Origin of the sequence: Caballeronia catudaia (assembly GCF_001544755.2) — a bacterium.
GTDB lineage: Bacteria > Pseudomonadota > Gammaproteobacteria > Burkholderiales > Burkholderiaceae > Caballeronia > Caballeronia catudaia.
Genome location: NZ_FCOF02000019.1, coordinates 1 through 114,542, shown reverse-complemented (window position 1 = coordinate 114,542; position 114,542 = coordinate 1). Strand labels below are relative to the sequence as shown.

The following is a 114,542-nucleotide window of genomic DNA, read 5'->3' as shown; positions in this document are numbered from 1 at the left end:
TTGGCGACGCCCCATGCGCAGGAGGTCATTTCAGCATTGCACTTGCGAACGTCCATCAAAGGTCCCGCGCTGATGTACGTCACGCCTTGCTTTCTCACTTGCGTATCGCCAGCGCCTTCTCCACGCTTGTTGGCGAAAAATGGATTTTGCGCGCTGACAAACGTGGTGACGCTGGTTGTCTGCTGTTCGGTCGTCGCAAAGTTCGCGCATCCGGACAGAGTAGGTGCTGCAAGCAGGCACAAACATGCGGCCCAGTAGGTCGTTTTAAACACGAATTTCCTTTGTTAATCACGTCCACTGGATATCGGCAAAATGAACGAAATATTGAATGCGCATGCGTCGGTATTCGACCTAATGTCGGCATTTTGGCGTTATCGACGCGCGTAAGACATTCGGGCTCAGACCATATCCGATCGTCGTACCGATTGAACCGCCTGGCCTCAAAAGCTTTGGAGCGATTTCTCGCGGGCTTGGGGTCGTATTCTCGACGACCGGCCCGCTTTCGCGGGCTACCGGGCGACGACGCGAATTGCGCGCTCATGGCGCAAGGGCGACCGCATGTCCCAAGCCACTTCGGCGCGTCGTGGCGCAGGGAGAAGTGAACCAATGCACGGGCACGCAGCGGTCCCGCCTCATCAGCCTCCAGCTCGTCGAACGCATCGTCCGCGAGAACATCATCAGCAACAGCTTGAATAGCCAAGCAAGCGACATTTTTTGGCGCGGTAGACCTGTCATGGTGTGTGGCGGGCCTTCGCCTACGTGAACGACGGGCCTTGTCGCGCGCCCCGGTCAAGCAGACGAAGCATAGTCCGCGAGACTGACGGAAAACACGGCTCACCAAGAAGGGAGCACTTCGCTCTTCCGCGCTCTTTTCAGTCCGCTTTATTGAGCATCGCGCGACACCGTTCCAGTTCCTTGCTGAGAGAATCTATCTCTGCTTGCATGCTGTTCGCCCGTTTTAGAAGCTTCCCGACCGTGTACCAGTATTCGTGTCCGAGATCACCCTCTGCCGCGGCGAGCTCGTGAATCTTCTCGAGAGCTATCGAAAGATCGAGCTCGTTCTCCGTAGACATCTCTCCCTCCTCGGTTGCGTTCGTTCTTTCACCCTCGCGCGGCGCGCTGGGTGACCAACAAAACAGAACGCCCTCATTTATATATCGGGTCTTGATGCGCACTACCACCAGGCTAAGCACGAATCCAATCGCGGGGACGACCAGCAGGGCCGGATAGTCCAAAGCGAAGGTCCAGAGCTGTTCCAGCAGCTTCATGATTTCCGCGTATCCGGTAGTTTGCGCCTCTCAAACGTCCGGAACTGTTTCACGACGGCCTTTGCCGTCCGCAAGACCTGTTTCACGTCGCCGCGCATAAGTGCCTGAAGCGGCGTCAGACCGCCAAGCGACTCCTTCGGCTCTGCGAAGAAACTCCACTTGCTCCAGCCGGTTGAGCCATCTAGCCGTCGCGTGACCTTTGCTAGATCCTTCCGGTCGAGCTCCTTCGCGAGGAAGAACGCTGGGTAGTACTGCTCTCCCCCAACCTCAACGCTGAAGATGCGCCCTTTGGCGATGCGTTTGTTCAGCCTCCGTCCTGTAATACTTAAAGCTTCGCAGACGATTCCTGCTCGCAGCAACTTGCCTTCAGCGACAAGGGCGTTCCGCGACGACATCCGACGGATTGCGCCGCGTTTGCGTTTGCTGCGTTGTTTCTCGTCTTGTTCACGGAGCGAACGGAGGTCCACGTTCAACACTGTGGCCACGCCCATTACTCGCGCGAGATGGATCTTGAAGAGTCGTCCGACTTCGGCATCCGGGAGTTTCAAAAGCTCTTGTGCCGCTCTCGGGTCGAACAGAACTGCCGCGACGGCAGCGCGTCGGAATAGGTATTCCATCCGAGCGTCGAAGAGCGTAGGAGTGTCGCGATTACTTCGTGACGGTCGAGACATCGTCGTTCCCTAAGAAATCGATGCGGAACCCCTTTGGCGAAGAAAAGCGCCGACGTCGATGCGACGCCTGGTGCTTCGACGTGTCACCGCGACATGTCTCGACGCGAGACACGACGCACCGACAAAAGCGCGGCCAGGGAACCGCGGTGGAACCCAGTGCCTGCACAGACACGCCTCACGCCGACCCACCACCATGCTTGCAACCGAGATCCGTGATGAGCCGCGCTCCAACCATTCCGCGCGCCCCGTCGCAGCAAGCAGCGCCACTCCCCCGGGCTGCCCTCATCATCCACGCGCCCGGCGGCGTGCTGGCGGCGTGCTACCTTCGCCGACTCTGTCCACAGGTTCGGCAGCGGCGGCCGCCGACACGTCAGTATCCACCGCGGTCGGGTAGTGTCGTAGCAGCGTCATGGCTACCGCCGACGAGCGTGCAAAGGCGCCCGAACTGTGTCGTGCCTTGCGAGGCTTCCGTATTGAGAGGCTCGATGGCAAAACTCTTTTGTCTCGTTCCATCGCGCGCGTTCAAGCTCAACGACATGAGCGGCGTCTTTCGGGATTCTCGAAGATCCACCATCCGCGCCGCCTGATGCACGGCTTACCTGAGACCGGTCAAAGGGACCAGATTCGCATGATTGCCCTCGATAGGAGCCGGCACCGAGCACCTGCTCAGCTTTAGTGCCGACTGCCCGAGATACCGGGCGGCGAATGTCACGGCGAGATAGTTGAAATTTGACTTTTAACTCGGCCGGTCGCTTGCGAATTCCTACGCAATCATTGTAGGTCGTTGTACGCGCACAAATCAAGGAGAGTTGCCGCCTACCGAAGGATCGTAGCGACAGACGGCGGCGCACTCTAACGTGTGGATACCGCATCAGATGTTAGCTTCCGCTTGAACTCACCGAGGCCGTCCAAACCCGAGAATGCGGACGACTCGAGTCAGCAGACCTACCGCGCGTGCTTGCCGTAATTCATCGGCGAGGGGAACACGACTGCGATAGAGCACGGTTGTCCGAATGGCCTGTTCTTGTAACGAGCCCGACACTGATAACGCTCGGCCCAAATCGAAGCCCCTGACAATCACCTCCTCTGGCTGCCCACCGCGCAGCGGCAAATCACACCACGCGGTAACGAACTCCGCAAGTGCTTGCGGGACAACATTGAGAACGCACGCGAAGTCAGCAACTGCCTCCCTTCCCTGCAAGAAGTATGAGCACGGACAATGGCGACACATGATCGTCGCACCCCGCACATCCGCTCCCTGGCTGCCAGCCGCGCAGCGGCCCTCAATCACTGACACGCGGAAGTGCAAAGAATATGCTTCCGTGAGCATATGCTTTAAAGATCGAGCACATCCTTGAATGAGAATATCTTCTTTGAGAATAGCAAACACATGCTCACTGAAGAAAATCCTCAATGAGCATATCCATACCTGAGAGTAGAAAGGACATACCGGGGGCCCCTGGCAACGAAGCAGGTTCCCCTTCCATCGGTCTTTACCAGACCAACTCTGCCAGACTATTTCGGGTCCCACGCCTCTAGCTTCGCCAGCGTGTCCGCTTCTCAGGTCCCATCCCCGTGGTGCGGGTCTCCCCAGCGCGCCACCGGTCACAACCCGTCCGCGCTGGCGGTCACCACCGACGCTCTTCAGTCGGAAGAAGCGGTACTCTCGTCGGGCGGCTTGGTGCTCGGCCGACGCGTGACAATGAGTATGTATATCAGCGAAAAGCGAGTGGAGCAATGCGGAATTCGCGGTGAAATTTGCTCTCGATTTGCCGCCTTCAAAAAGCCCCGTTATTTAATAATTGGCAGTTTCAAGATTGAAGCGCAACAGCGGATTTAATGTTTAGAGCCATGAGGTTGAGCTGCGGAAACGAGTGTGGCGGCGAAGACCTCGAGTGGCGAATGGAAGGCGTGAGTGGCGCGAGGCCTGCTGTTCAGACTGTCGGCAATGGCGTCAAGTTCGTCCTGACTGTAGACCGAAAGGTCGGTGCCTTTGGGCAGATATTGGCGCAGCAGTCCGTTGGTGTTTTCACAAGTGCCGCGTTGCCATGGGCTGTGCGGGTCGCAGAAGTACACCTTCACACCGGTGGCGGCGGTGAGTTCTGCATGTCGCGACATTTCCTTGCCTTGGTCGTAGGTGAAGCTCTGCCGTAATGGCTCGGCAATCGAATTGAGTTTGGTAGAGAAGCCTGCCAGCGCGGAAGCAGCCGTGGCATCTTCCATCTTCGCCAGCAGCACCAGGCGGCTGGTCCGTTCGACCAGCACTCCGACTGAAGAGGCATTGTTGGCGCCCTTGATGAAGTCGCCCTCCCAATGTCCGGGCAGCAGTCGGTCTTCGATTTCGGGCGGCCGCACATGAATACTGACCATGTCGGGAATCTGTCCGCGTCGGTCTGTACCCCGAGTGCGCGGCACGCGCGTGCCGTGGCCGTGGCGCAGGCAGGCAATGAGCTGACGGCGCAGTTCGCCGCGCGGCTGGGCATAGATGGCGGTGTAGATGGTTTCGTGCGAAACCTGCTGGGTCGGGTCAGTCGGATACATGCGCTTGAGTGTGCCCGATATCTGCTGGGGTGACCATTTCCACTCGAGCAGGGTGAGAACGATGCGCCAGCACACCCTATGCGGGCAGAGCTTTGTAGGACGGCGACCCGCACTGCGACGCGCGGCGCTGAGCGCTTGCGCGGGCACGGATGCGTAGCCAGCGGGAGAACCATTTCGCCTCAGTTCACGGCTTACGGTGGCTGGCGAGCGGCCGAGTATCCGGGCCATGGCCCGGATACTCGAACCCTGCAAATGCAGGCTTGCAATGGTCAGGCGCTCTTCGGGTTGAAGCTGTTGATACTGAGTTCTTTCGTGCATCGCAACACCTTATACGAAACAGGTGTTGCACTTCAGATTTGAGGCCGCCATTCATTTTCAAAAATGCGATTGTGAATTCATTTGTAACCATACCGATTACCAGTCGACGGAGTGACCAACCGCCCTTTTCTCAGCACGTCGGGATAGAGGCGATGCCGGCCGCCTTGGTTGGCGTCGGGGTGGTCGCGATCATGGCCACGGTCGCCTTGATAGTGCCAAGCGCCGGAGCAAGCGGCCGCGGGTGCCAGCAAAGTGCTCGGAAACGTCAGCGGCGATGAAGCTGTGCAGCGTCGACCGGCTGTGAGCGCGGCCGGTTCGTAGAGCCGTCCTCCTGGCCGATGGATCTGCCCTCCGAAAGGCGCTAGAGTGACGTGCATGGAACGAGGGATTTCGACATGGCGACCAACCTCAAGGCCTTACTCAAGCGCGCGACATCCCTCTCAGACGAACGCGCTCAAGCGCTCATCGCTGCTGATTTGGCCGCCAATGCGCACCGCTACCCGCCGGCCGCAGTGTCGTCGGAACCGATGGAAGCCGAGTTTGACCCCGCAGACGAGCCCGTCGAACGCCAAGAAGGCAAGGCCGGGCCTGCGTAAATCGTGAGTGTCGCGGAAGGCCGACTGCGATTAGCGGCTCGGACAACCGCCGACGAGAGGTCACTCACGCGTTCAGCGGCGTGGAGGCCAGCTCACGGTACACATCGTATTCGGCGATGTCGTAGTCGCCCGCCTGGCGCGCGAGGTCGAGCATCTCACACGCGAATGCTTCGCCGTCGCGGAATGCAACAGTCCGCAGCAACCGTGCGACCTCCTCCGACCCAGACGCTGTGCCGACGCGCTGCTCGCGCTCGCGGATAAAGGCCGCCAAGCGTTGCTCGAAGCTGCCCACGCTCGCACCCTCCGCGCCCTTCGGCTTTTCGCCTGCGAGAAAGCTATCGTTGGAAGCGAGTCCTTCCGCGCCGACCCCAGCACGAAGCATGTGGCACTCGGTCTGGCCGGTCCAGGAACGCGGTGACATGGGCATGAGCATCTGCACGGAAAATCTCCTACGAGCGGTTGTTGCGGCATAAGCCGCGGTATATCCGTATAGGAGCGTCGGTCGCGCAATGGAAAGCGCCCGAGGCGTGGTACGCGCGTCTTATTCGAATCGTTGTAGCCGTCAGGAACCCAACAACGGTGGCACGCCTAGATTCGTCCCGTTCCCGGAAACATAGACATCCGATGTGCGGCGGTTTCACAACGACGCATGGATAAAGGCGGCGGTGTTGCACGGCGCAATGCTAGTTGGCGTTGTGGAATACGACGAAAGAATTGATAAATTGATAAATGGATCTAAAGATGGCAACTACCACTTACTTCGAAGAGACGATACGCGACCAGGGCGGCAAGAACTCGCTTAACATTGAAATCGGGCGTTCTTCCTTTTACCCCGAGGACAGCATCTACCTAACGGTGGAAGGCAAAATGGTGATTATGGACAGGGCCACCGCGAAGAGATTTGTAACCGCGGTTGTCGATGTGGGTGGTTACCACGGCTTGATCGACTAGCGGTTCTGAACACATAGAGGTCGCCGGTCGCACGGCGAGCTACGAAGCCTATCGGCATGACCGACAACATAGATGATGCAGGCGTCGGCCGCGACAGCGCACGCCCGGCCGAATTGCCCCTCTTTGAAAGGAAGCACCAGCGGCTTTCCTAGAAGCGGTCAGGCCCCCCTCTGCTTACCCGGCCTCCAAAGACGATCCGCCACTGCTGCTGGTTGCATATCAGGCGTGGAATAGCGCTCCTCTTTCACCGAAATTCCAAGGTGCCGATGGAACAGTGCAACGTAGTCCCGTTCCGTCGTAAGATCGGTCGACAAGTCCGCAACACGTTTCTCGAATTCCAAGGCTGCACCACCAGTTGATAGAACCGGGATGACAGCGGCGTGTGGTTGATGCTGACGAAATAGCTCAAATTCGTCGAAGATGCCGCCCATGCCACCGATAAAGACCGCAGCCGCGAATTCATGTTCTGAGAACATGCGCTCGCGCATGTGACGCAAACTCTTCTCGCGGTCCTTCTCCACGACATCTGTTAGCGTTACGTTCTGGAAGCGTGCAGTTTCTTCTGGGAACTCGTCCTGGAAGTGTCGGGATTGGTAAAGCCGTACCCAGCGCGCGTATTCAATGCCCAGATCCTGCGCAACGACCCATACCATGGGTGTAATGGCCGGATGACCGCCCCAAACCAACGGGCGCCTCCCAAGAACCACGTGAACAAGCGCGGATACAGCAGCGCCAATCGCGACGCTATCCGCGGTAGCGGCGAATTGCGGCCCCCTCTTCGGGTCCGGCACCCCGGCAGAAAGAAAGATTGCATCCTTCATGATTAATCTCCCCAGGCAGCGAGGGCCCATCCCGCTTCGGAGACCCTAATCGCACGCACAGCGTGGATTTGCTCATCGAGCCAACGAAGGTGCGAATTCCAAGCCTCCCTTATGCCGATGTGATCGTAGACAAGGACCGGCGCTTCCCGCTGATCTGCGCCGCGCGCCTTCTCCGCGACGTCGTGAAGCGTTTCCGCTGTGGGAATGCCGACAATCGGGTAGGCCCAGATCTTCCGGTCGTCAAACAGCCGCACTGCAATAGCCCGATGTGCGCCGATTGCCTCGATTGCTCCGCCAATCCTCTCGACGTCCGCGCGCAGTTTGCCGGTAATGGACATGTACCGGGAAGCAATGCTTCGACTGCGGAGTCGCTCGACTTTGAGTACGATCTCATCCACCGTGCCGGCCGCGATCGGGCCGTCGCGCCCCTCCAGCGCCGCTGCGTCGAGGTAGACCGTCTCCGAAAGATCGGTCAGCCTGGTCGGAACATGGTCCGGCCAGATAACGCGCAACACCTGAATCTCCTTTGCCCTTGCACGACCGATTTCCTGGCGGGTCCAGCGGCTATCGAAGTATTCCGGCGTGTCGAGCATGACCATCACGTCCGAGTCGACGAGCCGATGCCATAGGACGTCCTGAAAAGGATCACCCGGCCGAATGTCGTGCGTGTCAAGGAACACGTCGAATCCTCGAGACGAGAGCAAGTCGTGAAGCTGGAGCGCGGCCGCGCGCGATTCGGTCCGGCGATAACTGATGAAAACCCGTCGCTGACGGCGAAGCAATCCTACGCACTCGAGCAAAGCAGCAGCAGCCACTGTCATTTCAGGGTCGTCATCGCGACGCATCAAGCCGTTCGCTGACTGGAGGAAACCAGGAACCGACTCGACAAACTGTTGACCGGACGCAATGGTCGGAATAACAGGCGCACTCGCGGAGACAAGCTCCGTCGTCACTTCCAGATCGCCCAACGGCGCTCCACCGAAATACACCGCCGCGAACGCAGCACGGGGGTCACGACCTTCGACCTCCCCATGAAGATGAATGCGGACGTCCGTGCCCAGCACCAAGCCGAAATCACGGATCATGGCATCAATCGTTGACGTCAGCGTAGCGCTCTCGGCCGGCGTCGCACTGCCTAAGATGGCAAGTTCGTATAGGCTCATAGCAAATCAATACCCGGCAGCTTTGGCTGCAGACTCAATCCAGGACGACACATTGTTGTAGCCATCGTCTCCAACCCAGTCGTACGTCTTGTACAAGCTGCTGAAAGGCACCTTTCGGCCGCCCTTTTCTACCTGCCAGTATTCGAGCGGATTCCGACCTTGCACGTCCGCCCCGCGTTGCGGATCCTTCACTTTGTGAATATCGATTGCCAGCAGCCCCTTATCGAGCTCGTAGCTGCGCTTGATTTCGTGGCGCACCCAAGGCCTGTCGTACGTCTCCGCGCCGAAGAGCACTACAGTGACAGACGTACCCTTCATCTGATCTTCGATCCACTTTTCAATACCACCGGCTCGCTTCTTGGCCTCCTCGAATTCCGCCGCGTCATAAAACGGCTGAGCTTCCCCTTTTGCGCGGACAACCCATGAATTGCGAACCTGGACGATTCGTCGAACGTCGCGTTGATAGTGAAAACTGAAAAACACCCTGCGAGCCATACTTTTTCTCCATTTATTTGTCAGGCGTCCACTTGCTGCCAGAGTCAGTCGACGATTTCGCCGAAAGTTTCGCGAACCGGTACCGACTCTGGCTTGATGTCATAGAGCGTGTCGAGGGCATGTTGGCCAATTCGCTGAGCCTTCGCCCACTTATTCAGGTCCATGACTGTGAGTGCGGTGAGATCGTTGAGGTAAAGCGGGTATTGGACATCAATGCTGTCCATCGACTCCGTCATGCCCTCCCTGGATGCCTTCGTCATCGTCCGTCGGATAGGTCGGCCGGGCTTCCGACGTCTAATAACCTGCATGGTGACGAGTTCTGCATAGATCCACGGCGATGACGTCTGCCCGTCCGAATCCTTTTCGAGGAGCTCTTCAGTGCTTACGGCCGAAGGTGTGTTCAAAAAAACGACACACTCGCAGCTGTCAATCATCTGGGTCAGCGCAGTCGAGAGCATCATGTGCACGTGACTGGTTGACCGATTTCTGAGGTCATAGCTGTACGTCGTAGCGTTCAGCTTGCAGTACTGGTTATCGATAGTGCGTAGCAGGTCATTCGCGTGCCCCCATACGCAAGAATCAATGAATGCGGTCAGCCCGAACGTTTTGCGAAGCCACCCTGCCATGCCAATAGCGATTTTCTCATCGCTGTGGGAATGCGAGATGAACACATCAGCGGTAGTCTGTCCGAACCAATCACCTTTCACCTTCAGCCCATTGATCGCGTCGTTCTGAATGTACAAGGAGATTGCGTTTTGGACCGATTTCTTCTGGTTGCTGAAGAGCGCGTCGCCATCCTCTTTCCAGGATTCGAACGTTCCAGCATCGACACCTTCGAGATTAAAAGCACGGAACACGGCTGATCCTTCTATTCGAGTTATTGAACTCCAGGTGCTGCGCTTCGCGGGAAGCGCCGCGAGGGCGCTCCGCTGACCATGTTGCCCGGGAGCGAGTTTTGAAAGCTATTCTGAATGCGTAGATGGTAGCCCGTGGAAAAAGCTCCACTACCGAATTTCCTCAATATCAGGGTTATCTGCGAGAAACGAATTCCATTCGCCATCCTCAGTAAGCAAAGGATAGAAATCTACCGAAGTGACTCTCAACCGGACCGTCGGCTTATGGTGGTGCCACAGCGCGTAGACCCGACCCGGCTGGTTCCGGTGAAAAGACTCCCAACTGAGCCCGTGAATGACCTTCCCATATCGCTTGAACAACGCGTGCGCTACCTCTTGGTAGGGCTGATACCCGGCGAATTTCCTCTTGCCGCCTGCCAGCCCCAAGGCCGACCGGTTACGAGCACCATCGATTGGCATGAACACGGCGGCACCGTCGAGGGTGTATCTGACCACGCGATACTTTTTAGCCCGTTCGCTCATCCACGTGTAGCGGTCCATCGCATCCGCCGACAAGATATGGCATTCGATCGCCACCGTCGGCAACGTGTTTGCCATGTAGAGCACGGCATAGTCATCCTTGTGACCAGCCGGCGGATCAACACGAAGATTGCGGTACTTCGCATCGGGCGGATCCCAGTCTCCGCCCGGATGCGAAAACAGACGCACGAGTGTTTCGCTGTTGGGGTCGAGTAATTCTAGTTCGAGCTCACTGCCACGAATCACAGCCGGTGCCGCTGAACTCATGATGCAAGAACCGCCGCGTACGCCTTGGCTGCCTGAAGTACCGCTTCCAACCGCTCTGCAGACGGTGCCGACAAAAGTCCTGCAGCGTCGTCCGCGAGACTCCTTTGAGAACTCATCTTTCCGAGTATGGCTTCGACTGGAGAGAGCCCTCCCAGAAGATCGCTCGGCGAAGTGAAGAACGCGTACGCAGCTGCACCCTCCGGTCGCTCAAGCGCATCGAGCACCTGCTTGAGCGGTTCACCGGAAATGCCCGTCCAAGCCTGGAAGGCGGGATACTCTCGACCACGCTTGCGCCCGGGTCGGAGGACGGAAAAGATCTCTCCAGCTTTTTCCCGCTGGCGCACGGACTCATCTCCGATTCCTCCGAGCGCTTGCCCCATCGCAACTGCCGAAAGCAACCGAGCCGGATCGTCCTGCAGCGCTTCTACCCGCGCCTGCGGAATTTGCTCGCGCACACACTCGATGACGCGCTCAAACTCAATCTGTCGTTGCACCAGGCGGGTTTCGACCATCGTCTCGACCCACGACTGCAGCAGTTCGAGAACCGACTCATTTAGTCCCGCTCCACGCAGCGCTTTCACGTGGGCGCTGTTCACCTTCTCGAGTGCTTCGTCGATTACGTTGTGGCTGCGAAGTTGCGCTGCTACACGCTCGATCATCGAACTGGAAACTGCTGGCAGCCCTGATACGGCGGCGCTGGCAAGCACGACGTGCAGTTGGTCTTGTACGGAGAACGAGCCACTGCGCCCCGGCTTGAACCGGGAGAGCATCTGTGCGATGCCCTGCTCAAGCGAGGCGAGGTGGTCCGTGCGTTCGCGCCGTGAGGCATCCGTCTCCGGCGTAGCAAAGTACATTGGCATGAGGTACCTCCCTAGGAGTGAGCTGGAAGCAGGTACGGGGGAAGTATAGCCTATGTTGGCTTACTTGGCTTATTTTCGGCCACGCTTCGCAGTACGGGGTCTCTCATAAGAAGAATCACGGATTCCCTGAAGCGAGAGTGGCTGCGACGGCCGGGACTCGACGCCAAGGCCGCGTTTCGCCGCGCCGACAGCGAGAACCGTGCTCTGACACGAAAAGGGCACTGTCGGCCCCGACATCGTGAAGCTCCGAAGCGGCGGCTTGGCCGCGTGAGTTGCTTCACGCGCTCCCGCTCGATTTCGCCATTCCAGCTGGACCGATTGTCCGCCTTCAAAAACCCTTCGGCTGCTCAGTCTGGCCGCCGGCCTGTTCGCTGCACGAGCGGCGCTCACCGCTGGTCCTGCTTCCGGGAGACGTTGCCGGTGTTCATACGTCCGCTGATCCTTCCGGCAATCCCCAAATCTCAGGCGAATCCAGCGACCACAACACGACGTCGGTGGGGGTCGGAAAGCCCAGCAGTAGTCCCCTCGCGAGGGCTCGAACGGCCCCGGGTACCTGGTAAGTGGTCCCGTCCGCCAGCGTTTTCAGGAAATCCCTGGTCGCCAACACGGATGCAGTACGCTGCTCGGGCGTCGTCATCGCACTTCCTCCTCCACGCCAAAAAGCTACAGCGTAACCGAAGTGCGTTAGTACCAGTGTTATCCCTCGCCGTGAGGTTCCAATTTATTCACGACCTTTCGCCGCCCGCGCTGGATCTTTGGCATAGCGTCTCGCGCCGCAGCCCTTAGGTCCGACCGGTCCATAAACAACTCCATACCGGCGTCGAACGAGCAAACAACAGCGCACTGAATAAAGAGCGTTGCGGGATAACCGCCTGAACGGATGTGCGCGGACAGATTGCGCGGCGTCATCTCCTCGCCAATCGTCTGAAGCCGCCGCGAAACCTCACGGCGCGTAAGCCACGGCCGGGAGGCGATTTCTTGCTCAAGGATCGCCGACGCTTTTTGCTCCCAGCTTTCGCTCGAGCGCATGGCGCTTTCCCAATGAGCCGGATAATCCGCGTGCAGCGCCTCGAGCGATTGCAAAAAGTACAGAAAACGGTAGGTTCCGCGTTGCGTCTTTCCTTCGACGCCGCGGGCAGTCTCCTCCACGCCGAGGCGGCCAAGCTGAGCCGCCAAGTCGGCGTAGCTAGCTTCTTTGCGGGCCAGGAGAACGCGAAGCGCCCGGCTGGCCAATTCCGACCAGACCGACTCGTTACCTTCCACAGAGAACCCTTGTTTTTGCCGACATATGCGGTTACCATTACCAGTAGAAACACACGTCTTGACAACCTGCTATCTGCAGCGTCAAGTTGGGGGTTTCGATCGAGGTTTGCCAAAAACCTCGCATTGTACGACAGCTATCCGGCGTCACGCGGAGGGTTTTGCTCGCCCGGAACCTATGGCGATCGCCGCGCTCGGTGGATGCGGTGTTCAGCGGGAATTCACTAAGAACCAAGTCGAACGGTGGCCGCGGCGTTGTGAAACGTACGCTGAGCGTCGTGCCTCACGCAGGACAGGAAATTCCCGAGGCCACATCCGGTCAGCGAACGCTGGCGCGCATTGCAGACGCTGTTCGTGCCGTTGACCAGGTGTCGTGGCGCTGCTATTTCCAATGAGCTGCGAGACCGCGCTCGACCATGTTCCGCACCGTGATGAAGCATCACCGCCGACCTGCGCTGCGGCGAGCGAGTGCCCGGGCGTTGACTGTGCAGGTCAACCCGCGCACCGACGGCTTTCTTTCGGCGTTTGCGTGCGGACCGACGTCGCCGATGCCTTGGCGGCGTCACGCGCGCCTACCAGACGCGGCGTGAATCGCTCGCCTTGGAGCTGGTCCTCAATACGCTGTTCGCGACCGATCAGAGGCCGCGCTTACAAAGTGTCGGCCGAGTTCGTGCTCGAGCGACTCGCCTTCCGTGCGCCGGGCCTCAGCCGCCGGCTCAAGAGGCTTATCTCGAACAGGGGCCGCGGCTTCATCGAAGCCAAGCTCAAGGATCTTCAAGAGCGCTTCGACATTGCAAACAGGAAAGTCGTCGCCGCATATTCGTCCCTGTCGGAGTCGGCTTGCCGATTGGTTTCGGGCCTCTATGGACCCTCCGTCCGTCTCTCGGTCAACCATGCGCAGACTCTTTCGAGAGCACAGGAAAAAAGCGCGGCACGGCCGCGCTTTCGAAGAGTGTCGCCTTCTGGCCTGTTAGGTCGTTACGAGCGGCGTCTTGCCTAAGATTGCCTCTAGACCCTCAGTCATGAGAACGCCCGCCCGCACATGTCGAAGCGGCACGCCCTCAATGTCGCTTGTAGCTCCCAACTGGAGAAGCCCACTGCGCACAAGCGTTGCCATCTGATTCCATGTGTTCACTGTCGGAGCCCGCTCGGGATACCGGAACTTCTCATTGGCCAGCCGACGTTTCTCAAAATCGACGCAACTGATGAGACCGCGCCGGCTACCATCGGCTCCATGGACATCAAAAAGAATGATGACCTTTCCGACGCGCCTCCAACAATCAATCGCCGACCAAACCTCTGGGTCCGTCATCTGGGCAACCCAGTAGACCTGCAAATCATCCATCTGGAAACGGATGGTCATGAAGTTTCCGTCGACAAGCGGCACGCGTCCAAAGTCAAACGACGCGTTTTCGTATTCGCCGGGAAACAGCGAAGCCTCATACGGCGCCACTGGAAACTTCAGAACGGGCATGTCTCTAGGCAATCCGCGAGTGACCGTCGGCTCATCGCCCAGCACCCACAGCGGCAAAAGATGGCCCGTCGCGACGAGGTCCGTCTCGGACTCACTCAGCTTGATTCTTTCAGTCATTTCCCTGCTCCCGCAAAATCATCAACAACGTTTCTCTCTGGCGCGTCGATCGCACCACCGATGCGGGTCCCATCACTTCTGTCCTCGTGAACTGGTGAAGCTCGAAGGGGCCACACCTCCGTATAGAGCGTCCATGCACGCATGACGGTTACGGGAGACGGTGCGCACACAAAATTTCGCGCATTCGCGACATTCGGCTGCCTGGCGCTGACTTTTCAGCGAACCGACATCATCGTCGTTCCGGCGATAGAGGTCGCGGCCTTCACAGCCGCCCTTTCGGGCCCGATGATTGTCCTTCCGAAGTCGCTCTGAACTTCCGCACCAAAGGTCTGTTATCGGCGCAACTCACGACGAACTTGATGGGTAGTGGATAAAAACAACCGCACCCAACAGGCGAACTTCAAATGCCTGTGGTGGCGGCGCGAGACGCTCAGAAGGCATTGGTGACGTCGGTCAACACACCCACGCCAAAGAAGCCATCGCTGCGCTGGTCGACCCGCACGGTTGGCGCTCGCTTGCAGGCGCGCATAGTGAAGTCCGGATTGGGCTGAAGCGGCAGATTGACCGGCTCGCCTTCCTGCAGCGTGGAGTGCCGTGTCCACATGCGGAAATGCGGCGCCGTATGCGACGGAATCACGGTCACCATCCGCTGGGTGAACACCATATTCAGACGATGCAGCGCGGGTCGGCGACGACGTTTATCACGGCGCGGAACATGGTTCGTGCGAGCCGTCGCACCTCATGGAAAAACAACGCGATCTCGCATGGTCAACGGCACAGGCAGCATTTGCCATGCGCGCCAGCGATTGGTGAAGTGCAATTGATGCTTCCGCGAGAGTTCGAGGGAAGACCGATTGAGGAGGTCGCGAAACTCGTTCTAGCCGCTGGAGGCGAGCCAAGCCAGGACACCCGGCACCCGGTTGAGGACCCGCTGGCCGAAAGCAGCGCCCCACCATGTAGTAACCGACACGACTCTTTGAGTCTGGCATCCAGGGCCCTGCTGATAGAAGATTCGCCACTGTGCCTCCTGGGTGCACCAGCCGTCCGAGTTCGGGCGACTGCGCGCTGTCGGGGTTCCATACGCTGCGACTTGTTTCGCCATTCGGTTTTAAGGCCTACACTAAATCGTCAAGACCTGCAGGTGAGCCAAGATGTCGCACGAGGAACGAAGTTCTGCGCCGTTTATTGCCGATGCGATTGCACTCGCGCGCGCCCGCATGGAAGAGCTTTTCAGAACTTTTGGGGCCCGTCTGCCTGCCGAGGTTCAACAGGACCTCTCTCGCGGCATGGAAGCAATCCTCTGTGAGATTCTGAGCCAGCATCCCGCCTTCCGGGCGGATGCCGACGACTTCGTATCGACCGCCGAAGCCGCAACCCTGCTGTTCGTTTCTCGTCCGCACGTGACGAAGCTGCTCGAACAAGGCAAGCTGACTCTCCATCATGAGACGCAAGACAACCGGTTCCTCACCCGGACGTCGGTGCTGCTGTATCGCTCTTCCCTCGAAGCGGCAAAACGGGCCTATCAAGCGTCGACACGCGACGAGGAATAAGTTGAGCCTTGACTGTGGCCGGTCGCGCTGCCGAAAGCAGATGGTTCGGCCGCTGCAAAAGGCTTCAAACGCTCGGAAACGATGACGTTCGCAATTACATGACGCACCGGCGTTCCCGGGATTTCGGTCGCCGCATGCTTATGGAGCTCGCCCGACGCCAAAAGCCATGAGAGGAGGCTCCAAAGGTTGGCGGGCGGCGACACCCGCTTGCCGTGCTGCGCGCCTTGATCAGCCAATCTCGGCATTGCCACGACGCAAACCATGCGATGCCCACGTACGTCGCCACGCACCCGAAACATGATGGGGATTCGCCGAATCCGTTGCCATAGTTTGAGCGCAGCTTGCAGTTGAGCTTCTTCCTGGTCCGCCAGCCAGTAAACCTGCACGTCGCCCAACTGGAAGCAGATGGTCACGAGTGGTATGTCATTGACTTCCAGCTCACCGAACCGAAGAGCAGCATTTTCATAAAACGTATCAAACAACTCCGCCTCATGAAGCGCCAATGTGCCAGTCAGCACTAAAGTTTCAGAAGGAAGATCGCTCGCTTGTTGTGGAAGAGGATCAAGCGACGAAAGCGGGACCAAGAAACCTACAGGTAGCGAACCGACCTCGGTCGCGGCATGACATGTATCGAAGTCCATATTTCCCTCCGATGCTTCGTCCCGTTGCGTATCTAGGCCAGCCACGCTTGCCACCTCCTCGCGCAAGAAGCGCTCGCAAGCAGACTCACGACGGCTCCACCAATGCGAGGAGACCGGAAACGAAGCCAGAACCATTAAGTTGTCCACGCAACACTTCCGAGCCGCGGATTTGAGAGACGCGAAAGTCGACCTACCGACGCCTCCGATTCGCGACTTCTTCCGCTTTTGCCCAAACGTCAGGCAACGCTATTGCCGACTCGTCGATGTCGGATTGGCTCGGGTAGTGCCTGAGCAACGCCATTGCCAAAGTACGCACGAGGTCTTCGCAATAGAGTCCACGCCCTTCGGCGAGAGTCGCAAGCAGATCGCGGGCACCGACGACCGCCCGCGTCCGTTCTTCAGCGGTGGTCATATGTGTCCCAAGAGTCAATCTTTGTGCTCACATCCATGTATTCGGCGACACCGCCCGCTCGACACCATCGCTCCCAAACGTACTGGGCATCGTCGGCGTATCCGCTTCGTCCTACTAACGTGTAGACGCGACCCGACTGGGTCGTGCCTTGCAATGCAGTGATGTCGAACGTTGCGATCGGCGAACTCACTCGTCCAGTTCGATCGTTCTCATTCAAACCGACAAAGTGGCGAGTTCGCTGCGGCAAAATTTCGAAGATGCGCCAATTGCGAAGACGGATGCGCGGTTCATCTGGAACCGGCGGAAGTGGCCAGATGGGCATGATTCCCCCAATCTATTTTGGAATGCCTTTAGCTTTTGGCTATGCGCACCCCGGTGCCATATCAAATTTCATATAGGCAATTTGACTAGGTATTCGGGAGGCGTTTAATGCACGAGCGCGCATTTCGATTTCTACTTTTGCACGTCGCTATGGCGTGGAGTTTCCCCGCTCATGGAAGCTTAGCTTACTTTCCCATGAAATCAACGCACTTTTGGTTTTAGTATCCGGCCAGTTTTGCAACGCCTTCCTCGGCTGTGCGCATCAAGCAGCCAGGATCCACGAACAGGAACAAACCGTCGAACCGGCAAACAGCCGCGCACTGAAGATAAAGCGCGGCGGTAAAAGTGCCTCCTCTTATCTGATTTTTCAGCAACTTTGGCGGCACAACTACCCCAATCGTTTGAAGCCGGCGGCTAAGTTCATTGGCATCTATCCACCGCTGCTGACCAAGATCCGCCTTTATAACAGCCGTGGCGCGGGCTTTCCATGAGCCCGAGCCTTGTGCCTGCTCCCAAGCAGGTGGGCAGACACACCGCGTCGCCAACGCCGCCTGCAGCATGAACGTGAACTGGAAAGTGCCGCGTTGAACCTTCCCTTCGACGGAACGAGGCGACTCCCTGACGTCCATACAAGCTAGAGCGTCTGCCAGTTGGGCGTACCCGAAGCCTTGGCGGCTCAGAATGTTTTTGACCGTTCTCGCCGCAAGGTTTTGCCACGCGAGGTCGAGAGCCGAGGGCGAACCTTCTTGATTTTCGGCTGTCATGGGCTACCCTGTGGTATGTAGAACCACGCATGGCCTCTCTTCCTAACAAAAACCTTTTCCCGAGAGGATGCTTCCCCTCGCCGCGCACAGAAAAATTGGCCGTTGTGCCTCGCAAAAAGCGGCTCAGAGAGAAAGGTCGCCATGGATCCCATCCTCTATCTCGGTGTCGAAGGCGTGCTTTTCCGCGCTCGTGTCTGCCGCCATCCTCTTGCGCAGCGCGGAAATGAGATGCCTTGCTTGAACCCGCTTCCGTTGCTCGGCTTGATCTCCTCGCTACTAGAAACTCAGAGGGATCTTCGAGTCGTCCTCAACTCTTGGTGGATAGTCGACTACGGATTTCGGCGACTTGTCGACTCGCTACCGAGCTCCATTAGTCAACGCACCATAGGCGCGACCATCCCGGGAAATCGCCTTCACCGGAAGATAGCATACCAAGAAAGGGTCGATCTGCTCCGGGCTGACGTTAAGAAGCGGCAGCCTGTCGAGTTAACAATTGTTGATGCATCGCGAAGCGCCATCCCTACAGAGTACCTAAGCCGTTCAGTATGGGTCCGGAGTGACAATCAGACGCACATCAATGAAAGCGCGGCTGCGTTGCTGGGCTTTTTCAAACAAACTGGCCCTCTCTATCAGGACTCCATCATTTCTATACAAGAGGCCGAAAGAGCGGATTGCGGTTCGACCGAAAGCATGGGGAACCGCGCCGAGGAGTTGCGTCGCATAGCATGAAACTAAGACGTGGTAACGACGCAAAACACGTTAAACTGCCAGCCGTAAGAATCGTACGTTGTACTTAGCACATCGCAAGTAGATTCCTCTCTTAAAATAGGGTCAATACAAGCACGGGGTCACCACTGGAACTGTGGAAGGGAGGAGACTAGACTTGAACTGACGCTATCCAATTCGAGGAGGTGCGTATGTGACAACAAACAACTTATCCGTTGACACGGGAGCCTTAAGGGTTCTGCCGGATGAGATCCTCTTGCTCAAATGAAGAGGGGCCGGCTGACCCAAGCGAACCTGAACCAGTCGACCCCCGGCGGTTTCACGAGAGAAACCGGCCTCAGCAACCCAATTCTCTCACCAACTCCGTCGGGCGTCAAAGGGATTTCGTTGTGTCAAGAGACACGGAATCCCGAGGAAGTGCTCGTCGTCACAGTCCGAGATCTCCGGCCTCTAGCTTCTCTTAGATGACCCCGGATTACCGCAATTTCAGGACTACGACCCGCTGCCTATCGCCTCGCGCCCGAGCCGCGCGAAGGCACGTACCTGGTTCTTCCATTCGCTAGCTCCCATAGCACATGACATTGAGTTCCGAGGAGATGCTCGGAAGCACCTTGCCATGCCGCAAACCTGCTCACGCGTGCGCCGCAGCGGCGCACTGCGTATGGAGTTATCAAGTGAATCAATTAACTCTGCAATTGCGTCAGGAATGGTTTGAAGAAGCCCGCTATTGCCTCGACGCCTACATGCGGCTGTACTTCCTGCGTCGGTCGAGATTCGATCCCGAGACATTGAGCATCTTTCTGCAAGGGCTTCGAGACATTCCGACACGGCCTGACTACCTCTACGAGCATCGGCACCGCCCACAGCCGACGCCGCTTCCCTACTGGATCGCCGCCGAAAGACGCCGAATGATTCGAGGAGACAGAGAACTCGCGCGGGAGTTCGTCGGAAAGCTCCTTGCGGGTTTCAACGAGCCGAAATTCACAAGGCCGATTAGGGTTCAGCGTCGCGAGAGGCAATGAACCTCTCATAGGCCTCTTTACAAGTCGGCGTTTGCTTTAGCCGGGCCGCACGGCGGCTCGCTATGGGGCCGCGCGCCTTCAAACTCGATCGGCTCAATCGCGCTGATTTTGGTGCATGCAAATGGAGGGCAGATCATGGAACCGCATCGCGTAGCACTGGCTAAGCTCGCAAGGCTTCTTTTTGAGCGTCGTGGTCGACGTCCGGAGGTCACCATGCCGAGATTCAGATATGCAATGACGCCGGCGAAGGAAAAGCGCTTCATGCGAGAACTTCGCGGTCAGGGCGAGGGAGCAGACTATCGCCCCTGGCTGACTGTTGCAGACGTTCCGTCGCGAGGCAGGTCGCACCGTCTTTCCTGTGAGAAGACCGGCTATCGGACTATGCATTTCCTATCCGACCACGAGTACGCCGCGTTCCTGGAGGCATGGTGGGATGAATTCGTCAAAGACATCCGAGAGCAATATCCGATAGATCTAAAGAGCACGCTGACAATCGCCGGAAAGCTCAACGTTAAGCATCCGACAGATCCGCGCACCGGCGTTCTTCTCATTCAGACAACTGACCTCTTGTTGACGATGCGAGCCTTCCGCTCAAATCCATGCCACGCAGCATGGGCCGTCAAGAACCGTCAGCAACTTGCCGACGAGCGGACCTTAGAAAAACTCGAGATCGAGCGCCGATATTGGGAGAACCGTGGCGTTCCCTGGACGCTTGTCGTAAATGATGGGCTCAATTCGGTGAGAGCTTTGAACCTCGACTGGCTTTTTAACTTTGAATTGACTCTGCGCGGCAACACCCGCGTTTCAAACACTTGTGTCAAGCGAGTGCTCGCCGCAAGTCGCCAAAAAGGTGCAGAACCTGCATGCCTGATATGCCGGCACCTGGACCGATCGTCGAGAACCGAAGTTGGTGCCCATCTTACGGCGTTTCGCTTTTTGTTGTTCGCAAGGATTCTAAAGGGCAGTTTCGAGTCCGACACGTTCGCCAATCAACCTCTTTCCTCTTTCACATCATGAACACATCTTACTCTCGGTTGCTCTGATCCGCGGAGCGGTTCTACCGGACGCGTCCTGCGGGTCAATTTCCCGTGACGGGTGCCTTTGGAGGACCCGCCAACCAGCATGTTAGCCGCCCGGGATACACAGCTATCGACGCTTCTATCGCCGATGTCTACGTTCTATCTAGCTTCGATCGAATCTCCACGGTAGGTCGCCCCAGCGTCTACCTTGCGGTTGACATGCTCACTCGACTCATCGTCGGCGTCGACATCGGATTTGAGGCGCCATCGTTCGCCAACCAAACTCTTTCCTCATGACATCATGGACACAACCTACTCCCCGCCTCTCTTAGCGGTCGGAATGCTCCTGCGGAAACATTCCAGCAAGACGGTCTATCGCGTCGTCACTCCGGAGGGTGCCGGAAAGTTCACGGTTCTATATGACATCGGGAAAGGCCAGCATTCATGGCCAGAGCCGATACCGACGGACGAGATTCAACGGCGAATGGACCGGCAGGAGCCAGACGAATCGCGACTGACCGTTGAAGTTGACGATCCGTGGGCGTTGGAAAATAGACCACCTCGACCGAACTACGACCAGAGCCGACTAGACCGCGATTGGGAACTGATCAAGCCCTTAGTTACCGGCCCGAATGCCTTTCGCATCATGTCGCGAAAGCACCGTAACGGGATCCTCCGAGAGCACGCCAGACAGAACAAAACATCGCGACAGACGATTACCCGCTTGCTACGAAAGTTCTGGCAGCGAGGGCTCACACGGTTCTCGCTTATGGACGACAAGGATCAGTGCGGCGGTAAGGACAAGCCAAGGGTCTTCACGAGCGCAAAGGGCGGCAGACGTCCGCGAAACAACTATCCAGGTATGCCTCTGACTGCTCCGGCACGGCACATACTGAATGAGGCCGCCGATTGGCTCTTGCAGGACTGGAAGCACCGCACGTATCAAGGCGCGCTATTGGAGTACGCCAAGAAGTTCTGCGTCGGAAGGACTGCATTGGATGCTAGCGGGCGTGACATTATTATCAAGTCAACGGATCGCAGATACCAACCTACGGTTCGACAACTCCAGCATCTGATACACAGGTGGCGCCCCCTCCGCGACGTCAAGCGCTCGAAGCTTGGAAAACGAAGGTTCGAGTTGATAGGGCGCGCCTTTGAAGGGCGTGCAGACCAGCATGTCACCTGCCCGGGACATGTAGTTCTAGACGCCACTATCGCGGATGTATACCTTCTTTCCAGCTTCGATCGAATCTCGGTCGTAGGTAGGCCCACCGTCTACCTTGCGATAGACACCTTCAGCCGGCTGATCGTTGGCATCTACGTCGGATTCGAGCCGCCGTCGTGGGTCGCGGCGATGATGTTGCTCACAAATGTCGTCACGCCGAAGGTGGCGTATTGCGCCCAGTTCGGGATATTTATCGCGGCGGATCAATGGCCTTGCCATCACATGCCAACGACATTATTCGGCGACAAGGGCGAAATGATGAAGGTGCGGGCCGGCCAGCTTTTGAGCAGCGAATTTGGCATCCATATCGAAAATGCTCCCTCAGGCAGACCGGATGCGAAGTCGATCGTCGAGTTACGCTTCAACATAATACAGCGTCCGTGGGGCGCGTTCCTCCCGGGATACGTCGATAAGGAATATGACGAACGTGGGTCGCGCGACCCTCGGCAAGATGCAGCACTCACCTTGCATGAGTTCACCCAGATCATGATCCTGGCGGTTTTGAGACATAACGCGGCGCCGATCTCGAATTTCCCGCCCATACCCGACCTGGTTGCTGAGGGAGGAGCCCCAACTCCGCTAGAACTGTGGAGCTACGGAATCGCTTCAACCGGCGGCATGCTTAGAAATGATTCGATAGAGACTGTGCGCCGATACGTCCTTCCGCGAGACACGGCTACCGTAACTCATAAAGGAATCGAGTTCGGAAAATACTACTATCTTTGCCCCCCGGCGCGAGATGGCAACTGGCTTATTAAGGGACGTGACAGTACATGGAGCGTGGAAATCGCGTTTGACCCAAGCAATTTGGATTGCATCTACCTCTGTGAAGAGGGACGTTTCGAGAAGTGTACTAAAGCCGGGACCAATTCGCGATATGTTGAGTGTGAAGGGGCCTCAATGGCCGAGAGAAATGTTCTCGAAGAACGTCAGAAGGCCAATCTCGAGCGTGCAAAAGATCAAGCTTTCAAGCTCAGGGTTATTGCCAAAGACGTTGACGACAGGATTGTGAAGGGCGGCACCACAAAGTCGAGAGCGGCGTTGAAAGAAGCTGGTCTACGCAAGCCTCAGATCTACGACATGCGTAAGGCACGCGATCGCGAGCGTGCCGCCGAGCGTGAGCCACTTACACCTGCCGAAGCAGATTTTATCGCTGCCTTCGACGACGACCGAAGTTCTCGCGCGGAGCGTCATTTCAGTCGTAATCCGAAGCAGCGCGGCGCAATACAACGTCGCAAAACATCCGCCGCTCAGGCCCACAAGCAAGCAGCGGCGGACGCGGTGCGTAAGAGCAGGAAGAGTAAGACGTTAGACATTCTCAAGCAAATCAGGAGGTAATATGGACTTCCATCCCACTATCGACGTCGATGTGCGCGGTGAAGACCCGACTTCCCTGTCGGACCTCTCCTTCGTAGACGCGATCTATGTTCCCCGCGATGAGGATCTGGGAATTGAAAACCCATTGATCCGAGCGCTTCCCATCTACATCAATTCGGAGGCAGTTCTTGAAGCGTTCTCGAATTCGCCATCCTTCAATCTGACTGACCGGCGACTCCCAGCGAGCGCCCGCATACAAAGGATTGCCTCACTCGGCTCCTACTTTGAGTCGCTTACATGCCATCCGACTCTCATCGATTCAATATTTCGTTTGATCATCGAGGGATACATGTGGCGCAATCCGTGGGATCACTCACAAAAGCTTGTTCGTTCACGGTACGCGGCATCAATGTCCAAAAAGACGATGACGCCCGTGCTCCCGTTCCATCCAGCGCACTCTGCTGTTATGGCACTAACAGGGGTATCCGGCGTCGGGAAGTCGACTTCGATATATCGCACGCTTTCTTTCGTACCGCCCGTGATTCGGCATGACAAGCTTACGGGAAGTAATCTTCAGGTCGTGTGGCTTAAGGTGGATTGCCCGCCGGACGGAAGCATCAAGCAGCTTTTTCGGTGGATCCTGATTGAGTACGACCGTCTTCTGGGTACTCACTATGAACAGGAAGTCGGCAAGACAGCTCGTCTGGACCAACTGATGAACAAAGCCGCTGCTGTCGCAAGGTACCATCATACTGGGCTCCTTGTCGTAGATGAAATCCAGTTTGCGGCTCGGGGCGCCGCAAGACGAGGCGACCCCTTCATGGATTTCTTCGTGACGTTCACTAACATTGCTCAGATTCCCATCTTGATAGCTGGCACGCCGCAGGCTCGCCCATTGATGGAGAAGTCTTTTCGTTTGGCCCGTCGAGTCTGTGATCGCGGCTCGATGACGTTCACCAATATGGGATTCGACGACGAATGGGACTTCTTCCTCCGTGGCTTATTCAAGTTTCAGTGGACGTCGACGGCGCAGCGCTTCAACAGCGACCTGAGCGAGGTATTCTACGATTTGACGCAGGGTATCCACGCCTTGGTCCTGCGGCTCTTTCAGTTCGCGCAGATTGTCGCAATCCAAGACCGCAGCGAGAAGATTTCGAAGGAGGTCCTTCGCTACGTGTCTAGAGAATGGCTCGGTCCGGTCCAGCCGATGCTCGACGCATTGAAGAGCAAGAAGAAAAATCGGATCCAGATCTATAACGATCTTCTTATCGACACGCTTGCCGGTCTCGAAGAGGCGGTGAATAAGGAGGCGGAAGATGCAAAGATCGTCGAAGCGAGAGAACAGAGACAGCGAAATCAGGCAAAGTTGGCCTCCGTGTCCGATCTCGTGGCTATGGGAGTGCGGGAGGCTCAAGCTCTCGTCGCTGTACTCGAAGTCTTGAAACGCGACGCCAGCCTCACTGGAGCGGATCTTACCCGAGAGGCATGCGAGAAAGCTGGCGTTACCTTTAATGCCGATCTGTCGTTGGGTCCAGACGAGCCTCCGTCACTCCAAGACATCGTCGGGGACACTACGGATCCCGATAAGGCCGTGGAAAGACTGCGGTTGGCGGGATACGTCATCGGAAGCTCAAAAAAGACGAGCGAGCCAGAACCGGCTTGAATTCGATTTTGTTCCGTTTCGCCGGGTGGACGAACGAGTGGCTATGTCATCTCTCTGCCGGCGCTGGAGCAGACCTTCGTTCTGCTACAGCGCCGAGTCAGGCCAAACATCGGGAAGGCCCGGCACGATCGATATCGCATATCACGCGGAGGTATCAAAAATGTCCGTCGCCATGCCTTTGCCTTACGATGGCGAATCGCTCTACAGCGTCATCGCACGCTATCTGGAGGCGGCCAACATAACGGCTCCGACGTTCGCCCTCAACACTCTGTTCGGCACCGTCGCTCGCCCGAAGAAGGAGCTAATTTGCAGTTTAGCGGAGTTTTCGCGCCAGACTGATCTAGCGTGGGGCTTGTCAGCACTTGAAATTGCTCAGCGCTACACAGTCGCTCCCTATTACGCCGTCTATTCGACCCAAAGTCGGCGAACCGCGGCTTATGCCGCAATCACTGCGAGAGACGGGATAGCACCGGCCGTCATCTTGCAGGTGAATAAATCACCGGTGGCACGGAATGCCGGCCTCCGGTATTGCCCAAGGTGTGCAATGGAAGACGTGCTGGAAGGGCGTCGGCCATGCTGGAGGCGGGTACACCAATTGCCCGGCGTTTTCATCTGTCCGTACCACCGCGTCCCCTTGTTGAGCGTCCGCGATCCTCGGGCGACGAAGTCAGGTGTCTACAGGCTGGATCCCGCCGAACATGTTTCTTCCTGGCGGCGCAACGCCGAAGTCCAGACAGCTATGGAAATATCAGCCGACGCTCTTGTTCGAAGCGAACCGCAGCCGCATCTGCGTTCTGCGGAGACAGAGTGGCTCCAGCTAGCGGCCGATCGAGGCTTCGTAAAGGCCAATGGTTACGTTGATACCGAAGCCATCGTGAATGGACTTACGGAGATGTATGGCGGAGCATATCTCGAAGCCACAGGCCTGGATATGTCTCGCCTTCAGCCAAACCCTTGGCCAGCGAGGTTGATTCGGTGTCGAAACGTAGCGTTTCACCCGCTCCAGTACATTCTTCTCGGAAATTTCCTTGAGAGATGCGACAACACAGCGCGGCGGATTCGGGCCGACCTCGCGCCTTCGAAAGCGAGGGTTGTATGTCCCAACCAGTACGCTTCGCATCCAGCCGGTCATATCATTGACCACATTAGAACTTCCAGAACGATAGCCGGTAAAAGCCGTTATCACGGCCATTGCAGGTGCTGCGGAATACATTTCACTTTTTCCGGTTGTTCGGCGGATACCAACATACCAAACGATGTGCAGGTTACCCAGTACGGAAAAGATTTGTGCGGCGCGGTGCAGACGATGCGAAATGAAGGTTTATCGTTCCCCGCAATAGAACGAGCGATGGGCCTCCCACCAAGGGCGGCTCGGCGAATGCTCCAACGGCCGGACGAAAAACCTCGGGCGCGCCCAACCCGCGAGCAGTTGCTCGAATGGAGATGTGAATGGAAAGAGCTGCTGCGCTCCGTCGCTCCTGAGGGTCACCTCGCCGCCGCCATGCGCAATAAGTATCTATATAACCGACTATGTCAATACGACAAGGAATGGCTGACGCAATGTGCCGCGCGGTATGAGAATTTGAAAAATCAAAACGTCGCTTCTGAATGGGCGAGACGCGACCAAGCATACAAGATTCGTTTGCAGCGAGCAGCGGCCACGATCTTATCAGCGGGTCCAAGCTTGGTTCGTGCGAGCAAAGTGGCGATTGCTGCTAAAGCAGGGCTGTCAGTGCGGCGCATGTCAATAAGACACAAGCTTCCCCTATGCGACGCGGTCTTGGCCGAACTTGCGGAATCCGCAGAGGAGTTCCAAGTTCGTCGCCTAGAAGCAGCCAGGCAGACGTTGGTGACTGCTGACATCCCTGTTACTCGTTGGAAGCTTCTACGTCAGGCCGGCATTTCTAGAGTGAAGAACACCGCGGTTGCAGCGACCGTCGATAGGTTGATAGATAGGCACTCGCAAAGTCAATCCGATTGAAATAACGGAGCCCGAAATGACGACCGCACTCTCTACGCCCTATCACGATGAGCACCTATACAGCACGATAGCTCGATACATGAAAGATGTCGGGGTATCGGAGCAAGGCAACGCGACACGAGCCCTATTCGGTGATGCTCAACCAGGTAGGGGCGAGATTCTTTGCGGACTTGATCATATCGCTCGCGAGACACATGCAGTTTGGAACATGTCAGCCATCGAAATCGCTGAGCGTTTCACCTTGCTGCCATACTTCACCCGCTTTGTAGCACCTCAAGTCAAGGAATCCGCATACGCCTCAACGATCAGAGGGGGACTGCCCCGCCCCTATGCAATCTTGGGCTTGCTTCGGACTACGGTCAAGTGTGCCGATAAACTACGATTCTGTGCCCAGTGCGTCGAAGAGGACGTCTCAGCAGGCCGTGAACCATATTGGAGACGAGTGCACCAATTGCCAGGTGTCTTCATTTGCACGAGACATCGTACATTGCTTCGTATCTCGGACGTCCCGTTCAGATCATGGAGGAACAACTCTGCTTGTTGGCACACGCTCCAAGCGGAGATTCCGAGCGGCGCGACACCGGCAAAACGCCGTAGCGACTTATGGCTCGGCAACCCGCATGTTGTCGACGTGATGGTCAACTCAGCGGCGCTTTTGTACGACGCCCCTAGGGTGCAAGGACCGCCGACATACGAGTATTACTTTTCCCGGGCAAGAGAGAATGGCTTCGAATGCCGTGCCGGTTGCATCGATTCGAAAGCCCTCTGCGCCTCATTTTCGCGAATGTTTGGTGAGGAGTTTCTCGAAGCTTGCGGCCTATCAGTCGCTGGCAGCGGATGCGCGGATCCATGGCCTCTGAAATTGATGGTCTCGCGTTGGAGAAAGCACACCTACCAACCCTTACAACACGTCGTCCTGGAGCATTTCTTCGATGCACTGACGGATGAGCGGCCTTCTTTGCTCAACTCGACTGCAACACCCGAGGCCCAACTCACCTGCCCAAATCGCTTCGCTAGACATGGAGTCGGGCACGTGCTCGATCGTGTCGCCCTCCATGAAGGGCCGAACGGGAACCCGGTAGGACGAGCGTCTTGCGCGTGCGGCTTCTGGTTCAGCTTTAGGCTTTGCGATAAACGGACTTCCGAGCCCGTAGTCGACCGCGTTCTCGGTTACGGAGATGATATGCGCGACTATGCAAGAAGGTTGAGGCTTGAGGGGATGAGCCGCAGCGAAATAGCGGAAACCATGGGCCTACCTTTCGGGGTTGTTAGGCGGTTTGGCGTTCGAGGAAAGCATCTCAGGGTGTCGTCCCGGAGCGTGACAAGATCGCTTATCCTCCGATATAGAAAAGAGTGGTCGAAAATTTTAACTGAAATGCCAGTCGTCTCGCATACACGTGCTATGAAGGAGCATCCCCACATCGCCGCGGTTCTCTCGATTCACGATCACGAATGGTATATGTCGTCATATAAGAAATGTTTCAAGGAACGAAGCGTACAAGGTTGGCGCGAACGAGACAGATGTTGGTGCATCAGACTTCGCGAAGCGCTGAAGCGTATCAAAGCGAAAGCGGAGCCTGTACGAACAACACGCAAGTCCCTCGCACGCGAGGCAGGACTCTGGATCAACTCGACCGTGACGTTGGCGAATGCCCCGCGCTGCCGAGCTTTTTTGGCGCAGAACGTCCAGACCGTCTCGGAGTTCCAGATTCAGCGTCTAGAATGGGCTGCGAGGAGGATCATCGCCACTGGAGCAACCCTTTCTCGGGCATCGTTATTGGCCCGAGCACATTTACGTCGTCATGATCTGACTCCAAATTTAGATGCGGTCGTGACGCGGCTGACCGGCACTAATTGAGCCTCGATCCTCTCGTTGAGCCTCGCCAGAGACGGTTGTGTCTTCGAGAGCGGCCAGAATGGCTTTGGCCTGTTTCGGTTCGACACCGGCCTGTGCGGCCACAATGGGTTTAAGGGCTCGACGTGGAAAAGGACGCAATCTGTGGGGCGCTTGCGACAACGTTCCGCTGACGCATGCCCGCTCATGTGAGACCGCCCGTATGAGGTTTGCGAGTTGGCCGCGGGAAGCGAGCTTCGGCAACAGACCGTCAGGACATGCAGACACTGTAGGCAAACCAGCGCGGTGATGGCTCTTCGATACAAGAATGGCTACCGCCACAGCGAGGCACTCGTCGGCGATCCGCAGTGATGCCTATCTCGTCCCGCGCGCTTCGTGCACGAAAGAACGCTGCGGCGACGCATTTGCGCAAGAGCGAAACGCCCGTTACCTGGCTTGGACGGAATGAGCGTGCCGGGGCTGCCGAAGCATCGGGCTGCGTCCTGCTCTCGGATACGAGCCAGAGAGTCATCTATGCAACGCGCACCGCCCTCGAAGAGCGGTTAGCTTGGACAGGAGCGGTGCGTCTTGCATGCACTCCTTGAAGGGCTGATACGGCAGCACTTCTTGCGTTTGAACTGACCTCGGGCAGTTCTTCCGATCCAAGCTTCTCCGATCCGTACATGCCCGCTCCGTCCATAAGAAGGGCTTGGGCGAGTTCACGCTGTCGGGTCTGTTGAAGATTAACGTCCAGCAAGTTCCAGCCAAGAAGCGCCGCTTTGGCAAGGATCCGTTCACCGGCGAAGAGCGCTGGTTCGACGCCAAGCCCGCGACCGTACGTCTAAAGGTTCGCCCACTCAAGAAGCTGAAGGACGCGGCAGCCTGAGGCACGTTGAAGAAAGCCCTGTTGAAGGGCTTTCTTCAAGGCTTCGGCACACGCTCGGTGAATCGCCTGTTAGCGTGACCCATCCGCCTTCAGGCGAATAAGAGTCTCGGCTTCGCCTTCTCGGAGCATCCACGACATTGCCAACCTTGCCAGCCTGGGCGTCTGTTATGCGGAGCCATTCCAGTCATATCGCCGACGACCGACCGCAAATGAAATTACATTGGGAGTACAAACGATTTGCTAACTAAAGGGTTCCGATGTTCTCAGAGATACAACTACGCGGTCCATTGACTACCGCGCAAGAGTCCGAGCAACAGGTTCACGAACGAACAGCTATTTATAGACCGACACAAACTGCGGTCAGCCACCGGAACGGTCATGCGCGTTCATTTTCGGCAATGCCTACAGCGCGCGACCATGACGGCCATCGCTTCTGCACTCATGGCAGGTTTGTAACCCTCAGGCGGGCGCAAAGCCTTATGGAATAAGCCGGGCCGAACTTTGTGTGCGTCCGCAGTCGCGCCTTTTTCGGCTTGTCCGAGCGGTTCCCGGGCACATTAGAAACACTGGCCCTGCAGAATCAAGGACTTAGACGCCGATTTGGTACCGTTTCTATTGTGCGTCATCATTTGGTCGGCATGAGAAAGGCGCGTGATAGTGAGGTTGCCCGCATTCTAAATATGCGTGGGGCAGACAAATCTCGGATCACGGCGAAAGCGCTGTCGAAGATTCGAAATGCAGCATTGCGCGCGACATTTATCCGCTCACCATCCGTTTCGAGACTTGAAACGATGCGCGTCTCTCGAATCATTACACCCGGCGCACTGTGGGCATCGCCATTTTCAACTTGAAAAGAAGTAATCCATCTGCCAACAATGGAGTCGTCTTTCGTGCTGGCCAACCCACAATGCCAACCCGAGATCTGCCGCACCAAATGGATGAAAAAGACGAACTACGCAAATCCGAAGAGTTGCGCAGCTTTTTGTTTCTGACCGTCGTCATGGTTCCCGTGCTCACGGTCGTGATCATTGCCGCTTACGGATTCGCGGTCTGGTTTTACCAGATGTTGATTGGCGGCCCGCCACATCATTAACGAGCGTCGCGACTACTTGAACTAAATGGAGCACATGCCCGTCGATACCAACGACCGCCGCGACGACAAGACGGACACGTCTTGCGAATTTCACATAGCCGGGGTCGTTGTATACGCGCGTATAGAAGCCCTGCAATACGTCATGCACGCACTCGCCGCGTTGCCTGGCGCTCAGGTTCACGGCACGAGCGCCGACGGCAAGATCGCTCTCACGCTCGAAGCGGACCGCTCATCCTGCGTTGCCGAGCAATTGCACGCGGTGCAGGCAATACCGGATGTCGTGAGCACCGCGCTCGTCTATCAGCATCACGATCACGCCGATTCGCTCAGCGAGGACATCGCCGATGAAACTGACTCGTCGCGCGTTCATTAAGCAGACGGCCGCAACGACAGCGGCCGCATCCGCGGGCATCACGCTGCCCGGCATGGAAGCCGTTGCGCAAAGCGACGACATCGCCTGGTCGAAAGCGCCCTGCCGCTTCTGCGGCACCGGATGCGGCGTGGTCGTCGGCGTGAAGTCCGATCGCGTCGTCGCGACGCAGGCCGACCCGCAGGCGGAAGTCAATCGCGGCCTCAACTGCGTGAAGGGCTATTTCCTCTCGAAGATCATGTATGGCCAGGACCGCCTGACCACGCCGCTCATGCGCATGAAAGGCGGCAAGTTCGACAAGAACGGCGAGTTCGCGCCCGTGTCGTGGGATACGGCTTTCAACGTGATGGCCGAGCAGTTCAAGCGCGTGCTGAAAGAGAAAGGACCGACCGCCATCGGCATGTTCGGCTCGGGGCAATGGACCGTATGGGAAGGTTATGCCGGCCTCAAGCTGATGAAGGCGGGCTTTCGCAGCAACAATCTCGATCCGAACGCGCGGCACTGCATGGCGTCCGCGGTGACCGGCTTCATGCGCACCTTCGGCATGGACGAGCCGATGGGCTGCTACGACGACATCGAGGAAACCGACGCCTTCGTGCTCTGGGGCTCGAACATGGCCGAGATGCATCCGGTGCTGTGGACGCGCGTCACGGGGCGGCGGCTCTCGGACCCGAACGTGCGCGTCGTCACGCTGTCGACGTTCGAGCATCGCTCTTTCGATCTCGCCGACGAGACCATCATTTTCACGCCGCAGTCCGATCTCGCGATCATGAATTACATCGCGAACTACATCATCAAGAACGGCAAGGTGAACAAGGATTTCGTCGAGAAGCACACCGTCTTCAAGAAGGGCAATACGGATATCGGCTATGGGCTGCGGCCCGATCATCCGTTGCAGAAAGCGGCGAAGAACGCGAACGATCCGAACGGCTCGCAGCCGTGCACGTTCGACGATTACGCGAAGCTCGTGTCGCGCTACGACGCGGCCTATGTCACGAAGCTGTCAGGCGTGTCGAAGAACAAGCTCGACCAGCTCGCCGAGCTGTACGCGGACCCAAAGACGAGGGTCGTGTCTTTCTGGACGATGGGCTTCAACCAGCACACGCGCGGCACGTGGGCCAACAACATGGTCTACAACCTGCACCTCTTGACGGGCAAGATCTCGACGCCGGGCAACAGCCCGTTCTCGCTGACCGGACAGCCGTCCGCGTGCGGAACGGCGCGCGAAGTCGGCACGTTCTCGCATCGGCTGCCCGCCGACATGGTCGTGACCAACCCGAAGCATCGCGAGGAAGCGGAGCACATCTGGAAGCTGCCGGAGGGCACGATTCCCGACAAGCCGGGCTTTCACGCCGTGCTGCAGAACCGCATGCTGCACGACGGCAAGCTCAACGCCTACTGGGTGATGGTCAACAACAACATGCAGGCTGGCGCGAATATCAACAACGAAGGGCTGCCGGGTTATCGAAAGGACACGAACTTCGTCGTCGTGTCCGAGGTGTATCCGACCGTCACGGCGGTGGCCGCCGACATGATCCTGCCGTCGGCGATGTGGGTCGAGAAGGAAGGCGCGTATGGCAACGCGGAGCGCCGCACGCAGTTCTGGCATCAGCTCGTCAGCGCGCCCGGCGATGCGCGTTCGGACCTGTGGCAGATCGTCGAGTTTTCCAAGCGCTTCAAGGTCGAGGAAGTGTGGCCCGCCGAGCTCATCGCGAAGAAGCCGGAATACAAGGGCAAGACGCTCTACGACGTGCTGTATCGCAACGGGCAGGTCGACAGATTCCCGGCGTCGCAGGAAGACGCGAAGTATCGCAACGACGATGCCAAGGCGTTCGGCTTCTATCTCCAGAAGGGACTGTTCGAGGAATACGCGAGCTTCGGCCGCGGGCACGGCCACGATCTCGCGCCGTTCGACGATTATCACAAGGCGCGCGGGCTGCGCTGGCCGGTGGTGAAAGGCAAGGAGACGCTGCGGCGCTACAAGGAAGGCTCCGATCCTTACGTGAAAGAGGGCGCCGGCTGGCAGTTCTACGGCAATCCCGATGGCCGCGCGGTGATCTGGGCGCTGCCTTACGAGCCGCCCGCCGAGTCGCCGGACAAGGAGTATCCGTTCTGGCTCGCGACCGGGCGCGTGCTGGAACACTGGCATTCCGGTTCGATGACGCGGCGCGTGCCCGAGCTCTATCGCGCGTTTCCCAATGCGGTGTGCTTCATGCATCCCGACGACGCGAAAGCGCTCGGCATCCGGCGCGGCGTCGAAGTGCGCGTGATCTCGCGGCGCGGCGAGATGCGCACGCGCATCGAGACCCGCGGCCGCGACAAGCCGCCGCGCGGGCTCGTGTTCGTGCCGTGGTTCGATTCGAGCCAGCTCATCAACAAAGTGACGCTCGACGCCACCGATCCGATCTCGTTCCAGACCGACTTCAAGAAGTGCGCGGTCAAGATCGTCAGGGTCTAGGAGCACGACATGCGCACCTTCTTCACCGTCGTCATCGCATCGTTCGTCGCGCTGGCCGCGCTCGCGATCGCGCAGCCCACGGTCCCGCCCATGCCGTTTCACGATTCGCTGCGCGGCGCGACGCCGCTCAACGAGGAGCCGAAGCCACCGCTCATCGCACCGACCGAAAACAAGGATGTGATACGCGGCCTCAACTACGCGCAACAGCCGCCGACGATCCCGCACAAGATCGACAACTATCAGCTCGACAAGAACGCGAACCGCTGTCTCGCGTGTCACGCGCGCAGCCGCGCCGAAGAGAGCGGCGCGGTGCCGGTGGCGGTCTCGCATTACATCGATCGCGACGGACTGGTGTCCGGACATCTGTCGCCGCGCCGCTATTTCTGCACGCAGTGTCACGTTCCGCAAGCGGATACGAAGTTGCTCATCGGTAATTCGTTCGTCGCCGTCGAGGACATCAAGCCGGCGCCCAGGAACCCACAAAGAAAATAAAGAATCATGCGCGAACTGATCAAGCGCTACTGGATCACCATTCGAAGGCCGAGCCTGTACTACAGCCTCGGCTTTCTGACGCTGGGCGGCTTCGTCGCGGGCGTGATCTTCTGGGGCGCCTTCAACACGGCGATGGAACTCACCAACACCGAAGCCTTCTGCACCGGCTGCCACGAGATGCGCGACAACACGTTTGCCGAACTGAAGAACACGATCCACTTCAGCAACCGCTCGGGCTTCCATGCGAAGTGCTCGGACTGCCACGTGCCGCATCAGTGGACCGACAAGATCGCGCGCAAAATGCAGGCGTCGAAGGAAGTGTGGGCGAAGATCTTCGGCGTCGTGAATACGCGCGAGAAGTTTCTCGACAAGCGGCTCGAACTCGCCGAGCACGAATGGGCGCGCTTCAAGGCGAACGATTCGCTCGAATGCCGCAACTGCCATTCGTTCCAGTACATGGATTTCACGCGTCAGAGCCCGCGCGCGCAGGAAGCGCATCAGCGTTTTGTGGAGACGGGCGAGAAGACGTGCATCGACTGCCACAAGGGTATCGCGCATGAGTTGCCGAACATGGTGAAGGCCGAGGAGAGGGAGGGCAGCAAGCGGAAGTAATCCACGTCAGAGGAGAAGAAACCGATGCTCAGCGCCCGGCAACTCGACGTCATGCGCGGCAGCCGCACCATCGTGGCCGGCGTGGATTTTTGCGTCGATGGCGGCGCGGCGCTGCTCATCCACGGCGCGAACGGCAGCGGCAAGAGTTCGCTGATCGCCGCGCTCGCGGGATTGCTGCCGCCCGCCGCGGGCAGCGTGTCGTGGCGCGGCGAGAACGTGCGCGACGATCCCGTGCGCTTCAGGCGCGAGCTCGCGTGGCTCGGTCATGCTGATGGCTTCAACGGCGAACTGACGGTCGCGGAGAATCTTCGCTTTGCGGCGTCGCTCGGCGCGGGTGGTACGCATGTCGATGAGCGCGACGTGCTCGATCGCGCGGGCGTGCTGCCGCTCATGCATGCGCGCCTGAACCGGCTGTCGCAAGGACAGCGAAGGCGCGTCGCTCTCGCGCGCCTCGTGCTCGCCGGCAAACCGCTCTGGCTGCTCGACGAACCCACCGAAGCCATCGACGACGCCGGCGCGCTCTGGTTCGCCGCGTGCATCGACGATCATCTGCGCGCGGGCGGCACGCTCGTCGCGACGACGCATCGGCCGCTCAGCGTCGATGCAAAGCGCACACGGCATCTGCATCTCGAACGGAGCGCGGCATGATCGTGCTCCAGGTGATCCGCCGCGAACTGATCCTCAACTGGCGCTCGCGCACCGTGACGCTGTCCGTCCTGCTGTTTTTCGTGCTGGCGTCGAGCCTGTTTCCGCTCGGCATCGGTCCCGATCCGAAGCTGCTGCACGCGATCGCGCCGGGCGTGCTGTGGGTCACCGCCCTGTTCGCGGCGCTGCTGTCGGCGGGCCAGCTCTTCAGCAACGACTTCGCGAGCGGCGCGCTCGAACAGATGCTGCTTTCGCCGCAGCCGCTCGCGGGCATCGTGCTCGGCAAGATCGCCGCGCACTGGCTGACGACGGGTCTCGCGCTCGTCGTGCTCACGCCGGTCGTGGCGCTCGAATATGGGCTCGATGCGCGCACCATCGTCATGCTGATGGCGTCGCTTCTGATCGGCACGCCGCTTTTGTCGCTGATCGGCTCGATGGGCGCCGCGCTCACGCTCGGCGTGCGCGGCGGCAGCGTCGTGCTCGCGCTCCTGATCCTGCCGCTCTATGTGCCGGTGCTCGTGTTTGGCGTCGGCGCGGCCGATCCCGCCGCGAGCGCCGCATGGTCCAACGCGAATTTCTCGCTGCTCGCGGCGGCGCTGTGCGTCGCGCTCTGGCTGTGCCCGTGGGCCAGCGCGGCGGCCTTGCGCATCTCGATGGAATAGCGCCTATGAACTGGTTTCGCTATGCTTCCGCCCGCCGCTTCGAACGCTTCGCCGCGCGCGCGACGCCGTGGTTCGCGTTCGCGTCGGTGGTGTTCATCGTGGCCGGGCTCGTCGTCGGTCTCGCCATCGCGCCCGCCGATGCGCTGCAACGCGACATCTACCGCATCATGTTCGTGCACGTGCCCGCCGCGTGGATGTCGATGTTCATCTACCTCGTGATGGCCGCTTACTGCGCGCTGCATCTCGCGACGAACGCCCGCCTTTCCGCGATGATGGCCCGCGCGCTCGCCCCGACCGGCGCGCTCTTCACGGGCATCGCGCTCATCTCTGGCGCGCTGTGGGGCAAGCCGACGTGGGGCACGTGGTGGGTGTGGGACGCGCGCCTGACCTCGGAGCTGATCCTGTTCTTCCTGTATATCGGCTTTCTCGCGCTGCACGCCGCGATCGACGGCACGCGCCGCGCCGATCGCGCGTGTTCGGTGCTCGCGCTGATCGGCGTCGTGAATATCCCAATCATCTATTTTTCGGTGCAATGGTGGTACACGCTGCATCAGGGGCCATCGCTGGGTTTCGGCAGCGGCGTGTCGATGACGACGTCGATGGCATGCGGCATCGTCGTGATGACGGCCGGCTTCTGGTCGTACGCGATCGCCATTGCGCTCGCCCGCGTGCGCGTCATCATGCGCGCGGCGCAACGCGTATCGACGGACGAACGCCCGTCGCGAATCGAGGAGCGCGCCGCATGAACAGCATGAACATCCTGACGATGCTCGCCGACAATCCGATCCTGAGCGCGGCGCTCGCGATCACGTTCTTGCTGATGGGCGCGGAAGCCTGCCTCGTGCGCCGCGCACTGCGCGAACCGGAGATGCGCCGATGAAAGCACGGCATCGCAGGTTCGGGTTCATCGCGCTGGGCGTTGCGAGCGCGGGGCTCGCGTGCGCGTTCGTGCTCAATGCGTTTCGCGCCAACGTGATGTTCTTCGTGAGCCCGAGCCAGATCACGTCGCACGAGGAGACGCGCTCGCAGCGCTTCCGGCTCGGCGGCCTCGTCGAACGCGGGTCGCTCAGGCGGGATGCGGACGGCTGCACCGTCAGGTTCGTCGTCACCGATGGACGCGCGTCCATTCCCGTCACCTACAGCGGCGCGCTGCCCGATCTGTTTCGCGAAGGCAGCGGCGTCGTCGCGCAAGGCGCGCTCGACGGCGACGGCGGCTTCCACGCCGACGAAGTCCTCGCGAAGCACGACGAAAAATACACGCCGCCACAACTCGAACGTGCGTTGCGCGAAGTGCGCGCATCGACGGAGACGAGCACAGGAACGCGCCGATGATTCCCGAGCTCGGCCACTTCGCGCTGATTCTCGCGATGCTGCTCGCGCTCGTCGCCGGCGTTCTGCCGATGCTCGGAGCGCGTCTTTCCATCGAACGATGGATGCGCGTCGCCGCGCCCGCCGCGTGCGGGCAATTCGTCTTCGTCGCGATGGCGTTCGCGTGTCTCGCGGCGTCGTTTCTCGGCGACGATTTCTCCGTCATCTACGTTGTCGGCAATTCGAATTCGGCGCTGCCGTCGATCTATCGCTTCACCGCCGTCTGGGGCGGCCACGAAGGCTCGCTGCTGCTCTGGGCGCTGCTGCTGACTCTGTGGATGATCGCCGTCGCCGCATTCGCCCGCCGCCTGCCGCTGCCCTTCGCCGCGCGCGTGCTCGGCGTGATGAGCTGGATCGACGCGGGCTTTCTGCTTTTCATGCTGCTGACGTCGAACCCGTTCACGCGCATCATGCCGCCCGCGATGAACGGCCGCGATCTCAATCCGCTCCTGCAAGACCCCGGCATGGTGATTCATCCGCCGCTCCTGTACATGGGCTATGTCGGCTTTTCGGTCGCGCTCGCGTTCGCCATCGCCGCGCTGCTCGAAGGCAAGCTCGATGCCGCGTGGGCGCGCGCATCGCGTGCATGGACGCTCGCCGCGTGGATGTTCCTGACGCTCGGCATCATGCTCGGCAGCGCGTGGGCGTACTACGAGCTCGGCTGGGGCGGATGGTGGTTCTGGGACCCGGTCGAGAACGCGTCGTTCATGCCGTGGCTCGTCGGCACGGCGCTGATCCACTCGCTCGCCGCCACCGCGAAGCGCGGCGCATTCCGCGCGTGGAGCGCGCTGCTCGCGGTCTGCGCGTTTTCGCTTTCGCTGCTGGGAACGTTTCTCGTGCGCTCGGGCGTCGTGACATCAGTGCATGGATTCGCGTCCGATCCGGCGCGCGGCGTCTTCATCCTCGCGCTGCTCGCGCTGTTCTCGGGCGGCGGGCTCGCGCTGTTCGCGTGGCGCGCGCCGCGTGCGGCGTCCGCAGTGGGATTCGAGCCGGTATCGCGCGAGGCGCTGCTCTTGTCGAACAATCTGCTGATGCTCGTCGCCGCGGCTTCGGTGATGCTCGGCACGCTCTATCCGATGGCGCTCGACGCGCTCGATCTCGACAAGATTTCCGTCGGCGCGCCGTATTTCGACAGCGTGTTCGTCCCGCTGATGACGCCCGCCATCTTCCTGATGGGCGTCGGGCCGCTCGCGCGCTGGAAGGCCGCGCGTCTGCCGGACATCGCGGTGCGGTTGCGCTGGGCCGCGCTCGTGAGCGTCGGGACGGCGTTTCTGCCTGGCGTGTCGCGCCCGTTCGTGAGCCTCGGCTTTCTGCTCGCCGCGTGGACGTTCACGACCATCGCGACGAGCGTGATCGAGCGCGTCGTCAGAGGCAGACAGCGCGTGCGGCTCGCCACCATCGGCATGTGGCTCGCGCATGCGGGCGTCGGCGTGTTCGTCGTCGGCGTGACGATGGTGAAAGGCTTTCCCGTCGAGCGCGATGCGCGCCTCGCGCCAGGCGGCAGCGTCGATGCGGGCGGCTATCGTTTTCGTCTCGACGACGTGCGCGCGATCGACGGCCCGAACTATCGCGCGACGCGGGCGACGATCACCGTCACGCGCGACGGCCGCCCGGTCTCGACGCTCAATCCCGAAAAGCGCGAATTTCTCGTCTCGAACATGCCGACGACGGAAGCCGCCATCGATCGCGGCGTGCTGCGCGATCTCTACGTCGCGCTGGATCAGCCGGCGGGCGAGAACGCGTGGACCGTACGCATCCAGATCAAGCCGTTCGTGCGCTGGATCTGGGGCGGCTGCATTCTGATGGCGCTGGGCGGCCTGCTCGCCGCGGCGGACCGGCGTTACGCGCGTTTCCGGGCGACGCAGCCGCAAGCCGCCGTGGCAACGCTCGCGCGGGAAACCATCGGCGAGACCGGACGATGAAGCGCTTCCTCATCTTGCTCGTCCCGCTCTTCGTCTTCGGGCTGCTCGTCGCCGTGCTCGCGGCGGGATTGCGGCACGATCCGCGCCGCCTGCCTTCGGCGCTCATCGGCAAGCCCGCGCCCGCGTTCGATCTGCCGCGCCTCGACGCCGCAAACCAGACGATGTCTTCCGACGCGCTGCGCGGCCAGGTGTGGATCCTGAACGTCTGGGCCTCGTGGTGCGAGGCGTGCCGCGACGAGCATCCCGTGCTGATGAACTTCGCGGCGAGCGGCGCGGTGCCCGTGTACGGCCTGAACTACGAGGACGAGCGCGAACCCGCGCTGCAATGGCTGGAGATGGCGGGCAATCCGTACGTCGCGTCGTTCGTCGATCGCGACGGGCGCACGGGCATCGACTATGGCGTGTACGGCGTGCCGGAAACATTCGTGATCGATCGCGCCGGCGTCGTGCGATACCGGCAGGCCGGGCCGCTCACGCGCGCTACGCTTACGCGCGTGATTCTGCCGCTCGTCGGCGAACTGCAAAAGGAGACGATGCGTGACTAGCCGCTACGCGTTGATTCTTCTTGCGTGCATCGCACACGCTCACGCTCAGGAATCGCCCGAGGACGAACGCGCGCGCCAACTCGCGGAGCGCTTTCGCTGCGTCGTGTGCCAGAACCAGAGTCTCGCCGATTCGAACGCGAATCTCGCCGCCGATCTGCGTGCGCGCATTCGCGAACAGGTCGGGCAAGGCGCGAGCGACGAGCAGATTCAGGCGTACATGGTGCGACGCTATGGCGACTTCGTGCTGTATCGGCCACCGGTGAAGCCGGTGACCTGGGCGCTGTGGTTCGGCCCGTTCGCCGTGCTGGCGGCGGGCGCGCTCGCGATGGCGCTGCATATCCGCCGCGCCCGACAACGACGGAGCATGAACCGATGATCGCGTTCTGGCTGATCATTGCCGCGATGTTGCTCGGCGCGCTCGCGTGCGTCGTGCCGCCGCTTTTGCGCACGTCCGAGCGCGGGTCTGGACAAGCGCACGCGGCACTGGCGGGACTGATGGTCGCGCTGATTCCGGCGTCGGCGCTGACGCTGTACATGCGCATCGGCGATCCGGTCGCGTTCGCGATGCAGACCGCGCCGCTCGCATCGCCGGACCGGCATGCCGACGCGCCCGCCTCGATGGAAGCCGCCGTCAGCCGCCTCGCCGCCCGGCTGCGCGCCGATCCGGGCGACGCGCCCGGCTGGGCGATGCTCGCGCGCTCCTACATGGCGCTCGATCGCCCGAGCGATGCGGCCGAGGCGTACCGGCGCGCGATCGCGCTGAATCCGCGCGATGCCGGGTTGCTCGCCGATTACGCCGATGCCGTGGCAAGCGCAAACGGCGGCGATTTCAACGATGCGACGGTGAAAGTCATCGACTCGGCGCTTGCGCTCGACGCGAATCAGCCGAAGGCGCTCGCGCTGGCGGCATCGGTGGCATTCGACCGTCGCGATTACGCACGCGCAATCCAGTTCTGGGAGCAATTGGGCAAGGTGCCGGATCTCGCGCCGCAGATCGCGCAGCAGGCGCAAAAGAATATCGACGAGACGCGTGCGCTCGCCGCAAAGGGAAGTGATGGTCCGAGAGCGGCTTCGATCGAAGTCCGCGTGCGCCTGAGTCCGGAGTTGGAACAGCGCGTTCGCCCGACGGACAAGGTTTTCGTCTATGCGCTCGCGGACGACGGTTCGCGCATGCCGCTCGCCGTCCAGCGCCTGAGCGCGAGCCAGTTGCCCGCGACGGTGCGCCTCGACGATTCCATGTCGATGACGCCGAACCGCCGTCTCTCCGATTTCTCGCGCATCAGCGTCGATGCACGCGTATCGGCGTCGGGGCAGGCGCGGCCCGCGGCGGGCGATCTGACGGGATCGAGCGGCGCGGTGTCATCGAAAGATGCGGGCGTTATTGATGTAACGATCGCCGATGTCGTCCGCTGATTGCATCGCTCAATGCGACTTGCCCGCGCCGGGATCAACCGACTTCGCATTCTCGGCGATACCGAGATTCCAGTCGCCTTGCTCGTACCAGTCTTCGCCGAGAAGCTCGGCGGGATGCTGCGTGCGGCTCGAACCGTTGCCGCAGCGCATGGCGTCCGTCGAGCAGTAGTGATCGCAGCCCCAGCAATTGCGCTCGGGACGCTTCGGGTTCAGCGGAAAGCGCTTGGACATCGCGTGACTCCTTCGATTACGGTGTGCGAGACATCGACATCAAGACTAGAGCGGGCGCTTGCCTCCGCCAATAGGAACCCGACTATCAGACGACGCTCGCCGCGAAGCACGCTGTTTCGATTTTCTCAACAGCCGGACGGCACGGCTTTCGTCGTGCCCGTCAGCAGCAGCTCGATCAGATCCCGCACGCTGCGGATCGCCGCGCCGAACGGCAGCTTTTCGCGCCCGCGGAAAAACAGGCCATTACCGACATCGCCGCGCAAAGCCGCGGCCAGCCGCGTGTCGATGCAGAAATGTCCGAATTTCTCGATGCCATCACGCAAGCCGCACGCGCTCAGACATTCGAGCGCCGACGGGCACGTCTGCTTGCGCGCGCCGATCTTCGTGCGAATGCGTTCTTCGTTGCGCAGATAGCGCATGAGCCACGGCGTCTTGACGGCGCGCGCGGGCAGGCCCGTCACGCTGATGAACTCGACGATGTCGTCCGGCGTCGCCTCGACGAGCACGCGTTTGAACTCGGGATGCGCGTCGCCCTCTTCGGTGACGGCGAACGGCGTGCCGATCTGCACGCCATTCGCGCCCGCCGCGAGCCATGTGCGCACCGCTTCATGACTGTTGATGCCGCCCGCGACGATCACCGGCACATCCGAGCGCTTCAGCCCGAGCGATGCAAACGACGCATCGAGCTCCGCCAGCACGCGCTCGAAGCCAAAGCGTTCATTGTGCATGTCGGCGACGTCGTTGACGCCGAGATGGCCGCCCGCATGCGCCGGATGCTCGATCACGATGGCGTCGGGCAAGCGGCCCTTCTTCATCCATTTCTTCAGCACGAGCGTGACGCCGCGACTGTCGGAGAGAATGGGAATCAGCGCGATATCGTGGCCTTGCGTGAGGTCGGGTAAATCGAGTGGCAGGCCCGCGCCCATCACGATGGCATCGGCGCCTTCTTCGCACGCGACGCGCACGTAATCCGCATGGGCGCTCACCGCCTTCATCACGTTGACGGCGATCATGCCGCGCCCTTCCGACAATGTGCGTGCGGCCGCGATTTCACGCGCGAGCGCGATCAGGTTGGCGCGTTCGAGTGTCGGTCGCGTGGGGTCGTCGCGGCACATCGCGAGCAGATCGTCGTGATGATGACGCAAGTCGATGCTCGCAATGGTGCCGACCGCGCCTTCGCGCGCCACGCTGCCCGCCAGCCGATGCGCCGAAATGCCGACGCCCATGCCGCCCTGCACGATCGGCAACAGGCTGTGCCCGCGAATCGTGAGCGGCGCGAAGGGATGATCGTGAGGGTTCATGTGCGATTCGGTTTGGTATGAATTCATGATGGACTGCTTGATGTGATGTGCGCTTCGGAGCTTGCCCGTGCTCGACGCGGGGCGCTTACGCGGGTTCCGCCGCCTTCGCCGTGTCGTGGCCGACCGCATAAATCGCGACCTGCACACGGCTCGTGAGATTGAGCTTGCGCAGGATGTTGCGCACGTGGATCTTTACCGTGCTCTCCGCGAGCATCAGCGAACGTGCGATTTCCTTGTTGCTCGAGCCGTGCGCCAGTTCGCGCATGATGTCGCGCTCGCGCGTCGTGAGCGGATCGGCCGCGGCCGCCGGAGCTGACACCGACACGGGCTTCGGTGCACGCATGCTCGTGACGAGCTTCGCGGTCATGTCGTCGGCGATGACCGGATGGCCTGCCGCCGCCTTACGGATGGCGCTCGCGAGGGTGTCCGCTTCGATGCTCTTCAACAGGTAGCCGCATGCGCCTTCGCGCAGCGCGAGAGTCAATTCATCGAGATCCTCGGAGACCGTCAGCATGACCACCGCCGTCTGCGGCAGGTCCTGCACGAGCAGCTTCAAGGTCCCGATTCCGGAAAGCCCCGGCATGTTGAGATCCAGCAGGATCACGTCCGGGCGAAATTGTTTCGCGCGCTTGAGGCCTTCGAGACCATCGGCCGCTTCGCCGACGACATCGAAATCGGGCTGCCGTTGCAAAAGCGCGTGAACGCCAGAGCGAAACAGCGCGTGATCGTCGATCAGCAGAATACGGATGGTCATGACACAACTCGAAGCAGCGTGAAACGCGCGCCGCCCATGTTCAGGCAGCCTGACGCGCCAAGGCCGGCAAGACGAGTTCGACACGCGCGCCGCCTCCGGGTGCTCCGGTCAGCAAAAGCGTGGCGCCCAGACGTTGCGCGCGCTCTCGCATGATGTGAAAGCCCACGTGCGTCTCGCCGAGGACGGCCATCTCGTCTGGATCGTAGCCCTGACCATCATCCTCGACAAGGAGGCTGAAGTCACGACCATTGACGATCGTCACGTAAACGTGCTGCGCCTCGGCGTGCTTGCGAATATTCGAGAGCGCTTCCTGCAGAATGAAAAGTACCTGCAATTGCTGATCAGGCGGCAATGGCAGGCCACCTTCGTCGCGATAGTCGAGTTGGGGCGCGATGCCTGTCTGAACAGAAAACCGTTCGATGGACTCGTCCACCGCGCGCCTTAGTTCGCCGCTGCCGAGCTTCGTGCGGAAATTCATGAGCAGCTCACGCACGTCGTCGTAGCTCTCAGCGACACCGCCCGCCAGCAAGGGCACGATCTCGCGAACCTCGTCCATGCGGTCCTCGCGCGTGGCGGCATCCAGAAGATGCACCTGCATTTTCAGAAAGTTGAGACTCTGCGCGATGCTGTCGTGCAAGCCTTGCGCAACCAGATTGCGCTCCTCCGAGACGGCGAGCTGTCGCGCCAGTGCTGCGAGCCGCCTGCCTTTGAGCGCCGTGCCGAAATGCCCGCCGAGCGCTTCCAGCAACTGTGCTTCCGACGCAGGAATGGTGTGCTCCCCCTCGAAGTGCAGCGAGAATGCGCCCAGCTTCTCCCCTTGCGACACGATATCGAACGTCGCCACGCTCGTCAGGCCCACGCGCTGACAGGGGCGCGCGTCGCATGCGCAGCCATCGGCGGCGAAGCAGCGTTCATCCTGAAGCAGCGCGGCGGGCAACCCTTCGGATCCGATGAGACGCACCTGTCCGTCCTCGGTGATGAGACGAACCGCCGCACCATCCGCGTTGAACTGACGCGTGAGACGCGCGAGAAACCCTCGGCACAGCGCATCGCCGTCATTCGGCTGATTGAGGAATGCGGCCATTTCATAGAGCGCCGTGAGCTCGCGATTTTGCGCGGCAAGCTCGGCCGTTTTCGCTTCGACGCAGCCTTCGAGGTGGTTGTACAACGTCTGCAGCTCGGCAGCCATACGGTTGAAGCCCGCGGTCAGATGCCCGAATTCGTCGAGCGTCTCGACCTGCAAACGCGTGTCGAACTGGCGCCGCCGGATACGCTTCAGGCCTTCCTGCAAGCGCCGCACTGGCACGACGATCCACAGGAAAAGCAGATAGACGATCGTCAGCGTGCCGATGCACGCGATCGCACCGAGCGCCATCTGCGACGTGCGCAGCCAGGCGGTCTTGCGCGCGTTGTCCTTTTCGATCAGCACGACCAGCTCGTCCGCGCCGGCAACGAACGCCGGCAACGCGCGCAAATAGCGCGATACCGCGCCCGGATCGCCGGATTGCGCATCCGGTTCGAGCCACGCATGCCACGCGTTCGCAACGCTGTCGAACTGGCTGCGCACGCCGGCGTCGTCGGGAAGGAAAAGCGGACGCGCCGCATCGCCGTGGCGCAAGCGGTCGATTGTCGCGTTCATCTGCCCAATCTGCGACTGCAGCGCCGATGCCGGCATGTCCTGCCGCTCGATCAGCGCGAGCGCAACCGTGTTCGCGCGCATGCGCAGACTGCCCGCGTCGTTGATGGCCGCGCCCGCGCCCTGGAGTTGCCACGACAGCCAGAGTGTCCCGCCGATCATCGCGAGAACGAGAACCAATGACACGATCGACAGCGTGACGATGCGTGTAGTCAGACGTTCGCGATACGACGGCAAGGACATGTTCGGTGTGCGGAATCAGCGGCTGCGGACCAGCTGCCACGCCCGCGTGAGATAGCCGAGCGAAGCGAAGCCGCTCCAGACATGCACGAGCCGCGTGAACGGGAAGATCACGAAGAGACTCATGCCCATGAACAAATGTACACGGAAGAGTAGCGGCGCGGCTGCGACATAACTGGCCGCATCGGCGCGAAACGTGACGATATGTTGCGCCCAGGTCATGAGGCTCACCATCATCGAGCCATCCATATGGCCGGCCGATACGCCGATCGTCGACAAGCCGAGCAGCAGCGTGACCAGGATCCACAACAGCAGCACGCGGTCGCCGATTTTCGTCACGGCGGAAAGCCGTGCGCTCGTCAGGCGACGATGCAGCAGGATCAGGAGGCCCACGAGACACATCGTGCCCATCCCGCCGCCCGCGACCATCGCCACCGCCTGCTTCACGCCGTGATCAACGCCGAGCGCGTCCCACACGGCGACCGGCGTCAGCAAGCCGACGAGATGACCGAAAAACAGCCCGAGAATTCCGATGTGGAACAGGATGTTGCCAAGCCTGAGATTGCCGCGATCGACGAGCTGCGTGCTGTCCGCTTTCCATGTGTACTGCTCGCGCTCGAAGCGCACGAGGCTGCCGAACAGGAAGATGCTGGCCGCGATGTACGGATAGATACCGAACACGAAAGAGTTGAACATGTTCATCGTGCGTCCTTTGCGTTGGCTGCGCCCGCGCCGCTCGATGCGCCGCGCGGATGAAAGCGAATGGTCTGCGTGTCCTGCCGCATGTGCGGCGCGAGCAACGGCTCGACGCCGTCCGGCCCCGGTCCGAAGGTTTCGAGCATCTCGTCCATGTCCCGCACGGGCGGCTGCGCGAGTGGGCGCGGCTCGACGGTGGCGAGTTCGCGCAAGACCGCGAAGACGGAGGCATACGGGCTTTCATTGCGCGCGAGACGCTCGCCGATCGCGTCGAGCACGTGAGTCGCGTCGTTAAGCAAGGCCTGCGCACGGTCGGCATCAATCGCGCCTAGCACTTCGAGAAAAAGCGGCACATAGTCGGGCAGTTCGTTGGATTCGATATCGAAGCCGAGACCGCGATACTCGTCGAGCAGATCGACCATCGCCTGACCACGATCGCGGCTTTCGCCGTGAACGTGCTCGAAAAGATGCAGCGAATGCGACGGATTGCGGTCGAACGTCGACACGTACGTCAACTGAGATTCGATCAACGGACGCTTCAGCGACGCGACGAGCGGCGCGAGACGCTGCGCTGCCTGCGGCCAGTCGCGCAGCGCGGTTTCGATTTCCGGCAGCGCGTCCAGCAGCGCGGGCTCGGGATAATCGAGCAGCGCGGAAAGAATGGGATAAAGCGACATCGTTCGTTCCTCGATCAACTTTCCGACAACGCGTTCTTGCGCGACTTCGGCAACGCCGCGTAGCTCACTTCTCCGTGCGTCCTCGATCCGAAGAGCGATCCATCCGACGCACCCGGCGAGCCGCAATTGCCGAACGAGAAGCCGCAACTGCCCTTCTCGTCGAAACCGTCCTGCGCCATTTCCTTATGCGATGACGGAACGACGAAGCGGTCTTCGTAGTTGGCGATCGCCATCAGCTGATACATCTCTTCCACCTGCGACGCCGTGAGACCGACGTCACGCAGGACGGCGTCATCGTTCACGCCGTTCACGTTCTGTGCGCGCTTGTAGGCACGCATCGCGAGCATGCGATCGAGTGCGGAGACGATGGGCGCTTCATCGCCCGCCGTCAACAGATTCGCGAGATAGCGCATGGGGATGCGCAAGCTCTTCACATCCGGGATTACGCCGTTCATGCCCATATGCCCCGCGTCGGCCGCGGATTGGACCGGCGAGAGCGGCGGCACGTACCAGACCATAGGCAACGTGCGGTACTCCGGATGCAGCGGGAACGCGACCTTCCACTCGCACGCCATGCGATAGACAGGCGAGCGCTTCGCCGCATCGAGCCAACTCTGCGCGATGCCCTGACGCAGCGCTTCGGCCTGAACCTGCGGATCGTGCGGATCGAGGAAGAGATCGAGTTGCGACTGATACAGATCCGTGGTCTTTTCAACCGATGCCGCTTCGGCGATGCGGTCCGCGTCGTACAGCATCACGCCGAGATAGCGGATGCGGCCCACGCATGTTTCCGAGCACACGGTCGGCTCGCCGGCCTCGATGCGCGGATAGCAGAACACGCACTTCTCCGCCTTGCCGGACTTCCAGTTGAAGTACATCTTCTTGTACGGGCACCCGGACACGCACATGCGCCAGCCGCGGCACTTGTCCTGATCGACGAGCACGATACCGTCATCTTCGCGCTTGTACACCGAACCAGAGGGACACGACGCCACGCACGCCGGATTCAGGCAGTGCTCGCACAAGCGCGGCAAATACATCATGAAGGTGTTCTCGAAGGTCGAGTACATCTCCTTCTGCACGTTTTCGAAGAGCGCGTCGCGGCTTCGCGATTCGAACTCGCCGCCGAGATCGTCCTCCCAGTTCGGCCCCCAATGGATCTTGTCCATCTTCTTGCCGGTGATCGCGGAGACGGGGCGCGCGGTAGGCGGCGTCTCGGAAAGCGGCGCGTTCTGCAGGCGCGCGTAGTCGTAGGTGAACGGCTCGTAGTAGTCGTCGATGGCCGGCAGATTCGGGTTCGCGAACAGGTTTGCGAGCACCTTCAGCTTCGGACCCTGACGCGGCTCGATGCGGCCGTTATCCTTGCGCACCCATCCGCCGTTCCACTTCTCCTGGTTCTCCCACTGCTTCGGATAGCCGATGCCCGGCTTCGTCTCGACGTTGTTGAACCACGCATACTCGACGCCATCGCGCGACGTCCACACGTTCTTGCAGGTCACCGAGCAGGTATGGCAGCCGATGCACTTGTCCAGATTCAGGACCATCGCCACCTGGGCGCGGATCTTCATGATGCTGCTCCTTCCTTGAGCGGGCCTTCGAGCCAGTCGACTTTCTTCATCTTGCGCACGATGACGTATTCATCGCGATTGCTGCCCACGGTGCCGTAGTAGTTGAAGCCGTAAGCCTGTTGCGCGTAGCCGCCGATCATGTGCGTGGGTTTGAGCACCGTGCGCGTGACCGAGTTGTGGATACCTCCGCGCATGCCGCTCGTCTCCGCGCCCGGCACGTTGATGATCTTTTCCTGGGCGTGATACATCAGACACATGCCGCGCGGCACGCGCTGACTCACGACGACGCGCGCCGTCAGCGTGCCGTTGACGTTGAACACTTCGACCCAGTCGTTGTCCTTGAGCCCGGCTTCCTTCGCTTCCGCTTCCGAAACCCACACGTGCGGGCCGCCGCGTGACAGCGTGAGCATCCGCAGGTTGTCCGTGTACGTGGAATGGATGCCCCACTTCTGGTGCGGCGTGATCCAGTTCAACACCAGCTCGTGCTCGCCGTTGGGCTTCGCGCCGAGCATCGGCGAGATAGTCTTCGTATCGATCGCGGGCTTGTAGACGCACGATCCCTCGCCGAAGTCCAGCATCCAGCGATGATCCTGATAGAACTGTTGCCGTCCGGTAAGCGTGCGCCAGGGAATCAGTTCGTGCACGTTCGTGTAACCCGCGTTGTAGCTGACTTCCTCCGACTCGAGCCCTGACCACGTTGGCGACGAGATGATCTTGCGCGGCTGCGCCTGCACGTCGCGGAAGCGAATCTTGTCGTGCTCGCGGCCCATCGCAAGATGCGAGTGATCGCGCCCGGTGATCTTCGACAGCGCCTCCCACGCCTTCACCGCGACATGGCCGTTCGTTTCGGGCGCGAAGGTCAGGATCATCTCGGCGGCGTCGATCGCCGTATCGAGGCGCGGACGGCCGTTGCTCTCGCCGGATAGCGACGCGAGTTCGTCCACTTCATGCGCCGTATTCCAGTTGATGCCCTTGCCGCCATTGCCGAGCTTCGCGAGCAACGGTCCGACCGACGTGAATTTGTCGTAGATCGCGTTGTAATCTCGTTCGACGAGCGTCATCGAAGGTGCGGTCTTGCCGGGAATCAGGTCGCATTCGCCATGACGCCAGTCCTTCGGCTCGAACGCCTGACCGAGTTCGCCCGGCGTGTCGTGCATGAGCGGCGTGCAGACGAGGTCCGTGCGCGTACCCAGATGTTTGCCACCGATCTCCGCGAACTTCTTCGCGATCGCCTTGTAGATCTCCCAGTCGCTCTTGCTCTCCCACAACGGCTGCACCGCTTCCGACAACGGATGGATGAACGGATGCATGTCCGATGTGTTGAGGTCGTTCTTTTCGTAGAACGTCGCGCTCGGCAGCACGATGTCGCCATAGAGGCACGTCGTGCTCATGCGGAAGTCGAGCACGGTCAAAAGATCGAGCTTGCCTTCAGCGGCATCGCGCACGTTGACTTCGCCAGGCTTGATCGCGTCTGCCTCGTCGCCGAACAGCGCATTCTGCGTGCCGAGCAGATACTTCAGGAAGTATTCGTGTCCCTTGCCGGAGCTGCCGAGAATATTCGAGCGCCACACGAACATGTTGCGCGGGAAGTTCGCGGGATCGTCCGGATCGTCGCACGCAAAGTTCAGCGCGCCGGACTTCAGTTGTTCGACCGTGTATTCGATCGGATCGCGGCCCGCGCGCTTCGCGGCATCGACGATATCGAGCGGATTCGCGCCGAGTTGCGGCGCCGACGGCAGCCAGCCCATGCGCTCGGACTTCGCGTTCATGTCGAGCATCGAGAGATTCTCGTAGCGCGACTTGTCCGCGGTGGGTCCGAGAACTTCGTCGAGTGCGACCTTCTCGTGACGCCATTGGCTCGTGTGGTTATAGAAGAACGACGTGCCGTTCATCTGACGCGGGGGACGCGACCAGTCCAGCGCGAACGCGAGCGGCGCCCAGCCGAACTGAGGACGCAGCTTTTCCTGGCCGACATAGTGCGCCCAGCCGCCGCCGCTCTTGCCGATACATCCGCACATCATCAACAGATTGATGATGCCGCGATAAATCATGTCGTTGTGGTACCAGTGATTCAGCGCCGCGCCGACGATCACCATGCTCTTGCCTTGCGTGCGATCCGCGTTGTCGGCGAACTCGCGCGCCACCTGGATGGCGAGATGGCGCGGCACCGTGGTGTGCTTCTCCTGCCACGCGGGTGTGTACGGCACGTCGTCATCGTAGGACGTTGCGACGTTCGAACCGCCGAGACCTTGATCCACACCGTAGTTCGCCATCTGCAAGTCGAAGACGGTGGCCACGCACGCGCTCGTGCCATCCGCGAGCGTGATGCGTTTGACGGGCACGCGGCGCGCGAGCAGCGCGTCGTGCTCCGCGCCGAAGTACGGGAAGCTCACCTCCGCGACTTCGTCGTGTGCGCCAATCTGCGACAGACGCGGATCGATATCGCGGCCCGAGCCGCCGTCCTTCTGTTCGAGATTCCAGCGGCCTACCTTAGCGCCGTCGTCATGATTCGCCTCGCCCCAGCGGAAGCCGATCGTGCCGTTCGGCGCGACGATCTCGCCGCTCGTCTCGTCGATGACGAGCGTCTTCCATTGCGGATTGTTCGCTTCGTCGAGATCGTTCTGCAGTTGCGATGCGCGCAGGAAATGATCGGGAACGAGCGTGCCGTCGCCATTCGGGTTCTCGCGCAACACGACGAGCATCGCCATGTCGGTATAGCGCTTCACGTAGTCGCGGAAGTACGCGGATTTGCCGCTTGCGTGGAACTCCTTCAGCACGACATGACCCATCGCCATGGCGAGCGCGGCGTCGGTGCCTTGCTTCGGCGCCAGCCAGATGTCGCCGAACTTCACCATCTCGCTGTAATCGGACGAGACTGCGACGGTCTTCGTGCCCTTGTAACGCACTTCCGTGTAGAAGTGCGCATCCGGCGTGCGCGTTTGCGGCACGTTCGAGCCCCACACCATCAGATACGTGGAGTTGTACCAGTCTGCCGACTCGGGGACGTCCGTCTGCTCGCCCCAGACTTGCGGCGATGCCGGCGGAAGGTCGCAATACCAGTCATAGAACGACAGGCACGCGCCGCCGATCAGACTCAGATAGCGTGCGCCCGCTGCGTAGGAAACCATCGACATGGCGGGAATCGGCGAGAAGCCGATCACGCGGTCCGGTCCATACTTGCCGACGGTGTACGCATTCGCCGCCGCGATGATCTCGCTTGCCGTGTCCCAGTCCGCGCGCACGAAACCGCCCAGGCCACGCACGCTCTTGTAGCGCTTCGCCTTGACGGGGTCTTCGCAGATCGACGCCCACGCCGCCACCGGGTCGAGCGTCTTGCGCGCCCCGCGCCACATTTCGATGAGACGGCCGCGAATCATCGGATGCTTCACGCGCTGCGCGGAATAGACGTACCAGCTATACGACGCGCCACGCGGACAGCCGCGCGGCTCATGATTCGGCAGATCGGGGCGCGTGCGCGGATAGTCCGTCTGCTGCGTCTCCCACGTGATCAGTCCGTTCTTGACATAGACCTTCCACGAGCACGATCCCGTGCAGTTCACGCCGTGCGTGGAACGCACGATCTTGTCGTGCTGCCAACGGCTGCGATAGCCGTTCTCCCATTTGCGGTCTTCGTTCACGACCGCACCATGTCCGTTCGAGAACGTGGACTTGATGCGCGACATGAACTTCAGCCGATCCAGAAAGTGACTCATCCGTTTCTCCGGGCGAGGCGGCCGTGAGCCGCCCTAAATACGTTGATTCGAGTGTAGGGGCGCGATGCCCGCGCAACCATTCCCCGAAAGGAGGCCTCGATTCGCGTCATGCGAATGAGTGCGCCTAGTCCTTTCGGATTAGTTCAGCACGGCATGTCCGCGTTGCGGCGCGCATAGCAGAACCACGTGACCGCCGCGCATAGGGCATAGAAACCGATGAAGCACCAGAGCGCGGCGTCGGGCGAACCGGTCATGCTCATCGAAGTGCCGAAGCTGCGCGGGATGAAAAAACCGCCATACGCGCCGATCGCGCCGGCGAAACCCAGCACCGCCGCCGATTCCTTGCCCGCATCGTGCAGCGCCTGCTTTTTCGCGACGTCGGGCTTGCCCTCGGCTTCACGCTGCTTTTGCGTGAGGAAGATCACCGGGATCATGCGGAACGTCGATCCGTTGCCGATGCCCGTCAGCGCGAACAAGGCGATGAACATCGCGAGAAAGCCGCCGAAGTTGCCGCCCGCGCCGTCGTGCGGCAGGCAGGCCATCACGCCGAAGACGGCTGCGATCATCGCGAAGAAGGTGATGAGCGTCACGCGCGCGCCGCCGAGCCGGTCCGAGATCCAGCCGCCGACCGGACGCGTGAGCGCGCCTGCCAGCGGTCCCAGGAATGCATAGGCCGTCGGATTCACCGACGGAAACTCAGCCTTCGTCAGCAATGCGAGACCCGCCGAAAAGCCGATGAAGGAGCCGAACGTGCCGATATACAAAAGGCACATCAGCCAGTTGTGCTTGCGCTTGAAGATGACGGCCTGTTCGGCGAACGATGCCTTCGCGTCCGCGATGTCGTTCATGCCGAACCATGCTGCGAGCGCCGAGATGACGATGAACGGCACCCAGATGAAACCCGCGTTCTGCAGCCAGATGCCGTGCTCGACGCCGTTCGCCGTATACGACTGCCCGTCGCCCGCAAGGGCGCCGAACACGCCCGCCGAAATCACGAGCGGCGTGACGAACTGCACGACCGACACGCCGAGGTTGCCGATGCCCGCGTTCATGCCAGTCGCGAAGCCCTTCTCCGCTTTCGGGAAGAAGAAGCTGATGTTGGCCATCGACGAGCTGAAGTTCGCGCCGCCCAGACCGCACAGCAGCGCGAGCACGAGCAGCGTCGGATAGGTCGTCGACGGGTCGCGCAGCGCGAGCCCCATGCCGATTGCCGGAATCAGAAGGCTCGCGGTGGACAGCGCGGTGAAGCGCCGCCCGCCGAAGATCGGCACGAGGAACGAATAGAAGATGCGCAACGTGGCGCCCGACAGCGCGGGCAGCGCGGTGAGCCAGAACAACTGGTCTTTCGTGAAATGAAAGCCGCCCTTGTCGAGACTGACGACGACGACGCTCCACAGCGACCAGACCGTGAAGGCCAGCGCCAGCGCGGGAATCGAGATCCAGAGATTGCGCCGGGCGACCGATTCGCCCGTCGCGCGCCAGAAGGCTGCGTTCTCGGGCTCCCATTTTGTGAGCAGGTAACGTGATGGTGTCGACATGGTTACTTTTTCGATTGAAATGTGAAGTGCATGCAGATCAGGCTGACGGCGGTCGCGCCGAACATCAGCATGAAACAGGTGGTGCGCACGCCGGTCAGGTCGACGAGCAGTCCGAACAGGATCGGCAGCAGGAAACCGGCGAGGCCGCCAGCGAGACCGACGACACCCGAAACCGCGCCGATGTTCGACGGGAATTCATCCGATACGAACTTGAACACCGACGCCTTGCCGACCGCCATCGCGACCCCGACGACGAACATCAGCGCGGTGTAGGCGACCGGTCCCATCGCGATGTGGAACGTGACCGGGGCATCTTTCGCGTGGACGACGAAGTCGGTCACCGGATAGCTCAGCAGGAAGAAACACGCGAGCGCGACCCACATGACGATCCACGTCGTGCGATGCGCGCCGAAGCGGTCCGACATCCAGCCGCCCAGCGCGCGCAGCACGCCGCCGGGCAGCGAAAAGCACGCGGCGAGGAACGCGGCCTGTTCGATGCCGAAACCGTATTGATTCACGTAGTACTGCGGCATCCACAGCGCGAGGCCGACATAGCCGCCGAACACGACCGAGTAGTACTGCGCGTAACGCAGCACGCGCCGGTCTTTCAGGACCGCCATCTGCGCGCCGAAGCTCTGCGTGCCTGCGCTCAGGTGCGCGGGATCGGAGGCGGAGAAGACCCAGAAAAGAAGCGCGGTGACGAGCATCGCCACCGAATAGACCTTCGGCACGATCGTCCACGTGCCCGCGGTGAGAATCAGCACGGGCGCGACGAACTTGGTCAGCGCGGCGCCCGAATTGCCCGCGCCGAAGATGCCCATTGCGAGCCCCTGGCGCGCCTTCGGAAACCAGCGCGCGACATACGGCGTGCCCACCGAAAACGACGCGCCCGCGATGCCGACAAACAAGCCGAGCACGAGGAATTGCCACAATTCAGAGGCGTAGCCGATGAACCAGATCGGCACGATGGTGACGACCATCGTGAAGAAGAACACGATTCGGCCGCCGAAGCGGTCGGTCCAGATGCCGAGCGGCACGCGCGCGAGCGAGCCTGTCAGCACGGGCGTCGCGGCAATGAGGCCGAATTCGGTATCGGTGAGATGGAGCTGCTTTTTGAGAGGGATGCCGAGGATGGCGAACATCATCCATACGGCGAAGCAGATCGTGAATGCGAAGGTGCTCGCGCCGAGTACGCGCCATGCGCGTGTGCCGGTGGAGACTGGACTACTGACGGGTGTGCCGACGACGCTCATCGTCCTTTCCTTGTCGTTGTGACTTGCTCGACAAGGGTACGGAGCGTCGTGCGAAACGCCTATCCGCCAGGCGGATGCAGCGTCGAGATGCCGCTAGTCAACGCGGCGTAGTTCGGACGGCGTAGCGCGCGCTTTCACCACGGTTTATGACATCCCCGATCTCATCCCTTCGTTGTAGACTCCATACCCTTCCGGACGACGGAGAAAGACGCGCCCACCACGCGACACCCTGTCGCATCAGCTTGATCTGAAACAAAATTTCAACCATTCGCGCCATCGCGAAAATTCTTGCATGGCATGATCCTGACGCGGCGCAACGCCGCTTAACGGCGTTCTCCCGGGACGCTCCGATCATAGATACCAGCGAATGCAATGAATGAGAATACCCAACGTTTAGCAGTGCCATTGTTATCGGGGTTGGCAGCCAGTCTCTGTCTTTCGGGATGCAAGCTGGAAGTGTTGGACTCGAAAGGCGTGATTGGCGCAGCGGAATCCTCGCTGATCGCCACCGCGACCTACGCCATGCTTCTCGTCGTAGTCCCGGTGATCCTGTTGACCCTGTTCGTCGCATGGCGCTATCGGGCGTCCAACAAGAACGCCACCTACGCGCCGAAGTGGGCGCACTCCACGGTCATCGAAGTCGTGGTCTGGGCCATCCCCGCGGTCATCATCCTGTATCTGGGCATCCTGACGTGGAAAACCACCCATGAGCTCGATCCGTACAAGCCGCTCGAGTCGAACGTCAAGCCGATCAACGTCGAAGTGGTCGCGCTCGACTGGAAATGGCTCTTCATCTATCCGGACCTCGGCGTCGCATCGGTTAATCAGTTAGCGTTTCCGGTCGGCACGCCGGTGAATTTCCGCATCACGTCGGATTCGGTGATGAACTCGTTCTTCATCCCGCAGCTCGGCAGCCAGATCTACGCGATGGCCGGCATGCAGACCCGTCTGCACCTGATGGCCGACCACGCGGGCGACTACGCGGGCATCTCGGCGAACTACAGCGGCGCAGGCTTCTCCGACATGAAGTTCCGCGCTCTCGCCATGTCCAGCGGCGAGTTCGACGCGTGGGTCAAGAAGGTCAGGACCGCGCCCGAGGCACTGAGCATGGACGTCTACACGGGCGTCGCCCGTCCGAGCGAGAAGGTTGCCGTGCGCTACTTCTCGACCGTCGATCCGAAGCTCTTCAACAACATCGTCGCGAAATACAACTACGGCCGCTTCGATGTGAATGGCGCAAATTGTGTAACCAAGGGGTAAGCCATGTTCGGCAAACTAACGCTCGAGGCCATCCCGTACCACGAACCCATCATCATGGGGGCGACCGTCTTCATGGCGGTGCTCGTGCTCGGTACGGCTGGCCTTATCACCAAACTCGGCAAATGGGGCTGGCTCTGGCGCGAGTATCTGACTTCGGTCGATCACAAGCGCATCGGCGTCATGTATCTCGTCGTTGCAGGGCTGATGCTCGTGCGCGGCTTCGCCGACGCGGTCATGATGCGGATTCAGCAGGCCGTCGCGCTGGATTCGCCCGGCTATCTGCCGCCGCATCACTACGACCAGATTTTCACGGCGCACGGCACCATCATGATCTTCTTCATGGCCATGGCGCTGCTGGTCGCCTTCTTCAACCTCGTCGTGCCGCTGCAGATCGGCGCGCGTGACGTGGCGTTTCCGTTCATCAACTCGCTGTCGTTCTGGATGACGGCCATCTCCGCCATCCTGATCAACTTGTCGCTTTTCATCGGCGAGTTCTCGAAGACCGGCTGGCTCGCGTATCCGCCGCTTTCGGAGACGCAGTTCAGTCCGGGCGTCGGGGTCGATTACTACATCTGGGCGCTGGAGCTGTCCGGCGTCGGCACGCTGCTGACCGGCGTGAACTTCTTCGTGACCATCGTGAAGATGCGCGCGCCCGGCATGACGTGGATGAAGCTGCCGGTGTTCACGTGGACGGCGTTCTGCTCGAACGTGCTGATCATGGCGACGTTCCCGATCCTGACCGTGGCGCTCGCGCTGCTGGCGCTGGACCGCTACATGGGCATGCACTTCTTCACGAATGATGGCGGCGGCAACCCGATGGTCTACCTGAACCTGATCTGGGCCTGGGGTCACCCCGAGGTCTACATCCTGGTTCTGCCGGCGTTCGGCATCTATTCGGAAGTGGTCGCGACGTTCTCGAAGAAACCGCTGTTCGGCTATCGCATGATGGTGTACGCAACGTGCTGCATCATGGTGCTGTCGTTCCTCGTGTGGCTGCACCACTTCTTCACGATGGGCTCGGGCGCGAACGTCAATGCCTTCTTCGGCATTATGACGATGATCATCTCCATACCGACCGGCGTGAAGATCTTCAACTGGATCTTCACGATGTACCGTGGACGCGTGGAGATGACCACGCAAGTCTTGTGGACCATCGGCTTTATCGTCACCTTCACGCTGGGCGGCATGACCGGCGTGATGCTCGCCATTCCGGGCGCGGACTTCGTGCTTCACAACAGCTTGTTCCTGATCGCGCACTTCCATAACGCGATCATCGGCGGCGTGGTGTTCGGCTACTTCGCGGGCGTGTCGTACTGGTGGCCGAAGGTGTTCGGCTTCAAGCTCGACGAAAAGCTCGGCAAGAAGGCGTTCTGGTGCTGGTTCGTGGGCTTCTTCGTGGCGTTCGTGCCGATTTACATTCTCGGCTTCATGGGCGCGACGCGCCGTCTGAATCACTACGACAACCCGGCATGGCAACCGTATTTCACGGTCGCCGCTATCGGCGTGGGCATCATCGCGGTGGGCGTGGTGTTCCAGGTCGCGCAGATCGTCGTGAGCATCATCCGCCGCAATCAGCCTGCGTACCGCGACATCACGGGCGACCCGTGGGGCGGCCGCACGCTGGAATGGACGATGAGCTCGCCCCCGCCGGTCTATAACTTCGCGAATCTCCCCGCCGTGCGCGAGCTGGACGATTTCGCCGATGCGAAGGAACACGGCCGCATCGATACGCGTCCGTACGGCGACATCCACATGCCGTCGAATACGAGCGCGGGTCTCGTGATCGGTCTGTTCGCCATGGCGTTCGGCTTCGCCGCGATCTGGCACATCTGGTGGCTGGCTGTCGCCGGTCTGGTAGGGATCGCCGCGACGGTCATCGGTTACAGCTTCCGTGACAACGCCGGCTTCATCATCCCGGCCGCGACGGTGAAGTCGACCGAAGAGCGCAATCGCCCGCCGAAGATGCCCGCGAAGGCCGGCACGGTGCGCGAACCCGAACTGGAGGCAATGTAATGTCGCAATCGACACTTTCCGCGCAACACGCGCACGGGCACGAACATGAGCACCAGTCGCATTCGGTGTTCGGCTTCTGGGCCTACCTGATGACCGACTGCGTGCTGTTCGCGTCGCTCTTCGCGACCTTCGCGATGTTCGCGATGCAGACCGCCGGCGGCCCCACGGGCAAGGACCTGTTCAACCTGAAGGATGTCGCGTACGAAACCGCGCTGCTGCTCACGAGCAGCCTCACGTTCGGTCTCGCAATGATCTCGGCGCATCGCAGGAAGTCGGGCGCGGTGCTCGCGTGGCTCTTCGTCACGTTCGTGCTGGGTGCAGGCTTTCTGTGGCTGGAAATGCATGAGTTCGCGCATCTGATCGCCGAAGGCGCGGGTCCGCAACGCAGCGCGTTCTGGTCGGCGTTCTTCACGCTGGTCGGCACGCACGGTCTGCACGTCACCATCGGCCTGATCTGGCTGGTCGTGCTCGCTGTGCAGATCGTGAGTAATCCGGAGATGAACGAGCGCGAACTGCGTCGCCTCGCGTGCCTGAGCCTCTTCTGGCACTTCCTCGACATCGTCTGGATCTGCGTGTTTTCCTTCGTTTATCTCGGGAGCGTCGTCTGATGGCTCATACGCATATCAACTCGTCGAGCGATTTCCCGCACGTCACCGTGGGCGGTTATCTGATCGGCTTCGTGCTGGCCGTGGTGCTGACGGCGGCATCGTTCTGGGCCGCGACCTCGGGCGCGTTCAAGGGCGAAAGCGCGATCGTCGCGTTGGCCGTTCTCGCAGCGGTCCAGGTCATCGTGCATGTGGTGTTCTTCCTGCACGTGAACGCGTCGAAGGGACAGCGCTGGCATGCCATGTCGTTTGCTTACACCATTCTCATGTCGCTGATTCTGATCGTCGGCACGGTTTGGGTGATGCATAACGTGCATATGCTGATGATGGCGCGGTAATTTCGTTCACAGTCTTCGAGCGATCCAAAGCGGGCTCCTTCGGGAGCCCGCTTTTTTTTCGGCCATCAATGCACAACCCGGCCGCTGCACGAATTCATCATCTGCTCAAGAATCTTGACAATTCTTTTGACGAGGAACACCATCTGTCCATAATTTGATTTCAACATCCATAATATGGACAAGGAGACGCGATGACCGCGCCAAAGCCAACGGCCGACGCGATGACGCCGTATCAACTTCCCTTCCCCAAGGAAGCTCAAAAGGAAATCGTCGTCGGCAGCGCGATTCCCACCGACGAGCGCGAGTGGGTCCCGCAAGCCGAAAACGTCTGGTTCCGTCCGCTGTGCCTGAACGTGTCGACCGGCTACTGGATGAACCTGTTACGCGTGCGCAAATCCGGCGTGCTGTCGCGCCACCGCCATCCGCAAGCCGTTCACGGCATGGTGTTGAAGGGGCGCTGGCGCTATCTGGAGCACGACTGGGAAGCGACCGAAGGCAGCTATGTTTTCGAGCCGCCCGGCGAAACGCACACGCTCTACGTGCCTGAGGACGTCGAAGAAATGATCACGTACTTCCAGGTGAACGGCGTGATGTTCTATTGCGATCCGTACGGCAACTACACCGGCTACGAAGACGTGTTCACCAAGGTCGACATGTGCCGCAAGCACTACGAAGCCGTAGGACTCGGCGCCGATTTCGTCGATCAGTTCATCCGCTAAAACAACCTCAGCCAACCAAAACCCATCCAACGCCGAAGCCTCGTAGAAGCGCATTCGGAGGAGACAAACATGCTGGAAAAATCACCGCGCCTGAAGCGCATTCAGATCGTCGCGATCACGTTTCTCATGCTCGCGGGCATCGTGAACTATCTCGATCGCAGCACGCTGTCGATCGCGAATCATTCCGTCACGCAGGAACTCGGCCTGTCCGCTTCGCAGATGGGCCTCCTGCTCTCCGCGTTTTCGTTCGCCTATGCGTTCTCGCAATTGCCCGTCGGCGCGATGCTCGACCGTTTCGGCGCGCGCGTCATGCTCGGCCTCGGTATGTTCGTGTGGTCTATCGCGCAGTTGTTCGGCGGGCTGGTCACGAACCTGCATCAGTTTCTCGCGGCGCGCATCGCGCTGGGCATCGGCGAGGCGCCGCAGTTTCCGGCGGGCGCCAAAGTCGTTTCCGAATGGTTCGCGCAACGCGAACGCGGCAAGCCGACGGGCATTTTCGTCACGTCGTCGACGATCGGCCCCGCCCTCGCGCCGCCGATTCTCACCGTGCTGTTGCTCTCGTTCGGCTGGCGCAACATGTTCGTCATCATGGGCGCGCTCGGGATTGCGGTGTCGATCGGCTGGTACATCGTCTATCGCAATCGCCGCGACGTGAAGCTCGAACCGCACGAGCTCGCGCATCTGACCGAAGGCGAACCGGCGCAGCGCACGGAACGCAACATGACGTTCGCGGAATGGCGTGGCCTCTTCGGGAAGGCGACCACGTGGGGCATGATTTTCGGCTTCATGGGCGTGATCTACATGGTGTGGCTGTATCTCACCTGGCTGCCCGCGTATCTCGAACACGAGCGCCATCTGACGATCGCGAAAACCGGCTGGGTCGTGACGATTCCGTATCTCGCGGGCACGCTCGGCATGCTGTCGTCGGGCTTCATCGCCGATGGCCTGATGGCGCGCGGCGTCGCCCCGATCCGCAGCCGCAAGTGGCCGATCTGCTCGGGGCTCATCGGCGGCGCGCTCTTCACCGTGCCGGCCGCGTTCACGCCGAACCTCACGCTCGCGATCGTGTATCTCTCCGCCGCGATGTTCTTCGTCAACATGGCGAGCGGCGCGGCATGGGCGCTCGTGTCGGTTGCCGCGCCGCGCCACATGGTCGCGTCGCTCGGCAGCATTCAGAACTTCGGCGGCTACTTCGGCGGCTCGTTCGCGCCGTTCATCACCGGCCTCGTCGTCGACAAGACGCATTCGTTCGTGAACGCATTCCTGATCAGCGCGGGCGTCGCATTCGCCGCGGCGCTCGTCTACATGTTCGTCGTGCGCTCGCCGATCGAGGACGCCGCGCAGCAAAGCGAGCCCGTTCCCGCCGTATAACTCACATCGTCATGACCTTTCAAGCTGATCTTTTCAAGGGCAAGACCGTCGTCGTCACGGGCGGCACGCAGGGCATCGGCGCGGGCATCGCACAGCAGTTCGCGGCGCTCGGCGCGCGCGTGATCGCGGCGGGCCTCGCGCCCACCGATGCCCGACGCGAAGCATTGGACGACGGCATCGAACTGGTTCATCTCGACGTCGCCGATTCACAAAGCGTCGACGCGTTGATGAAGCGTCTCGACACGCTCGACGTGCTCGTCAACTGCGCGGGCATGATCCGTCGCGGAGACGAGCACGACATCGAAACGTTCGAGCGCGTGATCGCCGTGAATCTCAACGGCACGATGCGCATGTGCGCCGCCGCTCGCCCGCTGCTCGCCGCGACCCAAGGTTCGATCGTCAACACGGCGTCGATGCTGACGTTCTTCGGCGGCGGCCTCGTGCCCGCGTACAGCGCGAGCAAGGGCGGCGTCGCGCAACTGACGAAGTCGCTCGCGATCGCCTACGCCGCCGATGGCATCCGCGTGAACGCGGTCGCGCCTGGCTGGATCGCCACGCCGCTGACGCAAGCGCTGCAGGAGGACGACGGCCGCTCGCAAGCCATCCTCGATCGCACGCCGATGAAGCGCTGGGGCCTGCCAGAAGACGTCGCGCGCGTGACGGCGTTCCTCGCGTCGCCGGCGGCGTCGTTCATGACGGGCACGATCGTGCCTGTCGATGGCGGTTATTTGGTGGCATGATTCGCAGCATCATGCTGACCGATTCTTCGTCTCCCGACGCCGCCAAAGCCACCGGCACCGCCGCCTTCTCGAAGTTCATGGCGGTGCTGCAGCTCGTCGCCGATGCCAGCGAGCCGCCGACCATCGCGCGTCTCACGGCGGCGAGCGGCTATCCGCGCCCGACGGTGTACCGCATCGTCGGCGCGCTGATCGCGGAAGGGCTGGTCGTCGAGAGCGCGCGCGGCGGCTGTTACGCGCTCGGGCCGCGGCTGATGTCGCTCGCGAGCCGCAGTTGGGAGCGCTCGGACCTGCGCATCGCCGCCACCGACGCGTTGCAGGCGCTGCGCGACGCGACGCAGGAAACCGTGCATCTCGCCGTTCGCAGCGCGTCGGAGATGGTGTACATCGAGAAGCTCGAAAGCCCGCATGCGGTGCGCATGGCGTCGCGCATCGGCACGCGCGTCACGCTGTATTCGAGCTCGGTCGGCAAGGCTTATCTGTCGACGCTCGCGCCGGCCGAGCGCGACTCGCTTCTGCAAGGCATCGCGTTCGAGCGCTTCACGCCGAACACGGTAGTCGACCGCGCCGCGCTCGACGCCGAACTCGACGTGACGCAGGCGCGCGGCTATTCGGAAGACCGCGAGGAGAACGAGGCGCAGATTTTCTGCTACGGCAGCGCGATCGTCGGGGCGAACGGCGTCACGCTCGGTTGTGTCAGCGTCAGCATTCCGCTCTTCAGAAAGAGCGCGACGCCGCTCGAAACCTATGTCACGCCACTCAGGGACGCGTGCCGCGCGATTGCGCAGCGCATGAGCCCGGGCACGCGCTAGGCGGGCATCGTCACCAGATGTATCGGGCGCCGAGCAATCCCTGGTAGCTGCGATACCCGCCATCGCCCTGTTGATAGCCGAGGTTGCCCCACACGCGCCACTGCCGCCCGAGTTGTCCTTGCGCGCCGACCTTCACTTCCATGCGATTCTTCGGCCCATCCTGCGACAACACGATCTGGTTGAACGCGATCGAATTGCCGCTCGTGTCGTGCCACCAGTTCAGCTCGACGAAGGGCAGCCACCCCGGCGCGGCCTCCGATGCGGGCGCGTGAAAGAGACGCACGCCGAGGCGCGTCGTGAGCGCATTGACGGTGTCGCCATGCACCACCGTGCCGCTGCCTTCGACATGATCGTCCGCACCGTAATTCGTGTAGATGAGTTGCGCTTGCGGCTCGATCATCACCGGTCCCGTCGATGTCAGCGCGAGAGGAATCGCCCATCCGCCCTCCACCGATCCCGCGAACACGCGGCTCGCGTAGCTTTCGCCATTCAGGAAGGCGCCTTTGACGCTGTTGTCGAAGTGCGCGTATTGAAACCACGTATCGACATACGGCCCGTCCGGTCCGTTCGGATTGCGATGCCAGGTCGCATAGGCGCCGGCGCTCGTGCCGTTCACGTTGCCGCGCGACGTGTTCGGATTGTTCTGCGCGCTCGTGTCCGTGGTGGTCGAGCCGTAGCCCGCCATCACGCCCGCCTGCCAGCGCTGCCCGTTCGCCACGCGATGCAGCAGATCGATGCCGGCCTGCACGATCGCCGTATCGGCCGATTCGCCGATGCGTCCGCCCGCCGCGTTCGTGTCCGTATGGCTGCCCTGCGCGCGCGCCCACGCCGTCGATTCGTTGCCGCTTGTTCCGCTCGCGGCGAACGGATCGGGGAAGCCGGCGCGATCGTGCAAGGTCATGACGAACATGCTGCGCGCCGCGGCCTGATTGCCGAGATAGCCGCCGGGTTCCGGGCGCGGCGTCGGCGGCGATGGCGCATCCGACGACGATCGCAGATACCAGTCGCCATCGCCGGGCGTACTCACGCCGCCTTTGAAGAGCTGATATTCGTACGGGCCCGCGACCGCGCGTCCGTTCAAGGTGAACACGCCGTTGCTTTGGCCATCCACCTGCACGATCTGGATGCCGTTGTTCGTCGCCGCGCCCGCACCGCCCGCGTTGACGACCTTCACCGACGTCTGCCCCGCCGTGTCGCCGTGCACGACGAGACGATCGGTGGCCGAGCCGTCACCGTTCAACACCGTGCTGAGCGTCAGCAGTCCGTTGTTGCCGGTGTAGTTGCCGGCGACGGCGAGCGTGCTCGCGGGCGTCGGGCTGCTCATGCGGATTTCGCCGCCATTCACGAGGGCGCCGCCGACCGCGAACTGTCCCGCCGGGCCGTCGACGAATCCGGGCGCGGCGTCCGCGACTGCCAGCAGGCCATCGTTGACGACCGTGCCGCCGACCCCGCCGTAGCCACCGAACGTGGCCCCGGGCGCGATGGTGACCTGCGTCGTGTTGGCGAGCCGCGCGCCGTTCGCCAGCACGAGCGAACCTGCGTTCACCGCGGTGGTCCCGCCATAGGTCTGCGTGTTCGGCAGCACGAGGCTGCCGCTGCCTTGCTGCACGAGATTGCCCGTGCCGCTGATCGTCTTGCCATACGTGACATTGTCGCTGCGATCGAACACGAGCACGCCGTTATCGACGATATCGCCCGCCACACCGCCGCTCGTCCCGCCCGCGCCGAGTCGCAGCGTGCCCGCGCCGATCGTGGTCGTGCCGGTGAACGTGTTGTTCCCGGTCAGCGTCAGCGTGCTCGCGCCGGTCTTGATCAGGTTGCCGTTGCCGCCGATGACGCCATCGAAGCTGGTGTCGGCCGTGTAGTTCGCCGACAGCGATGCGCCGTTGAGCGCCACGTTGCCCGCGCCCGTGACATTGTTCGCATGCTGATCGAAGCCATTCAGGTCGAAGGTCGCGCCAGGGGCGACGATCACGCCGGCGCTGTTCGCGATGACGTCGCTCGCGCCCGCTTGTAGCGTGCCGCCATTGACGAGCGTCGCGCCCGAATACGTGTTCGCCTTCGACAGGCGCAGCGTGCCCGCGCCGGCCTTCGTAAGCGTCTTGCCGTCCCAGCGCGTCACCGGATTCGCGGACTGATCGGCGAGAACGGCGTCCATGTCGAAGGAATCGGCGGCGTCCGTCATGGTGAACACGCCATTCGCGGTCCGCGGTGTCGTGCCGTGCGACGCGTACCACGTCAAGCCGATTCCGACGGCGTAGTCCTGCGGCGTGTAGGCCGAGGTCAGCGTCAGGTAATCGACGGGAGCCGCCGATCCGCCGATGCGCGTGTTCGCGAACGTTCCCGACAGTCCTGCGGGTGTCGTCGCATGGATTTCGGTGAAGGCGCGCGATGCGAGTTGCGACGCGCTCGCTGCCGCGTCGGCTCGATATCCCGCGACGTTGAACGTCGTGCCGGGACCGATCGTCGCCGTGTTCGCGCTGATGACCGGCTCCGCCGTGCCGGCGACGCTGTTCAACGTGCCGTTCATCGCGAAGGCGTTGCCAACGGCGAGCTGGCTCTGGCCCGACATCGTCGTCGATGCACCGGGCGCCGTCGTGTAATCGCCCGCGGTGCTGAACACGCCGGCTTGCAGGAAACGCAGCGCGCCCGCCTCGACCGATACCGAGCCTTGCGTCGAACCGATGCCGCTCAGCGCTGCGGCGCCGCCGCCCGTCTTGCGCAGCGCGCCGGGCCCCGCCAGCGTGTTGGCGAGCGTGGCGTCGGATGCGAAGTCGATCTGCAAGCTGCTGTTGTTGGTGGCCCTGCCGGCGCCGAGCGCGTTGCCATTGGTCGCGACGAGCGTGCCGGCCTCGATCGACGTGCCGCCCGTATAGAGGTTCGCGCCGGAAAGCGTCAGCGCGCCGCCGCCGGTTTTGGTGAATGCGCCCGCGCCGGCGATCGTCCCGCTGAAAGCCGTATCGGACGTGTTGCGCGCGGTGAGCGTCGCATTGCCGAGCACGACCGCGCCCGCGCCACTCAGGTTGTCGAGCCGCTGGGGAAAGCCGTTCATGTCGAGCACGGCGCCGCTCGCGATGCTCACATTGGCGCTGGCCGCGATCGCGTCGGCGAGATTCATGCGCACGATGCCGCCATTGATCGCGGTCGCGCCGGTGTAGAGGTTCGGGCTGGACAGCAACAGCACGCCCGCGCCGTTCTTGGTGAGCGTGCGGCCATCCCAGCCCGTCGCGAGCACGGGCGTCTGGTCCGTGAGCGGCACATCGACGTTGAACGTATCCGTCGCGTTGCCGAGCGTGAACACGCCGTTGCCCTTGGTCGCGCCCGCGAGCCATGTGAGGCCGAAGCCGACGTGGTAGTCCAGATTGTCGGCGCTCTTCGCCCCGGCGAGCGTCAGATAGTCGACCGGTGCGGCCGTTCCGCCGAACTGCACGCTGGTGAAGTTTCCGGTGATGCCGCCCGTCGTGTGGATGATGTCGAACTGCGTGCTCGTCAGCGCGCTTGCGCGGTTTGGCGCCGATGCGCCGAAACCGCTCACGTTGAGCGCGCCGAGCACGTTCGCGGTCGCCGCGGTGATGATCGGCTCGACACCGCCTATCGCCACGGTCAAGGTCGAGCCTTGCGCCTGCGTGAAGGCCGCGCCGACCGCGAGGCTGGCGCTCGCCGCGATCGTCGTGACCGCGCCGCTCCCGGTCGTATAGGTTCCCGCGTTGAAAGCGCCCGTCTGATTCAGGACGAGCGTGCCCGCATTGACGTCGACCGCGCCCTGACTCGAACCGGCGCCCGTCAGAAGCACCGCGCCGCTTCCCGCCTGTTGCAGCGCGCCCGCACCGCTCAGCACGCCGCCGAACGTCGAACTATCGCTGCGATTGAAGCGAACCACGCCATTGTTGACGATGTTGCCCGTCACGCTGCCGCTCGTGCCGCCAGCGCCGATGGCCAGGATTCCGCCCGCATCGACGGCGATGCCGCTGCCGTGGTTGAGCACTTCGCCACCCAGCGTCAGGCCGCCGATGACATGCAGCGCCTGCACCGATGTACCGCCCATCGCGACCGGCCCGTTCAGCGCCCAGTTGCTGCCCGCCGCGGCGGTCAGTCCGGCGAAGCCGTTGCCGTCCGTCGACGTGAAGCCGCCGTTCTCCGTGCCGGCGCCCGTCAACGTGACGGTGTTGCCGGCGCCGCCGCTGTGGATCGCGACGTCGTTGCCGCCGTCGAGCCTCGATCCTGCGCCCAGCGTGATGGCATTGTTCGAGCCCGCGAGTTCCACCGCAGGCGCCGACGTGCTCTCGATCAGCCCTTGATTGACGAGCGTGCCGTTCTGATTGAACTGGACGCCCGCGCCCTGCGTTCCGCGAATGGTTCCCGTCGCGGAGTTCGTGATGTTGGCGCCCGTGCTGCTGCCGATCTGCACGCCCATGCCGCCGCCGGAAATCACGCCGTCGTTATGGATCGTCGCGGAACCGGCTGCGATAACCACGCCCGCGCCCGCCGCGCTCTCGATGATTCCCGTGCTCCTGTTGTTGACGTTCTGCGTGGACGTGCTGTGGCTCTCCACGCCGGATCGATAAGCGCTGATCGTGCCATCGTTGTTGATCGTGGCGGTTCCCTGTTCGATGTCGACGCCCCGGCCGAAACTGGCGTCGCCCCCGCCGGTCCTGATCGTCGCGCCTGCGTGGTTGTTGATCGTCACGTCGCCGCTCGTGAGCACCTGAACGCCGCCAGCCGTTGCGCTGAGCGCACCCGCGCTGCCATTGTTCAAGGTGCCGAAATTGTCGACCGTTCCTCCACTGGCGCCTTCGAACGAGACGGCCCAGCTCACCCGCACGCTGATGTCGCCGAGATTCACGAGACTGTTTCCGCTTCCGCCGCCGTTGAAGAACACGCCGCGCGCATTGCCGAGAAGCTGCCCCGTGGCCTGATTGGTCAGGTTCCCGTCGACATCGAGGCGAATGGCGGCGGCCGAGTTGTCCGTGGAGCTGATCACGGTCCCCGCATTCAGAAACGAAACAGGTGCGATGCCTTGTACGGCGATGGCGTCTCCCACGGATGTCGTGACCGTCGTTCCGGCGCCGAGCACATAGGACGTATCGGTGGAAAGAATCTGCCCCGTCGAGCTCGAGTTCACCACCGTGACCGCCTGCACCACCGACGCAAACGTCATCAGCGCCACCGCGCTCAATGGATGCAAAGCAAGGGGCCGGCCTGCACGAGACGTCATATTGCGTTGATGATCGATCATGCGCCGGTCCCCGATTGGCGTGCCGATGCGAAAATCGCCGGCACAGCGATGCTTGCAAGCACGCTGGTTCGAATTCGACCTCACGGGCTACATTGAATCGGAATCCGAAATGATCGGATGATGTATCGAGGTCGAGGAATGAACTGCTACCGGCATTCTAGGAAAACTTCATCAGGAATTCACCCGCCCGTGTTCGCGCTTCGATTCGCGCGATGCGCGATGAGCCTCGGCAGTCGCGGCAACGTATGCGGCCAGTGTGTCGCTTCGTGCGCGACGCGCGCGGCCAGGCTGCGCAAGCTGAACTGGTCCGCCGCGAGCCGCACGATGACCCTGCGCGCGATCTTCCAGACATCGACATCCGGCGCGATCTCCTGTGCGACGCGCTCGATCCTTTCCGCCGCTCTCGCCAGCAACACCGCGCGCGACGCGATGCGCCCGTGCGACGCGCTGAACATGTGCTCGGCAGGCGCCTTGCCGATCGCGCCGAACAACTGCGCGACGCCGACCCCGCGCTTCGAGTGCGCCGACGCGAAGCGCTCCGCCTCACGCCGATACGTCGCTTCGACGCGCACTTCATGATGCGTCACGTTCGCCTCGGGCCGGCCGTGCTCCAGATGCGCGCGCGCGGCCGCCTTGTGATCGCCCTCCATGAGCGCATGCGACACGCCGACGATGAAGTCTTTTTCATGCGCCGCGAAGATCATCATCGGGTTGTCGGCTTCGAGGACGATCTGACCGCGCGTCTCGCGCTCGATGCTCACGCGCGCGCCCGCCGCATCCAGCCCCGCGTGATACAGCCCGACGCCGAGCGCCATTTCGAAGAATGCTTCGATGAAGGTCGCGAGGACATCGGGCTGATCGAGCCCGCATGATGCGAGCGCGTCGGCATCGGTCAGCGACGCCGTTTCGATCGCGCGCGTGGTCAGCACCGCATCGTTGCAATAGTCCCAGAGGACTTCGGGCACGGCGAGGCGATCGTCGTCGCGCAAACGGAAGCGCAGATAGCTCTGATCGGCCGCGCGCTGGCGCAAGTCGATCATTGCGTCGACGCTCTCGCGCGCGCGGCGCACCCATTCGACCGGATGCAGCTCGCGCGCCTTCGCCGAACGCCGTTCCGCGAAACGCGCTGCGGCGAGCGCGAGATCGAGATCGTCGTCGAGGTCGGCATGCGCGTCCGCGCGCAACAGCGTGACGCGCACGGGAATATCGCCGACGCGCGCCCTGTGCGTTTGTTCGGCGACGCCCGAGCGCAGCGGCACGTCGCTCAGGTCCGTGAGCTCGAAGCGAAGCGCGGGCGGAAATGCCGCCACGCAGGCGTCGCGAAAGCGCGCTGCATCGTAAGGCACGAAGAGCCCGTCGAGTTCGTGCAGCGCGACGCGCACCGCCGTTTCCGCGAGCGCGGGATGACGCGCGAGCGCGCCCGAGGCGTTCTCCAGCACGCGCGACAGTTGCGACAGCGCGGGCACGCCTGCCGCGAGCGGCGCGGCGCGCCCGCCGTGCGACGCGAAGAAGCGCGCGACGCGGGTCATCGCGGCGCCGTCATCGGTCAGATGGCTTTCATGAACGAACGCCCGGCCAAGCCGCCATAGCGTCGCGAGTCGTCGGACGGACAAATTCGGGCTCGCTGAAAGTGAGTTGAAACCGTTGGAAGACTGCGATGCCCTCATGCATGGCATCGTTGCTCAATTTAAACCGATTCGGCAAAACACGCTCGCGGACGAAGCGATCGACCGGTCGCACTCGATCCGCAATATTTACTTCGCCATCCTATACAGTTCACGTTTCAACTTTCGATTCAATCCGTTTCTGCCGATGACGGCCGATTGAGACGCGTCTTACGGAATTGAAACGCGCGCTCGGCTTTAATGTCGACATCACAGACGAACCCGGACGCAAAATGAAACCTCTCCAGATCACGGTCAACGCCCAAGGCCATACGGTCATCTCTCACTCCACGTCGATCAGCGAGCATTGCAAGAGCCGCGCGCGCCTGCTTTCGTCGCTCGTGAACATGGTCGCCGCGCCGGGCGGCTTCGAGCACTTCTCGGCCTTCCCCCATGCGATGAAGCAAGACATCCTGAGCCTCATGTATTCGATCGCCGAAGAGCAGCTACCGATCATCGACGCGCTCGAGCAGCACACCGCGCAGTCGTATTACGAGCGCGGCGTGAATGCCGCGGCCGAGCATTATCGGCACAAGGAGCAGCCGGAAACCGGCGACGTGCAGCAACCGGCTGACTACGTGCAACGTTGATTTGCACGCGCGTCATCGAATGAAAGCGCCCCTGCATGCGAATGCAGGGGCGCTTTGTTTTTTGCATCGGCGGAAACGCTCCGCACGACTGTATATTTTTGTGGATGCGCATTTCGGATTAATCGCCATGCGGTATCTTATAAATACCGAAGGCTACAACGTATCAATAACAAGACCGAGGCCACTTCGAGCGCCCGCGCACGAAGACCCATAACGATAATCCGAGAGGCGCCATGCAACACCCTTCCGAGCGGCCGATGGCCAGGGCGATGTACATCCTTGGGCAGATCGGCGCGATCATCTGTCATGAGCGCGGGCCGCGCCCGCAAACCGCGGTGTTGACCAAGATGGCGTCGCGGCCGGCCGAGGGCTTCTCGATCGCTGTCGCGAGCATGGACGAGATGTGCCCGCCGCGGCGCGGACATCGACGGGCGCTGCTGCAATGGAAGCATGCGGAAATCCGGCGTCTGAGCAGGATGCTGCCCGATCCGCTGCCGACCGCCGCGTCCGCCTACTCGCAAATGCCGTTCTGGGCCGGCTATTGCCAGTACTGGGACAACATGCTGAAACAGCACGTTCAGCCTGGCATCGAGTTCGACGCCGTTCAGCCCGAACGCGCCGATGCGTAATCGCCTTCGCGCATCGAGAAATAATCCCGGATCACCGCGATCATGCCGTCGATCCCCGTCGGCTTGACGAAGTAGCCGTTGAAGCCGGTGCGTTGCGCGCGCGTCAGGTCCCCCGGGTCCGTGCAGCTCGTATGTGCGATCAGCAGCATGGAGAGATCGATCGCGCGGATCGCTTCGGCGGCCTCCCAGCCGTCGCCGAGCGGCATCATCAGATCGAGCAGCACGACGCCCGGCCGCCACTTGCGCGCCAGCGACACCGCATCGAGCCCGGTGTGCACCGCGCGCACGGTGAAATCGGCGTCTTCGAATGCAAGGCAGATCGCGCGTGTCGCTTCCATGTCGTCATCGGCGATGAGCACGCGCGGCTCTTCATGGTGCGTCGCCGGTAATGGAATCTGCCACAGTGCTTGCGAAGGAACAGGCTGGTAGCGTTGCATCGTCATTGGCCTCGGAATGGACAGAGATAACAGCAACGATCATTCCTTTGCGGGTATCCGTGCGCGCGGCGGGCGGCACGCAGGCCGCCGACGTTACACTTGGGGAATACCCGATGGCTGTCCCGGCGCGTCGTGCACGAACGCCGTGCAGGCTTTGCATCGTCGTGGCGCGAGCGACGACGATGGTGCGTCATCTCCAAACCAGAGGCTAATCGATGTTCGTCGTGTATTGGCTCGGCGGCAACCCTGATATCGAAGACGCGGCGCGCTTCAGACGATTCGATGCAAACGCGCTCGCCGACGCGCTGCGCTTCGCGGAAGACCTCCGACGCCGCCAGTCCGATGGCGAAGATGTCGGTTTCGTGACGTTATGCAGTGAAAACCCGCATTCGGTCGGCAAGCCGGGCGTCGCCGATCCACCTGCCGATTACGATTGGAAAAAACGCCGCCGCTAGCGTCGTCTCCGTAGGCGCTTTTAAGCTTTCTTGTAAAAGATACAGACGCGCGCTCATTCGCCGCTAAGTCTGCGCGGCGATCATGCGTCTCATCGATTCATACCGGAGACGCACCATGTACAAGCACATTCTCGTTGCCGTGGGCACGAGCCTCAGCGAAAGCGCCCTGACCACCGCCATCACGCGCGCCCGCGACTGCAATGCGCGGCTCACTGCGCTGCATATCGTCGATCAGACGCCCTGGTGGGCGGTGGCCACCGCGGAGAGCGACCCGGACGATACGCTCGACGTCATCGACGATCACGCGCGCGCGGTCACACGCTACGCGGCGCGGCTGATCGAGAGCGCGGGTGTCGACGGCGTCGCGCGCAGTGTGGCGCAGCCGCTGGACGGCGTCAGCGTCGGCGAGCTGATCGCGCAGGAGGCGAAGCGGGCGGGCGCGGATCTCATCGTGCTCGGCGGCGAATCGGACACCGGCTGGCGGCACGGCGAGGCGCGCCTGCGCGATGTGGTGTGCCTGCACGCGCGCTGCGACGTGCTGATCGCCGCGCACGCGCCCGCGGCGTTCCACGCGGGAAAGGAGATGGAGTCGGAGATGGCGTCGATCGAGGCGCGTTTCGCCGGCTCGCAAGGCCGGGCGAACCTGCGTGCGGCGCATCGTCAGAGCGCGCCGCGCAAGTGAGCCGCAAGCTGGACGATGCCGATCGAAATCTGCTTCTCACGTTTCGGATCGAGCCGGCCGATCGGCACGCTCGTCGATACCGCGACGCGCTTGCCCGCCGGCGTCATCCCGACATAGGCTGCGAAGCACGCGAGGCCTTCGGCCACTTCCTCGCGCTCGACCGCGAGGCCGCTCGAACGGATCGCGGCGAGATCGCGTAACAGGGCCGCGCGCCGCGTGATGGTGCGCGGCGTCACCGCTTCGAGACGCTCGGGAAGACGCTCGATGACGGCTTCATCGGTCAATCCCGCGAGCAGCGCCTTGCCGAGCGCGCAGCAATGCGCGGGCAGACGCGATCCGAGATCGGACACGAGGCGCACCGGCCGATGCGCATCCTCGCGCGCCACATACACCACCTGCACGCCGTCGAGCACCGCGAGCTGCACGACCTCGTTGTGCTTGTTGATGAACGCGCCCGCGCCCTCGCGGAACGCGGCCTGCAGCTTGTCGTGGCGCACATACGCGTTGCCGAGCTCGAACAGGCCGACGCCGACCACGTAGCCATCGTCGCGCTTTTCGATCCATTGCAGGCGCGCGAGCGTTTCGAGCATCAGGTAGAGCGTGCTGCGGGAAAGGTCCGTCTGTTCGGCGAGCGTCGCCGTGCGCACCGGTTTCGCGGCGGCGGCGAGCGCTTCGAGAATATCGTTCGCGCGGCGCAGCGCGGGTACGTCGTAGGTTTTTTCCATATGCGCCATATTCCAACAGGTTGGATAATTAATCAACCTGATGGACACCGTATGACGCGCGGGCTAGGATCGGCTTTCCTTTTTCGCCAGCCGACCGAATTCATGCAAACCGTCAACATCTCCTCCTGCCTGCCCGAAGATTTCGCCGATGCCGTGCTGATCGGCCGCGTGTGGCGTCCCGCGCCGGTGAACGGTCCGTCTGTCGTCGCGGTGCGCAAGGGCGAAGTGTTCGACATCACGCGCGCCGCGCCGACCACCGCCGATCTCTTCGATCTCCCCGATGCGCTCGATATCGCTCGCAACGCCCAAGGCGAGCATCTGGGCAACGTCCAGGATCTGCTGCAGGCGACGCTCGATACTTCCGTCGATGGCCTGCGCCTGCTCGCGCCCTGCGACGTGCAAGCGGTGAAGGCGTGTGGCGTCACGTTCGCGGTGAGCCTGCTGGAACGCGTGATCGAAGAGCAGGCGGGCGGCGACGCGAGCAAGGCTCAGGAAGTGCGCGACACCATCAACAAGCTGATCGGCGCGGATTTATCGAAGATCAAGCCCGGTTCGGACGCCGCGATGAAGCTGAAGGCGGAACTGGAGCGGCGCGGCGCGTGGTCGCAATACATGGAAGTCGGCATCGGGCCGGATGCGGAAGTGTTCTCGAAGTCGCAACCGATGTCGTCGGTGGGTTTCGGCGCGGACGTCGGCCTGTATCCGACATCGCAATGGAACAACCCGGAGCCGGAGATCGTGCTGGCGGTGAACGCGCGCGGCGAGATCGTTGGCGCGACGCTCGGCAACGACGTGAATCTTCGCGACATCGAAGGCCGCAGCGCGTTGCTGCTCGGCAAGGCGAAGGACAACAACGCGTCGTGCGCGATCGGTCCTTTCGTGCGCCTCTTCGATGAGCGCTTCACGCTGGATTCGGTGCGCGGCACGAGCGTCTCATTGAAGATCGAAGGCGCGGACGATGGCTTCGTGCTCGAAGGCGTGAGCCACATGAGCGAAATCAGCCGCGATCCGGCCGATCTCGTGACGCAGACGCACGGCGCGCATCATCAATATCCGGACGGCTTCATGCTGTTTCTCGGGACGATGTTCTCGCCGATCAAGGATCGCGATACGAAGGGCGGCGGCTTCACGCACCATCTCGGCGATGTCGTGACGATCTCGACGCCTTCGCTCGGGGCGCTGGTCAATACGGTGCGCTTGTCGACCGAGATCGAGCCGTGGACGTTCGGCGTGCGGGCGTTGTATCGGAGTCTGGCGGCGCGGGGAGTGTTGGGGAAGGCCGACTGAGGTTTGCGACAAGACGATAAGACGATCGCTGCGACCATCACCCAACGTGCGCCGCAGCGCCTCACGACGCTCCGAACCGAAACCCCTTCGCCTGTCCCTTGGTAACCAGTTGAACCGGCGTCTCCATATACGGCGACAAATCCCCTTGCCTCCGTCGTTCCACGAGCGCCTTCACCGCCACGTCCAGACCGAACACCGCCTGCCGCGCGCCGAATTGTTCGACGGTCGCCAGCATCCGTCCATCGTCGAGCATCGGCTGCACGGCGTCGATATTGTTGTAGCCCGTCACCAGCACGCGGCCCTTCTTTCCCGCGATGCGCACCGCGTCGATCGCGCCCATCGCGATGTTGTCGTTCGCGCAAAGCAAGCCGCGCAGCGTCGGATGCGCGTAAAGCATCTGCAGCGCGATGGACTTGCCGCTCGCCGAAGTCCAGTCGCCGCTGTCCGAATCGGCAATGCGCACGCCGGCCGCGTTCATCGCCTCCCTGAAACCGAGCGCGCGCTGCTGCGAATTACGATCGCTCGACGGCCCTTCGATGATGCCGACTTCGTCGCCCGCCGCGAGCTTGGACGCGAGATAAGCGCCGACGAGTTTCGCGCCGCGCCGGCTGTCCGGCCCGACGAACGGAATCGTGAGGTTCGCCGCTTCCTGCGCGGCTTCGTCGAACGGATTGTCGATCGCGATCACGATGACGCCCGCCGCGATCGCTTTCGCGGCCACCGGCAGCATCGCTTTCGAATCCACCGGCGCGATGACGATCGCGTTCGTCTTCGCATCGATCAAGGTTTCGACGATGTGGGTCTGACCGGCGACGTCGTGGTCGGTGGTCGTGCCGTGCGTCGTGAGATCGAGTTGCGACGCGTAATGCCGCTGGTAGTTGCGGGCGCCGTCGATCATCGACGCGACGAACGGATCGTTCAGCGACTTCATCACGAGCGCGACCGTCGCCTTGTCCGATGCCGCGCGCGCATCGCGCGCACGCGTGAAGCCGCACGCGCTCAGGGCGCAGGCGGCAAGCAGGCGTCGGCGGGCAAGGCTCGTCATAAATCTGATTTTCGAGACGTTTGAAAACGTCTCATTGTAGACGCCCGGGCCTAAGGGGCGAACGCGGCCTTCTCAGCGCGCCGCCGCTTCCACGAGCGCGGCCACGCCGCTCACCGGCTTCATCAGATCGGCGCCGAGACCGTGACGCGCGCGCAGATAGTCCGTCGCGTTATAGGAAAGCCAGGCGCGGCCGTCGGCGTCTTCCCATGCCAGAACCTTGAGCGGCAAGTCGAGCGCGGCGGTCGGCACGGCCTGCATCACTTGTCGGCGGTCGCGAAGGCGCCATGCGCGCTCGCGATCGTGACGACGCCGTTGCCCGCGGCATCGAGGCTCATTTCCTGCTCCACGCCAGTGCGACGAACGCCGTGCACAACGCTTCCATGCCGAGCGCGTCCTCATCGTCGAAGCGGTTCGGCACGGGGCTATCGACATCCCATACGCCGATCAGCGTGCCATCGCTCGCGACGAGCGGCACGACGATCTCCGAGCGCGATGCGGAATCACAGGCGATATGGCCGGGGAACGCATCGACATCCGGCACGACTTGCGTGCGCCGGTCACGCGCCGCCGTGCCGCACACGCCGCGCCCGATCGCGATGCGCACGCACGCCGGTTTGCCCTGGAATGGCCCGACGACGAGCTCGGTGCCGTCGAAGAGATAAAAGCCCGCCCAGTTCAGATCGGGCAGCGTGTGATAGACGAGCGAGGAAAAATTCGCGGCATTGGCGATGAAGTCGGTTTCATCAGCGATGAGCGCGCGGGTTTGCTGCAGTAGGTCGTCGTACTGCGCGGCCTTGCTGGCGTGCGTGGCTTGGGAGAGCGAGAACATGGCGAGGCGCGCGGAAAGATCAAAAAGTGTCGCCGACGATAGCACAACGCTTCTTCCCGCGCTTTCACAGCAAACGCGCGCCGAAAGCGCTTCGCAAGGGATCGGCATGCTTCTTGGCAATGCGGATTTCCATCGCCTAGTGTGGAAGGCGCAACGCTCGCGTCGCCCTCAGCGGACGCCTAAAAACGTGCCTCGGGATTTCCCTGCTTTACTTCGCCGCGCCTTCGGTCTTAAATAAATCAACTTGATTTAATTAATACGCGGCGGCAAGACCGCTTCGAAACGGAGACAGCGCGTGAAACTCCCAAGCGGCAGAGGAAGCAACTCCGCGAACGTCCGCCGGTACAACGAACGTGTGCTTTTGCAGGCGTTGCGCCGCACGGAGCCGGCCTCGAAAGCCGAACTCGCGCGTCACGCGAATCTGACCAGCACGGCGGTCGGCAGCATCGTCGAGTCGCTGGAAAATGCGGGCCTGATCGAATACACCGGACGGCGGCTCGAAGGCCAGCGCGGCCAGCCCGCGTCGCTCATCCGGCTCGATCCGCGCGGCGCGTTTGGTATCGGCGTGCGGCTGGATCGCACGGGCATCGAGACGGTGCTCGTCAATTTCGCTGGCGATGTGCTCGCCCGCAGCGCGCTCGACGCCGTGCTGCCGCATCCGTCCGAGGTGCTGGAAATCGTGCGGCGCGATATCGAAAGCATGCTCGGCCTGCTTTCCGAGACCGAGCGCGAACGGCTGACGGGCGTCGGCATCGCGCAGCCGTTCAATCTCGGTTCGTGGCTGCGCGAACTCGGCCTTCCCGCCGAAACCTTCCGCGCCTGGGACGAAACCGATTTCGCCGGGATGCTCGGCCGCGCGCTGTCGCTGCCGGTTTTCAGCGAGAACGACGGCAACGCCGCCGCCACCGCCGAACTCTTCTACGGCCTCGGCCGTCGCTGCGACGACTTCGTCTATCTGTTTCTCGGCTCGGCGATCGGCGGCGGCATCGCGATCAACGGCGACTGTCTGCGCGGCGCGTCGGGCAACGCGGGCGATATCGGCGTGATTCCGGTGCCGCCGAGCCGCCTGCCGTCCGCGCCGCAGCCCTCGGGCCCGTGGGACATCCTGCTGTCGCGCGCGTCGCTTAACGCGCTCGTGCGGCATCTCAATTACAGCGGCGCGGCGGCGGACAACCGCGTCGATTTGCAGGCGTGCATCGAGCGGCGTCTTCCGGCCGTCGACGAATGGATCGACGACTGCATCGAAGCGCTCGCGCCCGCCCTGCGCGCGACGCTCTGCGTGCTCGACGTGCCGATGGTCGTCATCGATTCCGATATCGACGGCGGCCTGCTCGACAAGCTCGTCAAACGGCTTTCGGCGACGCTCGCCGCCAACGCGCCCGAAGCGCGCGGCACGCCAACGCTCGTGCGCGGCACCTTCGGCCCGGATGCGGGCGCGATCGGCGCCGCCACGCTGCCGATGTTCTTCAACTTCTCGCCGCGCGTGGCCGGCCTTCGCCATGCTGGAACGAAACTGCAAGAGGTCAACCATGCCGCATGATGTTTCCGTTGCAACTTCGACCCGACCGCCGCTGCTGGAGATGCGCGGCATCAGCAAGACTTTTCCGGGCGTGCGCGCGCTCAACGACGTGCGCCTCTCGGTCTATCCCGGCGAAGTGCATTCGCTGATGGGCGAAAACGGCGCGGGCAAGTCCACGCTGATGAAAATCCTGTCGGGTGCGTATCAGGCCGATGCGGGCGGCGAGATTCTCATCGACGGCAAAACGGTCGCCATCGACGGGCCGCTTGCCGCGCGCGCGCTCGGCGTCGCAGTGATCTATCAGGAGCTGAGTCTCGCGCCGAATCTTTCCGTCGCGGAAAACATTTACGCGGGGCGCGAACTGCGTCGTGGAAGACTGGTCGACCGCGCGGGCATGGAGCGCGGCTGCGAGGACGTGCTCAAGCGCCTCGGCGCGGCGTTCAGGCCGCATACGCTCGTCGGCGATCTGTCGATCGCGGAGCGGCAGCTCGTCGAGATCGCGCGGGCCGTGCATGCGAAGGCGCGCATCCTCGTGATGGACGAACCGACGACGCCGCTCTCTTCGCGCGAAACCGACCGCCTGTTCGAACTCGTGCGGCAACTGCGCTCGGAAGGCATCGCGATCATCTATATCAGCCATCGGATGGCGGAGATTTACGAACTCAGCGATCGGGTCTCCGTGCTGCGCGACGGCTCCTACGTCGGCACGCTGATGCGCGACGAACTGTCCGCCGAAAGCCTCGTGAAGATGATGGTCGGCCGCGATATTTCCGGCTTCTACAAGAAGGAGCACGCACCCTACGATCCGGGCAACGTCGTGCTGTCCGTGCGCGATATCGCCGACAGCAATCGCGTGAAGGGCTGCAGCCTCGATCTGCACAAGGGCGAAGTGCTCGGCATCGCGGGACTCGTCGGCGCGGGGCGCACGGAGCTCGCGCGCCTGATCTTCGGCGCGGAGGAAAAGAAGCGCGGCGAAGTGTCGATGCACGGCAAGCCGGTCAAGCTGCGCACGCCGCGCGACGCGATCGACGCCGGTCTCGTCTATCTGACCGAAGACCGCAAGGGACAGGGTCTCTTTCTCGACATGAGTGTGCGCGACAACATCAACATCACGATCGCCGGCCGCGACGCGAAAGTGGGCGTGATGGATCTCGCGCGCGGCAACACGCGCGCGAAGGACGCGATCGCCGCGCTCACGATCCGCGTGCCGAACATGCGCGTGAACGTCGGCGCGCTGTCGGGCGGCAACCAGCAGAAAGTGCTGCTGTCGCGCCTGCTCGAAACCAAGCCGGAAGTGCTGATCCTCGACGAACCGACGCGCGGCGTCGATATCGGAGCTAAGTCGGAGATCTATCGAATCATCAACGATCTGGCGCGCTCGGGCGTCGGCGTGATCGTCATCTCGAGCGAGCTGCCGGAAGTGATCGGCGTGGCGGACCGCGTGCTCGTGATGCGCGAAGGCGAAATCGCGGGCGAACTCGGCGGCCATTCCGGCAAGCCGATTTCACAGGAAGGCATCATCGAACTGGCGACGGGCTCGAAGGTCGCGCTGGCGGCTTGACGAAAAGCATATCTGGAGAGAGACATGGCTAACACGACGAAACACCACGAAACGGGCAACGCGCCGGTTGCAAAGGCGGAAAGCACGGCGCAACGTCAGACGCGCATCGAGCACAAGGAACGCATGCAGGTGTTGATGCGCACCGCGGGCATGCTGCCGGTGCTGATCCTGCTGTGCATCGGCTTCGGCATCGTGACCGACGGCTTTTTCAGCTTCCAGAATCTGTCGATCGTCACGCAGCAGGCGTCGATCAATATCGTGCTCGCAGCGGGCATGACGTTCGTGATCCTGACGGGCGGCATCGATCTTTCGGTCGGCTCGATTCTGTCGGCGGGCGCGGTCGCGGCGCTGCTCGCATCGAACATTCCGGGCTGGGGATGGCTCGGCATTCCGGCCGCGCTCGCCGTGGGCCTGGGCTTCGGCGTCATCAACGGCCTCCTGATCGCGCTGCTGAAACTGCCGCCCTTCATCGTGACGCTCGGCTCGCTCACCGCGGTGCGCGGCATCGCGCGGCTGATCGGGCACGACACGACGATCTTCAATCCGCAACTCCCGTTCGCATTCATCGGCAACGACACGCTCTTCGGCGTGCCCTGGCTCGTGATCATCGCGCTGCTCGTCGTGGCCGTGTCGTGGTTCATCCTGCGCCGCACGGTGCTCGGCCTGCGCATCTATTCGGTCGGCGGCAATCCCGAAGCGGCGCGTCTGTCGGGCATCAAGGTGTGGGGCATCCAGCTTTTCGTCTACGCGATGTCCGGGCTGCTCGCGGGTCTCGGCGCGGTGATGTCGGCGGCGCGTCTCTATGCGGCGAACGGGCTGCAACTCGGCCAGTCGTATGAACTCGACGCCATCGCCGCGGTGATTCTCGGCGGCACGAGCTTCGTCGGCGGCGTGGGTTCGATCGTCGGCACGCTGGTCGGCGCGCTCATCATCGCGGTATTGAGCAACGGCCTCGTGCTGCTCGGCGTGTCGGATATCTGGCAGTACATCATCAAGGGCCTCGTGATCATCGGCGCGGTGGCGCTCGACCGTTATCGTCAACGCGGCTCGGCTCGCACCTGATTGCTGATTGCTGATCGGCTATTCGGGCGCATTCGGGTCCGCTTGCGCCCGCCCTCAAAAAAAGGACCAACCGGAGACAACAACATGCGCAAACACAATAAGCTTTTCGCCAGCGTCGCCCTCGCAATCGGGTTCACGATGTCGCTATCCGCCCACGCCGCCGACAAGCAGTTGAAGTCCATCGGCATCACGGTCGGCTCGCTCGGCAATCCGTATTTCGTGACGATCTCGAAGGGCGCGGAAGCGAAGGCCAAGTCGATCAATCCGAACGCGAAGGTCACGGCGGTATCGTCGGATTACGACATGAACAAGCAGTTCACGCAGATCGACAACTTTATCTCGGCGCACGTCGACATGATCCTGCTGAACGCCGTCGATCCGAAGGCGATCGAGCCGGCGGTGAAGAAGGCGCAGAAGGCGGGCATCGTGGTGGTGGCGGTGGATGTGGCGGCCGCGGGCGCCGACGCCACCGTGCAGACCAACAACGTGCAGGCCGGCGAAATCTCCTGCGATTTCCTGGCGAAGAAGCTGGGCGGCAAGGGTAACGTGGTGATCGAGAACGGGCCGCAGGTGTCGGCGGTCATCGATCGCGTGAACGGCTGCAAGTCCGTGCTCGCGAAGAATCCCGGCATCAAGATCCTGTCCGACGATCAGGACGCCAAGGGCTCGCGCGAAGGCGGCATGAACGCGATGCAAGGCTATCTCACGCGTTTTCCGAAGCTCGACGGCGTGTTCGCGATCAACGATCCGCAAGCGATCGGCACCGACCTCGCGGCGAGGCAATTGCATCGCGGGAATATCGTGATTACTTCGGTGGATGGCGCGCCGGATATCGAAACCGCGCTGAAGAGCGACACGCTCGTCCAGGCGTCCGCGAGTCAGGACCCGTGGGCGATGGCGCAGCAGGCGGTGAGCGTGGGCTACGACCTGATGAACGGCAAGAAACCGGCCAACGCGATCATTCTGTTGCCGTCGACGCTCGTCACGCGCGAGAACGTCGGCAGCTACAAGGGCTGGTCGTCGCCGCGTTGAGTATCGTCATCGCTACTTGATCGGGATGACGCGCAGCGCGCTCGGCTTGTCCGGCGCGCTCGACCGGTCGACGACGATGAGCCGTTTCCTCGCGACATCGACCGCGACGCCGCGCGGCGATTCCAGATCGTTCTCAATGACGGTCGGACGGCCACGCTTCGAAATGCTGCACACGGCGTGCGCGCCGCACTTCGTGTAGAGCGTGCCGTCAGGCGATGCGGCCATCAGGTCGGGCGCATCGATTGTCGCGAAGACATCGCTGGCGGGCACGGGCGCGTTCGCGGCGCGCGCCGCCTGCAAATCCACTTTGTAGATGCGGTTCGCGGCCTGATCGCTGATATAGAGCATGTCCGCGACCTCCGCGAGCCCAACTGGTTTCTGCAAACCGGTGACGATATCGCGCTCGATCACCTGCCGCGGCGCCCTTCCGCGCGTGATCACGCTCACGCCGCCCGTCGCGGGCGCGCTGCCCTCCTTCACGAACCAGCTCGACAGAAACGTGCCGCCATCGAGCACGAGCAGGCCCAGACGCCGCCGCGCCGCATTCGTGTCGGACGCGAGCGCGATCTGGCCGCTCGGCGCGACATCGAACACCGCGCTCGCAGCGCCGAATCCGAAGCGCTCGACGAGCAGATGCCCGTTCGGCGCGAACGCGATCTGGCTCAAGCCCGTGCGCTCGCCTTCGGCTGCCGGAATGCGCGCGTACGGGGAAAAGTCGTCGCCGCCGATATTCGACGTCATCACGATGCCGTTGGTCCTGTCGTCGGTGACGAACACCGCGCCGTCTGTAGCGCGCACCGCGACCCCGTTCGGCGCGCCCGCGAGCGGCGCCTTGCGCGCGCCCGTGCCCGGCGCGGCCGAGCCGCACGCCGCGAGGAACATCGACATTGCGAACGCCGCCATCAGCCGCCGCTTCATGCACTTCTCCCGTCGATGACGAAACATCCTAATCCACGTGCGCATACAGCGCGCATCACGCTCCCCGAGAAGAATTTGACGCCCTCTTGAAAACAGCTTATAACCATCCATATGGATGGTAACGGGAGGGTTAGATGGCAAAAGAAGCGGTCGATCGATCACGCGGCAGCGAGACCGAAAAAATCACGATCAACTTGGGTCCGGTGGATCTGGGCCAGATCGATCTGCTCGTGGAAGAAGGTTTTTACTCGAATCGCACGGATCTGATTCGTACGGCGATCCGCAATCAGTTGTCGGTTCACGCTCCGGCCGTCAAGGAAACGGTGACGCGCCGCGAATTCGTCCTGGGCCTTCAGCATTTTTCGAAACAAGACCTCGAAGCGGCGGTCGCGGCCAACCAGCGACTCAAGATTCAGGTGCTGGGATTGGCCAGCATTGCCACTGACGTCTCTCCCGAACTCGCGCTGGCAGCGATCGACTCGATTCTGGTTCGAGGCGCGCTCCATGCATCACCGGCGGTCAAGGCTGCGCTCGCGGATCGAATCCGTTAGCGCCCCTGACTCTTTGCCCGATAACGGAATGAAAATGAAACTCAACGAAGGCTTTCTTGACTCGATGAAAGAGGCGTTCGCACTCTTTCGCAACAACGATCCCGCCGCGGCGACGGAGATCGTGAAGCGCGCCATGCGTGGCGAGCGGACGGACGCGACGACAACACGCTCCGCCGAAGTGTTGCAACCGCTGCAACCCAGGCGCCACGCGCATGCGGCACAAGCCGAGCCCGACGTGCAGGATCGCGGGCATTTCAGCATGCGAAGCTACGCCAGCGCCGCTGGCCAGCGAAACTACAAGGTCTACGTGCCGAGTCATGACGGCAGCGATCCCTTGCCGCTCATCGTGATGCTGCATGGCTGCACGCAAGACGCGGACGATTTCGCAGCCGGCACGCGGATGAACGCGCTCGCCGAAAAGCACGGCTTTATCGTCGTCTATCCGATCCAGCCTCAAGGCGCGAATACGTCGAAGTGCTGGAACTGGTTCAGGCGAGTCGATCAGCAGCGCGACCAGGGCGAGCCGGCATTGATCGCGGGCATCACACGTGAGGTCATGGCGAATCATCGCGTCGATCTGGAACGTGTCTTCGTGGCTGGGCTTTCGGCCGGCGGCGCGATGGCGGCGATCTTGGCGCAGACTTATCCCGATCTGTATGCAGCGGCAGGCGTTCATTCGGGCCTGCCGGTTGGATGCGCACACGACTTGCCGTCCGCACTGGCAGCGATGCGCGGCGGCAAGAAAGCGCAAAAGGCCGGGCGCGCGCGCGCGCACGTTAGTCAGACACCCCAATGTCCGCTGATCGTATTTCACGGCGACGCCGATGCGACCGTCCATCCCGCCAACGCCATTGAACTGCTACAGGGATTCACCGAACGCGCATCGTCCGGTCGTGCCGGCGCACGAACGCACACCGTCCGGCACATGACGTCTGGAGCAGGCGTGGACGCCGAACTCTGGACCATCCACGGCGCGCCCCACGCGTGGGCCGGTGGCTCTTCGAGCGGAAGTTACACCGATCCATCCGGACCCGACGCCAGCGCGGAGATGGTGCGATTCTTCCTCGAACACCCTCGCCGTCATTGAGCGTCCCGGTCGGCGCTGTCGTTGCGACATGGGCGGCGCCGACGATTGCTTGACTACTTTTGTCAGAATTGGTAGAGTCTCGTTTGGAAGTATCCAAGAAGTTCGATTGCTGCTCATCAATATTCCGTTTTGTCTCGCGGTATTCGTTGTCCATTCCCTCCTTGCTGCTTCTTCAGTTCCCTTGCGGAACGCACTTTCTATTCAAATTTTTTTCAAGGATTCCAGATGGATACCGGTATCGTCAAATGGTTCAACGACACCAAGGGCTTTGGCTTCATCACGCCCGATAATGGCGGCGACGACCTTTTCGCTCACTTCTCGGAAATTCGCGCCGATGGTTTCAAGACCCTGGCCGAAAATCAGAAAGTAAGCTTCGAAACGAAGCGCGGTCCCAAGGGACTGCAGGCTGCGAATATCAAGCCGCTCTGATCGTTTCAGAACACTGGGCTCCAATCGCGGAGCCCAGTCGTGCGGGCCCAGTCGGAGCCCGCACGCCACGTGGTCGCAATCGCACCACTGCTTGCGGAAAACGCTGCGTGCGTTCCCGCCGTCTCTCGCTCGAGAGCACGCCTTCACAAACCTAAAAATAAAATGCAAAAGACACTCTTCCACGATTATCGCGGTTATTCCGTGCGTCCTTCGGCACACCGCCTGCCAGACGGTTATTTTTCAGCAGATCTGCTGCTGGAGCGATCCAACGCTCTCGCTGAAAAGATGCAATATCGGTTTTACTCGCTCGGCTATTTCGACAAGGAAATCGAAGCGACCAATTTCTCCCGTGAATGGGCAGAAGACTGGATCAACAGCAAGGGATAAACCCCAGGCTTTGGCGGCTCTTCGCTGCGACTCGCTGCGCCAGTTATCGCGAGCAACATGTCCATCATGCGCGGACGAAGACGCCATCGGGTGCACCGTCGTGTAGTCTCGGATATCACGCCCGATGGAGCGAGACCGACCTATGCTGCCCAGCCATGCAACTTTGCCGTCACTAAGCCAAGCTATTTCCAGCCCGCACGCCGAAATCGGCGGCACGGTGCAAAGACCGCTCACGCTGGATGTCGCCGCATTGCGCGAATTCTCGCGCGCGAGCATCGAGCCGTTCGATCTGGTGTGCTTTTCGACCGGCCGCTACATCCGCCCGATGGGAAGCTATCGCGGCGTGCAGTTGCGCGTGCTGCTCGACGCCGCCGGCGTTCGACGTCCCGACAACACGGATTTCAAGCGCACCGTGTTCCTCGCGCGCGGCGATGCGCCGACGTGCGCGCCTGGCTGCCCCGGATGCGAGGATTACGGTTTCTGCTATCCGGGCAACCGCTGACGCGCCCGCCCGTGGAGGAAACGTCCGTCCGTTTTCGTTCGTGTATTCTCTCTGGCATGGCGACGACCCACAAAACAACAGCAAGCGCGAAGGAGACGGACGCGACGGACGCAAGGGACGCGGCAAGCCAGCCGGCCCAGGTTCGTTTTCGCATGCGCGTCACGAAAGGCGAGACCATCGCGATCGGCCCGGGCAAGATTTCGCTGCTGGAAGCGGTGCGCAAGCACGGCTCGATATCGGCGGCGGCGCGCAGCCTCGACATGTCGTACCGGCGCGCGTGGCTGCTCATCGACGAGCTCAACCGCTCGCTCGAATCGCCCGCTACGATCTCGGAGCAAGGCGGGCAAAGCGGCGGCGGCTGTGTGCTGACGCCTGTCGGCGAAAGCATCATCCGGCTTTATCGCGAGGTCGAAGCGCAGGCGCAAGCCGCGTGCGCCGCGCAGATCGAATCGCTCACGAAGCTACTCAGGCACTAGCCGCTGGCCTCTACCCATGCCGTAAGCAGAACGCGGACGGTGGCGGCCCGCTCACGCGCCTTTGCTGCGTGCTCGCGGTGAGCCGCGCGACGAACTCCACGAAGCTCGCGACGCTCGCGGTGTGCAGCGGCGAGTACGCCACGCCGTGCCGCTCGCAGACGCGCTTCAGCATGTTCATCGAATCGTGATCGATGCAGTCGACGGGAAAGAGCACGACATCCGCGTCCGGCAGCGCGGCGGCAAGCAAGCCCTTGCGATCCTCGATGCCGCCGTCATGCACGATCAGCTCGCCACCCGCCGCCCCGACCGGCGACTTCAGCACCGCATTAGAATTCGGCCTTCCGCCGACATAGACGATTCGCCTGCCGCTCACGCATTCGACGGCACGACGGCGCGCGTCGGGCTGATCGGCGGCATCGAGCGTCGCGCGTTCCAGCGCCGCGCATTCAGCCTGGACGACCTTCAGCAGCGCGTGCGCTTCGCCGAGCTTGCTGCGCAACGCGCGCGTCTCGTCCTCTTTCTCTCGCGCGCTGCTACCACTGAATATAGCGATACCGAAAAGCCGGATCGACGCACGAAGCCCATGGACAGGGCGTATCCTACGACTTCGGCGCGCCGGGCCGGCCGGTCAAGGCTGTCCGTCCGCAAGGCGCGCTTTGCCGGACGTTTTCCGATCGTTTCCAGTCGCGAGAAATCGCTCACAAGGAGAATCTGAATGGCCAGGATTGAAGTCAAGGTTCCGCAGCTTTCCGAATCCGTCACCGAAGCGACGATGTTGCCGTGGAAGAAGAAAGCGGGCGACGCCGTGACGCAAGACGAAATCCTCGTCGAACTGGAAACGGACAAGGTCGTGCTCGAAGTGCCCGCGCCTTCCGCCGGCACGCTCGCGGAAGTGGCGAAGAAGGAAGGCGATATCGTGCATGCGGACGAAGTGCTCGCGGTCATCGATACGGAGGCGAAGGCGTCAGCCGCGGCGCCTGCGCCTGAAAAGCCTGCTGCGCCCGCGCCTGCCCCCGCGCCCGGCGCACAGACATCCACCGACAAAGCCGATTTCGATGTCATCGTGATCGGCTCCGGTCCCGGCGGCTATATCGCCGCGATCCGCGCCGCGCAGCTCGGACGCAAAGTCGCGTGCGTCGAGGAATGGATCAATCACGCGGGCAAGCCGAAGCTCGGCGGCACGTGCCTGAACGTCGGCTGCATTCCATCGAAGGCGCTGCTCGCGTCGTCGGAAAAATTCGAGAGCGCGAAACTGCACTTCGCCGATCACGGCATCGGCGGCGTCGGCGAGCTTTCTGTCGATGTCGGCAAGATGGTCGGGCGCAAGGAAGTCATCGTCGAGAAGATCACGGGCGGCGTCGAATTCCTGTTCCGCAAGAACAAGATCACCTGGCTCAAAGGGCACGGCAAACTCGCGGGCAAGGACGGCGGCAACTTCAGGATCGAAGTCAGCGGCGAAACGCATACCGCGCAGCATGTGATCATCGCGACGGGCTCGAAGGCGCGGCATCTGCCGAACGTGCCCGTGGACAACAGAATCGTCTCCGACAACGAAGGCGCGCTCGCTTTCGATGCCGTGCCGAAGAAGCTCGCCGTGATCGGCGCGGGCGTGATCGGCCTGGAGCTCGGCTCCGTGTGGCGCAGGCTCGGCGCCGAAGTGACGATTCTCGAAGCACTGCCCGAATTTCTCGGCACGACGGATACGGCGCTGCAAAAGGAAGCCGCGAAGCTCTTCAAAAAGCAGGGCTTGACGATTCACCTCGGCGTGAAGATCGACGGCGTGAAGACGACGGATTCGAGCGTCTCCATTTCCTACCAGGACAAGGACGGCAACGCGCAGACGCTCGACGCGGATCGCCTGATCGTGTCGATCGGCCGCGTGCCGAACACGGACGATCTCGGGCTCGATTCCATCGGTCTGTCGGCGGACGAACGCGGCTTCATTCCCGTCGACGGCCATTGCGCGACGAAAGTGCCGAATGTCTACGCGATCGGCGATGTCGTCCGCGGCCCGATGCTCGCGCACAAAGCCGAGGACGAAGGCGTGCTGGTGGCGGAGATCATCGACGGGCAGAAGCCGCATATCGACTACAACTGCATTCCGTGGGTGATCTACACGCATCCGGAAATCGCGTGGGTCGGGCAGACCGAGCAGGCGCTGAAGGCCGAAGGGCGCGAAGTCAGGGCGGGCCAGTTCCCGATGCTCGCGAACGGCCGCGCGATGGGCATCGGCGAGACGGACGGCTTCATCAAGGTCATCGCCGATGCGAAAACCGACGAGATTCTCGGCGTGCACATCATCTCGGCGAACGCATCCGATCTGATCGCGGAAGCCGTGGTCGCGATGGAGTTCAAGGCAGCGAGTGAGGATATCGCGCGGATCTGTCATCCGCATCCGTCGCTGTCGGAAGTGATGCGGGAGGCGGCGCTTGCGGTCGACAAGCGGGCGTTGAATATCTAAACCCGCCTCGGCATCCACACGCGCAACAGCGCGCAAGGCCGGTCGACGTCGACCGGCCTTGCCTGATCTTCGCTCGCCTCCGCCGCGAGACGCTTTCCCGGTCACCCTTCATCGCCTTCACGGCAGCTTACGAAAGCGCGCATTCCCGCGGATGCGCCGCGTCGCTTCGAATCCCTCCATGCCAGGCGCCGTCATGTCGATCAGCATGACATCGACGCTAGTTTTTTTCCCATTCACGTGATGAGCGCCTGCGTGACGCCGCACGACGCGGCCACTTCCTTGAGCGACGTGCCCGCATAGCCGCGCTGCGAAAAATCGACCTCGGCGGCATCGAGGATGTTCTCGCGCTGATTGATGTTGCCCGCCGGGCGGCCGAGCCGCTTGCGCTTCGTCGACGCGCCATGCGCGCGGACGTGAGTGGCGTCGTCTTTCGTCATGCTGGGCGATGCTGCCGGTGGAGCGGGAAGCCGCGTCTATTTTACGGGCGTTTCAGGCAGCGCTTGCGAATCACGCCGTCGCGATGGATAACAAAGCGATCGCCGGTTCATTTGCTACGCACAAAAGATTGGTAGGCGCGGCATGCGAAGTGCCTATAGTCGGAGGCTTCGAAACCTCTCTTCTTCGTGCCATGAAATCACCGATTCGCCGCCGTCGACTGATCGCCAGCCTCGCCTCGTTCGCTTTCGGCGCCATCGCGCTCGCGCCGCTCGCCGCGCATGCCGAAACGCGCGAAGTCGTCATCGGCTATCAGGATATGGTCGTGCCGTGGCGCTATGCGCAGGCGAGCGGCGCCGTCGAGAAAGCCACCGGCTACAAGGTCACGTATCGCAAGCTCGGCAGCGGCGCGGACGTGATCCGCGCGCTCGCATCCGGATCGATACAAGTCGGCGAAGCCGGTTCCAGCCCGATCGCGGCCGGCCTTTCGCAAGGCGTCGATCTGTCGCTGTTCTGGATTCTCGACAACATCAACGACGCCGAAGCGCTCGTCGCGCGCAACGGCGCGGGCGTGAGCAAGCTCGCCGATCTCAAAGGCAAGACCCTCGCCGTGCCGTATGTGTCGACGTCGCACTTTCATGCGCTCGTCGCGTTGCAGCAGGCGGGCGTCGATCCGTCTTCGGTGAAGATCGTCAATCTGCGTCCGCCGGAAGTCGCGGCGGCGTGGGAGCGCGGCAATATCGACGCGACCTACATCTGGGACCCGGTGCTCGCGAAGGCCAAGCAGAACGGCCGCGTGCTGATCACGTCCGGCGAAGTCGCGAAGGAAAGCGGCAAGGCGACGTTCGACGGCCTCGTGGCGTCGCGCAAGTTCGCGCAGGCCAATCCCGCATTCCTCGCCGGCTTGGTCAAAGTGCTCGCCGACACCGACGCGCAATATCGCGACAACAAGGCCGCATGGACGGTCGATTCGAAAGAGGTGCGCGCGGTCGCGCAGGAATCGGGCGCCGCCGCCGCCGATGTGCCCGCGAGCCTCGCGCTCTACGCGTTCCCATCGGCGGGCGAACAGGCGTCGCAGACGTGGCTCGGCGGCGGCAAGCAGTCCGGCGCGGCGAAATCGCTCACGGCCACCGCGCAATTCCTGAAGCAGCAAGGCACGATCCAGAACGTGCTTGCCGATTATTCGACGGGCGTCGATCCGCGCTTCGTGCAGCAGGCCGCGAAATGACGTCGCTGTCGATCCGCAATCTCGGGCTCACCTATGAAGGCGCGAGCACGCCGGCGCTCAAGGGCGTCGATCTGCAGATCGGCAGCGGCGAGTTCGTCGTCGCGCTGGGCGCGTCGGGCTGCGGCAAGACCACGCTGCTCAACTGTCTCGCCGGTTTCATCTATCCGACCGAAGGCAGCGCCACGCTCAATGGCGAGCCGATCGCCGGTCCCGGCGCGGAACGCGGCGTCGTGTTCCAGAAGCACGCGCTGATGCCGTGGCTGAACGTGATCGACAACGTCGCGCTCGGCCTGCGCTTTCGCGGCATGAAGCGCGACGAGCGCCGCGAAATCGCGCGCCGCACGCTCGCGCTCGTCGGCCTCGCGCAACACGAACGCGCGAAGATCTACGCGCTGTCGGGCGGCATGCAGCAGCGCGTGGGCATCGCGCGTGCGCTCGCGGGCGATCCCGAAGTGCTGCTGATGGACGAACCAATGGGCGCGCTCGACGCCCTCACGCGCGAAAACGTGCAGGAACTCGTGCTCGATGTCTGGTCGCGCACGCGCAAGACCGTGTTCTTCATCACGCATAGCGTCGAGGAAGCGCTCTTTCTCGCGACGCGCCTCGTGCTGATGACGCCCGGTCCTGGCCGCATCGAGGAAGTGCACGAGCTGCCGTTCTCGCGCGACTACATCCGCAACCGCGATGCGCGCGCGGTGAAATCGTCGCCTGCGTTCATCGAATGGCGCGAGCGGCTGACGCGCCGCCTGCATCGCACTGAAACGGAGGCGTCATGAATCATCACGCGCATCTGGTCGCGGACGCGCCGCGCGCCTTTCATGTCAAACGCACGAAAAGGCGACTTCGCGGCATGCCCGGCGCGGGTTCGACCGCTCTGCCGAGCGCGCTGTGCGTCGTCGCGATCGCCGCGCTGTGGTGGGCGTCGACGCACTTTCACTGGATCGCCCCGCTCTTCCTGCCTTCGCCCGATGCCGTGTGGCGCGCGTTTCTCGACGCCGTTCGCGGACGTTTGCAAGGCGGCTTGCCGCTGTCCGAACATTTGCTGTGGAGCGCGATCCGCGTGTTCGGCGCGTTCGCGCTCGCGGTCGTGACAGCGGTGCCGGTCGGCATTCTGATGGGCGTGAGCCGCATCGCGCGCGGCGTGCTCGATCCGCCGCTCGAGTTCTATCGGCCGCTGCCGCCGCTCGCCTATCTGCCGCTCGTCGTGATCTGGTTCGGCATCGATGAAACCGCGAAGATCGTCGTCATCTGGCTCGCGTGTTTGGCGCCGGTCGCGATGGCTGCGCGCGCCGGCGTGAAGAGCGCGACGGCCGAACAAGTGAACGCGGCGTGGTCGCTCGGCGCGAACTTCCGGCAAGTCGTGTGGCATGTCGTCCTGCCCGCCGCGTTGCCGGAGATTCTGACGGGCTTGCGCATCGCCGTGGGTTTCGGCTGGACGACGCTCGTCGCCGCGGAAATGGTCGCGGCCACGGCCGGCCTCGGCCAGATGGTGCTCAACGCGTCGAGCTTCCTGCGCACGGATGTCGTCGTGATGGGCATCGTGCTGATCGGCGCAATCGCATGGGTTTTCGATTTCGCCATGCGCGCGCTGGAGAAAAGGCTCGTGCCGTGGAAGGGGCGCTGAGCCGTTCGCCGATCTCGCTCGCGCCCCTCAGTGGCAGTACAAATCGTTCTGCGCGTTGAACATTTCGAACGCAAGCCGCGTCGCCTGATCTTTGCGCACGGTCGAAAGCCAGCGTTGCCTGCGCCAGTCCCGCACCGTTCGTTCGATGAATACCGCACTCGCGAGGTCGCCACCACGCGTCGCGATATACGCGGGCGCGGGATCGAGCGCGCCCGGCAAGCGCCGGTAGTAGGCCCAGTCCGGCTGCTTCAGCAGCTTGCGGATGGCAAGCTCGTCGTCGACGAGCGCGGCGCACTCGCCTGCCTGAAACGCCAGCAACGCATCGAGCGGACGGTCATACGCCCGCACGTTTGCGTGCGCGCGACGCGCGGCGTTTCGCGCAAACCGACTGCCGCTCGCCACGCATATCGATGCGCCCGCCAGATCGCGCCAGTCGTGAACCGTGCCGTGCCGAAGCACGAGCGCCATGCCGCGTCCCGACGTATAAGCCGTGGGCGCGTAGGCGAGCGCGCGGTCATCGGCGAAAGCGAGTCCGCCGATTGCGATATCCGCCGCGCCCGAGCGCAGCGTATGGCGTGCATCGGCGAGCACGAAGGTGACAGGCGGGCCGACGCGCCGCCCGATGTCTTCGGCAAGCGCCGCGGCGAAACCATCGGGCACGCGCGCGAAGTGATCGACCTTGCCGACGTTCAATGCCGGCGCCGGACGCGATGGCACCGCGACGATCAACGCGCCGCGCGCGATCGCGGCGCAAACGGGCGGGCGTCGCCGCGATCGCGCATCGGCAACGACGACAGCGCGACGCACGTCATCGCGACGACAGCGAGCCAGCGCAGCCATCGACTGGACGATTGCGCCGCCGCAAGTCCGCTTCTAGCCATTCTGTGCGAGCCCGACGCGCCAGCGTAAAAGACGCCGTTCGAGCATCGAGAGACTCTTATTCATCAGGAGGCCGAAAAGCGCGAGCAGCACGATGCCCGCATACATGTCGGGAATCTGGAACGTTTCCGGTGAGTTGAGCGTGCAGAAACCGAGCCCCGAGCGCGCGCCGATCATCTCGGCCGCGACGAGCGCGGTGATGCTGTACGCGCCCGCGAGACGAACGTCGGTCAGTATTTCCGGCAACGCGGCGGGCAGCACGACCTTCGCGAAGATGAAGCCTTGCGATGCGCCCATCGAACGCGCGCAATCGACGAACACGCGTTCGACCTCCTTCACGCCGGAGATCGTGTTGAGCAGCACCGGCCAGAATGCGGCCCATACGATGATCGCGATCTTCGACGATTCGCCGATGCCGAAAAACAGCATGAACACGGGAAACAGCGCGAACGCGGAGACCTGCCGCAACAGTTGATAGAGCGGATCGACGATGCGTTCGGCGCGACGGAACCATCCGAGCGCGAAGCCGCAGACGACGCCGCCCGCCACGGCCAGCAGCAGGCCGCTGAGCGAGCGCAGCGCGCTCGCGCCGAGATGCTTCCACACTTCGCCGTTGTCGAACAATTGCGCGATGGCCAGCGCCACTTGCGACGGCGGGCTCAGATACGCCGTGCTCACGATGCCCAGACGCGGCAGCAATTCCCACAGCGCCGCGAACACGATCAGCGCGATGGATCGCTCGAACGCGATCGACCACCGTATGCCGCGCCTGGGCACGCCGTCCCGTTTCTTCGCGGCGACGAACATCGGCAGTCGCTCCAGAGCTTGTGCAGTTGCGCATCGGCTTCGGCCGCGCCGGAAAACGGCGGATGAATGATGGCGACATCCACGTTCTTCGTGACGAGCGCCTGTTGCGACTGGTTATCCGGCACGACGAGCCAGTTGATCTTCGATACATCCACGCCGTGCTGCGACAGATATTTCTTCGTCACGAACTCCGCGCATGCACCGAAGCTGTTGAACGCGACCGTCTTGCCTTCGAAGTCTTTCGGCGCGCGAATGCCGGAGTCCTTGCGCGTGAAGTACTTCATATGCGGCGCGTCAGGCAAGGTCTCGCCGCCCGCGGACACCACCTTGATATCCGCGCCGCTCGCAATGGCCGAGATGGCGAGCGGCACCATAGCGGAAAGGCTCATCATTCTCACGTCGGCGTCGGGACGATCAAACGAAGGAAATGCGCTTAGCTGACGCGCCCGAAAGTGAAAAGCATTTCATTCGATTACCGATCAATTACCGATCGCATCGCGCAATTGCGCAAGCGACGCGCGTTGCTTGCCGTTGGCATCGAAGTTATCGTCGGCGAGCCAGCGCTCGAATGCGCTGCGAATGCGCGGCCAGTCGCGGTCGATGATCGCGTACCACGCCGTATCGCGATTGCGTCCCTTGTAGACGATCGCCTGCCTGAAAATGCCTTCGAATTCGAAGCCGAGCCGAAGCGCCGTCTTGCGCGAGGGCGCGTTCAGGCTGTCGCATTTCCATTCGTAGCGCCGGTAGCCAAGGTCATCGAATGCGTAGCGCATCAGCAGATACTGCGCTTCCGTCGATATGCGCGTTTGCTTGAGCAAGGGCGAGAACGTGACGCTGCCCACTTCGATGACGCCATGCGCGGGCTCGATGCGCATCAGCGCGAGCGTACCGACCGCCCTGCCGCTCGTCGAATCGATGACGGTGTAATGCAGCGGATCGGTGGATGCCGCGGCTTTCGTCAGATAGTCGCGGAAGGCATCGAACTCCGTGAACGGACCGACGAAGAGATAGGTCCAGTCGCTGCCGTCCGATGCCTTGCCATAGGCTTCGAAGAGATCGGCCGCGTGGCGCTCGACATCGACGGGTTCGAGGCGGCAATGCTTGCCGTCGATGCCGATGCGCGCGGGCCGCTCGCGCGCTTTCCACTCGCTTACCGGCTCCCCGATGGGCTGTTGATACTCGTTGGTTTTCGTCATGCTCGTCATGCGTCACGAACTCCGTTGCGTGAGGGGCGTCGCGGCATCACACCGGATAACCGCGCGATCGAGCATACAGCACGCTCGATTGCGGATCGTTGAGCACGCTCTCATACAACTCGAGATAGGAAGCGACCATCGCATCGCGATTGAAGCGCGCGGCGTAGGCGCGCAACCGTTCGTGAACGCCCGGGTCATCCAGCAGTGCAACCGCTTCATGCAGCTTGCCGATGATCGTAGCGGGCCGCGTCATTTCGAACACGAGATTCGTACGCGGCTCGATCACTTCGGGAATGCCGCCCGTATCCGCGGCTACGACGGGCACGCCATGCGAATACGCTTCCACGGTCACGCGTCCGAAGGGCTCGTTCCAGATCGACGGCACTACGAGCACATCGATCATGCCGTAGAACTCGTCGGACTTGACGCGGCCGAGATACTCGACGCGCGGATCGTCGTATTTCGCCTTGAGCGAACGGAGATATGCCGCATCGCCCGCGCCGCCGATGGCGAGCGTCCACTGCAGGGTATCGTCCGCGAGCAGTTGTTCGAGCAGGAGTTCGAGCCCTTTCTCCTGCGACACGCGCCCGAGCACACCGAGCCGCACGGGGCCGCCTTCATAACGGCGCATGCGTTGCGGCGGGGCCGAGCCTTCGGACGGCTCGGCGCAGTTATGGATGACGGCCGTGTGCGCCGCCTGCGGGAAATAGCCGCTATCGAGGTGCTTTTGCAGCGCGAAGCGGCTCACGCCCACCGCGACCGACACGCGCGACGACGCGGCCCGCTTGGGTATCGCATAGACCGAGCAGACGCCGCACTGGCGCGTGCACGCCTTGCCGCGCGTGTACATGAGCGCGTTGGGGCACATCAGGTAGTAGTCGCGCACGGTATGCACGATCGGCACGCCGGCATTGTTCGCGAGACGCCAGATATCAATCGAGAGACAGGACAGATTGCTCGTGCTGATGACGTCGGGCTTCTCCCGCTCGATGATGCTCTTGAGCTTGCGCGACATGATCACGTTATGCACGTCGATGGCATGCCAGATCAGCTTCGCGACACGCCCGCGTTTCTGCCGCTGATGCGGCCAATAGAGATTCACCGACCGCAGGCGATGAATCTTCACGCCATTCATTTCCTCCACGCGATCGACGCCCGTGCCGGTCGCGCAGACCACGCACACCTCCATGCCCGCCTTCACCAGTCCTTCCGCGAGCAATCGCGTCGATACCTCGGCCCCCCCGGGTTCATCCGGAAAGTAGAGTGTGTTCGCTATGAGTATCTTCACGAATTCCCCGTTTCATGCCGCGCCCCTTGCTATTGTTTCCAAAGCGGCGCGACTGGGGCGTGACAGTGCGCTGCTACGACGGCTCGTTGAAAAAACGCATATGGATACGCGCTCCAGCGACTTGCGTTGATCGCTTACCAGTCTAGAACGCGACGATAATCTTTGAAAGGTAGAGCGATAACAGCAATCTTCATACTTGACGCCCGTCCGGGCGACTAACTATTAGAGTGCTGCAGTTTTCTTCGCGCAGTTAATTGAACCACGTTCAGCAATGTTCTGGCGACACTGAAAATTGAAACAAGCGTATCGCGTTCATCGGTCAAAAATGGAGTCAATCGGGCGATACTTTCAAATAAGTTGTTTGTGTTGGTTATCGAACAATGCAGTCGCACTGCATGCTTTATTCTGTCTGACCATATCACTCGGGCGCGACGTCACGCTGATTCGCAGCGCCTCTTATGGCGGCGAGCAGATCGTCCGGGTGAACCATCAACTCGCGCACCTGGCGCAGCGCCGGGTATTGATCGAGCACTGCCGCCCACTGAGGTGACTGCAGCATCGCGTTCCAGACTGGTTCGAGATCTTCCACGCGCGTGAGCGTGCTGGCGTATTCGAGGCTGGCCGGCGCAGTCATGAGCCGCATGCGGCCAGCGGCGCTGAGCGGACGCAACGCGGTGTCGTCGGATGCATCGCAGCAGTACAGCACCGTCTGTTCCAACGCGGCTTCGTCGGTGCGCAGCGCGCTCAGCGACGCGCCGCGAAGATGCACCACGCCTTCACGCGTCTCGAACGCGTAGGCGGCATCTTCATCTGCACGAGCGAGCAGGCGCAGTCCGCGCAACAAGCGCCCGAAGTCGGTCGTGGCGGCATCGACTGAAGCCTTCGCTTCGACGAGCAGACAAACATCCCAGGCCGGCGCGGAATCGAGCGATGGCGCGCGCCGCAGCAGGGCCGCGTCCCATTCGGTTTTGGCGCGCGCGTGCCCAGCGGCCAGCGAAGCCGGCACACGCATCGAAGTCACGACGCGGTATGACGCCGGTTGCCCTTCGTCTTCGTTGAGCCGTTGCGCCAGCGCCTCCAGCGCCCGCGCCGCCGATGCCTCCGCGTCCGCGCCACGCCGCTGCGCCTCTACTCCTTGTGCGACAGCCGTCGCGCTGCCGGGGCGCGGCCCGTTCCGGTCCCACAGCGACCGATAGCGCCGCACGAATTGATCCGGTTCCAGTGTTTCGAGACGCAGCAGGCGTTCCAACGCCGCACTGTCGCGCAGTTGCGTCAAAGCGCGCAGCAACGACGCATCGCTTGTAATTTCCGGCGCATGCAGAAGACATTCGACCGTGTTGCGAGTTTCGGATACCGGGACAGAGGACGCCGCTGCGAACAGTCGCGCAAGCGCTTCTCGTTGCGCGCCGGATCGCATGCGCTCCTGCTTGCGCGGATGCGCGATCGTGGTAATGGCCGCGCGAACCAGACGCCGGTCCTGCCCGGCCTGTGCGGACAACGCCGCATACTCGCGCACCGTCTCTGCGTGCTGCCGCAGCACCACCGCCTGAAACGCCGGATCGCCGGCATCCGGGCGCATCGCGTCCCGGATCACGCGCGCGAGCGCTTCGATGAAGCGGCGCTTCAACGCGTCATCGGGCACGCCGCCGCTTTCGATTACCTTTCGAGCCTCTTCGATCACCAGCGCAAGCGCCGTCGGCGCGCTGACGTCCTGCGTCCGCGAGACGATGGCGTCGAGTGGCGGCAAGCGATAGCGGCGTGCGACGGCGTGCAGCGTGTCAGCAAGCAGCCGCAACGATGGCATGGGCAACATTACGTTTTCCTGTCGTTTGAATCCGTGTATTTCCTGCAACGATAGCTTGCGTACGGACGTCGACATTAACGCGTCGTTTAATGATCTCGCAAAGAGAGAACTGGCCGACGACTTGTCATCTTTCATCGATACGCTGCAGCCGTTCTCCGATAACCACTGCGGGTCCATAGCAACATGCGTGTGCTGGCAAGAAGAAGATTCATTCACCTGACAGCGGCCGCATGCGTGGCCGGCGCGGCAAGCGCGGCGGGCGTGTTCGCATCGCGCGCGCGTGAGCATGAAGGCGAAGTGGCCGACGGCGTCGCCTACGGGAAATTGCGCCGTCAACGGCTCGATGTCTATGCGCCCGCATCGCATGACACGACGAATCGCCCTGTGGTCGTGTATTTCTACGGCGGCGCATGGCAAAGCGGCCATCGCGCGGATGCGCGCGGCGTCGCGCAGGCGCTGGCCGCGCGCGGCATCGTGACGGTCGTGCCGGATTACCGCATCTATCCGGAGACCGTGTTCCCCGGCTTTCTCGACGACGCCGCCGCCGCCGTGTACTGGACGCGCCTGCACGCGCGCGAATTCGGCGGCAACCCCCGGCGCATCTTCGTGATGGGACATTCATCCGGCGCGCACATTGCGGCCATGCTCGCGACCGATCCGCGCTATCTGGCCGCGCGGGGCATGTCAAAGACTTCGCTCTCGGGCATGATCGGCCTCGCGGGTCCGTACGCCGCCTTCCAGACGAGCGACCCGCACATGGACGAGATATTTCCGTCGGCGTTGCGCTCGCAGGCGCTGCCGCTGGCGTTTCTCAGCGGAGACGAGCCGCCGATGCTGCTCGCCGCCGGCACCGCGGACACCGATGTCGATCCGCGCAACAGCGTGCGTTTCGCCGACGCATTGCGCGCGCATCACGATAGCGTCGTGCTGAAAAGTTATGCGGGTTATGGGCACGACACGATCGTCGAGTCGTTCTCGGCGAAGCAGTCTGCGCCCTCGCCGGTTCTCGCCGACGTCACCGCTTTCATCAATGCACATGGAGCGCGCTGAACGGGCTCATATAATGAAGCCCTCTGCCCATTGCCCGTTTTTTTCATGCTCGTTCGTGCACTGACTCCTGAAGACGCTCAGTCGTTCCAGTCGCTTCGGCTATCGGCGCTGAAGCAATCGCCTTCTTCGTTCGCGTCGAGTTACGAGGACGAAAAGCATCGCTCTCCCGATGAGGTCATCGACAGAGTGATGCAGACGGAAAATCAGGCGGTCATCGGCGCGTTTGCGGAAGATCGGCTGATTGGCATCGTGGGCGTGCGTCGCGATCTATTTGCACAGCATCGGCACAAGGCTCACGTCTGGGGCATGTACGTTGCGCCCGGCTATCGCGGAGCGGGCGTGAGCAGGACGCTGATGAGCCACGCCATCGGCTTCGCGAAGAACATGCAGGGTGTGACGCAGGTGCATCTGGCCGTTGCGGCCACCAACGACATTGCCATCCGGCTCTACCGATCGCTCGGCTTCGAAGAGTCCGGCCTCGCCGACGACACATTCGACTGTGATCTGTGCATGTGCCTGCGCTTGACACACTCGGGCTGATCAAGCGGTCCGATCGCCGGGCGCTATCTTGTGCACGTTGGCCGCGTAGACCCATTCACGCGCCTGACGCTCGATGAGATCCGTGAAGGCAGGCGGACCGCTGCAATAAATCTGCGTGTCCGCGCGAGCCGGACTCATGGCATGTGCGCTTTTTTCAGCGAACAGATCGTGCGACAGGTCGAAATAGTGAAAAACCTTTCCGTGACTGCGAAGCGCGTCGATTTCATCGCGCAGAAGTTCACGGTCGGTCATTCGCGCGAAGTTATGCACTTCGAATCTTTGTCCCGTCGATGCAAGACGTTGCGCGATTCCGACGATCGATGCCGCCCCTGCCGCCCCCGCGAAAAGAATGGATCGCGCGTTGCGGTCGCGCATCGTCTGCGGGCTTGTTAGCGAGCTGAAGCAGCGTTCGTCTCGTTCATTCAGGATGACGGGAATCGGGTTGTCGCGCATGTCTTCTCCAATGAAACGTGCATCTTCTGCAATCGGAAGATGTATCGATGAACTGGTCGGAAAATCGGCTTAGGTCGAGAGTAGGATGGACTGGAATCGCGAGCAAGGCATTGCCGCCGCATACCAGTCATATAGTCACGCCGATATTCCCGGCGGATCCATGACAATCATTTGATTGCATTCAGCGACCGCTACGGCTTGGCTGTGATCGCCCAAAACGGCGGAATGCTTGCTTGGAACCTTCACCGGGCTCTGCGATCGCTACCGTCTGCGTTGCGCCCAAGGCCACCCGAATGGCAAGCGCTGGGCGCGACGCATCGCGCTTTGATGGCAGCGCCAGCCGAGTTCGGCTGCACGATCGTGCAGCCTGCAAGATGCGGATTGAGTTGCACGGTGCCTGGTGTCGTCAGATGGCGCTATTTCTTCAACAGTCGCGGTGGGTAACACCAACGTCCTTCAGTGCCTCAGCGCTTCGCGCGGCCCATGATCGCATCGAGCGATTCACCGACCACGACGATCTCCGTGCGGCGGTTCTTCGCCTGCCCCGCCGGCGAGTCGTTGCTCGCCGTCGGCTTGTCGTAGGCGAAGCCCTGCGTCGTGATGCGCGAGGCGGCAATTCCTCGTTCCTCCAGCGCGGTGGCGACCGTCTGCGCACGCGCTTCCGACAACGCCTGGTTGTACTCGTGCGTACCCGTGTTATCGGTGTGACCCTCGACGATCACCGACTTCTTGCTACGCTTGATCAATGCGACCGCGCGGTTCAGCGCGGGACCGGAATCAGCTCGCAGCGCCGACTTGTCGAAGTCGAACAGCACGCGGTCCGGCAGGCGCACCTGCACGCCTTCCGTGGTCTGCGTGACCTCGATGCCGACTTGCTGGTTCAGGGCGATCTCCTGATCGCGATCGGGTGCGGTGGCGCACGCAGACAACAGCGTGATCGATAACGCGCAAGCGGTGAGAGAGAATGCGTTCTTCATGTTATTTCCTACTGGATGGATGAATCGTTGAAATCGACGCTCAAGCGAGGAGCGCGTTAATGGGAAAGCAGCCCCGCGGCGCTCTGTGACACCGACCCCGCGCTCGCCTTCACGCTCTTGACGCCATCAGCGGCGGTACTCAGGTTTTGTGACGCCGTCTTGGCGCTCGCGGATGCATCTGAAACCATTGATGTCGCTTTCGATGTCACCGACGCTGCGGATGCAGCAGGTGCAGAGCCTGGCGCGCTCTGTTGGGCCGCATCGCGCTTCACCGGCTTCGGCTGCGCCCCCTCATAGGCGAGCGTGTTTCCTTGCACCTGGATCTTCACCGGATCCGTGTCCTTCCACTGCTTTTTCGGTATCAGCAGTTTCCACACGCCATTACTGGCGGGTGACCTGAAGAACGCGACGACGCCAACATACTCGGCGTCCTTGTCCATCGGCTCGCTGATGCTTGCGGCTGCGCCCGGTTTGAGCACGACATCCTTGGTCGCCAGCAGATCGGCCTTGAGCAGCTCCAGATCGTTGTTCTGAAGTTGCACGTATTCGAGCTGCGCGAAGGTCTTGGTGTCCTTCAACTGGTAGAAGCGCACGACCGTCGAGAGCGAACGGCCCGCCGTGGTTTCGTTCACGGCGGCACGGGCGTCGAGGTCGACGTTCATCGTCTTCACCTGCGTCGTGAAGAGCCAATCGTAGGCGCTTACGGTGCCGTCCTTCGTCGCCTGCCACGCGCCACAGCCGCTCAGGGCGCAGGCTGACGCGAGGGCGCCGGCCGCGAGCGCATGGGTCGTTATGGCTTTGATCAGACGGCTGAGCCGTTTGCATTTGGGTTCGTGTTCGTATTGCTGCATGCTGTTGTCCTGCTTCATTGCTTATGTGTTTGAGCCGTTCCAACGGCCCAGATGAACGCGCGTGATGCGCGGATCGCCGTTCCTGGATGGCGCGCTCAGTTGCGTGGTCAAACCCAGGCTCGTCTGCTTCGGCGCGAGCACAGGTTTCGGCATCAGCTCGGGCCGCACATGCATCTCCAGATGCGCTTCGCCCTCGTAGCCGAGATAGAAACGCAGCAGCGCCATGATTTGCTGATGCGCGTGGTTTCCCGGCGTCAGATCAAGCACGGTGTCACGCGTGGTCGGCGAGATGATCACGCGCACCACGTTCGAGCGATCGTAGAAGCCGCGTCCGAGCAGGCACTGCTCGCCGAGTGCCGCAGGCTCGAAATCGTTGACCTCGCGCCAGACCGGATGAAACTCCTCGACCGTCACCGATGCATCGGGCACCGCGTGTTGCAACACGCCGGCCAGCCCCTCGGCGGTGCGCGTCTTGTGCGCCACGAGCCCCAGCATCGACATGAGCGTGCGTGGATCGACCGATGATTGCGCCTGACACTTCTGCGCTTCACCAAGACCCAGCCCAACGAAGCTCAGCAGATAGCCCGACACGGGATCGGCGCCGCGCTGCCGATAGCCCACCGGATAGCGATACTTCCTCCACACGCGATAAAACTGCGTCAGGATCCGGTGATGAAACAGATCGAGAAACGCTGCGAGTGGCTCCGCGCCATCGCGGTTCTGCGCTACCTCATCGACGAAGTACGATGGCATGCGCGCATCGACGCCATACAGGCCGAGGAAGGTCGTGCGGACTATGGGCGGGGCCTTGCCGTCATCGCCGTCGTATTCGACCCGATCGATCTCGCGGCTCGGAAAGCCCAGACGGCCACGCGAGCGAAACCGCACGGGCTCGGTCGTCGGCGAATCGGTCGTGCCGATCGGTGCGGCATCGGGTGCAGCCAGCTCGATCAGCTCGCAGAAGCGGAAGAAGTTCATCCGCGTGGCGTTGTCGAGCAGTGCGGGCAGCAGCATCCGCAGCACGTCCCTCGACGTTTTCAACGTCTCCGGCGCGTTCAAAACGGCGCTCCTTCGCCCTTGGTCTCCGGCCACTCGATGCGTTTGCCCGTCGGCTGCGACACGATCACGAGCTTGGTATAAAGATTCACCGTCGCGTACAGGCCGAGAAACCGATTGAGCATGCCGCCGAAGAGATCGAGGTCGCCGTCGCCCGCAAAGCGCGTGGAATCGAGCGTGACGGTGATTTCCACGCCGCGCATCAAACCGCCCTTGACGAGCTTGCTCAATGGCCGGTGCTTGACGTCCGTGATCGCGTCGATGCGCCGCTTGTTCAGTTCCCCCTCGGTCCAGTCGTACAAGGCGAGCGACCCGCGCAGAATCTCCGCATCGAGCAGCGACAGGTAATTTGGCGCGAGGTGCGACAGCACGCGCCACTGGAACCGGTCGCCCGAGGGCGGGTACACGGGCAACGTGGGCGCGGTGAGATTGCGCACCGCGCCCACGTTGGTGAAGCCCCCGCGCATGCGCGTGATGCCCGCTTCCCGCAGCGCCTTGCGCGGCAACATGCCGTTGGTGCCGGTGACTTTGAGCGACAGCGTTTCCTTCGGCAGCGTCTGCGCCTGCTCCCAGGCGTGGCCGCCCAGCACGATCCAGGTGTCGAAGCGCCCGGAGGGGCCACGGCGCATGCGCGTGTGGAAGTAGCGCTCGGGCAGGTCGTGACGCAGCATCCCGCCACGGTGTTTGAACGCGGCGAACGGCACGTACTCGAAACGCTGTCCGCGCTCGAAGACCTCCACTGTATCGACCGAGTAGATGTCGACGAGCGAGCCGTGCTGGCCGCTTGCACGCACGCGATATTCAGTGTCGAACTGCGTGACCTTCACCGGGTCGGCGGCGATCGGAAACAGGTTGATCACCGGCGTGCAGTGCAGGCGCACATTCTCCTCGGTGAAGCGCATGTCGTCCGGATACGGTTTATCGAGCACCACTTCGACATCGAACTGCCGGGCGGATGCCGGAATCGCCGTCATGTCCAGCCCGAGCACGTCGATGAACATGAACTTCTCGGGAAACGTGAAGTATTCGAGCAGCAATTGATAGCCGCCGAAGGCATTGTCGGCCTTCGGCCACAGGCGTTCTTCAGCGCAGAACCCTGCTGGCGCGAGGCGCAGCCCCGGCATCGGCTGAGGTATGCCGGGTCGGTCCTCGGGCCAGCCCGGCACACGCACCTGCATCGCGATCGGTTTAGCAGCCAGCGCTGCGTAGAGCGCCAGCGCCACGGGTCGATCCGCGTGCAGATAAAGCCGCAGTCTCGGCACTTCGAAACGATCGCGCTGCGCCTGTTCCTGAATCGCGAAACGCAGTCGTATGACCGAACGCCCGTCCTCGCGCGCGTAGGTGCCGGCTTCGGTAAGCGTGAGCGGATAGACATCGACGGGCTGCGTCGTCCGATACACACACGTCACCTGGCTCTCGCCTTCGGACGTGCCGTTCGCGCTGATCGAGATCGGATCGGAGGTCGCTTCCAGCCCTGGCGCGATGACTTCGTGCTTCTGCAGCGCACCGACGTGCGGTGACAACTCCAGAATCGCCAGCGACGGGATCATGCGCAGGTAGTGCGGCCAGAGCATGCTCACCAGCCCTTCGGTGAGTTCAGGCAGTTCGTCGTCGAGCTTGTGGCGCAGTCGCCCCATCAGGAACGCGAAGCCTTCGAACAGGCGTTCGACGTGCGGATCGCGCTCACCCAGACGATCGATGTTCAGTTCGCGCGCCCGATCGGGAAACGCACGGGCGAATTCGGCCCCCGCCTCGCGCAGGTAGCGCATCTCCGCTTCGTAGTAGCGCAGGATCTCGTTGTCCTTGGTCGGACTCGTCATTGTTATTTGCCTTCGTTCTTATGGGTCATGCCAGCGCCACGGCGCGAGCCGGATCGATCGCGGTGAGTTCACCCATGAGCGTGTCGATGCGATTGGCGATGGCGACCTTGTCGGCGTCCTTGCGATTCAGGCGAATCCTGAGGATGCGCAGCAGGTGCTGTTTCACTTCGAACGCCAGCGACGGCTCCCAGCGCGCGAGCTGATAGCGCAGCGCCTCGGCATCGAGCATCGTGAGCAGGTGCAAGGCCGTGTCCGGCCGCTCGGTGCGTTCGGCCACGCGCGCCATCACGAGCTGGCGCACAAAGCGCTCGCGCTCACCCCCGGCGATCTGCGTTTCGCCCTGGGCGGGCAGGCGTTGCAGCCAGGCGAGCGCCGCGTCGAGCCCTTGTTGCGCGGCCATATCATTCGCCTGCGCTTCGGTTTCTGCCCAGTCGGTACTGGCGGCCGTGGCGCTGATGGGTGCTGCGGTCTCACCGCGCTCGATATCGCGCACCGTGGCGTAGCGGGCGATCCATTCGAGCGTCGCGTCATCGGCGAAGGGCGATCCATCGTAGAACTGTAGGTGCTCGAGGCCGGGCAGACGTTCGAGCATCAGCGCGCAGTCGGTCGCCGCTGTCTCGCGCACCTGGGCGTACTCGCCGCCGGCCTGTTCCTGGGCGACGAACGCGTAGTACTGCAGGTCCAGCCAGAAGTGATTCGCGCCTTCAGCGAACGCCAGTTCGACGCGTTCAAGCAGCTCCGGCCATTGCTTCTGCAAGAGCAGTCGTTTGAGGTTCGCGCGCAACTCGGCACGAGGGGCGATCAGCTTCGTCTTGCCCCCTGCTTCGAAGGGCGGCGCCTCGGTGAGCGTGTCCCAGCGCACGCACCGCATCAGACGATAGGCGGCGAGATAGCCTTGCGGCTGTTCGCGCAGGAACTGCGCCATCTGACGCGCGCGATCGAGCAGTTCGCGTGTCGAGCCGACCTCCGAGGATGCGGGCAGCGCGGTCGATGACGACTCAGCTTGCGTAGCGGCTGCGCCATCATTCGTTGACGGCGACTCGATCCGTCCTTCGAAACGCCTGAATAGCGGCGCCAGCGCCGGACGTGCGTCTTCCGGCCAGGCCTGGACGCGCTCATCGATCAGCGCGAGCGCCGAGAGCGTGCGCTCCAGCAGCGCGTCGGTGAGACCCTGAACGCCATCGAGCCGATCGGCGAAGGTGCTGCCGCACAGCCATTCGAACGCGGCGCGACGAGACGCGGCGCGTACAGGCAAGAGCGTGTCGCCGAGACGATCGACCAATGCCGAGAGCAATTCGAAACCGGATGCGACGCCTTCGGCCCCATCGCGGCGCATGCGGCCGTAGACGTAGTAGACAGCGACGCGCACATCCTTCGCGCGTTGCTTGAGCAGGCGTTCGGCCAGATCGCAGATCAGCGCGTCATCGACATTCGAGAGCTTGGCGACTTCTTCCTTGATCGACTGGAAATTGTCGTCGTAAGCGGGATCGTCGCCGACGGGCGCGTCATCGCGAATCGGCAGGAGCCAATCGTCCCATTGCGATTGAGCGGCAAGCGCGAGATCGGCGGGTTGGCGCGTGCCGAACAACGCCTTGAGCAGGTTCGTGAACATGTGAAGTGGTGGTGGTAGTTAGTTCTTGCCGGACTCGTTGAGCCGGTCGGCACGAATCAGCGTCGGGGCGATGAAGATCAGCTTGCGCAGGCTGTGCTGCGGGCCGTGCGCCTGCATGCGCATGTGGCCACGCCGCCAGTGCGGCGGCATTTCGCCGTGCAGGTGAGAGTGGACCTGAACGATCTGGGCTGGCCCCACGATGATGCGGTTATAGCGAGTTGCCAGTCGCCGTTCGAGCTTCGATACCTTCTTGCCACCGACACGCGTCAGGCGCGTGGCGATCTCGCTGTTGCGCAAATCGTCAATGCGCATCGCGCCCGCTGTCTGAAGATAGAGCAACACCTTAATGCACATCTGGATCATCGGAACGGAAGTCCTCGAATGATCTAACGACGTGTCTTGCTCAAGTCTGACCACATGGTCGATGAGCGAATCGCTTCCGTCATGAAACACGAGTTGCAGCGTATGAGGCAACTCCTGTCGATGCTCATGCGTGGCGCCTACGGCCGTGAACACCAGTTCACGGTACCCCTCTCTCCGGGTCTCGAAGATATAAACTCCGCGGGTCGTGAACGGATGGCTCGTGCCACCCCAAAGCGAGGCATCGACCGCGCTTGCCATCTGCTCGCCGAAACGGATTAATACTGCGGGGAACGGCAATTGCAGCATCGACGCCGGCACGTCGCTGCCCACGTCCGTGTGCGCGAGCCAGGTCTGCAGCGCGTCGGTGGGCTCAATCACAGCGTGCGCGCGTGTCTGGTACAGCGCCGCACTCGAAAACAGCAATGCGACTTTCAGAACCTCTTCCTGCGTCAGGATGGCATGTCGGGACGGGTTGTTGATCCTGACCGCTTCGGCAAACAAATCCATCGCGGCCTGGCTGGCGCCGGGTGGCCCGAAATCGGGTCGAGCCGACAGATGCAACTCAGGATGGCGCGTTGCATCGAGCTGTTCGATCGAGCGCGCCCACGCCTGCCACGCGGGAATCAGGCCCGCGCTGACCGCCCGCACAGGTGGCAGTTCGCGGCTAGTCTCACGCGTATTCACCACTGCGACCAGAAAATCGAGCGCCTTTTGCTCGTGCGCACGCGCATCGAATCGTGGACGCTGCGTGGGTGGTGTTGAATGACGGGCCGGTTTCATAGTGCGCCTCGTGTATTGGGTAAAGGCGTTTCCGCTCGCTTTGCGGCTTCGATGGCGGCCTTCGGCAGCGGCGGCGGACCATCGACGCGTGCGGCTTTCGCACCCGGCGCAGGATCGCGCTTCATGAAGATGCGCGAGGGCATGGTGAATCCCTTCAGGTCCAGCAGCTCCAGCGGCCCTCTGCCCACATCGGTGCGCATCATGTAGCTCAGTGGATGCGTGATATCCGCCGATGCGGCAGCCGACGGACCGTGCGCGGTCAGCGCGTCCTGATCGGCATCGGTTCCCTTCTGCGCGGCCGCCCGCGTGTCTTCGAACTGCGCCTTGGCCTGCCACGTCAGTTGGTACGTTGCGGTGTCGATCGGCTCGACATGCGCGCGCTCCAGCATGCGCACGAGCGCCCAGCGTCCCGGAAATTCGAAGCGCTTGTTGGTGCCTGCGGTTTCGGTCTGCCATTCCAGGCGCGTGCCGGCGCTTTGCGGATCGTTGGTCGGCCACGCCATGCCGCTCCATGTTTCGATCTGGTTGAAGTAGTGCAGCTTCTGGGCGTCGATGGTGAGCAGCGTGTCGGTGATGCCCGGCTGCGGCACGGGTTTGAGCTCGAACCGGTACAGCGGCTCCCCTTGGACGAACAAGTGCGCTGCGATGCGTTGTAACGTGTTGATCGCCTTCAGGAACGCCGGATCGACGGCCTGAGAGACGCTGCCCGAACCGGTGCCGCCCGCCACCGGCACCCATTGGTCGCCCTGCAGTTGCAGCACGCCCGCCAGTTGGGTGGCGAGGAACGAGTCGATCAAGCCGCCCTGCGGGCGCAGGAAGCGCGCGAGTTCGGGCAGCGAAGCATCGTTCGACGTATCCGCGAACGGATAGCGTCCCGCGAACGAGCGATTCCAGTTGGCGACGATCGATGCTTGCCAGGCTTCGTTCAGGCTCGCCTGCGCGGGTTGCAGCACGGTCTGCGTGGCTTGGGAAACCGGACGGACGAACAGTTCCGTCCCCATGCCGGCCCATTGTTCGCCCAGGCTCGCGGCGATCAGTTGCGCATACGAGAGCGTGTCCGCCAGTTCCGAACCTTTGCCGAGGAACAGCGACTGCGCGATTTGTCGGGCCTGTTCGTCGGAATCCGGGCTGTCGCTGATGTGTTGCAGCTTGAGACGCAGCGTCGTGATGCGTTCGGTGAAGCGCTCCAGGCTCAGGTCGCTGCGGGTTGCAGCTGCGACCGCGGCGGAAACGTTTGCGCCCGATTGCGAAACCAGCCGCAGAACCGGCCCGAACGATGCGCCGAGCGGTCCGGCCGGATCGGGCTTGGCCGCTTGCGGGGTATCGTCCTTCTTGCCGAAGACGCTTTGCGCCTTGCCGACCAGCGTATCGGAGAGCGAGTCGTGTTGTGCCCCTGCCCCGCCCTGGTATTCGAGCGACTTCATCAGCGCGATGAGTGGCGATTGACGAGCATCGGCGATCAGTTTCAGTTGGCTGATCGCGGCGGGCAGTGTCGGTGCGCCATCGCATCGCATGCTGTTCATGAAGGACTGCCAGTGCTCCGCGTAACCGGCGAAATAACGGGCGCGCAGTGAGGCGCGTAGGCCTTCCGGTGTCTGCGCGCTCGTGCCTGCGCCCGGCTGAGCGTTGTTGTTCACGTTGCCCAGCACCCAATCGCCCGCGACGCCGTTGTGCTTGGCCGCCTCATCAATGGCGGTTTCGATCGAGCCTTCCCACGCCTGGCGCGTGTAGACGCCCGGCACGCTGGCTGTCGTGCGGAACAGGCCGCGCGTGTCCGTGCCAGCGGTCAATGTGGCCAGCGTCTGATCCGGGTACTTGTGGCCGACGCTCGCGAGCACGTTCTGATAGAGCGTGTCCTCGGAGTTCTTTACGCCGATCACCGCGAGCAGTGTCGAACGTGCGGTCGCAATGAGTTCCTCACGCGGCTGAATGCGCCAGTCGGGATGGGCCTGCAGGTGGTCGGCCCAGAAGCCAAGCAGATGTTGCGAGAGGTCGATCTTCTCGCCGGCGGTCAGGTTTGCGGGCGTGTTCCAGTATTGCGCCATCTGCGGCGCCATGAATGCGGCGTCGGCGTGCGGTGGCTCGGTCATCATGAGGTAGGTCTTGAGCGCCGACTGGCCGTTCTGCGCGATCTGCGTGGCTTGCTGGTCAAGTTCGGTGGTGGGCATCTGGCCGAGATCGACCAGGCGCGCTTCGATTTCCTGTTGAACGGGCGCGCTGAGCAGCGCTCGACTCGCCTTCGCATAGGGCGTCCAAAGCGCGTTGAGCACTTCACGGTCGTGGTTCAGGCCGAAGCGGGAATAGAGCGGCGCGTGGTGTTGCGTGCGGTATTCGTAGAAGCCGATGCGTTGCTGGAGCGCGGACAGGGCGCGCAGACGCGCGGCGGCGTTGGGTGCGTGGTCAAGCGAGCCGAGGGCTTGGTTCGTGAGCAGTATCTGATGGGCGTTGTCGACGCCCGAAACGGTCATGCCCGCGCCCCAGACGGCGATCACACAGAGTGCGATCGTCGAGAACACCGTAACCGGATGAAAGCCCGTTCTTCGACCGCTCGTGTGCTTGGTCGCTTGCGCGAGATAGCGCCCGAGCGGAGAGTCGACGCTCTGATCGTGCTTGGATCGCTGGGCCTCGCCATCCGGCCACGGCGCGAAGAATGCGCCCATGACAGGGAACGGCCGGCGCTGCCACATCGAAAGCTCGGCGACCCACCGCGCAAGCTCGCTTGCGCGCGCCTCGAGCCGCTTGGACAACTCCGATGCAAACCGATTCCGCCTGTCATCCCCGATTCGTTTCACGCCGAGATCGGCCAGGCGATCGCGCAGCGACAGCAGCGCCGTTTCGATTGCCGGTTGGTCAGCCGCATGCGTGAATTCGCTGCCGATCACGGGCGGTTTGCCTCTTGCTTCGGGTTCGCCCGCCAGATCGAGCAGGTAGACCGGCGCCGACCAGTGCAGCATGCTGGCGATATGGGCAAGTGTGGTCCCCCATCCGGTTGCCCCACGCGATTGCGCGGGCAGTGCAGCCTCACCGTCAAAGGCGAGAATAAGGGCGTCGATGGGGCGAGTGCGGCGCATCCGGTAAATCTCCCGAAGCCACGCTTGGTCGACGCCCTCCGAGGCCGCTTCGCCCCACAGCAGAACAGCGTGGTCCGTGATAAGCCAATACTGTTGGGCGAGTTCCGGAAATAGGCGCTTCACGCTCGTGTCATCGCCCGAGATGAGTAGCCACGGACGGTCGTAGGCCCAACGGAACCAACGGTATTGCTTCAACTGGAAGCGCAGCGCCTTCGCTTGCACCACGGCCCGTTCAGCACGCGCTTTTTGCGCTTTAGCGGGATCGTTCTTTAAGCCAGGTGGCTCCAGTTCCTGCTTCTTCGACTCGTCTTGCATGGCCAGCCGGACTTGCTTGCGTCTTTGCAGCAGCGCGAAAAATCCCGAAGCGACAACGAGCAAAGCCCCAAGAACGATCAGTCGGTGCTGAACGAACCAGGCGCGAAGATTTTGTGCATCGATTGTGAAATAAAGAATTCCGACGACACCAGCCAACAGGGCAACGCCGACTAAAATTCGGCCCCAAACACGAAGTTTCACTTAGCTTTCCTGCGTAACTTTATTTTGTTGTTCTGCGGGCGCGATTGTACAGAGATGCAGTTGCCCATCCACCGGATCTCGCCAAGCAAGTAACTGCGGGGGCGAGCCCTGCGGTGCAACCTCCAAAGCCGTCGCCAGCATGATCCAGCTCGTCGCCGGGCCAGGCAGGCCCACGACATAATCAAACGAGCGCTCGATCACCGGATTCTTCGGGTCCGCCTTCATCGCTGACTGAATCGCAGAACTCAGTGCAGCATCGCACCCGGTATGCCAGAGATGCGTCGGACGGCTCGGTGCGGCTTGCATTTCCAGCATTTCCAGCATTTGCGCAATGTCCGCTTCAAGCGTGTCTGCTGTCGTTGTCATGGGGCGAGAGACATGGTTCGCCTTTAGCGAAGTGTCGTCGTCAGCAGCATTCCGGTTCGCTCTGCTTCGGTCTCGAGAAACATTTGGTTCCAGCAATAGCGCCGCCACACCCTCAGTGAAGACGCCAGGCGACTCCTCGTCGGGCCAGCTCTGCGCGGCAACGACAAGTGTTGTCACATCATTCAACCGGTCGACTTGATCGGTGATCCACTGCGCGCACCGAGTCGAAGCGTCGCTATTCATGGTGAAACGGACACCAGGCGCGGTCACTCCAAGCGCGGCTTTAAGTTCGTCGCTGAAAACTTTGATGCGATCCGGCGTTTCGCTATAAAGCAACTCGACGGTAATTTCTCGCCGGTTTTCAAACGATTTCTTTAGTCGAGAGGCGAGTTCTGTCAGCACTCGGCTGTATCGCTCGTTTGCAGAGTTGTCCACCTTCCACCCCAAACCTTTCGAGCGATCCTTGTTGACCGGCAGATCGCCGCCCAGCTCGCCGAAAGTGGATGCGGGTACGGGCATAACTGCAACAGATGTCGCCACGCGAAGATGACGGCTGCTCCAAAGACGCCACAAATCCATGAGCCGCTCTTGCTCGCGCGCCCCCTCCTCGGCATCGACCTTCTCGCGTTCCCAGCGGTTTAGCGCCACGCCGAAGATGAAGCAACAGGCGATGAACGGCACGCCGATGAGGAGGGCCCAGAACTCAAGCATTTGCGTAGGTTTTCCAGGTGGCCAAAGTAAGAGAACTGCACCGGCGGCGCCCGATGCGAGGGCGAATAGCGTTGGCAACCACTTGCGGAGGGAAAGTGATTGAGGCTGCTCAATATTGAGCCAAGTCGGGACGGGCCACGGCATAGAGTAAGCGCAACACACGCTGCGGAAGAACCAGCGAGCAAAAAGGATTAAGAACGTTGTCACGGATGCTGCAACGATTGGCAGGAAACTTAAACCCTGCTGTTTAAACAGGCTTACTCCCTGCGCTGGCACGGCCTGCTGCTGGAATCTGCATTCGCCTTGAGCAAAAGCAGTTCATCAGCAGAACGAGATATTTCATGGATTATAAAAATTGATGCTCTACCAATTTTTATAAAAATTCATTCTTGCGACACAACCGTCATGGTCTTCGCCAAGCTTTTCATGAGTTATCTGACAATTGCTGTCTGTATACCTCTTCCAATCCAGATTGTTTGCATCCGGAACATGAAGAACCAACTTAGCGATTACCTTTGAACGATCGCCGTGTTCATATTCATTTGCCATGAAAGCTAACGCAGAATTAAAATCCCTCATCCCTGAAGAGGAATAGATAAAGCTGAGTTCTTTGCTCCGCGAGTCTGTTACAGACTCGAGACAAGACCACGTTTCAATGCTCGCCTCACTGCCAGGATTCGTTGACTTGAAGGCATCTTTGCAGTATCTCGTTTTGTAGGCAATCCAGAATCGCTGGACTTCTCGGAGCTTACTTCGCTCAGCATCAGAGACGTTCTTTGCCACACTGGAATACTGCCTATTTAACCCAGCGTCAGCTTCTTCGTAGTTACTTTTTGCGCACTGTGCCAGTTCTTGCGTGAGCTGGCTGTCGCACACAGATCGCGCATTTGCCATATGCGAGAAGAAAAGGGTAACTAAAATCAGAATATATTTCATGATTTACTTCGTCGGTTTCAACCGAAGTGCAACGGGGGTTAATGTTTAACGCTTTGAGATTTGGCAAACGCGTCGTGCGTCAAAAAACCAACGCATAGAAGAATGACTCTTAATGAGGAAAAACTCAACATCCCAGGGCACCTTCGAAGTAAAATTTATTCTGCTATAGTCGACTCTCGGCCTAAAGTAATGATTATAATTAAATCCGTTGCTGTCAGTCTCATTTGAGGGCGGCGAAAGTTCTATTTTTTCCATTCTTCCATATCTATACGTCATACTAGGTTCGGCTTTCTTATCCAAACACAGTGCGATAGTTTTACGCGCAGCCGTGTAACAAGAAAACACAATTGATTCGGAAGGCACGCATAATGAAGGCATTTTCGCGAGAGCCTCCACAATATCACCGGCACCCCGACTCTGAAAATCCGTCGCTCCGACTCCAACCCGGCCAAGTGCCTTCCGCAACACCGGCTCATCGACTATCTCCTTGTTTTCCAACAACGGCGATAACAATCTACTATCCTCCGCAGACAAAAACTTGCCGGACCCGAGCAATAGTAACGTTGCCCCGGTATAAGCATTTGAAGATTTCACCCAAGCTACCGAATTAAATTTAATAATCCGACGAACGAAATCATTTACTTGATTCAGAGTGAGTGCATTGTTTGGCCGAACATCAATATCCTCAATCTTTCCACGATGAAGTAGCGTCTTGACCGTACCTATTGTTATTAACCCTCCATCCGCCGGGATCAGATAATCATAGACAACGCTTCCTTCCATCCCTCGTGAGTTTGTGATAATTGATAAAAAACCCATATCATTTGCTTTAACAGAGGGAGGATCGTCCGCGCTATAAGCGTACGAAAGTGATGACCCCGACCGTTCCAATTTTAAATGAAGGCTCAACGGACTAGCGTGCATCCCATCTTCATTAGTTGTCTCTGTGATGGAATATTCACCGCTGTACGTCTGCCCATTTAAAAATTTTCCACGTATCCACTCCGCCCTAGCAAGACTAGACAGTAAACACGAAGCTGATATATAACAAACGAGTAGATTGAATACGAATCTAATGATTTTACTTTTTTTCATTGACTACCTTTACGGCCTTCTTAAAGAGCGAAGGATTGTTTTTGTAGAATTGGGTATTAAAAAGCAAGCTGTTTTCCAAACGATAATCATTAAATACCAATCCCGGATTCGTTGTACAATGTGTCGCTCCGAGCATCTCCGCTAGCCTATTTAGAGCCACGAAACGGTCATCTACGTGATTGAATCCGCCATTCACAGCAACGGTAACAGCGTAGAAATCGTTTCGATCGGCTTTGGGATTAATGTCGCCCCAATGACTTCCGTGCCGCCAATACCAGCACGCCGAGCGCGTCGTGCGGTCAATGTTGCGACATACCTTATCCGGGCTCGTCCCGACGGTGCTATCACCGATGAATTTTCCGTAAGCGATATAGTTCGTGTCATGCGTCAGCTGAATTAGTCCGCGGCCGTGGAAGTTTGAGCCGCCATGATAGTTATTCCAGCCGGAAGGAATGGACCCATCTCTATTGCGATATTCCTCATTTGTTCTCAGCTGATCGCACTCGTGAGACATTTGAGATAAAAAATGCACCTTTCTTGCGCAGGTCATCATATCGTTTTCGCGCAAATACTTGTTCAATAGGTCCAAGAACTGGCTCTTATCAAATCCACGCGCAGTCGTGTCGTGGGCGGCATAAAAGAGACCCTTGGATCTGACATCTAGCGGCAATAATAAATCCAGTTCTTCAACAGTAATATCCTTGTTGCAAGAACAAAGTGACGTTTGGAAATTCCCCACCATCCCAATGGGATGCAAATGCCATACGATGGGTTCCTGTGGAAAACCTTTGACCGTGCCCGCGACCTTATCCCACCACAGCAGCTTCTGAATCCGCTCCAGTTCACCTTGCCAGATATAGCGTTGATCGCCCATCAATGACGACAGCGCATCCCACTTGCTCATACTGCCGCCCCATTCGCTCTCGTAGCGCACCGAAACGT

107 protein-coding genes and 3 pseudogenes (1 of these 110 running past the window's edge) are annotated in these 114,542 nt (G+C 61.7%); 54 read left to right on the top strand and 56 right to left on the bottom strand.

The window, feature by feature from the left end; genetic code table 11:
- The 4 genes from AWB75_RS20835 to AWB75_RS20820 all read right to left on the bottom strand — a co-directional run.
- Positions 1-272 carry the 5' portion of a hypothetical protein gene (locus AWB75_RS20835; protein WP_143746474.1) on the bottom strand. The gene continues 346 nt to the left of window position 1, outside the view, so 272 of the gene's 618 nt are visible here — the first part of the coding sequence; its start codon is at positions 270-272; its stop codon lies off the left edge, out of view.
- A gap of 600 nt (positions 273-872) precedes the next feature.
- Positions 873-1,268: a hypothetical protein gene (locus tag AWB75_RS38600; protein WP_235012180.1), complete on the bottom strand. Its 396-nt coding sequence runs from the start codon at positions 1,266-1,268 to the stop codon at positions 873-875.
- Complete coding sequence (locus tag AWB75_RS20825) at positions 1,265-1,885, bottom strand: hypothetical protein (RefSeq protein WP_061125966.1); 621 nt, start codon at positions 1,883-1,885, stop codon at positions 1,265-1,267. The genes AWB75_RS38600 and AWB75_RS20825 overlap by 4 nt, the downstream gene beginning before the upstream one ends.
- Before the next feature lie 1,890 nt (positions 1,886-3,775).
- Positions 3,776-4,798 (bottom strand): IS30 family transposase, encoded by a 1,023-nt coding sequence (locus tag AWB75_RS20820; RefSeq protein ID WP_061125965.1) that lies wholly within the window; start codon positions 4,796-4,798, stop codon positions 3,776-3,778.
- Between the two features lie 395 nt (positions 4,799-5,193).
- Here AWB75_RS20820 and AWB75_RS20815 point away from each other — a divergent pair, with 395 nt between their 5' ends.
- Entirely contained in the window at positions 5,194-5,394 is a 201-nt protein-coding gene (locus tag AWB75_RS20815; RefSeq protein WP_061125964.1) for a hypothetical protein, read from the top strand.
- 64 nt (positions 5,395-5,458) lie between these two features.
- On the opposite strand, the gene AWB75_RS20810 is transcribed toward AWB75_RS20815, so the two are convergent.
- Positions 5,459-5,833, bottom strand: coding sequence for a hypothetical protein (locus tag AWB75_RS20810; protein ID WP_143746473.1), 375 nt, complete (start codon positions 5,831-5,833; stop codon positions 5,459-5,461).
- A 302-nt stretch (positions 5,834-6,135) separates the two neighbouring features.
- On the opposite strand from AWB75_RS20810, the gene AWB75_RS20805 reads away from it, so the two are divergent.
- Positions 6,136-6,345 (top strand): hypothetical protein, encoded by a 210-nt coding sequence (locus AWB75_RS20805; RefSeq protein WP_061125984.1) that lies wholly within the window; start codon positions 6,136-6,138, stop codon positions 6,343-6,345.
- 158 nt (positions 6,346-6,503) lie between these two features.
- On the opposite strand, the gene AWB75_RS20800 is transcribed toward AWB75_RS20805, so the two are convergent.
- The 10 genes from AWB75_RS20800 to AWB75_RS20755 all read right to left on the bottom strand — a co-directional run bounded on the left by AWB75_RS20800 (position 6,504) and on the right by AWB75_RS20755 (position 14,839).
- Positions 6,504-7,166 carry an SLOG domain-containing protein gene (locus tag AWB75_RS20800; RefSeq protein ID WP_061125962.1) on the bottom strand — a complete coding sequence of 221 codons (663 nt, stop codon included), beginning with the start codon at positions 7,164-7,166 and terminating at the stop codon, positions 6,504-6,506.
- 2 nt (positions 7,167-7,168) lie between these two features.
- Positions 7,169-8,329, bottom strand: a complete 1,161-nt coding sequence (locus AWB75_RS20795) for a toll/interleukin-1 receptor domain-containing protein (protein ID WP_061125961.1) — start codon at positions 8,327-8,329, stop codon at positions 7,169-7,171.
- Positions 8,330-8,335: 6 nt separating this feature from the next.
- Complete coding sequence (locus AWB75_RS20790) at positions 8,336-8,824, bottom strand: TIR domain-containing protein (RefSeq protein WP_061125960.1); 489 nt, start codon at positions 8,822-8,824, stop codon at positions 8,336-8,338.
- A gap of 44 nt (positions 8,825-8,868) precedes the next feature.
- Complete coding sequence (locus tag AWB75_RS20785; protein WP_087086711.1) at positions 8,869-9,681, bottom strand: hypothetical protein; 813 nt, start codon at positions 9,679-9,681, stop codon at positions 8,869-8,871.
- Between the two features lie 147 nt (positions 9,682-9,828).
- Entirely contained in the window at positions 9,829-10,464 is a 636-nt protein-coding gene (locus AWB75_RS20780; protein WP_061125959.1) for an RES domain-containing protein, read from the bottom strand.
- Positions 10,461-11,324 carry a hypothetical protein gene (locus AWB75_RS20775; protein WP_143746472.1) on the bottom strand — a complete coding sequence of 288 codons (864 nt, stop codon included), beginning with the start codon at positions 11,322-11,324 and terminating at the stop codon, positions 10,461-10,463. The genes AWB75_RS20780 and AWB75_RS20775 overlap by 4 nt, the downstream gene beginning before the upstream one ends.
- 424 nt (positions 11,325-11,748) lie before the next feature.
- The gene (locus AWB75_RS39475) at positions 11,749-11,961 is read right to left on the bottom strand and encodes a BPSL0761 family protein (RefSeq protein ID WP_061125957.1); all 213 of its coding nucleotides are present in this window, start codon (positions 11,959-11,961) and stop codon (positions 11,749-11,751) included.
- Between the two features lie 59 nt (positions 11,962-12,020).
- Complete coding sequence (locus AWB75_RS20765) at positions 12,021-12,587, bottom strand: DUF6471 domain-containing protein (RefSeq protein WP_200823009.1); 567 nt, start codon at positions 12,585-12,587, stop codon at positions 12,021-12,023.
- A 967-nt stretch (positions 12,588-13,554) separates the two neighbouring features.
- Entirely contained in the window at positions 13,555-14,175 is a 621-nt protein-coding gene (locus AWB75_RS20760; RefSeq protein WP_061125956.1) for a hypothetical protein, read from the bottom strand.
- Positions 14,176-14,605: 430 nt separating this feature from the next.
- The gene (locus AWB75_RS20755) at positions 14,606-14,839 is read right to left on the bottom strand and encodes a hypothetical protein (protein WP_143746471.1); all 234 of its coding nucleotides are present in this window, start codon (positions 14,837-14,839) and stop codon (positions 14,606-14,608) included.
- Between the two features lie 487 nt (positions 14,840-15,326).
- Here AWB75_RS20755 and AWB75_RS20750 point away from each other — a divergent pair, with 487 nt between their 5' ends.
- Positions 15,327-15,725, top strand: coding sequence for a hypothetical protein (locus tag AWB75_RS20750; protein ID WP_061125954.1), 399 nt, complete (start codon positions 15,327-15,329; stop codon positions 15,723-15,725).
- Here AWB75_RS20750 and AWB75_RS37145 read toward each other — a convergent pair.
- From AWB75_RS37145 to AWB75_RS20730, 3 genes are all read right to left on the bottom strand, one after another.
- On the bottom strand, positions 15,698-16,366 hold the full coding sequence (locus AWB75_RS37145; protein WP_143746470.1) for a hypothetical protein: 669 nt from the start codon (positions 16,364-16,366) through the stop codon (positions 15,698-15,700). The two genes, AWB75_RS20750 and AWB75_RS37145, sit on opposite strands and share 28 nt — an antisense overlap.
- 190 nt (positions 16,367-16,556) lie before the next feature.
- Positions 16,557-16,778 (bottom strand): BPSL0761 family protein, encoded by a 222-nt coding sequence (locus AWB75_RS39295; protein WP_061125952.1) that lies wholly within the window; start codon positions 16,776-16,778, stop codon positions 16,557-16,559.
- Positions 16,779-17,317: 539 nt separating this feature from the next.
- On the bottom strand, positions 17,318-17,863 hold the full coding sequence (locus tag AWB75_RS20730; protein WP_061125951.1) for a DUF6471 domain-containing protein: 546 nt from the start codon (positions 17,861-17,863) through the stop codon (positions 17,318-17,320).
- Between the two features lie 141 nt (positions 17,864-18,004).
- On the opposite strand from AWB75_RS20730, the gene AWB75_RS20725 reads away from it, so the two are divergent.
- The 22 genes and pseudogenes from AWB75_RS20725 to AWB75_RS20625 all read left to right on the top strand — a co-directional run bounded on the left by AWB75_RS20725 (position 18,005) and on the right by AWB75_RS20625 (position 41,116).
- On the top strand, positions 18,005-18,592 hold the full coding sequence (locus AWB75_RS20725) for an HAD domain-containing protein (RefSeq protein ID WP_143746469.1): 588 nt from the start codon (positions 18,005-18,007) through the stop codon (positions 18,590-18,592).
- A 671-nt stretch (positions 18,593-19,263) separates the two neighbouring features.
- A complete protein-coding gene (locus AWB75_RS20720; RefSeq protein WP_143746468.1) occupies positions 19,264-19,611 on the top strand; it encodes a hypothetical protein in 348 nt (115 codons plus the stop codon).
- A gap of 135 nt (positions 19,612-19,746) precedes the next feature.
- On the top strand, positions 19,747-20,628 hold the full coding sequence (locus tag AWB75_RS20715) for a TnsA endonuclease N-terminal domain-containing protein (RefSeq protein ID WP_087086709.1): 882 nt from the start codon (positions 19,747-19,749) through the stop codon (positions 20,626-20,628).
- 303 nt (positions 20,629-20,931) lie between these two features.
- Positions 20,932-23,193 (top strand): Mu transposase C-terminal domain-containing protein, encoded by a 2,262-nt coding sequence (locus AWB75_RS20710; protein WP_061125947.1) that lies wholly within the window; start codon positions 20,932-20,934, stop codon positions 23,191-23,193.
- Position 23,194: 1 nt separating this feature from the next.
- Complete coding sequence (locus tag AWB75_RS20705) at positions 23,195-24,835, top strand: ATP-binding protein (RefSeq protein WP_061125946.1); 1,641 nt, start codon at positions 23,195-23,197, stop codon at positions 24,833-24,835.
- Positions 24,836-24,995: 160 nt separating this feature from the next.
- Entirely contained in the window at positions 24,996-26,816 is a 1,821-nt protein-coding gene (locus AWB75_RS20700; protein WP_159462793.1) for a TnsD family Tn7-like transposition protein, read from the top strand.
- 16 nt (positions 26,817-26,832) lie between these two features.
- Positions 26,833-28,674, top strand: a complete 1,842-nt coding sequence (locus AWB75_RS39470; protein WP_087086707.1) for a TnsD family Tn7-like transposition protein — start codon at positions 26,833-26,835, stop codon at positions 28,672-28,674.
- A gap of 667 nt (positions 28,675-29,341) precedes the next feature.
- Positions 29,342-29,536, top strand: a pseudogene (locus AWB75_RS20690) (HU family DNA-binding protein); the annotation flags it as partial.
- A gap of 934 nt (positions 29,537-30,470) precedes the next feature.
- A complete protein-coding gene (gene napE / locus AWB75_RS20685; RefSeq protein ID WP_061125945.1) occupies positions 30,471-30,629 on the top strand; it encodes a periplasmic nitrate reductase, NapE protein in 159 nt (52 codons plus the stop codon).
- 25 nt (positions 30,630-30,654) lie between these two features.
- Positions 30,655-31,002 carry a chaperone NapD gene (locus tag AWB75_RS20680; RefSeq protein ID WP_061125944.1) on the top strand — a complete coding sequence of 116 codons (348 nt, stop codon included), beginning with the start codon at positions 30,655-30,657 and terminating at the stop codon, positions 31,000-31,002.
- The gene (napA, locus tag AWB75_RS20675) at positions 30,974-33,457 is read left to right on the top strand and encodes a periplasmic nitrate reductase subunit alpha (protein WP_061125943.1); all 2,484 of its coding nucleotides are present in this window, start codon (positions 30,974-30,976) and stop codon (positions 33,455-33,457) included. The genes AWB75_RS20680 and napA overlap by 29 nt, the downstream gene beginning before the upstream one ends.
- A 9-nt stretch (positions 33,458-33,466) precedes the next feature.
- Positions 33,467-33,949 (top strand): nitrate reductase cytochrome c-type subunit, encoded by a 483-nt coding sequence (locus AWB75_RS20670; RefSeq protein ID WP_061125942.1) that lies wholly within the window; start codon positions 33,467-33,469, stop codon positions 33,947-33,949.
- A 6-nt stretch (positions 33,950-33,955) separates the two neighbouring features.
- Positions 33,956-34,561, top strand: coding sequence for a NapC/NirT family cytochrome c (locus AWB75_RS20665; RefSeq protein WP_061125941.1), 606 nt, complete (start codon positions 33,956-33,958; stop codon positions 34,559-34,561).
- A 24-nt stretch (positions 34,562-34,585) separates the two neighbouring features.
- Positions 34,586-35,209, top strand: coding sequence for a cytochrome c biogenesis heme-transporting ATPase CcmA (gene ccmA / locus AWB75_RS20660; RefSeq protein WP_061125940.1), 624 nt, complete (start codon positions 34,586-34,588; stop codon positions 35,207-35,209).
- Entirely contained in the window at positions 35,206-35,868 is a 663-nt protein-coding gene (ccmB, locus tag AWB75_RS20655) for a heme exporter protein CcmB (RefSeq protein ID WP_061125939.1), read from the top strand. Before ccmA ends, ccmB begins: the two co-directional genes overlap by 4 nt.
- Before the next feature lie 5 nt (positions 35,869-35,873).
- Positions 35,874-36,614 (top strand): heme ABC transporter permease CcmC, encoded by a 741-nt coding sequence (gene ccmC / locus AWB75_RS20650; RefSeq protein ID WP_061125938.1) that lies wholly within the window; start codon positions 35,874-35,876, stop codon positions 36,612-36,614.
- A complete protein-coding gene (locus AWB75_RS38145) occupies positions 36,611-36,748 on the top strand; it encodes a hypothetical protein (RefSeq protein WP_200823008.1) in 138 nt (45 codons plus the stop codon). Before ccmC ends, AWB75_RS38145 begins: the two co-directional genes overlap by 4 nt.
- The gene (gene ccmE, locus AWB75_RS20645; RefSeq protein ID WP_061125937.1) at positions 36,745-37,200 is read left to right on the top strand and encodes a cytochrome c maturation protein CcmE; all 456 of its coding nucleotides are present in this window, start codon (positions 36,745-36,747) and stop codon (positions 37,198-37,200) included. The genes AWB75_RS38145 and ccmE overlap by 4 nt, the downstream gene beginning before the upstream one ends.
- Positions 37,197-39,158, top strand: coding sequence for a heme lyase CcmF/NrfE family subunit (locus tag AWB75_RS20640; RefSeq protein ID WP_061125936.1), 1,962 nt, complete (start codon positions 37,197-37,199; stop codon positions 39,156-39,158). The genes ccmE and AWB75_RS20640 overlap by 4 nt, the downstream gene beginning before the upstream one ends.
- Entirely contained in the window at positions 39,155-39,703 is a 549-nt protein-coding gene (locus AWB75_RS20635) for a DsbE family thiol:disulfide interchange protein (protein WP_061125935.1), read from the top strand. The genes AWB75_RS20640 and AWB75_RS20635 overlap by 4 nt, the downstream gene beginning before the upstream one ends.
- Complete coding sequence (locus AWB75_RS20630; protein WP_061125934.1) at positions 39,696-40,079, top strand: cytochrome c-type biogenesis protein; 384 nt, start codon at positions 39,696-39,698, stop codon at positions 40,077-40,079. Before AWB75_RS20635 ends, AWB75_RS20630 begins: the two co-directional genes overlap by 8 nt.
- Entirely contained in the window at positions 40,076-41,116 is a 1,041-nt protein-coding gene (locus AWB75_RS20625; RefSeq protein ID WP_061125933.1) for a tetratricopeptide repeat protein, read from the top strand. Before AWB75_RS20630 ends, AWB75_RS20625 begins: the two co-directional genes overlap by 4 nt.
- A gap of 9 nt (positions 41,117-41,125) precedes the next feature.
- On the opposite strand, the gene AWB75_RS20620 is transcribed toward AWB75_RS20625, so the two are convergent.
- The 10 genes from AWB75_RS20620 to AWB75_RS20575 all read right to left on the bottom strand — a co-directional run bounded on the left by AWB75_RS20620 (position 41,126) and on the right by AWB75_RS20575 (position 54,723).
- Positions 41,126-41,347: a DUF3079 domain-containing protein gene (locus AWB75_RS20620; RefSeq protein WP_061125932.1), complete on the bottom strand. Its 222-nt coding sequence runs from the start codon at positions 41,345-41,347 to the stop codon at positions 41,126-41,128.
- Between the two features lie 125 nt (positions 41,348-41,472).
- Positions 41,473-42,648 carry an NAD(P)H-dependent flavin oxidoreductase gene (locus tag AWB75_RS20615; RefSeq protein WP_061125983.1) on the bottom strand — a complete coding sequence of 392 codons (1,176 nt, stop codon included), beginning with the start codon at positions 42,646-42,648 and terminating at the stop codon, positions 41,473-41,475.
- 85 nt (positions 42,649-42,733) lie between these two features.
- Positions 42,734-43,402: a response regulator gene (locus AWB75_RS20610; RefSeq protein ID WP_061125931.1), complete on the bottom strand. Its 669-nt coding sequence runs from the start codon at positions 43,400-43,402 to the stop codon at positions 42,734-42,736.
- Between the two features lie 40 nt (positions 43,403-43,442).
- The gene (locus AWB75_RS20605) at positions 43,443-45,281 is read right to left on the bottom strand and encodes a type IV pili methyl-accepting chemotaxis transducer N-terminal domain-containing protein (RefSeq protein ID WP_061125930.1); all 1,839 of its coding nucleotides are present in this window, start codon (positions 45,279-45,281) and stop codon (positions 43,443-43,445) included.
- A gap of 15 nt (positions 45,282-45,296) precedes the next feature.
- Positions 45,297-45,980, bottom strand: coding sequence for a respiratory nitrate reductase subunit gamma (gene narI, locus AWB75_RS20600; protein ID WP_061125929.1), 684 nt, complete (start codon positions 45,978-45,980; stop codon positions 45,297-45,299).
- Positions 45,977-46,651: a nitrate reductase molybdenum cofactor assembly chaperone gene (gene narJ, locus AWB75_RS20595; protein WP_061125928.1), complete on the bottom strand. Its 675-nt coding sequence runs from the start codon at positions 46,649-46,651 to the stop codon at positions 45,977-45,979. Before narJ ends, narI begins: the two co-directional genes overlap by 4 nt.
- Positions 46,652-46,665: 14 nt before the next feature.
- The gene (gene narH / locus AWB75_RS20590) at positions 46,666-48,219 is read right to left on the bottom strand and encodes a nitrate reductase subunit beta (RefSeq protein WP_061125927.1); all 1,554 of its coding nucleotides are present in this window, start codon (positions 48,217-48,219) and stop codon (positions 46,666-46,668) included.
- Entirely contained in the window at positions 48,216-51,932 is a 3,717-nt protein-coding gene (locus AWB75_RS20585) for a nitrate reductase subunit alpha (protein ID WP_061125926.1), read from the bottom strand. Before AWB75_RS20585 ends, narH begins: the two co-directional genes overlap by 4 nt.
- 143 nt (positions 51,933-52,075) lie before the next feature.
- Positions 52,076-53,470: a NarK family nitrate/nitrite MFS transporter gene (locus AWB75_RS20580; protein ID WP_061125925.1), complete on the bottom strand. Its 1,395-nt coding sequence runs from the start codon at positions 53,468-53,470 to the stop codon at positions 52,076-52,078.
- A 2-nt stretch (positions 53,471-53,472) separates the two neighbouring features.
- Entirely contained in the window at positions 53,473-54,723 is a 1,251-nt protein-coding gene (locus AWB75_RS20575; protein ID WP_061125924.1) for an MFS transporter, read from the bottom strand.
- A gap of 372 nt (positions 54,724-55,095) precedes the next feature.
- Between AWB75_RS20575 and cyoA the strand changes: the two genes are divergently transcribed.
- The 8 genes from cyoA to AWB75_RS20535 all read left to right on the top strand — a co-directional run bounded on the left by cyoA (position 55,096) and on the right by AWB75_RS20535 (position 62,578).
- Positions 55,096-55,983 carry a ubiquinol oxidase subunit II gene (gene cyoA / locus AWB75_RS20570; protein WP_061125923.1) on the top strand — a complete coding sequence of 296 codons (888 nt, stop codon included), beginning with the start codon at positions 55,096-55,098 and terminating at the stop codon, positions 55,981-55,983.
- Between the two features lie 3 nt (positions 55,984-55,986).
- On the top strand, positions 55,987-57,996 hold the full coding sequence (cyoB, locus tag AWB75_RS20565; protein ID WP_061125922.1) for a cytochrome o ubiquinol oxidase subunit I: 2,010 nt from the start codon (positions 55,987-55,989) through the stop codon (positions 57,994-57,996).
- Complete coding sequence (gene cyoC, locus AWB75_RS20560) at positions 57,996-58,604, top strand: cytochrome o ubiquinol oxidase subunit III (RefSeq protein WP_061125921.1); 609 nt, start codon at positions 57,996-57,998, stop codon at positions 58,602-58,604. The genes cyoB and cyoC overlap by 1 nt, the downstream gene beginning before the upstream one ends.
- Positions 58,604-58,939: a cytochrome o ubiquinol oxidase subunit IV gene (cyoD, locus tag AWB75_RS20555; protein ID WP_061125920.1), complete on the top strand. Its 336-nt coding sequence runs from the start codon at positions 58,604-58,606 to the stop codon at positions 58,937-58,939. Before cyoC ends, cyoD begins: the two co-directional genes overlap by 1 nt.
- A gap of 191 nt (positions 58,940-59,130) precedes the next feature.
- The gene (locus AWB75_RS20550; RefSeq protein WP_061125919.1) at positions 59,131-59,658 is read left to right on the top strand and encodes a 2,4'-dihydroxyacetophenone dioxygenase family protein; all 528 of its coding nucleotides are present in this window, start codon (positions 59,131-59,133) and stop codon (positions 59,656-59,658) included.
- A gap of 69 nt (positions 59,659-59,727) precedes the next feature.
- Complete coding sequence (locus tag AWB75_RS20545; protein WP_061125918.1) at positions 59,728-61,029, top strand: MFS transporter; 1,302 nt, start codon at positions 59,728-59,730, stop codon at positions 61,027-61,029.
- An 11-nt stretch (positions 61,030-61,040) separates the two neighbouring features.
- Positions 61,041-61,769: an SDR family NAD(P)-dependent oxidoreductase gene (locus AWB75_RS20540; protein WP_061125917.1), complete on the top strand. Its 729-nt coding sequence runs from the start codon at positions 61,041-61,043 to the stop codon at positions 61,767-61,769.
- Positions 61,766-62,578 (top strand): IclR family transcriptional regulator, encoded by an 813-nt coding sequence (locus AWB75_RS20535; protein ID WP_087086706.1) that lies wholly within the window; start codon positions 61,766-61,768, stop codon positions 62,576-62,578. The genes AWB75_RS20540 and AWB75_RS20535 overlap by 4 nt, the downstream gene beginning before the upstream one ends.
- Positions 62,579-62,588: 10 nt before the next feature.
- On the opposite strand, the gene AWB75_RS20530 is transcribed toward AWB75_RS20535, so the two are convergent.
- Together AWB75_RS20530 and AWB75_RS20525 are read right to left on the bottom strand one after the other, a co-directional pair.
- Positions 62,589-67,814 carry an autotransporter outer membrane beta-barrel domain-containing protein gene (locus AWB75_RS20530; RefSeq protein ID WP_061125916.1) on the bottom strand — a complete coding sequence of 1,742 codons (5,226 nt, stop codon included), beginning with the start codon at positions 67,812-67,814 and terminating at the stop codon, positions 62,589-62,591.
- Between the two features lie 179 nt (positions 67,815-67,993).
- The gene (locus AWB75_RS20525) at positions 67,994-69,427 is read right to left on the bottom strand and encodes an AarF/UbiB family protein (RefSeq protein WP_061125915.1); all 1,434 of its coding nucleotides are present in this window, start codon (positions 69,425-69,427) and stop codon (positions 67,994-67,996) included.
- Between the two features lie 284 nt (positions 69,428-69,711).
- On the opposite strand from AWB75_RS20525, the gene AWB75_RS20515 reads away from it, so the two are divergent.
- Entirely contained in the window at positions 69,712-70,068 is a 357-nt protein-coding gene (locus AWB75_RS20515; protein ID WP_061125981.1) for a hypothetical protein, read from the top strand.
- A 233-nt stretch (positions 70,069-70,301) separates the two neighbouring features.
- Positions 70,302-70,697: a hypothetical protein gene (locus AWB75_RS20510; RefSeq protein ID WP_061125913.1), complete on the top strand. Its 396-nt coding sequence runs from the start codon at positions 70,302-70,304 to the stop codon at positions 70,695-70,697.
- On the opposite strand, the gene AWB75_RS20505 is transcribed toward AWB75_RS20510, so the two are convergent.
- The gene (locus tag AWB75_RS20505) at positions 70,673-71,140 is read right to left on the bottom strand and encodes a response regulator (RefSeq protein WP_235012178.1); all 468 of its coding nucleotides are present in this window, start codon (positions 71,138-71,140) and stop codon (positions 70,673-70,675) included. The genes AWB75_RS20510 and AWB75_RS20505 overlap by 25 nt on opposite strands.
- A 209-nt stretch (positions 71,141-71,349) precedes the next feature.
- Here AWB75_RS20505 and AWB75_RS20500 point away from each other — a divergent pair, with 209 nt between their 5' ends.
- Positions 71,350-71,589, top strand: a complete 240-nt coding sequence (locus AWB75_RS20500) for a hypothetical protein (protein ID WP_061125912.1) — start codon at positions 71,350-71,352, stop codon at positions 71,587-71,589.
- Between the two features lie 115 nt (positions 71,590-71,704).
- Positions 71,705-72,271, top strand: a complete 567-nt coding sequence (locus tag AWB75_RS20495) for a universal stress protein (RefSeq protein ID WP_061125911.1) — start codon at positions 71,705-71,707, stop codon at positions 72,269-72,271.
- On the opposite strand, the gene AWB75_RS20490 is transcribed toward AWB75_RS20495, so the two are convergent.
- Entirely contained in the window at positions 72,250-72,996 is a 747-nt protein-coding gene (locus AWB75_RS20490; RefSeq protein ID WP_061125979.1) for an IclR family transcriptional regulator, read from the bottom strand. The two genes, AWB75_RS20495 and AWB75_RS20490, sit on opposite strands and share 22 nt — an antisense overlap.
- A 102-nt stretch (positions 72,997-73,098) precedes the next feature.
- On the opposite strand from AWB75_RS20490, the gene AWB75_RS20485 reads away from it, so the two are divergent.
- The gene (locus AWB75_RS20485) at positions 73,099-74,283 is read left to right on the top strand and encodes a fumarylacetoacetate hydrolase family protein (RefSeq protein ID WP_061125978.1); all 1,185 of its coding nucleotides are present in this window, start codon (positions 73,099-73,101) and stop codon (positions 74,281-74,283) included.
- A 61-nt stretch (positions 74,284-74,344) separates the two neighbouring features.
- Here the strand turns inward: AWB75_RS20485 and AWB75_RS20480 are convergent, their stop codons facing one another.
- From AWB75_RS20480 to AWB75_RS20470, 3 genes are all read right to left on the bottom strand, one after another.
- Positions 74,345-75,328: a substrate-binding domain-containing protein gene (locus tag AWB75_RS20480; RefSeq protein ID WP_061125910.1), complete on the bottom strand. Its 984-nt coding sequence runs from the start codon at positions 75,326-75,328 to the stop codon at positions 74,345-74,347.
- A 72-nt stretch (positions 75,329-75,400) separates the two neighbouring features.
- Positions 75,401-75,586: a DUF302 domain-containing protein gene (locus AWB75_RS20475; RefSeq protein ID WP_235012177.1), complete on the bottom strand. Its 186-nt coding sequence runs from the start codon at positions 75,584-75,586 to the stop codon at positions 75,401-75,403.
- A gap of 73 nt (positions 75,587-75,659) precedes the next feature.
- On the bottom strand, positions 75,660-76,157 hold the full coding sequence (locus AWB75_RS20470) for a GAF domain-containing protein (protein ID WP_061125909.1): 498 nt from the start codon (positions 76,155-76,157) through the stop codon (positions 75,660-75,662).
- A 295-nt stretch (positions 76,158-76,452) separates the two neighbouring features.
- Between AWB75_RS20470 and AWB75_RS20465 the strand changes: the two genes are divergently transcribed.
- The 4 genes from AWB75_RS20465 (at position 76,453) to AWB75_RS20450 (ending at position 81,331) form a co-directional block, all read left to right on the top strand.
- Positions 76,453-77,697 (top strand): ROK family transcriptional regulator, encoded by a 1,245-nt coding sequence (locus tag AWB75_RS20465; RefSeq protein ID WP_061125908.1) that lies wholly within the window; start codon positions 76,453-76,455, stop codon positions 77,695-77,697.
- Positions 77,687-79,237: a sugar ABC transporter ATP-binding protein gene (locus AWB75_RS20460; protein ID WP_087086705.1), complete on the top strand. Its 1,551-nt coding sequence runs from the start codon at positions 77,687-77,689 to the stop codon at positions 79,235-79,237. Before AWB75_RS20465 ends, AWB75_RS20460 begins: the two co-directional genes overlap by 11 nt.
- 24 nt (positions 79,238-79,261) lie before the next feature.
- A complete protein-coding gene (locus AWB75_RS20455; protein ID WP_061125906.1) occupies positions 79,262-80,299 on the top strand; it encodes an ABC transporter permease subunit in 1,038 nt (345 codons plus the stop codon).
- Positions 80,300-80,437: 138 nt separating this feature from the next.
- The gene (locus AWB75_RS20450; protein ID WP_087086717.1) at positions 80,438-81,331 is read left to right on the top strand and encodes an ABC transporter substrate-binding protein; all 894 of its coding nucleotides are present in this window, start codon (positions 80,438-80,440) and stop codon (positions 81,329-81,331) included.
- A 12-nt stretch (positions 81,332-81,343) separates the two neighbouring features.
- Here the strand turns inward: AWB75_RS20450 and AWB75_RS20445 are convergent, their stop codons facing one another.
- Positions 81,344-82,249 carry an NHL repeat-containing protein gene (locus AWB75_RS20445; RefSeq protein ID WP_087086704.1) on the bottom strand — a complete coding sequence of 302 codons (906 nt, stop codon included), beginning with the start codon at positions 82,247-82,249 and terminating at the stop codon, positions 81,344-81,346.
- Between the two features lie 134 nt (positions 82,250-82,383).
- Here AWB75_RS20445 and AWB75_RS20440 point away from each other — a divergent pair, with 134 nt between their 5' ends.
- The 6 genes from AWB75_RS20440 to AWB75_RS20415 all read left to right on the top strand — a co-directional run bounded on the left by AWB75_RS20440 (position 82,384) and on the right by AWB75_RS20415 (position 85,681).
- The gene (locus AWB75_RS20440; protein WP_061125903.1) at positions 82,384-82,800 is read left to right on the top strand and encodes a hypothetical protein; all 417 of its coding nucleotides are present in this window, start codon (positions 82,384-82,386) and stop codon (positions 82,798-82,800) included.
- Positions 82,801-82,834: 34 nt separating this feature from the next.
- Positions 82,835-83,887, top strand: coding sequence for an extracellular catalytic domain type 1 short-chain-length polyhydroxyalkanoate depolymerase (locus tag AWB75_RS20435; protein ID WP_061125977.1), 1,053 nt, complete (start codon positions 82,835-82,837; stop codon positions 83,885-83,887).
- 225 nt (positions 83,888-84,112) lie between these two features.
- Positions 84,113-84,316: a cold-shock protein gene (locus tag AWB75_RS20430; RefSeq protein WP_061125902.1), complete on the top strand. Its 204-nt coding sequence runs from the start codon at positions 84,113-84,115 to the stop codon at positions 84,314-84,316.
- A 69-nt stretch (positions 84,317-84,385) separates the two neighbouring features.
- A complete protein-coding gene (locus tag AWB75_RS20425) occupies positions 84,386-84,703 on the top strand; it encodes a hypothetical protein (protein WP_327219441.1) in 318 nt (105 codons plus the stop codon).
- A gap of 217 nt (positions 84,704-84,920) precedes the next feature.
- On the top strand, positions 84,921-85,205 hold the full coding sequence (locus tag AWB75_RS38595) for a molybdopterin-binding protein (protein WP_235012176.1): 285 nt from the start codon (positions 84,921-84,923) through the stop codon (positions 85,203-85,205).
- A 56-nt stretch (positions 85,206-85,261) separates the two neighbouring features.
- The gene (locus AWB75_RS20415) at positions 85,262-85,681 is read left to right on the top strand and encodes a winged helix-turn-helix domain-containing protein (protein ID WP_087086703.1); all 420 of its coding nucleotides are present in this window, start codon (positions 85,262-85,264) and stop codon (positions 85,679-85,681) included.
- A gap of 10 nt (positions 85,682-85,691) precedes the next feature.
- Here the strand turns inward: AWB75_RS20415 and AWB75_RS20410 are convergent, their stop codons facing one another.
- On the bottom strand, positions 85,692-86,180 hold the full coding sequence (locus AWB75_RS20410; RefSeq protein WP_407642156.1) for a DUF2325 domain-containing protein: 489 nt from the start codon (positions 86,178-86,180) through the stop codon (positions 85,692-85,694).
- Positions 86,181-86,396: 216 nt separating this feature from the next.
- Here AWB75_RS20410 and lpdA point away from each other — a divergent pair, with 216 nt between their 5' ends.
- Complete coding sequence (gene lpdA / locus AWB75_RS20405) at positions 86,397-88,142, top strand: dihydrolipoyl dehydrogenase (RefSeq protein ID WP_087086702.1); 1,746 nt, start codon at positions 86,397-86,399, stop codon at positions 88,140-88,142.
- Positions 88,143-88,375: 233 nt separating this feature from the next.
- Here lpdA and AWB75_RS20400 read toward each other — a convergent pair whose 3' ends face one another.
- On the bottom strand, positions 88,376-88,579 hold the full coding sequence (locus tag AWB75_RS20400) for a TetR family transcriptional regulator (protein WP_061125899.1): 204 nt from the start codon (positions 88,577-88,579) through the stop codon (positions 88,376-88,378).
- Positions 88,580-88,770: 191 nt separating this feature from the next.
- Here AWB75_RS20400 and tauA point away from each other — a divergent pair, with 191 nt between their 5' ends.
- Genes tauA through AWB75_RS20385 form a run of 3 tightly spaced genes read left to right on the top strand, consistent with a single transcriptional unit; the run spans position 88,771 to position 91,429 of the window.
- On the top strand, positions 88,771-89,805 hold the full coding sequence (tauA, locus tag AWB75_RS20395) for a taurine ABC transporter substrate-binding protein (RefSeq protein ID WP_061125898.1): 1,035 nt from the start codon (positions 88,771-88,773) through the stop codon (positions 89,803-89,805).
- Positions 89,802-90,581: a taurine ABC transporter ATP-binding protein gene (locus tag AWB75_RS20390; protein ID WP_061125897.1), complete on the top strand. Its 780-nt coding sequence runs from the start codon at positions 89,802-89,804 to the stop codon at positions 90,579-90,581. Before tauA ends, AWB75_RS20390 begins: the two co-directional genes overlap by 4 nt.
- Positions 90,578-91,429, top strand: coding sequence for an ABC transporter permease subunit (locus AWB75_RS20385; protein WP_061125896.1), 852 nt, complete (start codon positions 90,578-90,580; stop codon positions 91,427-91,429). Before AWB75_RS20390 ends, AWB75_RS20385 begins: the two co-directional genes overlap by 4 nt.
- A gap of 27 nt (positions 91,430-91,456) precedes the next feature.
- Here the strand turns inward: AWB75_RS20385 and AWB75_RS20380 are convergent, their stop codons facing one another.
- From AWB75_RS20380 to AWB75_RS20355, 6 genes and pseudogenes are all read right to left on the bottom strand, one after another.
- Positions 91,457-92,236, bottom strand: a complete 780-nt coding sequence (locus AWB75_RS20380; protein ID WP_159462792.1) for a type 2 periplasmic-binding domain-containing protein — start codon at positions 92,234-92,236, stop codon at positions 91,457-91,459.
- A 66-nt stretch (positions 92,237-92,302) separates the two neighbouring features.
- A complete protein-coding gene (locus tag AWB75_RS20375; protein ID WP_061125894.1) occupies positions 92,303-93,115 on the bottom strand; it encodes an ABC transporter permease in 813 nt (270 codons plus the stop codon).
- Between the two features lie 5 nt (positions 93,116-93,120).
- Positions 93,121-93,495, bottom strand: a pseudogene (locus AWB75_RS20370) (ABC transporter substrate-binding protein); the annotation flags it as partial.
- 111 nt (positions 93,496-93,606) lie between these two features.
- Positions 93,607-94,311: pseudogene (locus AWB75_RS20365) on the bottom strand (GNAT family N-acetyltransferase); the annotation flags it as partial.
- A 46-nt stretch (positions 94,312-94,357) separates the two neighbouring features.
- A complete protein-coding gene (locus tag AWB75_RS20360; protein WP_061125893.1) occupies positions 94,358-95,599 on the bottom strand; it encodes a glycosyltransferase family 4 protein in 1,242 nt (413 codons plus the stop codon).
- A gap of 418 nt (positions 95,600-96,017) precedes the next feature.
- Positions 96,018-97,412, bottom strand: a complete 1,395-nt coding sequence (locus tag AWB75_RS20355; protein ID WP_061125892.1) for a hypothetical protein — start codon at positions 97,410-97,412, stop codon at positions 96,018-96,020.
- 225 nt (positions 97,413-97,637) lie between these two features.
- Between AWB75_RS20355 and AWB75_RS20350 the strand changes: the two genes are divergently transcribed.
- Both AWB75_RS20350 and AWB75_RS20345 read left to right on the top strand, forming a co-directional pair.
- Positions 97,638-98,453, top strand: a complete 816-nt coding sequence (locus AWB75_RS20350) for an alpha/beta hydrolase (RefSeq protein WP_235012175.1) — start codon at positions 97,638-97,640, stop codon at positions 98,451-98,453.
- Positions 98,454-98,498: 45 nt separating this feature from the next.
- On the top strand, positions 98,499-98,993 hold the full coding sequence (locus tag AWB75_RS20345) for a GNAT family N-acetyltransferase (RefSeq protein ID WP_061125890.1): 495 nt from the start codon (positions 98,499-98,501) through the stop codon (positions 98,991-98,993).
- Here the strand turns inward: AWB75_RS20345 and AWB75_RS20340 are convergent, their stop codons facing one another.
- The 12 genes from AWB75_RS20340 to AWB75_RS20285 form a co-directional block, all read right to left on the bottom strand.
- Complete coding sequence (locus AWB75_RS20340) at positions 98,994-99,446, bottom strand: ferredoxin reductase domain-containing protein (protein ID WP_235012174.1); 453 nt, start codon at positions 99,444-99,446, stop codon at positions 98,994-98,996.
- 464 nt (positions 99,447-99,910) lie between these two features.
- The gene (locus tag AWB75_RS20335; RefSeq protein WP_061125889.1) at positions 99,911-100,423 is read right to left on the bottom strand and encodes an OmpA family protein; all 513 of its coding nucleotides are present in this window, start codon (positions 100,421-100,423) and stop codon (positions 99,911-99,913) included.
- 56 nt (positions 100,424-100,479) lie between these two features.
- Complete coding sequence (tssJ, locus tag AWB75_RS20330; RefSeq protein ID WP_327219433.1) at positions 100,480-101,274, bottom strand: type VI secretion system lipoprotein TssJ; 795 nt, start codon at positions 101,272-101,274, stop codon at positions 100,480-100,482.
- A 21-nt stretch (positions 101,275-101,295) separates the two neighbouring features.
- Positions 101,296-102,288 carry a type VI secretion system baseplate subunit TssG gene (gene tssG / locus AWB75_RS20325; protein ID WP_061125973.1) on the bottom strand — a complete coding sequence of 331 codons (993 nt, stop codon included), beginning with the start codon at positions 102,286-102,288 and terminating at the stop codon, positions 101,296-101,298.
- Between the two features lie 41 nt (positions 102,289-102,329).
- Complete coding sequence (gene tssF / locus AWB75_RS20320; RefSeq protein WP_061125888.1) at positions 102,330-104,150, bottom strand: type VI secretion system baseplate subunit TssF; 1,821 nt, start codon at positions 104,148-104,150, stop codon at positions 102,330-102,332.
- A gap of 25 nt (positions 104,151-104,175) precedes the next feature.
- A complete protein-coding gene (gene tssA / locus AWB75_RS20315; protein ID WP_061125887.1) occupies positions 104,176-105,762 on the bottom strand; it encodes a type VI secretion system protein TssA in 1,587 nt (528 codons plus the stop codon).
- Between the two features lie 18 nt (positions 105,763-105,780).
- A complete protein-coding gene (locus AWB75_RS20310) occupies positions 105,781-106,905 on the bottom strand; it encodes a hypothetical protein (RefSeq protein WP_061125886.1) in 1,125 nt (374 codons plus the stop codon).
- Positions 106,902-110,291, bottom strand: a complete 3,390-nt coding sequence (locus AWB75_RS20305) for an ImcF-related family protein (RefSeq protein WP_087086700.1) — start codon at positions 110,289-110,291, stop codon at positions 106,902-106,904. Before AWB75_RS20305 ends, AWB75_RS20310 begins: the two co-directional genes overlap by 4 nt.
- Before the next feature lie 201 nt (positions 110,292-110,492).
- Positions 110,493-111,845, bottom strand: coding sequence for a hypothetical protein (locus AWB75_RS20295; protein ID WP_143746466.1), 1,353 nt, complete (start codon positions 111,843-111,845; stop codon positions 110,493-110,495).
- Positions 111,846-111,932: 87 nt separating this feature from the next.
- Positions 111,933-112,505, bottom strand: a complete 573-nt coding sequence (locus AWB75_RS20290; RefSeq protein WP_087086698.1) for a lysozyme inhibitor LprI family protein — start codon at positions 112,503-112,505, stop codon at positions 111,933-111,935.
- 45 nt (positions 112,506-112,550) lie between these two features.
- Complete coding sequence (locus AWB75_RS37135; protein ID WP_143746465.1) at positions 112,551-113,600, bottom strand: hypothetical protein; 1,050 nt, start codon at positions 113,598-113,600, stop codon at positions 112,551-112,553.
- A partial coding sequence (locus AWB75_RS20285; RefSeq protein WP_327219429.1) for a glycoside hydrolase family 19 protein occupies positions 113,587-114,542 on the bottom strand: 956 nt, incomplete at its 5' end. The genes AWB75_RS20285 and AWB75_RS37135, both read right to left, overlap by 14 nt.

What these genes read in the sequence shown, in the direction of transcription:
- AWB75_RS38600 (WP_235012180.1), bottom strand. Translation starts at nt 1,268, where the DNA reads ATGAAGCTGCTGGAACAGCTCTGGACCTTCGCTTTGGACTATCCGGCC.
- AWB75_RS20825 (WP_061125966.1), bottom strand. Translation starts at nt 1,885, where the DNA reads ATGGAATACCTATTCCGACGCGCTGCCGTCGCGGCAGTTCTGTTCGAC.
- AWB75_RS20820 (WP_061125965.1), bottom strand. Translation starts at nt 4,798, where the DNA reads ATGCACGAAAGAACTCAGTATCAACAGCTTCAACCCGAAGAGCGCCTG.
- AWB75_RS20815 (WP_061125964.1), top strand. Translation starts at nt 5,194, where the DNA reads ATGGCGACCAACCTCAAGGCCTTACTCAAGCGCGCGACATCCCTCTCA.
- AWB75_RS20805 (WP_061125984.1), top strand. Translation starts at nt 6,136, where the DNA reads ATGGCAACTACCACTTACTTCGAAGAGACGATACGCGACCAGGGCGGC.
- AWB75_RS20800 (WP_061125962.1), bottom strand. Translation starts at nt 7,166, where the DNA reads ATGAAGGATGCAATCTTTCTTTCTGCCGGGGTGCCGGACCCGAAGAGG.
- AWB75_RS20795 (WP_061125961.1), bottom strand. Translation starts at nt 8,329, where the DNA reads ATGAGCCTATACGAACTTGCCATCTTAGGCAGTGCGACGCCGGCCGAG.
- AWB75_RS20790 (WP_061125960.1), bottom strand. Translation starts at nt 8,824, where the DNA reads ATGGCTCGCAGGGTGTTTTTCAGTTTTCACTATCAACGCGACGTTCGA.
- AWB75_RS20780 (WP_061125959.1), bottom strand. Translation starts at nt 10,464, where the DNA reads ATGAGTTCAGCGGCACCGGCTGTGATTCGTGGCAGTGAGCTCGAACTA.
- AWB75_RS20775 (WP_143746472.1), bottom strand. Translation starts at nt 11,324, where the DNA reads ATGCCAATGTACTTTGCTACGCCGGAGACGGATGCCTCACGGCGCGAA.
- AWB75_RS39475 (WP_061125957.1), bottom strand. Translation starts at nt 11,961, where the DNA reads ATGACGACGCCCGAGCAGCGTACTGCATCCGTGTTGGCGACCAGGGAT.
- AWB75_RS20760 (WP_061125956.1), bottom strand. Translation starts at nt 14,175, where the DNA reads ATGACTGAAAGAATCAAGCTGAGTGAGTCCGAGACGGACCTCGTCGCG.
- AWB75_RS20755 (WP_143746471.1), bottom strand. Translation starts at nt 14,839, where the DNA reads ATGGTGTTCACCCAGCGGATGGTGACCGTGATTCCGTCGCATACGGCG.
- AWB75_RS20750 (WP_061125954.1), top strand. Translation starts at nt 15,327, where the DNA reads ATGTCGCACGAGGAACGAAGTTCTGCGCCGTTTATTGCCGATGCGATT.
- AWB75_RS37145 (WP_143746470.1), bottom strand. Translation starts at nt 16,366, where the DNA reads ATGGACTTCGATACATGTCATGCCGCGACCGAGGTCGGTTCGCTACCT.
- AWB75_RS39295 (WP_061125952.1), bottom strand. Translation starts at nt 16,778, where the DNA reads ATGACCACCGCTGAAGAACGGACGCGGGCGGTCGTCGGTGCCCGCGAT.
- AWB75_RS20730 (WP_061125951.1), bottom strand. Translation starts at nt 17,863, where the DNA reads ATGACAGCCGAAAATCAAGAAGGTTCGCCCTCGGCTCTCGACCTCGCG.
- AWB75_RS20725 (WP_143746469.1), top strand. Translation starts at nt 18,005, where the DNA reads ATGGATCCCATCCTCTATCTCGGTGTCGAAGGCGTGCTTTTCCGCGCT.
- AWB75_RS20715 (WP_087086709.1), top strand. Translation starts at nt 19,747, where the DNA reads ATGGAACCGCATCGCGTAGCACTGGCTAAGCTCGCAAGGCTTCTTTTT.
- AWB75_RS20710 (WP_061125947.1), top strand. Translation starts at nt 20,932, where the DNA reads ATGGACACAACCTACTCCCCGCCTCTCTTAGCGGTCGGAATGCTCCTG.
- AWB75_RS20705 (WP_061125946.1), top strand. Translation starts at nt 23,195, where the DNA reads ATGGACTTCCATCCCACTATCGACGTCGATGTGCGCGGTGAAGACCCG.
- AWB75_RS20700 (WP_159462793.1), top strand. Translation starts at nt 24,996, where the DNA reads ATGTCCGTCGCCATGCCTTTGCCTTACGATGGCGAATCGCTCTACAGC.
- AWB75_RS39470 (WP_087086707.1), top strand. Translation starts at nt 26,833, where the DNA reads ATGACGACCGCACTCTCTACGCCCTATCACGATGAGCACCTATACAGC.
- napE (WP_061125945.1), top strand. Translation starts at nt 30,471, where the DNA reads ATGGATGAAAAAGACGAACTACGCAAATCCGAAGAGTTGCGCAGCTTT.
- AWB75_RS20680 (WP_061125944.1), top strand. Translation starts at nt 30,655, where the DNA reads ATGGAGCACATGCCCGTCGATACCAACGACCGCCGCGACGACAAGACG.
- napA (WP_061125943.1), top strand. Translation starts at nt 30,974, where the DNA reads ATGAAACTGACTCGTCGCGCGTTCATTAAGCAGACGGCCGCAACGACA.
- AWB75_RS20670 (WP_061125942.1), top strand. Translation starts at nt 33,467, where the DNA reads ATGCGCACCTTCTTCACCGTCGTCATCGCATCGTTCGTCGCGCTGGCC.
- AWB75_RS20665 (WP_061125941.1), top strand. Translation starts at nt 33,956, where the DNA reads ATGCGCGAACTGATCAAGCGCTACTGGATCACCATTCGAAGGCCGAGC.
- ccmA (WP_061125940.1), top strand. Translation starts at nt 34,586, where the DNA reads ATGCTCAGCGCCCGGCAACTCGACGTCATGCGCGGCAGCCGCACCATC.
- ccmB (WP_061125939.1), top strand. Translation starts at nt 35,206, where the DNA reads ATGATCGTGCTCCAGGTGATCCGCCGCGAACTGATCCTCAACTGGCGC.
- ccmC (WP_061125938.1), top strand. Translation starts at nt 35,874, where the DNA reads ATGAACTGGTTTCGCTATGCTTCCGCCCGCCGCTTCGAACGCTTCGCC.
- AWB75_RS38145 (WP_200823008.1), top strand. Translation starts at nt 36,611, where the DNA reads ATGAACAGCATGAACATCCTGACGATGCTCGCCGACAATCCGATCCTG.
- ccmE (WP_061125937.1), top strand. Translation starts at nt 36,745, where the DNA reads ATGAAAGCACGGCATCGCAGGTTCGGGTTCATCGCGCTGGGCGTTGCG.
- AWB75_RS20640 (WP_061125936.1), top strand. Translation starts at nt 37,197, where the DNA reads ATGATTCCCGAGCTCGGCCACTTCGCGCTGATTCTCGCGATGCTGCTC.
- AWB75_RS20635 (WP_061125935.1), top strand. Translation starts at nt 39,155, where the DNA reads ATGAAGCGCTTCCTCATCTTGCTCGTCCCGCTCTTCGTCTTCGGGCTG.
- AWB75_RS20625 (WP_061125933.1), top strand. Translation starts at nt 40,076, where the DNA reads ATGATCGCGTTCTGGCTGATCATTGCCGCGATGTTGCTCGGCGCGCTC.
- AWB75_RS20620 (WP_061125932.1), bottom strand. Translation starts at nt 41,347, where the DNA reads ATGTCCAAGCGCTTTCCGCTGAACCCGAAGCGTCCCGAGCGCAATTGC.
- AWB75_RS20615 (WP_061125983.1), bottom strand. Translation starts at nt 42,648, where the DNA reads ATGAACCCTCACGATCATCCCTTCGCGCCGCTCACGATTCGCGGGCAC.
- AWB75_RS20610 (WP_061125931.1), bottom strand. Translation starts at nt 43,402, where the DNA reads ATGACCATCCGTATTCTGCTGATCGACGATCACGCGCTGTTTCGCTCT.
- AWB75_RS20605 (WP_061125930.1), bottom strand. Translation starts at nt 45,281, where the DNA reads ATGTCCTTGCCGTCGTATCGCGAACGTCTGACTACACGCATCGTCACG.
- narI (WP_061125929.1), bottom strand. Translation starts at nt 45,980, where the DNA reads ATGAACATGTTCAACTCTTTCGTGTTCGGTATCTATCCGTACATCGCG.
- narJ (WP_061125928.1), bottom strand. Translation starts at nt 46,651, where the DNA reads ATGTCGCTTTATCCCATTCTTTCCGCGCTGCTCGATTATCCCGAGCCC.
- narH (WP_061125927.1), bottom strand. Translation starts at nt 48,219, where the DNA reads ATGAAGATCCGCGCCCAGGTGGCGATGGTCCTGAATCTGGACAAGTGC.
- AWB75_RS20585 (WP_061125926.1), bottom strand. Translation starts at nt 51,932, where the DNA reads ATGAGTCACTTTCTGGATCGGCTGAAGTTCATGTCGCGCATCAAGTCC.
- AWB75_RS20580 (WP_061125925.1), bottom strand. Translation starts at nt 53,470, where the DNA reads ATGTCGACACCATCACGTTACCTGCTCACAAAATGGGAGCCCGAGAAC.
- AWB75_RS20575 (WP_061125924.1), bottom strand. Translation starts at nt 54,723, where the DNA reads ATGAGCGTCGTCGGCACACCCGTCAGTAGTCCAGTCTCCACCGGCACA.
- cyoA (WP_061125923.1), top strand. Translation starts at nt 55,096, where the DNA reads ATGAATGAGAATACCCAACGTTTAGCAGTGCCATTGTTATCGGGGTTG.
- cyoB (WP_061125922.1), top strand. Translation starts at nt 55,987, where the DNA reads ATGTTCGGCAAACTAACGCTCGAGGCCATCCCGTACCACGAACCCATC.
- cyoC (WP_061125921.1), top strand. Translation starts at nt 57,996, where the DNA reads ATGTCGCAATCGACACTTTCCGCGCAACACGCGCACGGGCACGAACAT.
- cyoD (WP_061125920.1), top strand. Translation starts at nt 58,604, where the DNA reads ATGGCTCATACGCATATCAACTCGTCGAGCGATTTCCCGCACGTCACC.
- AWB75_RS20550 (WP_061125919.1), top strand. Translation starts at nt 59,131, where the DNA reads ATGACCGCGCCAAAGCCAACGGCCGACGCGATGACGCCGTATCAACTT.
- AWB75_RS20545 (WP_061125918.1), top strand. Translation starts at nt 59,728, where the DNA reads ATGCTGGAAAAATCACCGCGCCTGAAGCGCATTCAGATCGTCGCGATC.
- AWB75_RS20540 (WP_061125917.1), top strand. Translation starts at nt 61,041, where the DNA reads ATGACCTTTCAAGCTGATCTTTTCAAGGGCAAGACCGTCGTCGTCACG.
- AWB75_RS20535 (WP_087086706.1), top strand. Translation starts at nt 61,766, where the DNA reads ATGATTCGCAGCATCATGCTGACCGATTCTTCGTCTCCCGACGCCGCC.
- AWB75_RS20530 (WP_061125916.1), bottom strand. Translation starts at nt 67,814, where the DNA reads ATGATCGATCATCAACGCAATATGACGTCTCGTGCAGGCCGGCCCCTT.
- AWB75_RS20515 (WP_061125981.1), top strand. Translation starts at nt 69,712, where the DNA reads ATGAAACCTCTCCAGATCACGGTCAACGCCCAAGGCCATACGGTCATC.
- AWB75_RS20510 (WP_061125913.1), top strand. Translation starts at nt 70,302, where the DNA reads ATGCAACACCCTTCCGAGCGGCCGATGGCCAGGGCGATGTACATCCTT.
- AWB75_RS20505 (WP_235012178.1), bottom strand. Translation starts at nt 71,140, where the DNA reads ATGACGATGCAACGCTACCAGCCTGTTCCTTCGCAAGCACTGTGGCAG.
- AWB75_RS20500 (WP_061125912.1), top strand. Translation starts at nt 71,350, where the DNA reads ATGTTCGTCGTGTATTGGCTCGGCGGCAACCCTGATATCGAAGACGCG.
- AWB75_RS20495 (WP_061125911.1), top strand. Translation starts at nt 71,705, where the DNA reads ATGTACAAGCACATTCTCGTTGCCGTGGGCACGAGCCTCAGCGAAAGC.
- AWB75_RS20490 (WP_061125979.1), bottom strand. Translation starts at nt 72,996, where the DNA reads ATGGAAAAAACCTACGACGTACCCGCGCTGCGCCGCGCGAACGATATT.
- AWB75_RS20485 (WP_061125978.1), top strand. Translation starts at nt 73,099, where the DNA reads ATGCAAACCGTCAACATCTCCTCCTGCCTGCCCGAAGATTTCGCCGAT.
- AWB75_RS20480 (WP_061125910.1), bottom strand. Translation starts at nt 75,328, where the DNA reads ATGACGAGCCTTGCCCGCCGACGCCTGCTTGCCGCCTGCGCCCTGAGC.
- AWB75_RS20475 (WP_235012177.1), bottom strand. Translation starts at nt 75,586, where the DNA reads ATGCAGGCCGTGCCGACCGCCGCGCTCGACTTGCCGCTCAAGGTTCTG.
- AWB75_RS20470 (WP_061125909.1), bottom strand. Translation starts at nt 76,157, where the DNA reads ATGTTCTCGCTCTCCCAAGCCACGCACGCCAGCAAGGCCGCGCAGTAC.
- AWB75_RS20460 (WP_087086705.1), top strand. Translation starts at nt 77,687, where the DNA reads ATGCCGCATGATGTTTCCGTTGCAACTTCGACCCGACCGCCGCTGCTG.
- AWB75_RS20455 (WP_061125906.1), top strand. Translation starts at nt 79,262, where the DNA reads ATGGCTAACACGACGAAACACCACGAAACGGGCAACGCGCCGGTTGCA.
- AWB75_RS20450 (WP_087086717.1), top strand. Translation starts at nt 80,438, where the DNA reads ATGTCGCTATCCGCCCACGCCGCCGACAAGCAGTTGAAGTCCATCGGC.
- AWB75_RS20445 (WP_087086704.1), bottom strand. Translation starts at nt 82,249, where the DNA reads ATGAAGCGGCGGCTGATGGCGGCGTTCGCAATGTCGATGTTCCTCGCG.
- AWB75_RS20440 (WP_061125903.1), top strand. Translation starts at nt 82,384, where the DNA reads ATGGCAAAAGAAGCGGTCGATCGATCACGCGGCAGCGAGACCGAAAAA.
- AWB75_RS20435 (WP_061125977.1), top strand. Translation starts at nt 82,835, where the DNA reads ATGAAACTCAACGAAGGCTTTCTTGACTCGATGAAAGAGGCGTTCGCA.
- AWB75_RS20430 (WP_061125902.1), top strand. Translation starts at nt 84,113, where the DNA reads ATGGATACCGGTATCGTCAAATGGTTCAACGACACCAAGGGCTTTGGC.
- AWB75_RS20415 (WP_087086703.1), top strand. Translation starts at nt 85,262, where the DNA reads ATGGCGACGACCCACAAAACAACAGCAAGCGCGAAGGAGACGGACGCG.
- lpdA (WP_087086702.1), top strand. Translation starts at nt 86,397, where the DNA reads ATGGCCAGGATTGAAGTCAAGGTTCCGCAGCTTTCCGAATCCGTCACC.
- AWB75_RS20400 (WP_061125899.1), bottom strand. Translation starts at nt 88,579, where the DNA reads ATGACGAAAGACGACGCCACTCACGTCCGCGCGCATGGCGCGTCGACG.
- tauA (WP_061125898.1), top strand. Translation starts at nt 88,771, where the DNA reads ATGAAATCACCGATTCGCCGCCGTCGACTGATCGCCAGCCTCGCCTCG.
- AWB75_RS20390 (WP_061125897.1), top strand. Translation starts at nt 89,802, where the DNA reads ATGACGTCGCTGTCGATCCGCAATCTCGGGCTCACCTATGAAGGCGCG.
- AWB75_RS20385 (WP_061125896.1), top strand. Translation starts at nt 90,578, where the DNA reads ATGAATCATCACGCGCATCTGGTCGCGGACGCGCCGCGCGCCTTTCAT.
- AWB75_RS20375 (WP_061125894.1), bottom strand. Translation starts at nt 93,115, where the DNA reads ATGTTCGTCGCCGCGAAGAAACGGGACGGCGTGCCCAGGCGCGGCATA.
- AWB75_RS20355 (WP_061125892.1), bottom strand. Translation starts at nt 97,412, where the DNA reads ATGTTGCCCATGCCATCGTTGCGGCTGCTTGCTGACACGCTGCACGCC.
- AWB75_RS20345 (WP_061125890.1), top strand. Translation starts at nt 98,499, where the DNA reads ATGCTCGTTCGTGCACTGACTCCTGAAGACGCTCAGTCGTTCCAGTCG.
- AWB75_RS20340 (WP_235012174.1), bottom strand. Translation starts at nt 99,446, where the DNA reads ATGCGCGACAACCCGATTCCCGTCATCCTGAATGAACGAGACGAACGC.
- AWB75_RS20335 (WP_061125889.1), bottom strand. Translation starts at nt 100,423, where the DNA reads ATGAAGAACGCATTCTCTCTCACCGCTTGCGCGTTATCGATCACGCTG.
- tssJ (WP_327219433.1), bottom strand. Translation starts at nt 101,274, where the DNA reads ATGCAGCAATACGAACACGAACCCAAATGCAAACGGCTCAGCCGTCTG.
- tssG (WP_061125973.1), bottom strand. Translation starts at nt 102,288, where the DNA reads ATGCTGCTGCCCGCACTGCTCGACAACGCCACGCGGATGAACTTCTTC.
- tssF (WP_061125888.1), bottom strand. Translation starts at nt 104,150, where the DNA reads ATGACGAGTCCGACCAAGGACAACGAGATCCTGCGCTACTACGAAGCG.
- tssA (WP_061125887.1), bottom strand. Translation starts at nt 105,762, where the DNA reads ATGTTCACGAACCTGCTCAAGGCGTTGTTCGGCACGCGCCAACCCGCC.
- AWB75_RS20310 (WP_061125886.1), bottom strand. Translation starts at nt 106,905, where the DNA reads ATGAAACCGGCCCGTCATTCAACACCACCCACGCAGCGTCCACGATTC.
- AWB75_RS20305 (WP_087086700.1), bottom strand. Translation starts at nt 110,291, where the DNA reads ATGCAAGACGAGTCGAAGAAGCAGGAACTGGAGCCACCTGGCTTAAAG.
- AWB75_RS20290 (WP_087086698.1), bottom strand. Translation starts at nt 112,505, where the DNA reads ATGAAATATATTCTGATTTTAGTTACCCTTTTCTTCTCGCATATGGCA.
- AWB75_RS37135 (WP_143746465.1), bottom strand. Translation starts at nt 113,600, where the DNA reads ATGAAAAAAAGTAAAATCATTAGATTCGTATTCAATCTACTCGTTTGT.